At 63.2% G+C, this 114561-nt stretch carries 102 protein-coding genes and 4 pseudogenes (2 of these 106 running past the window's edge); 64 read left to right on the forward strand and 42 right to left on the reverse strand.

Annotated elements, in window-relative coordinates; genetic code table 11:
• The 6 genes from LW136_RS03380 to LW136_RS03405 form a co-directional block, all read right to left on the reverse strand.
• Window positions 1-1267, reverse strand: partial view of an esterase-like activity of phytase family protein gene (locus LW136_RS03380; RefSeq protein ID WP_234174669.1) — the 5' portion only. 962 nt of this gene lie to the left of the window's left edge; 1267 of the gene's 2229 nt are visible here — the first part of the coding sequence; its start codon is at window positions 1265-1267; the stop codon falls past the left edge of the window.
• Window positions 1268-1439: 172 nt separating this feature from the next.
• Entirely contained in the window at window positions 1440-1838 is a 399-nt protein-coding gene (gene gloA2 / locus LW136_RS03385; protein WP_234174670.1) for an SMU1112c/YaeR family gloxylase I-like metalloprotein, read from the reverse strand.
• Window positions 1839-1907: 69 nt separating this feature from the next.
• A complete protein-coding gene (locus LW136_RS03390) occupies window positions 1908-2174 on the reverse strand; it encodes an EamA family transporter (protein ID WP_234174671.1) in 267 nt (88 codons plus the stop codon).
• Window positions 2175-2183: 9 nt separating this feature from the next.
• A complete protein-coding gene (locus tag LW136_RS03395) occupies window positions 2184-2834 on the reverse strand; it encodes a DMT family transporter (RefSeq protein WP_234174672.1) in 651 nt (216 codons plus the stop codon).
• A gap of 107 nt (window positions 2835-2941) precedes the next feature.
• Window positions 2942-4234 (reverse strand): PQQ-dependent sugar dehydrogenase, encoded by a 1293-nt coding sequence (locus LW136_RS03400; protein ID WP_234174673.1) that lies wholly within the window; start codon window positions 4232-4234, stop codon window positions 2942-2944.
• Window positions 4231-4680, reverse strand: coding sequence for a DUF2231 domain-containing protein (locus LW136_RS03405; RefSeq protein WP_234174674.1), 450 nt, complete (start codon window positions 4678-4680; stop codon window positions 4231-4233). The genes LW136_RS03400 and LW136_RS03405 overlap by 4 nt, the downstream gene beginning before the upstream one ends.
• Window positions 4681-5061: 381 nt before the next feature.
• On the opposite strand from LW136_RS03405, the gene LW136_RS03410 reads away from it, so the two are divergent.
• From LW136_RS03410 to LW136_RS03435, 6 genes are read left to right on the forward strand one after another with little or no spacing between them, the layout of a single operon-like run.
• Entirely contained in the window at window positions 5062-6072 is a 1011-nt protein-coding gene (locus LW136_RS03410) for an isopenicillin N synthase family dioxygenase (protein ID WP_234174675.1), read from the forward strand.
• On the forward strand, window positions 6069-6455 hold the full coding sequence (locus LW136_RS03415) for a VOC family protein (RefSeq protein ID WP_234174676.1): 387 nt from the start codon (window positions 6069-6071) through the stop codon (window positions 6453-6455). The genes LW136_RS03410 and LW136_RS03415 overlap by 4 nt, the downstream gene beginning before the upstream one ends.
• 25 nt (window positions 6456-6480) lie before the next feature.
• Complete coding sequence (locus tag LW136_RS03420) at window positions 6481-7584, forward strand: BMP family ABC transporter substrate-binding protein (RefSeq protein WP_234174677.1); 1104 nt, start codon at window positions 6481-6483, stop codon at window positions 7582-7584.
• Complete coding sequence (locus tag LW136_RS03425) at window positions 7581-9158, forward strand: ABC transporter ATP-binding protein (protein WP_230357704.1); 1578 nt, start codon at window positions 7581-7583, stop codon at window positions 9156-9158. Before LW136_RS03420 ends, LW136_RS03425 begins: the two co-directional genes overlap by 4 nt.
• Window positions 9151-10287, forward strand: coding sequence for an ABC transporter permease (locus tag LW136_RS03430; protein WP_230357703.1), 1137 nt, complete (start codon window positions 9151-9153; stop codon window positions 10285-10287). The genes LW136_RS03425 and LW136_RS03430 overlap by 8 nt, the downstream gene beginning before the upstream one ends.
• The gene (locus LW136_RS03435) at window positions 10287-11213 is read left to right on the forward strand and encodes an ABC transporter permease (RefSeq protein ID WP_230357702.1); all 927 of its coding nucleotides are present in this window, start codon (window positions 10287-10289) and stop codon (window positions 11211-11213) included. Before LW136_RS03430 ends, LW136_RS03435 begins: the two co-directional genes overlap by 1 nt.
• A 12-nt stretch (window positions 11214-11225) precedes the next feature.
• On the opposite strand, the gene LW136_RS03440 is transcribed toward LW136_RS03435, so the two are convergent.
• Entirely contained in the window at window positions 11226-11606 is a 381-nt protein-coding gene (locus LW136_RS03440; RefSeq protein ID WP_230357701.1) for a hypothetical protein, read from the reverse strand.
• Between the two features lie 217 nt (window positions 11607-11823).
• Here LW136_RS03440 and LW136_RS03445 point away from each other — a divergent pair, with 217 nt between their 5' ends.
• The gene (locus LW136_RS03445; RefSeq protein ID WP_230357700.1) at window positions 11824-13224 is read left to right on the forward strand and encodes a diguanylate cyclase domain-containing protein; all 1401 of its coding nucleotides are present in this window, start codon (window positions 11824-11826) and stop codon (window positions 13222-13224) included.
• Between the two features lie 10 nt (window positions 13225-13234).
• On the opposite strand, the gene LW136_RS03450 is transcribed toward LW136_RS03445, so the two are convergent.
• Window positions 13235-14065, reverse strand: coding sequence for an NYN domain-containing protein (locus LW136_RS03450; RefSeq protein ID WP_014819131.1), 831 nt, complete (start codon window positions 14063-14065; stop codon window positions 13235-13237).
• Window positions 14066-14193: 128 nt separating this feature from the next.
• On the opposite strand from LW136_RS03450, the gene LW136_RS03455 reads away from it, so the two are divergent.
• Window positions 14194-14922, forward strand: coding sequence for a DUF1294 domain-containing protein (locus tag LW136_RS03455; RefSeq protein WP_104099072.1), 729 nt, complete (start codon window positions 14194-14196; stop codon window positions 14920-14922).
• A gap of 46 nt (window positions 14923-14968) precedes the next feature.
• Here the strand turns inward: LW136_RS03455 and LW136_RS03460 are convergent, their stop codons facing one another.
• Both LW136_RS03460 and LW136_RS03465 read right to left on the reverse strand, forming a co-directional pair.
• On the reverse strand, window positions 14969-15313 hold the full coding sequence (locus tag LW136_RS03460; protein WP_023445042.1) for a zinc ribbon domain-containing protein YjdM: 345 nt from the start codon (window positions 15311-15313) through the stop codon (window positions 14969-14971).
• A 119-nt stretch (window positions 15314-15432) separates the two neighbouring features.
• Entirely contained in the window at window positions 15433-15936 is a 504-nt protein-coding gene (locus tag LW136_RS03465) for an acyl-CoA thioesterase (protein ID WP_042927133.1), read from the reverse strand.
• A gap of 460 nt (window positions 15937-16396) precedes the next feature.
• Between LW136_RS03465 and LW136_RS03470 the strand changes: the two genes are divergently transcribed.
• Complete coding sequence (locus tag LW136_RS03470; protein WP_230357699.1) at window positions 16397-17083, forward strand: c-type cytochrome; 687 nt, start codon at window positions 16397-16399, stop codon at window positions 17081-17083.
• On the opposite strand, the gene codA is transcribed toward LW136_RS03470, so the two are convergent.
• The 7 genes from codA to phhA all read right to left on the reverse strand — a co-directional run bounded on the left by codA (window position 17077) and on the right by phhA (window position 24023).
• Entirely contained in the window at window positions 17077-18312 is a 1236-nt protein-coding gene (gene codA / locus LW136_RS03475) for a cytosine deaminase (RefSeq protein ID WP_230357698.1), read from the reverse strand. The two genes, LW136_RS03470 and codA, sit on opposite strands and share 7 nt — an antisense overlap.
• A 13-nt stretch (window positions 18313-18325) precedes the next feature.
• Window positions 18326-19603, reverse strand: a complete 1278-nt coding sequence (gene codB / locus LW136_RS03480) for a cytosine permease (RefSeq protein WP_230357697.1) — start codon at window positions 19601-19603, stop codon at window positions 18326-18328.
• 351 nt (window positions 19604-19954) lie between these two features.
• Complete coding sequence (gene cynS / locus LW136_RS03485) at window positions 19955-20404, reverse strand: cyanase (RefSeq protein ID WP_003279998.1); 450 nt, start codon at window positions 20402-20404, stop codon at window positions 19955-19957.
• Between the two features lie 83 nt (window positions 20405-20487).
• Window positions 20488-21240 (reverse strand): phytanoyl-CoA dioxygenase family protein, encoded by a 753-nt coding sequence (locus LW136_RS03490; RefSeq protein WP_230357696.1) that lies wholly within the window; start codon window positions 21238-21240, stop codon window positions 20488-20490.
• Between the two features lie 203 nt (window positions 21241-21443).
• Window positions 21444-22640: an amino acid aminotransferase gene (locus LW136_RS03495; RefSeq protein WP_230357695.1), complete on the reverse strand. Its 1197-nt coding sequence runs from the start codon at window positions 22638-22640 to the stop codon at window positions 21444-21446.
• Window positions 22640-22996, reverse strand: a complete 357-nt coding sequence (locus tag LW136_RS03500) for a 4a-hydroxytetrahydrobiopterin dehydratase (RefSeq protein ID WP_011914586.1) — start codon at window positions 22994-22996, stop codon at window positions 22640-22642. The genes LW136_RS03495 and LW136_RS03500 overlap by 1 nt, the downstream gene beginning before the upstream one ends.
• Before the next feature lie 241 nt (window positions 22997-23237).
• The gene (gene phhA / locus LW136_RS03505; protein ID WP_063542015.1) at window positions 23238-24023 is read right to left on the reverse strand and encodes a phenylalanine 4-monooxygenase; all 786 of its coding nucleotides are present in this window, start codon (window positions 24021-24023) and stop codon (window positions 23238-23240) included.
• A gap of 245 nt (window positions 24024-24268) precedes the next feature.
• Here phhA and LW136_RS03510 point away from each other — a divergent pair, with 245 nt between their 5' ends.
• Complete coding sequence (locus tag LW136_RS03510) at window positions 24269-25828, forward strand: sigma-54-dependent transcriptional regulator (protein WP_230357694.1); 1560 nt, start codon at window positions 24269-24271, stop codon at window positions 25826-25828.
• Between the two features lie 125 nt (window positions 25829-25953).
• Here the strand turns inward: LW136_RS03510 and LW136_RS03515 are convergent, their stop codons facing one another.
• Together LW136_RS03515 and LW136_RS03520 are read right to left on the reverse strand one after the other, a co-directional pair.
• Window positions 25954-27330, reverse strand: a complete 1377-nt coding sequence (locus LW136_RS03515) for an L-serine ammonia-lyase (RefSeq protein ID WP_234174678.1) — start codon at window positions 27328-27330, stop codon at window positions 25954-25956.
• Between the two features lie 271 nt (window positions 27331-27601).
• Window positions 27602-28549: an NAD(P)/FAD-dependent oxidoreductase gene (locus LW136_RS03520; RefSeq protein ID WP_230357692.1), complete on the reverse strand. Its 948-nt coding sequence runs from the start codon at window positions 28547-28549 to the stop codon at window positions 27602-27604.
• Window positions 28550-28906: 357 nt separating this feature from the next.
• Between LW136_RS03520 and LW136_RS03525 the strand changes: the two genes are divergently transcribed.
• Entirely contained in the window at window positions 28907-29902 is a 996-nt protein-coding gene (locus LW136_RS03525) for a TRAP transporter substrate-binding protein (RefSeq protein WP_041016023.1), read from the forward strand.
• 346 nt (window positions 29903-30248) lie between these two features.
• Window positions 30249-31244, forward strand: coding sequence for a TRAP transporter substrate-binding protein (locus LW136_RS03530; RefSeq protein ID WP_272877823.1), 996 nt, complete (start codon window positions 30249-30251; stop codon window positions 31242-31244).
• On the opposite strand, the gene LW136_RS03535 is transcribed toward LW136_RS03530, so the two are convergent.
• Window positions 31228-31647 carry a DUF488 domain-containing protein gene (locus LW136_RS03535; protein ID WP_146977677.1) on the reverse strand — a complete coding sequence of 140 codons (420 nt, stop codon included), beginning with the start codon at window positions 31645-31647 and terminating at the stop codon, window positions 31228-31230. The genes LW136_RS03530 and LW136_RS03535 overlap by 17 nt on opposite strands.
• A gap of 207 nt (window positions 31648-31854) precedes the next feature.
• Here LW136_RS03535 and LW136_RS03540 point away from each other — a divergent pair, with 207 nt between their 5' ends.
• From LW136_RS03540 to LW136_RS03610, 15 genes are all read left to right on the forward strand, one after another.
• Window positions 31855-32208 (forward strand): hypothetical protein, encoded by a 354-nt coding sequence (locus tag LW136_RS03540; RefSeq protein WP_125859775.1) that lies wholly within the window; start codon window positions 31855-31857, stop codon window positions 32206-32208.
• A gap of 69 nt (window positions 32209-32277) precedes the next feature.
• Window positions 32278-32718 (forward strand): CopD family copper resistance protein, encoded by a 441-nt coding sequence (locus LW136_RS03545; RefSeq protein ID WP_230357691.1) that lies wholly within the window; start codon window positions 32278-32280, stop codon window positions 32716-32718.
• A 167-nt stretch (window positions 32719-32885) separates the two neighbouring features.
• Entirely contained in the window at window positions 32886-34136 is a 1251-nt protein-coding gene (locus LW136_RS03550) for an acyl-CoA dehydrogenase family protein (RefSeq protein WP_230357690.1), read from the forward strand.
• Window positions 34137-34389: 253 nt separating this feature from the next.
• Entirely contained in the window at window positions 34390-36567 is a 2178-nt protein-coding gene (gene nosR / locus LW136_RS03555; RefSeq protein WP_102832665.1) for a transcriptional regulator NosR, read from the forward strand.
• Between the two features lie 67 nt (window positions 36568-36634).
• A complete protein-coding gene (gene nosZ, locus LW136_RS03560) occupies window positions 36635-38548 on the forward strand; it encodes a TAT-dependent nitrous-oxide reductase (RefSeq protein ID WP_046621477.1) in 1914 nt (637 codons plus the stop codon).
• A 127-nt stretch (window positions 38549-38675) separates the two neighbouring features.
• Window positions 38676-39989, forward strand: a complete 1314-nt coding sequence (locus LW136_RS03565) for a nitrous oxide reductase family maturation protein NosD (RefSeq protein WP_234174679.1) — start codon at window positions 38676-38678, stop codon at window positions 39987-39989.
• Window positions 39986-40912 carry an ABC transporter ATP-binding protein gene (locus LW136_RS03570; protein WP_041016031.1) on the forward strand — a complete coding sequence of 309 codons (927 nt, stop codon included), beginning with the start codon at window positions 39986-39988 and terminating at the stop codon, window positions 40910-40912. The genes LW136_RS03565 and LW136_RS03570 overlap by 4 nt, the downstream gene beginning before the upstream one ends.
• Window positions 40909-41739 carry an ABC transporter permease gene (locus LW136_RS03575; protein ID WP_234174680.1) on the forward strand — a complete coding sequence of 277 codons (831 nt, stop codon included), beginning with the start codon at window positions 40909-40911 and terminating at the stop codon, window positions 41737-41739. Before LW136_RS03570 ends, LW136_RS03575 begins: the two co-directional genes overlap by 4 nt.
• Window positions 41740-41768: 29 nt before the next feature.
• Window positions 41769-42341 (forward strand): nitrous oxide reductase accessory protein NosL, encoded by a 573-nt coding sequence (locus LW136_RS03580; protein WP_234174681.1) that lies wholly within the window; start codon window positions 41769-41771, stop codon window positions 42339-42341.
• Window positions 42342-42392: 51 nt separating this feature from the next.
• The gene (gene tatA / locus LW136_RS03585) at window positions 42393-42575 is read left to right on the forward strand and encodes a twin-arginine translocase TatA/TatE family subunit (RefSeq protein ID WP_014819159.1); all 183 of its coding nucleotides are present in this window, start codon (window positions 42393-42395) and stop codon (window positions 42573-42575) included.
• A 328-nt stretch (window positions 42576-42903) separates the two neighbouring features.
• Window positions 42904-44094, forward strand: a complete 1191-nt coding sequence (locus tag LW136_RS03590) for an NnrS family protein (RefSeq protein ID WP_041016033.1) — start codon at window positions 42904-42906, stop codon at window positions 44092-44094.
• Between the two features lie 117 nt (window positions 44095-44211).
• Complete coding sequence (locus LW136_RS03595; RefSeq protein ID WP_234175235.1) at window positions 44212-44955, forward strand: SDR family NAD(P)-dependent oxidoreductase; 744 nt, start codon at window positions 44212-44214, stop codon at window positions 44953-44955.
• A 10-nt stretch (window positions 44956-44965) separates the two neighbouring features.
• Entirely contained in the window at window positions 44966-46075 is a 1110-nt protein-coding gene (locus tag LW136_RS03600) for a methyl-accepting chemotaxis protein (RefSeq protein WP_234174682.1), read from the forward strand.
• A gap of 270 nt (window positions 46076-46345) precedes the next feature.
• Entirely contained in the window at window positions 46346-47788 is a 1443-nt protein-coding gene (gene ccoN, locus LW136_RS03605) for a cytochrome-c oxidase, cbb3-type subunit I (RefSeq protein WP_234174683.1), read from the forward strand.
• Between the two features lie 94 nt (window positions 47789-47882).
• Window positions 47883-49022 carry an HPP family protein gene (locus LW136_RS03610; protein WP_230357686.1) on the forward strand — a complete coding sequence of 380 codons (1140 nt, stop codon included), beginning with the start codon at window positions 47883-47885 and terminating at the stop codon, window positions 49020-49022.
• 24 nt (window positions 49023-49046) lie between these two features.
• Here LW136_RS03610 and LW136_RS03615 read toward each other — a convergent pair whose 3' ends face one another.
• From LW136_RS03615 to LW136_RS03645, 7 genes are all read right to left on the reverse strand, one after another.
• Window positions 49047-49907, reverse strand: coding sequence for a LysR family transcriptional regulator (locus tag LW136_RS03615; RefSeq protein ID WP_013983988.1), 861 nt, complete (start codon window positions 49905-49907; stop codon window positions 49047-49049).
• A 102-nt stretch (window positions 49908-50009) separates the two neighbouring features.
• A complete protein-coding gene (locus LW136_RS03620) occupies window positions 50010-51533 on the reverse strand; it encodes a nitrite reductase (protein ID WP_234174684.1) in 1524 nt (507 codons plus the stop codon).
• The gene (cobA, locus tag LW136_RS03625) at window positions 51524-52360 is read right to left on the reverse strand and encodes a uroporphyrinogen-III C-methyltransferase (RefSeq protein ID WP_230357685.1); all 837 of its coding nucleotides are present in this window, start codon (window positions 52358-52360) and stop codon (window positions 51524-51526) included. The genes LW136_RS03620 and cobA overlap by 10 nt, the downstream gene beginning before the upstream one ends.
• 70 nt (window positions 52361-52430) lie before the next feature.
• Complete coding sequence (gene nirJ / locus LW136_RS03630) at window positions 52431-53612, reverse strand: heme d1 biosynthesis radical SAM protein NirJ (RefSeq protein WP_042923933.1); 1182 nt, start codon at window positions 53610-53612, stop codon at window positions 52431-52433.
• A gap of 169 nt (window positions 53613-53781) precedes the next feature.
• The gene (locus tag LW136_RS03635; RefSeq protein WP_014819169.1) at window positions 53782-54030 is read right to left on the reverse strand and encodes a cytochrome C oxidase subunit IV family protein; all 249 of its coding nucleotides are present in this window, start codon (window positions 54028-54030) and stop codon (window positions 53782-53784) included.
• A gap of 3 nt (window positions 54031-54033) precedes the next feature.
• Window positions 54034-54621, reverse strand: coding sequence for a cytochrome c oxidase subunit 3 family protein (locus LW136_RS03640; RefSeq protein WP_102832659.1), 588 nt, complete (start codon window positions 54619-54621; stop codon window positions 54034-54036).
• Entirely contained in the window at window positions 54605-55417 is an 813-nt protein-coding gene (locus tag LW136_RS03645) for a CbbQ/NirQ/NorQ/GpvN family protein (RefSeq protein ID WP_045665495.1), read from the reverse strand. Before LW136_RS03645 ends, LW136_RS03640 begins: the two co-directional genes overlap by 17 nt.
• Before the next feature lie 329 nt (window positions 55418-55746).
• Between LW136_RS03645 and LW136_RS03650 the strand changes: the two are divergent.
• The 13 genes and pseudogenes from LW136_RS03650 to LW136_RS03710 form a co-directional block, all read left to right on the forward strand.
• Window positions 55747-56403: pseudogene (locus LW136_RS03650) on the forward strand (c-type cytochrome); the annotation flags it as partial.
• A 71-nt stretch (window positions 56404-56474) separates the two neighbouring features.
• Window positions 56475-57845, forward strand: a complete 1371-nt coding sequence (locus tag LW136_RS03655; protein WP_003116647.1) for an IS1182-like element ISCfr1 family transposase — start codon at window positions 56475-56477, stop codon at window positions 57843-57845.
• Window positions 57846-58005: 160 nt separating this feature from the next.
• Window positions 58006-59070, forward strand: a pseudogene (locus LW136_RS03660) (cytochrome D1 domain-containing protein); the annotation flags it as partial.
• A 56-nt stretch (window positions 59071-59126) separates the two neighbouring features.
• A complete protein-coding gene (locus tag LW136_RS03665) occupies window positions 59127-59441 on the forward strand; it encodes a c-type cytochrome (protein ID WP_125859749.1) in 315 nt (104 codons plus the stop codon).
• 17 nt (window positions 59442-59458) lie between these two features.
• Complete coding sequence (locus LW136_RS03670; protein WP_023446220.1) at window positions 59459-59800, forward strand: c-type cytochrome; 342 nt, start codon at window positions 59459-59461, stop codon at window positions 59798-59800.
• Window positions 59797-60972: a cytochrome D1 domain-containing protein gene (locus tag LW136_RS03675; RefSeq protein WP_014819175.1), complete on the forward strand. Its 1176-nt coding sequence runs from the start codon at window positions 59797-59799 to the stop codon at window positions 60970-60972. The genes LW136_RS03670 and LW136_RS03675 overlap by 4 nt, the downstream gene beginning before the upstream one ends.
• 1 nt (window position 60973) lies before the next feature.
• Window positions 60974-61432 (forward strand): Lrp/AsnC family transcriptional regulator, encoded by a 459-nt coding sequence (locus LW136_RS03680; protein ID WP_014819176.1) that lies wholly within the window; start codon window positions 60974-60976, stop codon window positions 61430-61432.
• Window positions 61429-61941 carry a siroheme decarboxylase subunit beta gene (gene ahbB, locus LW136_RS03685; RefSeq protein WP_014819177.1) on the forward strand — a complete coding sequence of 171 codons (513 nt, stop codon included), beginning with the start codon at window positions 61429-61431 and terminating at the stop codon, window positions 61939-61941. Before LW136_RS03680 ends, ahbB (LW136_RS03685) begins: the two co-directional genes overlap by 4 nt.
• Window positions 61934-62377 (forward strand): Lrp/AsnC family transcriptional regulator, encoded by a 444-nt coding sequence (locus LW136_RS03690; RefSeq protein ID WP_234174685.1) that lies wholly within the window; start codon window positions 61934-61936, stop codon window positions 62375-62377. The genes ahbB (LW136_RS03685) and LW136_RS03690 overlap by 8 nt, the downstream gene beginning before the upstream one ends.
• A complete protein-coding gene (ahbB, locus tag LW136_RS03695) occupies window positions 62352-62858 on the forward strand; it encodes a siroheme decarboxylase subunit beta (RefSeq protein ID WP_230357680.1) in 507 nt (168 codons plus the stop codon). Before LW136_RS03690 ends, ahbB (LW136_RS03695) begins: the two co-directional genes overlap by 26 nt.
• 268 nt (window positions 62859-63126) lie before the next feature.
• The gene (locus LW136_RS03700; protein ID WP_014819180.1) at window positions 63127-63567 is read left to right on the forward strand and encodes a c-type cytochrome; all 441 of its coding nucleotides are present in this window, start codon (window positions 63127-63129) and stop codon (window positions 63565-63567) included.
• 44 nt (window positions 63568-63611) lie between these two features.
• On the forward strand, window positions 63612-65036 hold the full coding sequence (locus LW136_RS03705; protein WP_015275765.1) for a cbb3-type cytochrome c oxidase subunit I: 1425 nt from the start codon (window positions 63612-63614) through the stop codon (window positions 65034-65036).
• Between the two features lie 82 nt (window positions 65037-65118).
• The gene (locus LW136_RS03710) at window positions 65119-66960 is read left to right on the forward strand and encodes a nitric oxide reductase activation protein NorD (protein WP_234174686.1); all 1842 of its coding nucleotides are present in this window, start codon (window positions 65119-65121) and stop codon (window positions 66958-66960) included.
• Between the two features lie 197 nt (window positions 66961-67157).
• Here the strand turns inward: LW136_RS03710 and malE (LW136_RS03715) are convergent, their stop codons facing one another.
• From malE (LW136_RS03715) to LW136_RS03725, 3 genes are all read right to left on the reverse strand, one after another.
• Entirely contained in the window at window positions 67158-68399 is a 1242-nt protein-coding gene (gene malE, locus LW136_RS03715) for a maltose/maltodextrin ABC transporter substrate-binding protein MalE (RefSeq protein ID WP_046621518.1), read from the reverse strand.
• Window positions 68400-68447: 48 nt separating this feature from the next.
• A complete protein-coding gene (locus tag LW136_RS03720) occupies window positions 68448-69371 on the reverse strand; it encodes a MalM family protein (protein ID WP_234174687.1) in 924 nt (307 codons plus the stop codon).
• Between the two features lie 122 nt (window positions 69372-69493).
• Entirely contained in the window at window positions 69494-70786 is a 1293-nt protein-coding gene (locus LW136_RS03725; protein ID WP_102832653.1) for a maltoporin, read from the reverse strand.
• 388 nt (window positions 70787-71174) lie between these two features.
• Here LW136_RS03725 and LW136_RS03730 point away from each other — a divergent pair.
• The 4 genes and pseudogenes from LW136_RS03730 to LW136_RS03745 all read left to right on the forward strand — a co-directional run.
• Window positions 71175-71537 (forward strand): annotated as a pseudogene (locus LW136_RS03730) (glucan 1,4-alpha-maltohexaosidase); the annotation flags it as partial.
• A 62-nt stretch (window positions 71538-71599) separates the two neighbouring features.
• A complete protein-coding gene (locus LW136_RS03735) occupies window positions 71600-72982 on the forward strand; it encodes an IS1380 family transposase (RefSeq protein WP_034018616.1) in 1383 nt (460 codons plus the stop codon).
• Between the two features lie 166 nt (window positions 72983-73148).
• Window positions 73149-74489 (forward strand): annotated as a pseudogene (gene mta / locus LW136_RS03740) (glucan 1,4-alpha-maltotetraohydrolase); the annotation flags it as partial.
• Window positions 74490-74642: 153 nt separating this feature from the next.
• Window positions 74643-76673, forward strand: coding sequence for a methyl-accepting chemotaxis protein (locus tag LW136_RS03745; protein WP_234174690.1), 2031 nt, complete (start codon window positions 74643-74645; stop codon window positions 76671-76673).
• A gap of 43 nt (window positions 76674-76716) precedes the next feature.
• On the opposite strand, the gene LW136_RS03750 is transcribed toward LW136_RS03745, so the two are convergent.
• Both LW136_RS03750 and LW136_RS03755 read right to left on the reverse strand, forming a co-directional pair.
• Complete coding sequence (locus LW136_RS03750) at window positions 76717-77808, reverse strand: protein kinase family protein (RefSeq protein ID WP_234174691.1); 1092 nt, start codon at window positions 77806-77808, stop codon at window positions 76717-76719.
• A 56-nt stretch (window positions 77809-77864) separates the two neighbouring features.
• The gene (locus LW136_RS03755; protein WP_234174692.1) at window positions 77865-79949 is read right to left on the reverse strand and encodes an alpha-amylase; all 2085 of its coding nucleotides are present in this window, start codon (window positions 79947-79949) and stop codon (window positions 77865-77867) included.
• A 252-nt stretch (window positions 79950-80201) separates the two neighbouring features.
• Here LW136_RS03755 and malE (LW136_RS03760) point away from each other — a divergent pair, with 252 nt between their 5' ends.
• From malE (LW136_RS03760) to LW136_RS03780, 5 genes are all read left to right on the forward strand, one after another.
• On the forward strand, window positions 80202-81389 hold the full coding sequence (gene malE / locus LW136_RS03760; RefSeq protein ID WP_230357673.1) for a maltose/maltodextrin ABC transporter substrate-binding protein MalE: 1188 nt from the start codon (window positions 80202-80204) through the stop codon (window positions 81387-81389).
• Between the two features lie 67 nt (window positions 81390-81456).
• The gene (gene malF / locus LW136_RS03765) at window positions 81457-83022 is read left to right on the forward strand and encodes a maltose ABC transporter permease MalF (RefSeq protein WP_230357672.1); all 1566 of its coding nucleotides are present in this window, start codon (window positions 81457-81459) and stop codon (window positions 83020-83022) included.
• 10 nt (window positions 83023-83032) lie between these two features.
• Window positions 83033-83923 carry a maltose ABC transporter permease MalG gene (malG, locus tag LW136_RS03770; protein ID WP_041016053.1) on the forward strand — a complete coding sequence of 297 codons (891 nt, stop codon included), beginning with the start codon at window positions 83033-83035 and terminating at the stop codon, window positions 83921-83923.
• A gap of 106 nt (window positions 83924-84029) precedes the next feature.
• Complete coding sequence (malT, locus tag LW136_RS03775; RefSeq protein WP_230357671.1) at window positions 84030-86777, forward strand: HTH-type transcriptional regulator MalT; 2748 nt, start codon at window positions 84030-84032, stop codon at window positions 86775-86777.
• 136 nt (window positions 86778-86913) lie between these two features.
• Complete coding sequence (locus LW136_RS03780; RefSeq protein WP_230357670.1) at window positions 86914-87342, forward strand: hypothetical protein; 429 nt, start codon at window positions 86914-86916, stop codon at window positions 87340-87342.
• Between the two features lie 45 nt (window positions 87343-87387).
• Here the strand turns inward: LW136_RS03780 and LW136_RS03785 are convergent, their stop codons facing one another.
• A complete protein-coding gene (locus LW136_RS03785; RefSeq protein ID WP_041016056.1) occupies window positions 87388-88011 on the reverse strand; it encodes a glutathione S-transferase family protein in 624 nt (207 codons plus the stop codon).
• A gap of 175 nt (window positions 88012-88186) precedes the next feature.
• On the opposite strand from LW136_RS03785, the gene LW136_RS03790 reads away from it, so the two are divergent.
• From LW136_RS03790 to malK, 3 genes are all read left to right on the forward strand, one after another.
• Entirely contained in the window at window positions 88187-88735 is a 549-nt protein-coding gene (locus LW136_RS03790; RefSeq protein ID WP_234174693.1) for a sugar O-acetyltransferase, read from the forward strand.
• A gap of 147 nt (window positions 88736-88882) precedes the next feature.
• Window positions 88883-90511: an alpha-glucosidase gene (locus LW136_RS03795; RefSeq protein WP_230357668.1), complete on the forward strand. Its 1629-nt coding sequence runs from the start codon at window positions 88883-88885 to the stop codon at window positions 90509-90511.
• 81 nt (window positions 90512-90592) lie between these two features.
• The gene (gene malK / locus LW136_RS03800) at window positions 90593-91708 is read left to right on the forward strand and encodes a maltose/maltodextrin ABC transporter ATP-binding protein MalK (protein ID WP_234174694.1); all 1116 of its coding nucleotides are present in this window, start codon (window positions 90593-90595) and stop codon (window positions 91706-91708) included.
• A 191-nt stretch (window positions 91709-91899) separates the two neighbouring features.
• Here malK and LW136_RS03805 read toward each other — a convergent pair whose 3' ends face one another.
• The gene (locus LW136_RS03805; protein ID WP_041016060.1) at window positions 91900-92514 is read right to left on the reverse strand and encodes a LysE family translocator; all 615 of its coding nucleotides are present in this window, start codon (window positions 92512-92514) and stop codon (window positions 91900-91902) included.
• A gap of 223 nt (window positions 92515-92737) precedes the next feature.
• Here LW136_RS03805 and LW136_RS03810 point away from each other — a divergent pair, with 223 nt between their 5' ends.
• Entirely contained in the window at window positions 92738-93193 is a 456-nt protein-coding gene (locus LW136_RS03810; protein WP_023446199.1) for an NUDIX hydrolase, read from the forward strand.
• A 620-nt stretch (window positions 93194-93813) separates the two neighbouring features.
• On the opposite strand, the gene LW136_RS03815 is transcribed toward LW136_RS03810, so the two are convergent.
• The 4 genes from LW136_RS03815 to LW136_RS03830 form a co-directional block, all read right to left on the reverse strand.
• Window positions 93814-94431, reverse strand: a complete 618-nt coding sequence (locus LW136_RS03815; protein ID WP_019407037.1) for an HAD family hydrolase — start codon at window positions 94429-94431, stop codon at window positions 93814-93816.
• A 95-nt stretch (window positions 94432-94526) separates the two neighbouring features.
• Window positions 94527-94778: a PIN domain-containing protein gene (locus LW136_RS03820; RefSeq protein WP_026006656.1), complete on the reverse strand. Its 252-nt coding sequence runs from the start codon at window positions 94776-94778 to the stop codon at window positions 94527-94529.
• 64 nt (window positions 94779-94842) lie between these two features.
• The gene (locus LW136_RS03825) at window positions 94843-95706 is read right to left on the reverse strand and encodes an IS3 family transposase (protein WP_043220498.1); all 864 of its coding nucleotides are present in this window, start codon (window positions 95704-95706) and stop codon (window positions 94843-94845) included.
• Window positions 95703-96005, reverse strand: coding sequence for a transposase (locus LW136_RS03830; protein WP_042922387.1), 303 nt, complete (start codon window positions 96003-96005; stop codon window positions 95703-95705). Before LW136_RS03830 ends, LW136_RS03825 begins: the two co-directional genes overlap by 4 nt.
• A gap of 701 nt (window positions 96006-96706) precedes the next feature.
• Here LW136_RS03830 and LW136_RS03835 point away from each other — a divergent pair.
• From LW136_RS03835 to LW136_RS03880, 10 genes are all read left to right on the forward strand, one after another.
• Complete coding sequence (locus LW136_RS03835; protein WP_090523561.1) at window positions 96707-99070, forward strand: heavy metal translocating P-type ATPase; 2364 nt, start codon at window positions 96707-96709, stop codon at window positions 99068-99070.
• Between the two features lie 104 nt (window positions 99071-99174).
• Entirely contained in the window at window positions 99175-99555 is a 381-nt protein-coding gene (locus tag LW136_RS03840) for a hypothetical protein (RefSeq protein ID WP_014822249.1), read from the forward strand.
• Window positions 99556-99647: 92 nt separating this feature from the next.
• Window positions 99648-100901: a TolC family protein gene (locus LW136_RS03845; protein ID WP_042922856.1), complete on the forward strand. Its 1254-nt coding sequence runs from the start codon at window positions 99648-99650 to the stop codon at window positions 100899-100901.
• Window positions 100898-102349: an efflux RND transporter periplasmic adaptor subunit gene (locus tag LW136_RS03850; protein WP_234174695.1), complete on the forward strand. Its 1452-nt coding sequence runs from the start codon at window positions 100898-100900 to the stop codon at window positions 102347-102349. The genes LW136_RS03845 and LW136_RS03850 overlap by 4 nt, the downstream gene beginning before the upstream one ends.
• Window positions 102346-105504 carry an efflux RND transporter permease subunit gene (locus LW136_RS03855; RefSeq protein ID WP_234174696.1) on the forward strand — a complete coding sequence of 1053 codons (3159 nt, stop codon included), beginning with the start codon at window positions 102346-102348 and terminating at the stop codon, window positions 105502-105504. The genes LW136_RS03850 and LW136_RS03855 overlap by 4 nt, the downstream gene beginning before the upstream one ends.
• A 239-nt stretch (window positions 105505-105743) precedes the next feature.
• On the forward strand, window positions 105744-106052 hold the full coding sequence (locus tag LW136_RS03860) for a hypothetical protein (protein WP_042922860.1): 309 nt from the start codon (window positions 105744-105746) through the stop codon (window positions 106050-106052).
• A 98-nt stretch (window positions 106053-106150) separates the two neighbouring features.
• Window positions 106151-106507 carry a copper-binding protein gene (locus LW136_RS03865; protein ID WP_017245526.1) on the forward strand — a complete coding sequence of 119 codons (357 nt, stop codon included), beginning with the start codon at window positions 106151-106153 and terminating at the stop codon, window positions 106505-106507.
• 140 nt (window positions 106508-106647) lie between these two features.
• Window positions 106648-106962 (forward strand): co-regulatory protein PtrA N-terminal domain-containing protein, encoded by a 315-nt coding sequence (locus LW136_RS03870; protein WP_042922862.1) that lies wholly within the window; start codon window positions 106648-106650, stop codon window positions 106960-106962.
• A 216-nt stretch (window positions 106963-107178) separates the two neighbouring features.
• Window positions 107179-108552, forward strand: coding sequence for a heavy metal sensor histidine kinase (locus LW136_RS03875; RefSeq protein ID WP_042922864.1), 1374 nt, complete (start codon window positions 107179-107181; stop codon window positions 108550-108552).
• Window positions 108553-108558: 6 nt separating this feature from the next.
• Complete coding sequence (locus tag LW136_RS03880; protein ID WP_230357661.1) at window positions 108559-110325, forward strand: hypothetical protein; 1767 nt, start codon at window positions 108559-108561, stop codon at window positions 110323-110325.
• 63 nt (window positions 110326-110388) lie between these two features.
• Here LW136_RS03880 and flgB read toward each other — a convergent pair whose 3' ends face one another.
• Window positions 110389-110802: a flagellar basal body rod protein FlgB gene (gene flgB, locus LW136_RS03885; protein WP_017245523.1), complete on the reverse strand. Its 414-nt coding sequence runs from the start codon at window positions 110800-110802 to the stop codon at window positions 110389-110391.
• A gap of 147 nt (window positions 110803-110949) precedes the next feature.
• Window positions 110950-111309 carry a co-regulatory protein PtrA N-terminal domain-containing protein gene (locus tag LW136_RS03890; RefSeq protein ID WP_026006590.1) on the reverse strand — a complete coding sequence of 120 codons (360 nt, stop codon included), beginning with the start codon at window positions 111307-111309 and terminating at the stop codon, window positions 110950-110952.
• Window positions 111310-111661: 352 nt separating this feature from the next.
• On the opposite strand from LW136_RS03890, the gene LW136_RS03895 reads away from it, so the two are divergent.
• Window positions 111662-113467 carry a glycoside hydrolase family 15 protein gene (locus LW136_RS03895; RefSeq protein WP_158525221.1) on the forward strand — a complete coding sequence of 602 codons (1806 nt, stop codon included), beginning with the start codon at window positions 111662-111664 and terminating at the stop codon, window positions 113465-113467.
• 51 nt (window positions 113468-113518) lie between these two features.
• Here the strand turns inward: LW136_RS03895 and LW136_RS03900 are convergent, their stop codons facing one another.
• A complete protein-coding gene (locus LW136_RS03900; protein WP_017245520.1) occupies window positions 113519-114517 on the reverse strand; it encodes an SDR family oxidoreductase in 999 nt (332 codons plus the stop codon).
• 33 nt (window positions 114518-114550) lie between these two features.
• A protein-coding gene (locus LW136_RS03905; RefSeq protein WP_230697812.1) for a vitamin K epoxide reductase family protein crosses the window boundary here: on the reverse strand, window positions 114551-114561 show its end. 1450 nt of this gene lie beyond the right edge of the window; 11 of the gene's 1461 nt are visible here — the last part of the coding sequence; the start codon falls outside the window, past its right edge; the stop codon is at window positions 114551-114553.

A 114561-nucleotide genomic window follows, 5' to 3' on the forward strand; every position in this document is an offset into this window, starting at 1 on the left:
TGCTGACCACCAGCAGGTTGCGCGACGGGATCGGCAGGATGCCCTCCGGCCCCAAGCCTGTAGGCAGCAACTGATGCATCACCGGCGCCCAGGGGCGAGCCACGTCGTAGACGGCGACCGCATTGCCGCGCTCGCTGCCGACGAACAGCAGGCTGTGCTTGCGGAAACGCGCCGCGGCGATGCCCTCCGGCTCGATGCCCTTGTTTTCCGAGCGGCTTTCCGGGTAGTGCCCGGCGCGGATGAAGGCGTGTTCCAGCGAGGCGCCGGCCTCGTGCCAGACGTGGCCGTTGTAGTCGAACAGGGTGAAGCTGCGGCTGCCGCCTTCGTCGCCTTCGGCATCCTCGTAGTCGCCCTCGTTGGCGGTTGCCAGCAGCGGCCCGACCCAGGCGATCGAATCCGGCTCGCGACGCTTGCCAGCAAGCACGCCGACCGGTTCGATGCGGTCGTTCTCCTCGACGTCCACACCTTGCAGATCCACCTGGCCGGCGCTGAAGTGGCGCATCACCCGGCCACGGCGCAGGTCGACCAGCACGATGTGGTTGTTTTCCTGCAGGGTTACGGCGGCCACGTCCTGGTCGTTGATGCTGACGTACTCAGGCTCCGGATCACCCGGCGCGACCTCGGCTAGGCCGGTCAGGTCGACGTCCCGCGTGCGCCAGCGCGACGGCTGACCCTTGAGGTCGACGATGCGCAGAAAGCCGGCCGGCAGCTGTGGGATCAGCCCGTCGTTGAGGTCCTCGTCGCGCTCGTTCTCGATCGCCACCGCGGCATAGCGGCCCCTCGGGCTGATGGCGATGGAATCCGGCTGGCCACCCATGGTCAGCGTGGCGACGCGTTTGGGTTGCGCCGGATTGCGAATGTCGAACACCGCCAGCACACCATCGGGCTGGGTGAAGCCGAGCGAGGTGTTCACCGCGACCAGCGCGTAGTGGCGATGTACGGCGACCGAGGTCGGTTCGCCTTCCAGCTGGATAAAGCCCGCCGGCTGCGGCGATTTCGGATCGCGAATGTCCACCAGACCGATGCGCTCGCCAGGGCTGTCGGTGTAGATCAATGTGCGGCCGTCGCGACTCACCGCGGTGATCTCGGCGACGGTCTGCCGGGTGGCATCCTCATCGCTACCCAGGTTGCGAAAGACCGGGAAGGTCGCGACCCGCTCGAAGTAGTCTGCGGCGCGGAGAGGTGCCGCCTGCGAGGCCAGCGGCAACAAGGCCAAGGACAGGGCAGTGGACAATACGGTGCGGGTCAGGCGGGTCGGAGTTCTCATGCGGGCCTCGGCGGTCAGTGTGGGGGACAGCCAGAACACGCTAGGGCCGGATTGTTACGTGGCGGTGACGGCGAGGAGGTCGAGCATTACGGGAGGAGATGCGGGTGGCATCGGTTCTGCGTTGGCGGCGCGCTGGTTATCGCGCCGCTGTCAGACGGATACCCGTGCAGGCTCAATCCACGGCCGGCGCCGCTTCGTACAGCTCAAGCGGCAGGCCGTCCGGGTCCGCGAAGAAGGTGAATCGGCGACCGGTGTACTCATCCAGCCGAATCGCTTCTACCGCAATGCCCTGACGCTCCAGCCATGCCTTGCACTGCGCGACGTCATCCACAGCAAACGCCAGGTGCCGCAATCCCTGTGCCTCCGGTCGTGAAGGGCGTGGCGGCGCATCGGGAAAGGAAAACAGCTCGAGCTGAGCGCCATCCGGCAGCGCTAGGTCGAGTTTGTAGGAGCGACGCGCCTCGCGGTAATGCTCGGCAATCACCGTCAGCCCCAGCGTTTCGGTATAGAAGCGCTTCGACACGGCATAGTCCGAGCAGATGATCGCGACGTGGTGGATGGAGCGGAGCATGCGCAAGGTCCAGCGGGAATTGTCGGGTAGAGACTGTCAGGAAAGGCGAGCGTTCGACGAGCCGGATCGTTACATCTCGTTCGGTTCTCTGCCCTGGAGGCCCAGCGCAGTCACCGTCAATAGAATCAGCCCCCTGCCCAGGATCTGCAGCGCTGCCAGGCTCTCATCCAGTACCACGACGCCGAAGAGCGAAGCGGTTACCGGCTCGACCATCGCCACGATGGACGCCACAGCCGGTGCGGTATGTCTGAGCCCGACGATGTAGAGAATGAAGGACAGCCCTGCGCCGACCACACCCAGAACGATGAACAGTGGCCAACTCGGGGCGCCTGGCACCGACGCTGCCTATTGCGCGTCGCTCATCGAGGCGAGTATGCCAACGAGCACCGCGAACGCTATGACGAGAATCGCCTGAGGACTGCCGTGGGGCGCCGCGTACTTGAACGCAACAATGAAAGCCGCATAGGACAAACCTGATAGCAGGCCGGCTCCGGCTGCCACGAGCGTAATGTCGCTCGCGCCGACGTCATGGATACCGGTCAGCAAGATGACGCCGAGCATCACCGTTGCGATTGCTGCCCATTTGAACAGCGTCGGCCTTTCGAGTCCGAACGCGAAGGATGCCAGGTAGACGAACACCGGCGCTGAGTACATCAAGGTCGCTGCCACCGCAACGCTGCCCTCGGCGATGCTCAAGAAGTAAAAAGAGAAGTTGCCCGCTACGCCGATGCCGGCGATTACCGACCAGAACCACAGCCTGTGGCTCGTCATTCCACTGCCGGCCGGGCGTAATGCCAGCCAGATGAGCACGCACACGAGGCCGATCAGGCCCCGGTAGAGCGAGACTACGGTGGGACTCCAGCCCTCGCTAATGAGGATGCCGCCTATCCCACCCGATAGTCCCCAGCAAAGTGCCGCAAGCACCACCAATAGCGCGCCCAGGCTTGCCGGTTTCCCCTGAGTTCTTCCATTTGTTCGCGGCGAGCGCTGCGCCATAAGGTCATCCTATGCCTTCGAGAAAGCCGCAAGGGACCAACCTGCAGCGCCCGCAGGGGCGCATGACGAGCAGGTCGGTAACCGCGCGGTCACCGGCCTGCTACTCGTCACTGGTTGCGCGTCACCCGCCAGACCACATTGGCCAGGTCGTCCGCGACGATCAGCGCACCGCTCGGGTCGACGGTCACGCCCACCGGTCGGCCGCGGGTTTTGCCGTCCTCGCGGAAGCCGGTCATGAAGTCGATGGGTTCGCCTGCCGGGCGGCCATCGCGGAACGGCACGAAGACCACCTTGTAGCCGGACGGATCTTCGCGGTTCCAGCTGCCGTGCTCGCCGACGAACGCACCTTCGGCGAACTGCGCGCCCATGACGTCCGAGGAAAAGTCCAGGCCTAGTGCGGCGACGTGGGCGCCCAGTGCGTAGTCCGGCGTGATCGCCTGCTTGACCTTGTCCGGGTCCTGCGGGCGCACGCGGTCGTCGACGTTCTGGCCCCAGTAGCTGTAGGGCCAGCCATAGAAACCACCTTCCTGCACCGAGGTCAGGTAGTCCGGCACCAGATTTTCGCCCAGCTCGTCGCGCTCGTTGACCACCGACCACAGCTGGTCGGTGCCGGGCAGTATCGCCAGGGCCGTGGGGTTGCGTAGGCCGGTTGCGTAGGGTTTGTAAGCGCCGGTTTCGGTGTTGATCTGCCAGATCATGGCGCGGTCGACCTCGGCTTCCATCCCGCGCTCGGTGATGTTGCTGTTCGAGCCGATGCCGACGTAGAGGTACTGGCCATCGGGGCTGATGGTCATCGCCTTGGTCCAGTGGTGGTTGATCTCCGAGGGCAGGTCAACGACCTTGGTCGGCGGACCGCTGGCTTCGGTCTGACCTTCCTCGTATTTGAAACGCACCAGTTCGTCCTGGTTGGCGACGTAGAGGTTGCCGTCGTGGAAGGCCAGTCCATAGGGGGCATTGAGTTCATCGGCGAAGACGTTCTGCATTTCGTAGCGGCCGTCGCCATCGGCGTCTCTCAGCAAGGTCAGCCGGTTACCGCTTTTGACCGACGTGTTGCCCTGCGCCTTGATGTAGCCGGCGATCACGTCTTTCGGTTTCAGCTTGGCTGCATTGCCGCCACGACCTTCGGCCACAAGGATGTCGCCGTTGGGCAGCACCAGGGTCTGTCGCGGGATCTGCAGGTCGGTGGCTATCGCCGTCACGCTGTAGTTCTCCGGCACCGAGGGGGTCGCATCGCCCCAAGGCGTTGGCTCGGCGATCTTCATGCTCGGCAGCAGCCCGCGGTCGGGTTCCGGCAGTTTGGGGTTGGCACCGTACAGGCTGGCGGCGCCCTGCTCATCGCCACCACAGGCGCTTAGCAACAACGCGATGGTCAGCGCGGAGAGTGCATTGGTGTGCTTCATGCTTCACCTCCGTCTCGCAGGTTGGAAAGGCCGATCCACGCGGCGGCGCAGGCCAGCAGCGTGACGATCACCGAGAGCACCAGGCCGGTCGGCATGACTGCCCAGGCATCCTTGGCGTGCTGCAGTGCATTGATGAAGCCGAGTACCCAGGTCGCCACGAGCAACAGCAGATAGATCAGCGGTCGCCCTGCCCTGTGCTTGGCCTTGATCAAGTTGACGACCGCGAACAGGATCGCCAGTCCGCAGAACACCAGCCCGCCGGCGATCAGCCAGGAGGCGAAGTTGCTCCATTGAATCTGGTAGCTGCGAAAGTAGGCGACGTCGCTCAGCAGTGCGCCGAGAAACAACGGCACGCTCCCGGCCAGTAGGATCGAGTGCAGCGGATGCGGCACATGGCGGGAAACGCTGTGAGTGGTTTCTGTGGTGCGGTGGGTAATGACGGTCACAAGGAACTCCTCATTGCTTTCGACCAGCCCTGCGCGGCGCGGATCGCTCTGAAGGTGCTTAAGAGGGGATCGTGTCGTCGGGCCGTTAGTTCACTCCTATCGCTGAGCGGCGGGGCTGACCTCGGCTGCTGCAGCCCTCGCCCGCTTTTCGTGCTTCATGCACAAACCAAGTGCTCCGAACCGGACCATTTGATCCGTTATTTCCCCGCCATAACGCTAAGCCACTGATCCACAAGCGAATCGATCCGGTGGCACGCTTTCTGCTCTCTCCTCGCTGTCGCCCGGCGTGCACGCGGGCGGCGGCGTCACGCATACAGAGAAGCGCCCGCGCCATCGGCGACGCGCTCGTTACCCGCCTTGCGTCAGAGGAGTGCGTCACCCATGACTCTGCAATACGTTCCCATCATCGACCTGGCGCCGTATTTCGCCGGTACGCCGGAGGGCAAGGCCCAGGTGGCCAAGGCCGTGGACCAGGCCTGTCGCGACATCGGCTTTCTGGTCATCACCAATCATCAGATCCCCAGTGAACTGATCGAGCGCGTGTCGCGGCTGACGCGGCAGTTCTTCGCCTTGCCGTTGCCGGAAAAGCGCAAGGTCGACCGGCCCAGCCCGGAAATGGTGCGCGGCTACAGCGCCATCGCCGAGGAGAGTCTGTCGTACTCGCTGGAAGAGGCGTCACCGGGTGATCTCAAGGAATCCTTTTCCATCGGCCCCAGCGATGTGCCGGCTGAGGACTACTACCGCTGCGCCGCTGCCGGCCCGCATTTCGCGCCGAACGTCTGGCCCACCGGCATCGCGGGTTTCGAGCAAACCTATCGCGAATACTTCGCTGCCATGAGCGAGCTGTCGCAGTCGCTGATGCGCATCTTCGCCCTGGCACTGGAGCTGCCGGAAACCTTCTTCGACGACAAGATCGACAAGCACATCAGCATGTTCCGCAGCCTCAGCTATCCGGACGTGAAGGGCGCGGTCGAACCCGGACAGTTGCGCGCCAGTGCCCACACCGATTACGGCAGCCTGACCATCGTCAAGCCGGACAACGCGCTGGGCGGTTTGCAGGCACGCAACCGTCAGGGCGAATGGGTAGACGTGCCCTACGTGGAGAACGGCTTCGCAGTGAACATCGGCGACCTGATGATGCAGTGGACCAACGATCAGTGGATTTCCACGCTGCATCGGGTGATCAACCCGCCTGAGGACAGCCCTGCCGACAACGGGCGACAGTCACTGGTGTTCTTCCACCAGCCCAACTACGACGCGCTGATCGAGTGCCTGCCGGGATGCCTAGCCGCGGGCGAAGCGCCACGCCACGCGCCGGTCACCTCCGGCGACAACCTGCTCTCCAAGTTCGTCAAGCAGACCACCTTCGGCAAAGGCCTGGAGGTCGCATGAGCACGCTTTCCTACGTCAACGTTTTCGCCCGCGACATCGAAGCGCTGAGCGGCTTCTACCGCGAGCTGTTCGGCTTCCGGAACATTCCCGAGATCGCCTCGCCGATCTTTCGCGGGTTGGATACCGGCAAGAGCTGCATCGGCTTCAACGCGCCGGAAGCCTATGAACTGCTGCATCTGGACGAATTCGCCGACACCCGCGGCTGCAAGTTCCTCCTGAACATCGACGTCGATTCGAAAGAGGAGGTCGAGCGGCTGGTACCCATCGCCGTCGCCATGGGCGCGCGGCTGATCAAGGCGCCCTACGAGACCTATTACCACTGGTATCAGGCGGTGCTGCTGGACCCGGAAGACAACGTGTTTCGCATCAACCACATGCTTTGACGTGCCAACCTCAGGAAGACCAAAAATGCTCAATCAGATGAAACGGACCTTGTGTGCGGCGGTGGCTCTCGGCCTGGCGACGACTGTTGGCGCCGCCTCGGCGAAGGAAGGGCAAGGGCTGACCCTCGATAAACCGGCGAAGATCGCCATGCTCTACATCAGCCCGCGCAATGACGGTGGCTGGACCCAGGCCTTCGACGAGGCGCGGCAGAAGCTCGAAGCCGAGCTGGATACCAAGATCCAGTACGTCGAAAGCGTGCCGGAGAACGCTTCATCGATCCGCCCGGCAGTGGACCGGCTGATCCAGCGCGGCGCCAACGTCATCATCGGCACCGCCTTCGGTTATTCCGACACCTTCAAGGAGCTGGCCGCCAAGTATCCGGACGTGGCCTTCCTCAACGGCTCGGGCACCACCAACAGCGCCAACCTCGAATCCTTCTACGGCCGCACCTACGAAAGCCAGTACCTGTGCGGCATGGCCGCCGGCGCGGCGTCGAAGACCGGCAAGCTCGGTTTCGTCGCGGCCAACCCCTTCGGTCAGGTGAACTGGACGGTCAACGCCTTCGCCCTCGGCGCCCAGGCGATCAACCCCGACGCCACCGTCACCGTGGTCTACACCGGCGCCTGGAACGATCCGGTCAAGGAGCGCGCCGCGGCGATGGCGCTGATCGATGCCGGCGCCGACGTGCTCGGCCAGCACGTCGACAGCCCGACGCCGCAGATCGTCGCCCAGGAGCGCGGTGTGCATGGCACCGGTCACCACCGCGACATGCGCGAATTTGCCCCGGACGCCACCGTCTGCTCGTCGGTCTGGGTGTGGGACAGGTTCCTCGCGCCGGAGCTGAAGAAGATCAGCGCCGGCAACTGGACGCCGCCGGAGAACGGCGCGCTGCTGTCCATGGCCGAAGGCGGTACCGATGCAGCCTGCTGTGGCCCGGCGGTCTCCGAAGCGGACAAGGCGAAGATCATGGCCGCCCGCGAAGCGTTGCTCAAAGGCGAGATGCAGATCTACGCCGGCCCGATGCTCGACCGTGACGGCACCGAGCGCATCGCCGCCGGTGAGGTGATGGCCGACCCAGCGCTATGGCAGATGGACTGGTTCGTCAAGGGAGTGACCACCCAGCAATGAGCAACCTCAACGCGATCCAGCTTTCCGGGGTCAGCAAGTCGTTCGACGGCTTCATGGCCCTGTCCCAGGCGGACTTTACCGCCAGGTGGGGCGAGGTCCATGCGCTGCTCGGCGAGAACGGCGCGGGCAAGTCGTCGCTGATGAACATCGCCGCCGGCCTCTACGCACCGGAGAGCGGATCGCTGTTGATCAACGACAATGCGGTGCGGCTCAGCGGCCCGCGGGATGCCAGCCGCTACCACATCGGCATGGTTCATCAGCACTTCAAGCTGGTGAAGCCCTTCACCGTGGCCGAGAACATCCAGCTGGCGCTGCCCGAGGGGCCGGGCAACCACGCCTTCTCGGGCAGCCATCGCCAGCGCCTGGCGGCTTTGGAGCAGCGGATCAGCGACAAGGCGGCCGAGCTGGGTTTCAGCATCGACCCGCGCAAGATCACCGAGTCGCTTTCGGTGGCCGAGCAGCAGCGGGTGGAGATTCTCAAGGTGCTGCTGGCCGGCGCGCGCATCCTGATCCTCGACGAGCCGACGGCGGTACTGACCGACGGGGAAGCCGAACGCCTGCTGGAAACGGTGCGCGCGTTCGCCCGCCAGGGCGCGGCGGTGATCCTGGTCACCCACAAGATGAGCGACGTGAAACGCTTCGCCGACCGCGTCACCGTGATGCGGGGCGGTCGCACCATCCAGACCCTCGACCCGCAGACGGTATCGGTGCCCGAGCTGGTGCGCCTGACCGTGGGTGATTCCGCGCCGGCCAGCGAGTATCAGCCGGCGACACCGGGTGAGGTGCGGCTGCAGGTGCGCGATTTGCGTTCGACCGGGGCAGGCGGACACGGCGCGCTAAATGGCGTGACGCTGAGCCTACGTGCCGGCGAGATCTATGGTGTCGCTGGAGTCGGAGGCAACGGCCAGAGCGAACTGGCCAACGTGCTGATGGGGTTGCCGGAGCCCTGCCAGGGCACGCTGGACTTGGCGGGCTTCGGCGACTTGCGCCGGGCCAGCCCGGAACAGCGGCGCCAGCTGCGCATCGCTGCAATCCCTGCTGACCGCTACGGCACCGCGCTGGCTGGCGAGCTCTCGGTGGCCGAGAACTTCGGTGTCGGGCAGATCCACAGCGGGCGCTATGGCTCGTTTTTCAATCTGCGGCGCAAGCGTCTGGAGGCCGATGCTGCTGAGGCGGTGGCCGGGTTCGACGTGCAGGGCGTGCGCTCGCTGAAGCAGAAGGCCGCGCTGCTTTCCGGCGGCAACGCGCAGAAACTGGTGATCGCTCGCGAGTTCTCCCGCGATCCGCAACTGGTGCTGGTACACAGCCCCAGTCGCGGGCTGGACGTACGCGCCACCGCCGCCGTGCATGCCCGCCTGCGTGCAGCGCGGGATGCCGGCGCAGCGGTGCTGGTGATCAGCGAAGACCTCGATGAGGTGCTGGCCCTGGCCGATCGCATCGGCGTGATGAGCGGCGGGCGCATCGTCGCCGAATTCGACCGGCCCGCGGATCGCCAGGCCATTGGTAGGGCGATGGTCAGTCATGGGGAGCTGAGCCATGGCGAGTTGAATCTAGAAGGGGTAAACCATGAATGAACAGGTACGCCCCGTGATGCTCGAGCAGGCCACGCAGGCGGCCGAGCGCCCGAAACAGCCGCTGCTGTCGCGGCGTTACGCACTGGAGATCCGCCAGCAACTGGCCTGGCATTGGCAGGCTGCGATCATCGGGCTCGCCCTGTTGCTGGGGCTGGGCATCTCCGCCGCAATCCTGATCGCCGCTGGCGTACCGGCCGGTGAGCTGCTCAATGAGTTTGTCATCCTCACGGTATTCGATGCACAGAGCCTGAAAGCGGTCTTGTTTCAGGCATCGCCGATGATCCTCGTCGGCTTGGCCGGCTGCATGGCCTTCCGCGCCAGGTTCTGGAACCTCGGGCTTGAGGGTCAGATGATCTGGGGCGCCATCGGTGCCACGGCGGTCTCACTGTTCGAGGTCGGCCCTCCCGCGCTGCGCCTGCCGCTGATGCTGGCCGCGGCCGTTTTCTGCGGCCTGCTCTGGGCGCTGGCGCCGGTGCTGCTCAAGCTGCGGCTGAAGGTCAACGAGATCATCTCGACACTGATGCTCAACTACCTGGCGATCAATTTCCTGCTGCACCTGCTCTACGGCAGCTGGAAAGACCCGAAGAGTTCGTTTCCCTATTCGCCGCAGTTTCAGCCGTTCGAGCGCCTGCCCGAACTGCTCGAGGGCATCAGTGCCGCGGTGCCGCTGGCGGTGGTCGTCGCGTTGCTGGCGCTGTGGTTTCTCGGCATTTCCCGCGCCGGGTTGTACCTGCGCTTCGTCGATGCCAACCCCCGGGTGGCGGGCGCGGTGGGCGTGCCGGTGCAGAAGATGATCATCGGCACGGTGCTGATCTCTGGCGCCATGGCCGGGATCGCCGGGTTTCTGGTCACGGCGGGGCAGGAGGGGCGGCTGACCCAGTCGTTCTATCAGGGCTACGGCTTCTCCGGCATCCTGATTGCCTTTCTCGCGCGCAACAATCCGCTGGCCGCGTTAGTGGTAGCACTGCTGATGGCGATGCTCTTCGTCGCCGGGCGCAGCTTGCAGGTGTTCTACCAGATCCCCTTTTCCATGGTGCAGCTCATCCAGGCAATCCTGGTGATCTGCGTCGCCTCCTCGGATTTCTTTATCCGCCACCGTATCCGCCGCGTTCAGGGAGGCGAAAGCTGATGGACATGATCGCCAACTGGCTCGGCAACACACCGGACTTCGCCGTACCTTTTGCCCTCGCGGCGCTGGGGCTGATTCTTACGGAACGCGCCGGCGTGCTGGCCCTCGGCGCCGAAGGGCTGATGTTGGTCGGTGCGTTGGCCGGTATCGGCGCGCAGCTGGCTTACGGCACGCCGGGCATCTCCCTATTCCTGGCCATGGTTGCAGCAGCGGTGGTGTCGTTGCTGTTCGCACTGATGGTACTGGTGCTGCGGATCAACCAGGTGATCGCAGGGTTGGCGCTGGTGTTCTTCTGCCAGGGGCTGACCGGGCTGCTCGGCACGCTGCTGGACTGGACCAACAAGCCGGTGAAGGGATTGGGCGCGGTCGAGCTGTGGCCGCTGTCGGAGTCGCCGCTCGTGGGCAAAGTCTTCGTGCAGAACCCGCTGGTGTTCATGACGCCGCTGATCTTTCTCGCCGTGGTCTGGTTTCTTACCCGCACCACCACCGGTCTGCGGATGCGTGCGGTGGGTGAAAACCCCCAGGCGGCCGACGCAGCGGGCATTTCCGTGCTCGGTTATCGGCTGGTGGCGATTCTCGCTGGCTCCGCGCTGATAGGCCTTGCGGGCGGCTATATCTCGGTGCTCAGCACCAAGTTGTGGATTGCCGACATGACTGGCGGCCGCGGCTGGATCGCCGTGGCGCTGGTGATCTTCGCCCGCTGGTCACCCTGGAAGGCCCTGGCCGGTGCGCTGCTGTTCGGCTGCATCGAGGCGCTGATCCCGCATCTGGCCGCTGCCGGGGTGCGTCTGCCGCAGTACTTCGTGCTGATGACGCCCTACGCCGTGACCCTGGCGGTGATGATCTGGGTTGCCAGCGGCAAGAACGTTTCCGGCAATCAGCCGGGCGCACTGGGTATTCCCTTTATCCGCGAGGAGCGCCGCTGAAGGTCACGGCGCTCATTGCGCCGGGCTCTGGTCGCTGGAGCGGCAAGTGATCTCCGCGTAGGGCTCGTCCGGCGAATAGTCCCCAGGCACCCGCTCGGTGCGCTGGGTATTTGGCGCGACGGTGAAAACCGGCGACGCCGAGGTATCCGAGCGCGCGTCATTCGGTACATGGAACTCGCAGGTGATCTGGCCGCCTGTGCGGTTCATCACCTTCACCGCCCGCACGCCAAGCAGCTGGCCTTCGACCCCTTCGGATTTGGCCGGCACGCCCATCGGACTGATCTCCACATCGAGGCCGTTGAGGTGGGTGACCACTTCCGGCGGCGGCGTTTGTGCGAACGCCAGCGGGGCACAGAGCGCCAGACCGCAGGCGAGAAATAGCTGCTTGCTCATTGAAACCTCCAATATTCGGTCCCCGTTAGAAGAGCTGGCCGGGGGTCGGTTCGATCGCTGCGCCAATCAATGATTGCAAATGATTAGAAGCGTCAAAAAAATGGTTGGCATGATTTGTGATGGCTCAAAGCCATGATTGATCTTGCCGTGCCATTTGCGCCGTGTTGAACTGCAGCCGTCGCCAATGTTATGTGCACTCCTTCCGAGGGTGGCTGAAGTGACTAGGTATCTGCTTCTGGCGTTGCTGGCATTTGCAGGTGGTGCAGCGGCAACGGCCGATGTAACGCTCGAGCTCGACGCAGCCGAACGCGACTGGCTGGCCGGCAACCGCTCGGTCAGCATCTGTGTCGACCCGGACTGGCTGCCGTTCGAGATGCTCAATGCCCGCGGGGAGCATGAAGGGATCGCTGCCGATCTGCTGCGCCTCGTTGCACAACGGGCGGGGCTGCAACTGGATATCGTGGCGACCAGCGACTGGGGCCAGTCGGTGGCATTCTCCCAGGCCGGCCGCTGCCAGCTGCTCAGCTTCCTCAACCAGACGCCCGTGCGCGATACCTGGCTGATCTTCACCCAGCCGCTGTTCACCGACGCCAACGTGGTCATCGCGCGGGAAGATCATCCGTACGTGGCCGATCTGTCTGCTCTCGATGACGTGACCGTCGCGCTGCCGGTCGGCACCTCCGTCGAGGAAAGCGTGCGGCGGGACTTTCCCCGGTTGCGCGTCATCAGCACCGACACGGATGCCCAGGCGCTGGCGCTGGTGAACGAGCGCAAGGCCGACCTCACCGTGCGCTCGCTGACCGTGGCTGCCTACACCATTCGCCGCGAAGGCTGGTTCAATCTGAAGATCGCCGGGCAGCTGACGAGTCTCGACAATCAGTTTCGCATCGGCGTGCTGAAGAGCGAGCCGGTGCTGCGCGACATCCTGGACAAGGCGATCGCGACGATCACGCCGGGCGAGCTGAACCAGATCGCCAACAGGCATGCGCCGATTCGCGTCGAGTCGGGCACCGACTACCGTCTGGTCGTGCAGATCGTCGTGGTCTTTTCGGTGATGCTGCTGACCAGCCTGTTCTGGATCGGCCGGCTGCGTCGGTTGAACGAGCAGCTGCAGGTCAAATCGCAGACCGATCCGCTCACCGGCCTGGCCAACCGCGCCGCCCTGGATCGGCGTTTCGCCAGGGCGCTGGAGCAGGCGCGGCGTTACAGCCGGCCGCTGTCGATCGTCATGCTGGATATCGACCACTTCAAATCCATCAACGACGAGTTCGGTCACCAGATGGGTGACCGCGTGCTCAAGGAGTTTGCCGATCTACTGGTTGGTTGCCTGCGCGGCAGTGATGCCGTGGGCCGCTGGGGTGGCGAAGAGTTCCTTCTGCTGTGCCCGGAAACCAGCAGCCAGCAGGCCGCGGCGTTTGCCGAGCGCCTGTGCGAGCAGTCGCGGGCGCTGTCTTTCAGTACTGGCCAGACGCAGACCCTCAGCGCCGGTGTCGCCGAGCTAAACGCGACGGACACAGTGGACAGCCTGCTGCGCCGTGCCGACGCCGCGCTGTATCGGGCCAAGCATGAGGGCCGGGACCGCGTCTGCTGCCATGCGCCGGACGAGCAGGCAAGCTGAGTGGCGGTGCTCAGTGCTTGCCGGGTTTGCGTAGGCGCACGTAGAGGTCCTTGCCGCCGGTGGCGCTGCTGCCCCGTGATTCCAGGTCGAAGCGCTTGGGCTGGTTGGCGATCAGGTCGCTGAGCTTCTTGCAGCCATACAGCCGCGGATCGAAGGCGGGGCGGAGCTTGCTGATGTTCTGTCCGAGGGTGCCCAGCTGAATCCAGTCGTCCTCCTCGGACAGGTCGTCGAGCACCTTTGCGATAAAGTCCACCGGTACCTGCTGACATTTGATGGTGTCGCCCTTGTCGCCGGCCTTCGGCGGCTTGCTGGTTTCTTCCACCTGAGCGGCGGCTGCGGCGAGCTTTTCCGATGAGGGTGGCTCGGATGTCGTTTTGGCGGCATCGGCGCGCAGGATTTCGGTGTAGATGAACTTGTCGCAGGCAGAGACGAAGGGCGAGGGCGTCTTCTGCTCACCAAAGCCATACACCGTCAGGCCCTCTTCGCGGATGCGTGCGGCCAGACGAGTGAAGTCGCTGTCGCTGGAAACCAGGCAGAAGCCGTCGAAACGCCGCGTGTAGAGCAGGTCCATGGCGTCGATGATCAGCGAGCTGTCGGTGGCGTTCTTGCCCGAGGTGTAGGCGAACTGCTGGATCGGCTGGATCGAGTAGTCGAGCAGCACCTTCTTCCAGCTGCCGAGGTTGGGTTTGGTCCAGTCGCCGTAGATGCGCTTGACGCTGGCGACCCCGTATTTGGCGATTTCCTCGAACAGCCCTTCGACGATGGCGGCGGGCGCGTTGTCGGCGTCGATCAGCACGGCGAGGTGCTTCTGCTTGTTCGAACTGTTGGGCTTGCTGGCCATGCTTCTTCCCTGGACTGGAGATCGCCCGACCATAACGCCGACCACCGTGCCCTGGCCATAGCGGCGTGCTGCCAACGCCTGCCGAACTCGGTTAGCATGCGCGGCTTTGATCACATGGATTGCGGTGCATGGAACAGCGAGGCACGCTGAAAAGCTGGAACGACCAGAAGGGCTTCGGCTTCATTCGCCCGGAGCAGGGCGGTGAGGATGTCTTCGCGCATATCTCGGCCGTGCATGGTGAGCGTCGGCCGCTGGTTGGTGATCGTGTGCTCTACGTGTCGGGGCGCGATCCCCAGGGCCGGCTACGTGCCGAGCATCTGCGGCTGGATGCGCCGCTGACGCTGGACCAGCCAGCGATTCGCCAGCGCCCGGGCAGTCAGCGCAAGCCGGCCGAGCAACAGACCCGTCCGCGCGCGACGGCGCGGGCCGCTGGCAAGCCTGCGCGCCAGTTGGTCGCCGGCAACATCCAGCAGCTTCCCCTCAAACTGGTGCTGTTCGGGCTGCTCTGTCTGCTGCCGTTGGCGGGCAGCCTCCTGCGCCTCGGTGCGGTGTTGCCGTTGGCGATCTATGCCGTCGCCAGCCTGCTGACCTTCGTCCTCTACTGGCGCGACAAGCACAGCGCGCTGAAGGATCGCTGGCGCACACCGGAAACCACACTGCATTTCTTCGAGCTGGCCGGCGGCTGGCCGGGTGCGCTCGTGGCGCAGCAGGTCTTTCGCCACAAGACCCGCAAGCTGAGCTATCAGCTGGCGTTCTGGCTGATCGTGGTGCTGCACCAGGCGTTCTGGATCGATCTGCTGTTCGTTGGTAGCGGCTTTACCCGCGAGCGGCTGGACTGGCTGTTGCGGCTGCTGTGAAACGCGAAAGCCCGGCGAATGCCGGGCTTCGGACGAGCATTGCGGCTCAGACTTTTCTGACGAACTCGGACTTCAGCTTCATCGCGCCGATGCCGTCGATCTTGCAGTCGATGTCGTGGTCGCCGTCGACCAGGCGGATGTTCTTCACCTTGGTGCCGACCTTGACCACCAGCGACGAGCCCTTGACCTTGAGGTCCTTGATTACCGTGATGGTGTCGCCATCCTGCAGCGTGTTGCCTACCGAGTCCTTGATCACCTTGTCGCTTTCGCTCGCGGCAGCCGCGCCGTCGGTGGCGGACCACTCATGGGCGCACTCGGGGCAGACCAGCATCTGGCCGTCTTCGTAGGTGTATTCGGAGTTGCATTTGGGGCAGGGTGGCAGCGAGCTCACGGCAGATCCTCAGGGGGCGGGATGCGGAAAGCCGTGCATTGTATAAGGTTTTGTTACAAATTTGGGGCCGCCGTGGAATCCAGGCTGGCCGGATTCCACGTGGTTTCACGGGGTAGCGCTTACTTCACGGCGGTGAGGCGCTCGTTACCAGCGCGTAGCTCGCTGTAGCGATGTTCCAGTTCGCGGCGGATTTCGCGGCGCTGGTAGGCCTGGGCGAAACGACGCTGCTGTTCAGGCGTCTTCGGGTTGAGCGGCGGTACCGCTACCGGTTTGCCGTCTTCGCCGAGGGCGACCATGGTGAAGAAGCAGCTGTTGGTATGGCGCACGGTCTTCTCGCGAATGTCTTCGGTGACGACCTTGATGCCGATCTCCATCGAGGTGGTGCCGGTGTAGTTGACCGAGGCGAGGAAGGTGACCAGTTCGCCAACATGCACCGGCTGGCGGAACACCACCTGATCCACCGAGAGGGTGACGACGTACTGCCCGGCGTAGCGGCTGGCGCAGGCGTAGGCGACCTCGTCGAGATACTTGAGCAGCGTGCCGCCATGTACGTTGCCGGAAAAATTGGCTTTGTCCGGCGTCATCAGCACGGTCATGGTCAGCTCTGCATGTCCATCTAGCATGGGGGTTACGGCTCCTCGGTGGTGAAGGGTTGCTACTTTAGTCGAATGCCTCCTTCCTGTCTGGCGTTTCCAGCAAAACGCTTCATCGATTTTTTCTATCGTCAATGCGGCAAAGGCGCGCACTTCTGTCATTTGGCGGAAAAAGCGCCAGCTACGGCATGAGTGTCATATTGCTGTCCTCAGGTCCGGCGGCGACATGTGACGCGGCTCACGGATGGCGCCGGCGCCTCGCACAACAGCACTTTTGTTGACCTGTGCCGGGGTCCGCTGGCCTCGCGCTTTTTATAGTCGGATGCCCAAAAAATCCTAATGGCCTGTGCGGTGAGTGGGTCGAGGCAAGATCGGATGAACATGGCTCCGAGACAAGGCGCTGCGACACAGTATCGGGGCCATGGGCGCCGAAATTGACCAACTGAACCCTAACAGGCCACTAACTACTTCAAGTAACGGATGCCTCCTCATGCGTACGCTCGCTCTTGCCCTGCTCGCCTGCTTCGTTCCGCTGACTCATGCCAGCGAGGCGGCCATCGAGCGCTTCAACCAAATCATGGCCGACGAGCAGCGGCGCGAGCAGGCCAGCCTGGCCGGTCAGGAACGCGCCGTGTTCTGTTCCTACTGCCACGGCGAAACCGGCAACAGCAAGCGCAAGCACATTCCCAATCTTGCCGGGCAGAATCCGCGATACCTGTTCCATGCCTTCGAGAAGTTCGCCAGCGGCGAGCGCACCGACTTTGTCATGTCCAAGCTGGCGCAAAACCTGAGCATGGAGGAGCGGGTGAACATCGCAGTGTTCTTCAGCCAGCAGAAGGTCAATCCGCCCGAGGGCCCGGTGAATGCTGCGTTGCGCGGAAGCGGTGAGAAGATCTTCCAGACCACCTGCACCGGTTGCCACGGGGCTCATGCCGAAGGCATGGAGACCATGCCGCGCCTGGCCGGGCAGCCCGACGAATACATCCGCAAGGCGCTGACGCGTTTCCGCGAGAACGACCCGAGCCGCGCCGGCTCGGTAATGATTGGCGTCGCCGCGCAGCTTTCCGCGGCGGACGTGGAGGCGCTGGCGGCCTATCTGTCGCAGCTGAAGCTGACGCCGGCCGAAGAGATGGCCAACATCAACCGCTTGCGCAAGACAACCGCGGCCGCTCAATAGCGCTGAATCTGCGCCGGCGTGCGGCGCATCAGCACCTCACCGTTGCGCACCGAGAGCAGGGCATGGCCCTGGGTGCGCAACATCTCGTAGTCGTCCGGCGCCGACAGCACCAGCAGGCTGGCCGGTCGCCCCACCTCCAGCCCGTAGCGCTCGCCCAGGTTGAGGGTGCGTGCGCTGTTGTCGGTGATCAGGTCCAGGCAGCGCTTGAGGTCCTCGTAGCCGAGCATGTGGCAGATGTGCAGCCCCGCCTCGAGGATGCGCAGGATGTTGCCGTTGCCCAGCGGGTACCAGGGGTCGACGATGGAATCCTGGCCGAAGCAGACGTTCATCCCGGCGCGGTCGATCTCGGCCACGCGGGTCAGGCCCCGGCGCTTGGGGTAGGTGTCGAAGCGGCCCTGCAGGTGGATGCTCTCGGTCGGGCAGGAGACGAAGTTGATCTTCGACAGCTTGAGCAGGCGGAACAGCTTGGAGCAGTAGGCGTTGTCGTAGGAGCCCATTGCCGTGGTGTGGCTGGCGGTGACCCGCTCGCCCATCTCGCGTACCCGCGCCTCTTCGGCGAGCACTTCGAGAAAGCGCGACTGCGGGTCGTCGGTTTCGTCGCAGTGCACGTCCACCAGGCAGCCCGTGCGTTCGGCCAGGTCCATGAGGAACTTGATCGAGCTGACGCCCTGGTCGCGGGTGTTCTCGAAGTGCGGAATGCCGCCGACCACATCGGCGCCCATAGCGATCGCCTCGGTCATCAGCTCGCGACCGCCCTTGAACGACTCGATGCCCTCCTGCGGAAAGGCGACGATCTGCAGGTCGATCAGGTGACGGGTTTCCTCGCGCACCTCGAGCATGGATTTGAGCGCCGACAGCGTCGGGTCGGTAACGTCGACATGGGTGCGCACATGCTGGATGCCATGATCGACCAACATGTCGATGGTTTTCTTCGCCCGCGCCTTGGTGTCTTCGTGCGTCACCAGCGCCTTGCGCTCGCCCCAGCGTTCGATGCCTTCGAACAGCGTGCCGCTCATGTTCCAGGCCGGCTCGCCGGCGGTTAGCGTGGCGTCCAGATGAATGTGCGGTTCGATGAAGGGTGGCACCACCAGATTGCTGGCGGCGTCGATGTCGCCCTCGTTGGCTTCGGCTGGCGCCTGCTGCGCGCTGATGGCGGCGATGCGCGCGCCGTCCAGTTCGATGCGGTACAGGCCGCTGCGGCCGCGCAGGCGTGCGTTGAGGATGTTCATAATGGCTCCTTGATCAGCGGGCGTCGGTTTGCGTCAGCACCGTGCGCGACAGGGCCAGGCGCTGGCCCTCGTACAGCACAATATAGGCTGCGGCGGCCACCAGTATGCCGACGATGGGCGCCACCCAGGGCGAGAAGTAGGCGCAGGCAGCGCCCAGCACATAGGCCGCCAGGCCCAGGCTGTTGTACCTGGGCAGGTGCGCTTCGGCCAGCTTCGGGTACTGCCCGCGATGGCGGTAGAAGTAGTCGGCCATGATCACGCCGCCGATGGGCGGGATGATCGAGCCGAGCAGGATCAGAAAGGGGATCAGCAGCTCGTACATGCCGCCCAGCGCCAGCAGCGTGCCGACGAAGGCACCACCAAGGGTTACCAGGCGGCGGCGCTCGGTGCGCAGCAGGTTGCAGCCGGCCGCGGCGAAGTTGTAGATGGTGTTGTCCTGGGTGGTCCAGAGGTTGAGAAAGAGCATCACCACCGCGGCCATCGACAGACCCTGCAGCACCAGCACTTCGACGATATCCGGCTGCTGGTAGACGATGGCCCCGTAGGCGCCGGCGACGATCATCAGGCCGTTGCCGATGAAGAAGCCGGTCAGACTGGCCCATACGGCGACCTTGCTGCTACGGGCGAAGCGCGTCCAGTTGGTGGCCTGGGTCGCGCCGCTGACGAAGGTGCCGAAGATCATGGTGATGGCCATGCCGAGGGTCAGGCTGTCGCCCGGCTGCACCGCCAGCAGGCCGTCCAGCCCGCCAATGTCACGGGTCGCGGTCCACAGCGAAGCGATCAACAGGATCAGCATCGCCGGCACCGCGATGCGCGAGAGCAGGTCGAGGCCCTTGTAGCCGACGAAGGCGGTCAGGCAGAAGCCGAAGCCGAACAGCACCATCAACGGCAGCGTCCAGCTTTCCGGCAACGCCAGCAGGCGCACCAGGACGATGGCGATGGTCGCCGTGCCCCAGGCGTACCAGCCGATCTGGGTGAAGCCGAGCAGGAAGTCGGACAGCCGGCTGCCGACCTCGCCGAAGCAGAAGCGCCCCATCAGCACCGAGTTCAACCCGCTGCGGCAGGCGATCAGCCCAAGCGCGGCGGCATAGAGGCCGAGCAGCAGGTTGCCGATGACCGCGGCCCAGAGCATGGTCTTGAAGTCGAAGGCCAGGCCGATCTTGCCGCCGGCGAACATGGTGGCGGTGAAGAAGGTGAAGCCGAACAGCAGGATGGAGGTGGACCACAGCCCCTTGCGCGCGCCGGCTGGCACTTCGCTCAGGGGGTAGTCGGTATCGACGGGCTGTTTCATCGTGGATGCTCCGCAAGGTGGATGCAGCCAGATTGCAGATGCCATGCCATTGCTGACCGATCGGCCAACTCGGCGCGCGGGGCGATGACGTGGTCATCAAGGCTGGCCCTTGCTGGTGCAACGAGTTGGCTGCACGCACCGGAATGGCGCCCTAGCGCGAGGCTCCCACAAGCGGAGCGACATTCTCTCCGTAGCTGGCCACCGAGTGCGATCCCGACCAGCGCAAGGAATTGCTCCAGGCGCTGCGCGAGCGCGGTGCGGACCTGAACGCGGCGGGCTCCGCTGGGCAATAACGTGGAAAGCCTGGCGCGCGGGGAGGTCCGCACCTGCTGATGGGTTTGGCCCGGACCCTTAGTAGCTTTTGTAGGGCAGGAACTTGCCGGACAGCACGACGTTGACGCGGTCGCCCTTGGGGTCGCTCTGGCGCTGGATATCCATGGAGAAGTCGATGGCGCTCATGATGCCGTCACCGAATTCCTCGTGGATCAGCTCCTTGATGGTGGTGCCGTAGACGTTGACCAGTTCGTACCAGCGGTAGATCAGCGGGTCGGTCGGCACCGCGGTGGGCAGCGAGCCCTTGTAGGGGGCGATCTGCAGCCAGGCGACGGCTTCGTCGGAGAGCTCGAAGAGCTGCCCCAGGGTCTCGGCCTGGGCCTTGTCGAAGGCCATCTGGCCGAGGCAACCGGCGGTGGTCCACTCCTTGGACATACCGATGCTTTCGGCGACATGCGCCCATTTCAGGCCCTTGCGCACCTTGGCGGCGACGATCATCTGGGTGACCTGTTCACGACTGCTGATCATGGCGAATCCTCATCTGTCGAATGCGAGTCGATGGCCGCGCGGGCGCGGCGGGCCTCGGTCGATGCAGGTTCGGTGCCAGGGGTTCAGTCGTATTCGGCCGCCTCGTGCTCACCGAGCAGGCGGCGCTGGCGCGGCGTGGCGGCAGCCAGCACCTCGGGATTGAAGCGGAAGTGCAGGTAGGGCGAGAACTTCTGCGCCACCATGCGCCGACCATAGTGGATCTGCAGCAGGTAGCGGCTGCGTTCGGCGCTGCGGTTGCGGCTGCCGGCGTGCCAGAGGTCGCTGCGAAACAGCAGCACGTCGCCAGCCTTGCACAGCACTGGCTCGGCCGCGCGGCCGTGCCACTGGGTTTCGCCCGGCAGCGGTTTGCGTCCGGCGCGGTGGCTGCCGGGGATGACCAGCGTCGGGCAGAGGTCGGCGTCGATGTCGTCCAGATACAGGTGTGCGGTGCAGACCTGCATCGGCAGCTCGAAGGTGGGGTCGGCGAGCAGGCTTTCCGGCAGCTCCATGGCCAGGTAGTCGGCATGCAGCTCGCCGCCGATAAAGCCCGGGCGGCTGCGCCAGGCGGTCTGGCCGATGATGTGGCAGTCCGTGCCGAGCGCCGCCTCGGCCAGTCCGATCACCCCGGGCAGATCGAGAAAGCGCAGCCAGAACGGCGAGCGATTGAAGACGCACTTGTAGTGGTCGTCGACCAGGCCCTGGTAATCCCAGTGGATGGGTTCGATGGCTTCGCGCAGCGTCGCGATGCCCGCGGGATCGAGTACGGCAGGCAGCAGCACGAAGCCCTGCTGATGCAGGGCGGCGAGCTGTTGCCGAATGGTGACGGAGTCGGTCATGGCATCGGCCGGGTAGAGCGCCAGACTCCAGCATAGGCAGCTCGGCCGCGCGTTGAAAGCCGGTTGAAAGCTTGCGGCGCTACTGTGCCGGCGCTGCTGCGGCAGCCAGTCGCGTGGTCACGAGCCGCGCCTCTGCTCTCTCGCTCCGGCGCACCCGGCGGCGTCGCCAGAAGCGGCGTCACCGGCGCGCACCTTCACATCGTTCAGGCCTGCACCACCCGTGCAATGGCCCTGGCCAGATCGTCCAGGCGCTCGGCATCCAGCCCGGCGACGTTGGCGCGACCGCTTTCCACCAGATACACCGAATCTGCGGCGCGCAGCCGGCGTACCTGCTCGGCGGTCAGGCCGGTATAGGAGAACATCCCCCGCTGCCGGGCGATGTGGGAGAAGCGCTCGGCCAGCCCATAGGGCGTCAGCGCCTCGACCAGCCCCTGACGCAGGCTGGCGATGCGCCGGCGCATGCGCTCCACCTCGTCCTGCCAGATCTGCCGCAGCGGCTCATCGGCCAGGATCGTCGCCACCACCGCGGCGCCGTGGGCCGGTGGCGTCGACCAGAGGTTGCGTGCCAAGGAGGCTAGCTGGCTGCGCACGTCGAGCAGACGCTCGGCATCGCTGGTGACGGCGATCAGCGCTCCGGTACGCTCGCGGTAGAGGCCGAAGTTCTTCGAGCAGGAACTGGTGATGAGCATCTCCGGCAGCGTTTCGGCGAACAGTCGAACTGCCCAGGCGTCCTCTTCCAGTCCGTCGCCGAAGCCCTGGTAGGCGAAGTCGAACAGCGGCAGCAATTCGCGTGCGCGCACCACGTCCAGTACCCGCAGCCAATCGTCGTGACTCAGGTCGAAGCCGGTGGGGTTGTGGCAGCAGGCGTGCAGCAGCACCACGTCGCCAGGCGGCACCTGTTGCAGCGTGGCGAGCATGCCGTCGACATCGAGGCGGTTGTCGGCGCCGACGTAGGGGTAGTGCTGCACGCGCAGGCCGGCGGCGGCGAACAGGGTTTCGTGGATCGGCCAGGTGGGATCGCTCAGCCAGATGCTGCGCCCGGGCAGGCATTTGGCGATGAACTCGCCGGCCAGGCGCAGCGCGCCGGTGCCGCCCGGCGCCTGGGTGCAGCCGGCACGCTGCTCGCCGAGGGCAATGGCGCGGCTGCCGAGCACCTGACGCAGCAAGAGGGCACCGAACTGGGCGTCGCCGTGGCCGCCGATGTAGCTCTTGGTCTGCTCACTGTCCACCAGGCGCTGCTCGGCCAGCTTCACCGCGCGCGGGATCGGCGTCAGGCCCTGGGCGTCCTTGTAGACGCCGACACCCAGGTCGAGCTTGGCCGGGTTGGTGTCGGCGCGATACAGGTCCATCAGGCCGAGGATCGGGTCGCCGGGCACGCGGGGAATCTGGCCGAAGTGCATTACTTGCGGCCCTCCGCGCTGGCGGCGAGCTGGTCAGTACGCGCGGCCATGATGAAGTCGTTGCGGTGCAGGCCGCGCATCTCATGGCTCCACCAGGTGACGGTGACCTTGCCCCATTCGGTGAGCAGGGCGGGATGGTGGCCGACCTCCTCGGCGATGGCGCCGACGGCATTGGTAAAGGCCAGGGCGTGGCGGAAGTTGCGGAACAGGAAGACACGCTCCAGCTCCATGTGGTCGCCGCGCACTTCGATGTTCCAGTCGGGGATTTCGCGGATCAGCTCGGCCAGTTCTTCATCGGACACTTTGGGTGCATCGGCGCGGCAGGCTTCGCATTGGGCTTGGGCGAGGGCGGTCATGTTAGTGGTCCTTTTGTTTGATGATTGGAAAGGGTAGGTGAAATGGCGAGGCTTACTGGCCGCGTGGATAAGCCTTCGGCGTTATCCACCCTACAAAGTAGGAGGCTTCGCGGCCAGGTTCCTTCCGCAGGGTTTAGATCAGCGTAGGGTGGATGGCCACCCCGTGGAAAACCGCGAAGCGTTTTCCACGCGTCGGCTTCGACCAGCGAAACGCGTGGACAAGCCTGCGGCGTTGTCCACGCTACGCCGCCTTCGGCGGAAACTTCGGCTGGTGCAGGCCCATGCGCATGGCCTCGCGCACCATCGCCATGATGTCCTGCTGGGCGAGGTCGAACAGCTGCTTGAGGTCCGGCAGGACGAAGTACAGCGGCTGCAGGATGTCGATGCGATAGGGCGTGCGCATCGCCTCCAGCGGGTCGAACGGCTGGTGCTCGGGTTCGGCGGACAGGCTGTAGAGCGTTTCCTTCGGCGAGGAAAGGATGCCGCCGCCATAGATGCGCCGGCCGGCGGGCGTATCCACTAGGCCGAACTCGACGGTCATCCAGTACAGGCGGGCAAGGAACACCCGCTCCTCCTTGCTGGCCTCGAGGCCGAGCTGGCCGTAGGTGTGGGTGAATTCGGCGAACCAGGGGTTGGTCAGCAGCGGGCAGTGACCGAAGATCTCGTGGAAGATGTCCGGCTCCTGCAGGTAGTCCAGCTCTTCCGGGGTGCGGATAAAGGTCGCGACGGGAAAACGCTTGCTCGCCAGCAGTTCGAAAAAGCGCTGGAAGGGGATCAGCGCCGGTACGCGCTCCACTTGCCATCCCGTGGTGGCGGCCAGCACGCGATTGATCTCGCCGAGCTGCGGGATGCGCTCGTGGGGCAGGGCGAGCTGCTCGAGGCCGTCGAGGTACTCGTCGCAGGCGCGCCCGTCGAGCAGTTTCAGCTGACGCTCGACCAGCGTCTGCCACACCGCGTGCTCGGCGTCGGGGTAATGAATATGCCCCTGCGCGTCCGGTTCGCGGGCTACGTAGTGGGTGGTCTTCATCGCTTCTCCTGGGCCGCTTGGGCATCTTGTTGTTGCCTTCATTCGAACGCGAAGGCGTGCCGCAGGGGAGAGGCGCTGTGGCGCAATGTCGCATGTGCGCGGTGTTGCGCTGTAAGAAATCCATGACAGGGAGATCGGCAGCCGGATCGGCGGCGTTGCCAATCGAGCAAACTGTCAAATAATCTTGACGATAATTTGCGCTGCACTGCAGCGCCGGCCCCACAACAAAACAACAGGGCTTCGCCATGCGTATCAAGATTCTCTGCCAGAACCGCGTCGGCATCCTGCGCGACATGCTCAACCTGCTGGTCGACTACGGCATCAACGTCGCCCGCGGCGAGGTCGGCGGCGAGCAGGGCAACGCCATCTACCTGCACTGTCCCAACCTGATGAACCTGCAGCTGCAGGCCCTGCGGCCGAAGATCGAGGCGCTGCCCGGCGTGTTCGAGCTACGCAAGGTCAGCCTGATGCCCAGCGAGCGGCATTCCCTGGAACTCAACGCGCTGCTCGGCGCGCTGGAATTCCCGGTCCTGTCCATCGACATGAGCGGTGCCATCGTCGCCGCCAATCGTGCCGCCGCGCAGTTGCTCGGCGTGCGCGTCGACGAAGTGCCGGGCATGAGTCTGTCGCGCTACGCCGAGGACTTCGACCTGCCCGAACTGGTGCGTGCCAACAAGGCGCGGATCAACGGCCTGCGGGTGAAGATCAAAGGCGACGTGTTTCTCGCCGACATCGCCCCGCTGCAATCCGAACACGACGACAGCGAGGCACTGGCCGGCGCGGTGCTGACCCTGCATCGCGCCGACCGGGTCGGTGAACGCATCTACCAGGTGCGCAAGCAGGAGCTGCGCGGCTTCGACAGCATCTTCCAGAGCTCGAAAGTGATGGCCGCGGTGGTGCGCGAGGCACGGCGCATGGCACCGCTGGATGCGCCGCTGCTGATCGAGGGCGAGACCGGCACCGGCAAGGAACTGCTGGCGCGCGCCTGTCACCTGTCGAGCCCGCGTGGGCAGTCACCCTTCATGGCGCTCAACTGCGCCGGCCTGCCGGAGTCGATGGCCGAGACCGAGCTGTTCGGTTACGGCCCCGGCGCCTTCGAAGGCGCGCGGCCGGAAGGCAAGCTCGGCCTGCTGGAGCTGACCGCAGGCGGTACGCTGTTTCTCGATGGCGTCGGCGAGATGAGCCCGCGGCTGCAGGCCAAGCTGCTGCGCTTCCTGCAGGACGGCGGCTTCCGTCGGGTCGGCAGCGACGAGGAGGTTTATCTCGATGTGCGGGTGATCTGCGCGACCCAGCTCGATCTCTCCGAGCTCTGCGCCAGCGGACAGTTTCGCCAGGATCTGTATCACCGGCTTAACGTGCTATCGCTACATATTCCGCCGCTGCGCGATTGCCTCGACGGCCTGCAGCCGCTGGCGCTGCACTTCATCGACCAGGCCAGCCGGCAGATCGGCTGTCCGCTGCCGACGCTCTCGCCGCAGGCGCTGGAGCGGCTGGCCGGCTACCACTGGCCGGGCAACGTGCGGCAGCTGGAGAACACCCTGTTCCAGGCGGTTTCGCTGTGCGAGGGCGGCACCATCAAGCCCGAGCACATCCGCCTGCCGGGCTACGGCGCGGCGCAGCCGCTGGGCGATTTCTCGCTGGAGGGCGATCTGGCGAGCATCGTCGGGCGCTTCGAGAAGGCCGTGCTGGAAGGGCTGTACAAGCAATTCCCGAGCAGCCGCCAGCTGGGCAAGCGGCTCGGCGTGTCGCACACCACCATCGCCAACAAACTGCGCGAGCATGGGGTGGGCAAGTCGGAGGGGTGAGGTACGCCGCGCCGTCTCGGCTGGGCCCGTTTGGCCGCGCCCAGTTGATTCGTGGGCAGCCCGCGCGCTATGCCGGCGGGGGCATCAGGTCTTGGGGGCGCACTTGCACATGCGCAGCATCAACCTCAGCACTCGATGATGTTCACCGCCAGCCCGCCACGGGCAGTTTCCTTGTACTTGCTCTTCATGTCGGCGCCCGTCTGGCGCATGGTGCGGATCACCTTGTCCAGTGAGATGAAGTGGCTACCGTCGCCACGCAGGGCCATGCGTGCGGCGTTGATCGCCTTCACCGCGCCCATGGCGTTGCGCTCGATGCAGGGCACCTGAACCAGCCCGCCGACCGGGTCGCAGGTCAGTCCCAGGTTATGCTCCATGCCGATCTCGGCGGCGTTTTCGACCTGTTGCGGCGTACCGCCGAGCACTTCGCACAGCGCCCCGGCAGCCATGGAGCAGGCCACGCCGACCTCGCCCTGGCAGCCAACCTCGGCCCCCGAGATCGACGCATTTTCCTTGTAGAGGATGCCGATGGCCGCCGCCGTCAGCAGAAACCGCACTACCCCATCCTCATTGGCACCACGAATGAAGCGCATGTAGTAGTGCAGCAGCGCCGGTACGATCCCGGCGGCGCCGTTGGTTGGCGCGGTGACTACGCGGCCGCCGCTGGCGTTCTCCTCGTTGACCGCGAGGGCGTAGAGGTCGACCCAGTCGAGTACGCTCAGGGCATCGCGCAGATTGGCTTCCGGGTGTTCGCTGAGCTGACGGTACAGCCCGGCGGCACGGCGCTGGACCTTGAGGCCGCCGGGCATGACGCCTTCGGTGCGGCAGCCCGCTTTGACACAGTCCTGCATCACCTGCCAGATGCGCAGCAGGCCGGCGCGGGTTTCCGCCTCCGGGCGCCAGGCCGCCTCGTTGGCCAGCATCAGCTGACTGATGGACAGCCCGTGCGTGGTGCAGTGCTGCAGCAGCTCGGCGGCACTGTGGAAGGGGTAGGGCAGCGTGGTGGCGTCCTCGACGATGCGGTCGTCGCCGGCGGCCTGCTCGTCGATCACGAAACCACCGCCCACCGAATAGTATTCGCGGCTGCGCACCTGCAGGCCGGCGCTGTCGAAGGCGCGGAAGATCATGCCGTTGGGGTGGAAGGCCAGCGGCTTGCGGATGAATTGCAGGTCGTTGCTGATATCGAAGTGGATGACCTTCTCGCCGAGCAGGCGCAGCTCGCGGGATTCACGCATCGCTGCCATGCGCTGGGGAATGCTTGCGGTGTCCACGCGCTCCGGTAGCTCGCCCTCGAGCCCCAGTAGCACAGCCTTGTCGCTGCCGTGGCCCTTGCCGGTGGCACCGAGCGAGCCGTACAGCTCGACCCTGAGGTGGTCGGTGGCGGCGAGTAGTTCCTCGTTGCGCAGACCCTCGGCAAAGCGCAACGCCGCGCGCATCGGTCCGACGGTGTGCGAGCTGGACGGGCCGATGCCGATCTTGAACAGGTCGAAGACGCTGAGTGACATGAGGTGCTCCGCTGCGAGGCTTGTCTAAGTCTAGTGGCCTGTTTGGTAAGTTCAGTGGGTCAATTTCGGCGCCCATGGCCCCGATACTGCGTTGCTGCTCCTTACCATAGCCCGCTATGACTCGTCGCAGCGCCCTGTCTTGGAGTCATGTTCATCCGAGCTTGCCTCAACCAACTCACCGCACAGGCCGCTGGACCTTCGGTGGCGCATGGATGTTGCCGGGTTCGGCCGCGGCACGATTCGCCGGCCGGAGGCTTCTGCGCGAACTGCTCTAGGCGCGGGTAGCCGCCGAGCCACCCCAGGGGTTGGCTTCCAGGCTGTTGTGTACGGCGGTCGCGGCCTGCGCGGCCTGGCCGATGGCGACGCTGATCTGCTTCAGGCCCATGGTCACGTCACCGATCGCATAGAGGCCGCGTAGCGAAGTCTGCCGATGTCCGTCCACATTGACGCCGCCGCACTCGTCGCAGTCGAGGCCGAGCTGCACGGCGAGTTCGGAGCGAAAGCGCGCACCGAGACTGGGGTAGATGATGTCGAAGTGGTGCCGCTCGCCGCGACAGGTCAGCAGTTCGATGCCGGTCTCGCAGGGGTGCAGGGACTCGACGCGGTCGCCGATCAGGCGAATGGCGTAGTGCTCGGCCAGGGCGATGGCCTGATCGCAGGCATCCTGCTCGCCATGCACGATCACGGTGACCCGGTCGGTGAAGGTGCGCAGGAACACCGCGTGGGTGATGGCGCTTTCCGCCTCGCCGTAGACCGCGACGTTGTCGCCATTGACCTCGTAGCCATCGCAGATCGCGCACAGCCGCACCTTGCCTTCGTCGATGGCCTTTTCGACGCCGGGCATGTCCGGCAGCGTGTCCTCGATTCCGGTGGCGAGAATGATCCGCCGCGTTATGCACAGGCGATCGCCGTAGCGCACGCTGAAGCCTTCGGCGTGGGGCTCGATGTGCTCGACGTGGCCCTGTTCGAGGCGGGCGCCATAGCCGCTGGCCTGTTCGCGCAGCCTTGCCAGCAGGTCGTTGCCGTTGATGCCCGGTGGAAAGCCCGGGTAGTTGCGCGAGCGCGGAATCCACGAAGCCCGGCTCGAGCCGGCGTCCACCACCATGCAGCTGCGTCGGAAGCGCGCCAGGTACAGTGCCGCGGTGAGGCCCGCGGGGCCGCCGCCGACGATCAGGCAGTCGATCACGATGGGTTGCGGGTCGGTTTGTGCGGGCGTCATTGCATTGGCCAGTGGCGGGGCGTTGCCAGTAGAAGCCGGAGGCGGCGATAAAGTTCGCCGAGGTTGAACGATGCAATGTCCGGTTTTGAGAGCTGGTCGGAGCTTCAAGCCTTGTGCCAGAGCCGCTGATAGCCAACACTTCGCGGCTCGATGACCGGGCATATCCAACCGATACTGAACAGTCACCGCCATTCCAATAAAGATCAGCCTGCGAATTCGTTCGCCGTGCGCTGATCCCGCGCTACACATCTCGGCAACGCCCTACCAGGCGTGGGCTGAACCACATCCAATCGCAAAACCACTCGAACGGAGCTCACGAGGCGCCGTGCCGAGCTTATTTCCCGTGGGGGTAAAAAGTTGTTCAAGTCTCTGGTTGTTGCGCCCTGTGCGGCGCTGTTCCTGCTGCTGTCGCCAGTCATCACGCAAGCCGCGGAACCCATCGTCATCAAGTTCGCCCACGTGGTCGGCGACGACACGCCGAAGGGCAAGGGCGCGCTGCTGTTCCAGAAGCTGGTGCGCGAGCGCCTGGCCGGCCAGGTCGAGGTCGAGGTGTACCCGAATTCGACGCTGGTCGGCGACGCCGACGAGATGCAGGCACTGCTGGACAACAAGGTGCAGATGCTGGCGCCCTCGCTGTCCAAGTTCATCGAGTATTCGCCGAAGCTGGAAGTGTTCGACCTGCCGTTCCTGTTCGATGACGAGGCGGCCGTCGCGCGTTTCCAGAAACGCGAAACCAGCCGCGAGCTGCTGCGCTCGATGGCCGATCGGGGCATCTACGGGCTGGCCTACTGGAATAACGGTCTCAAGCAGCTGTCGGCCAATCAGCCGCTGCGCAATCCGGCCGATGCGGCGGGTCTGGCGTTCCGTATCCAGCCGTCGCCGGTGCTCGAGGCACAGTTCGCCGCGGTGGATGCCAAAGCCGTGCGCCTGCCGTTCTCCGAGGTGTCCAAGGCGATGCAGAGCGGCACCGTGCAGGGCACCGAGGGGCCCTGGTCGAACATCCGCGGACAGAGCGCCGGCAGCCAGCAGAGCTATGTCACCGAAACCAACCATGGCGTGCTCAACTACATGCTGGTGACCAACTCCAGGTTCTGGACCAGCATTCCCTTTGCGGTGCGCTCGGAGCTGGACGGCATCCTGCTCGAGGTCACCCAGACGGTGAACGCCGAGGCCGCCTCGATCAACGCGCGTGAACGCGAACAGCTGCTCGCCAGTGGCGGCGCCACGCTGGTCACCCTGACGCCGGAGCAGCGCCAGGCCTGGCGGGCGAAGATGCAGCCGGTGTGGAAGTCGTTCGAGGCGCAGATCGGCAGTGACATCCTGCGCGCGGCGCTGACCGTCAATCGTCGCTGACCCGACCGCTCCGGCCTCTGCTGCCGGAGCGTTCCCGCAGGCCCTGTGGCAAAGCCTGCCGAATTACGACCAAAGTCTCGTTTTGAGAGCTGGTCGGGCTTTTTCGGCCTTGTGCCGCACGCGTTGATCACTAAGACTTTCGTCTGGCTGGCGACGGCTCTCGCGCCGATTTCCCCGCCAGCCACATTCCAATAAAGGCCAGCCGGCGACTGCCACACGCGCTGATCTGGCCGCCTCAGATAAAAGACCGGCTGCGCGCCTGCGCCAGCCCAGGCCTTATCAAAATCGATCAACTACTCGAACGGTGCTCACGAGGCGCCTTCGGGCTTTTCCCGTTGGGGGTCAGATGTACAAGTCTTGTGTCGCTGCGCTGATCGCAGCCCTGTATTGGTTGAGTGCTCCGGCGATGGCCGCCGATGCGCCGATCGTCATCAAATTCGCCCACGTGGTGGCGGACGACACGCCCAAGGGCAAGGGCGCGCTGCTGCTCAAGCAGCTGGTCGAGGAGCGCATGGCAGGCAAGATCAAGGTCGAGGTCTATCCGAACTCGACCCTGGTCGGCGATGCCGAGGAGATGCAGGCACTGTTCGACAACAAGGTGCAGCTGCTGGCGCCGTCGATGTCGAAGTTCGCGCCCTACACCAAGAAACTGCAGCTGTTCGACCTGCCCTTCCTGTTCGATGACGCCGAAGCGCTGCAGCGTTTTCAGAAGCGCGAGGCGGCGCGTGAGCTGCTGCGTTCGATGGCGGCCCATGGCGTCTACGGCCTGGCTTACTGGAACAACGGCCTGAAGCAGCTATCCGCGACCACACCGCTGCGCAAGCCGAGCGATGCCAGTGGGCTGGCCTTCCGCATCCAGCCGTCGCCGGTGCTCGAGTCGCAGTTCGCCGTCGTCGGCGCCAAGCCGGTCGTGCTGCCGTTCGCCAAGGTCTATGAATCGCTCAAGGGCGGTGTGGTCCAGGGCGCCGAGAATCCCTGGTCGAACATCCTCAGCCAGAACATGCACAGCGTTCAGCCGTACATCACCGAGAGCAACCACGGCGTGCTCGACTACATGCTGATCACCAACAACGAGTTCTGGTTGAGCATGCCCTTCGCCGTACGCTCGGAGCTGGAGGGCATCATTCTCGAGGTGACCCAGGCGGTGAACCGAGAGGCCGCGGCCGTGAATCGCCGCGATCGCGAGCGCATTCTCGCCAGCGGCAGCAGCCAGCTGATCACCCTGACGCCGGAAGAGCGCCAGGCCTGGCGCGAGCAGATGCTGCCGGTCTGGAAAACCTACGAAGCGGAAATCGGCGCCGACCTGATTCGCGCGGCCATGACGGTCAACCGTCGCCGTTGATCCTTCCGTCCAGTTCGCCGGCAAGGCAGGCCGGCGAGCTGGGACGCTCCAGTCGCTGCATTTCCTCCTCCAGCCATTCGGCCAGCACCCGGGCATTGTTCTGACGCTCGTCCTGGGCGGCGTAGATCAGCGTCAGCGTGCCGCGCCCAGCCATCTCCAGTAGCGCCCACCAGTGTTCGGGGTGGCCGGCCAGTTCGTCCCGATAGCGCTGGCAAAACGTCGCAAACCCGATCTCCCCGCCCTTGAACGCCTTGCGCAGTGCCGTGGAAGGCGCCAGGTCCGGCAGCCATGCGTGCAGTCCCAGGGTGTCCTTGCGGCAACCCCTTGGCCACAACCGGTCGACCAGTATGCGCTGGCCGTCTTCCAGCGACGGTGGTTCGTATGCGCGTTTGCACTGAATCATCAGACCTCCGGAGCCTGCCTCTGAGTCTAGGTAAAAGATACTGGCGCGCCAGGGTTAAAAATACTCTGTGAATGGTTTTTATGACTTATAGCTTGCTGGTCATATCTACCATTAGTTTATTATCTATTTGATTTTATTGAGTTAAATATTGGGCATGCTTTGTGAAGAAGAGAATGGGTGCAACTCATTACTCGATAGGAGCGTGACATGAAAAAGGCAATGGTTCTGATGGCAGCAGCAGCGATTCTGGCAAGCGGTCTGGCCAGCGCAGACGAGGTTCTGGAAGTGCATGAGGACCGCGCGGTCGGCGGTGGTTTCGGTGGGCTCAGTGGCTTCATGCTCGGAGCTGCGGCGGGTGGCCCGGTCGGGGCGCTGGTCGGTGGCGGCATCGGCTACCTGATGGGGCAGGGCGCGCAGCAGGCTGCCGGGCTCGAGCAGACGCTGTATGTGGTCAAGCGCGAAGATGGCAGCGTTGCTCGCATTCGTACATCCGATGACCGCTTCCTGCAGGGGCAGCACATCGAACGTGACGGCGCGCGGATCACCGCGGCGGCGAAATGACGGCGGGCAGGTAGTCCCGCGGCGGGTGTTGGGGGATGATCGCGGCTGACTGACACCGAGGAGGCGCTGATGAGTTATTCCGTTCTGCACGTGGTGCATCTGCTGGCCGCGATCTTCTTCATCGGCACGCTGTTCTTCGAGGTGATGATCCTTGGCCGCATCCGCCAGCAGGTCGGCGAGCAAGTCATGCCGCTGGTGGAGCGTGCGGTCGGGGCGCGTTCGCGGGTGGTACTGCACTGGGTGGTGCTGTTCGTCTACGGTGCCGGCATCGGCCTGGGCTGGTATCACCGCGAGGCGCTGGCCGATCCGTTTGCCAGCAGCTTCGCCACCTTGCTGGCGCTGAAGATTCTGCTGGCGATCGGCGTGTTCATCACCTTCGGCCTGGTCGCCGTCCTGCTGCGCAAGGGACGCATGACGCCCACCCGCTACCGTGCCATCCACTGGGCGATCCTGCTGCAGATGATCGGTATCGTCGTGCTCGCCAAAGGCATGTTCTACCTGCACTGGTGAGGCTGCGCTGCATACCAGTTTTGCCAGTCGCAGTCATGATCAGGGTCAATTCGGCTGGCGCTTCGCTCCGTGCTTATCGGGCCTGATTCAGTCGCCGTAGCCTCGTTGCTTTAGCGGCAGCGGGGGCTAAGGTGGCTGCATCGTTTCCCGATCAGCAGAGGTTAGCCATGGATTTCGCCTACAGCCCACGCGTCGAGGCGCTGCGCCAGCAGCTGCGCGCCTTCATGGACCAGCACATCGTGCCGCGCATCGGGGCCTGGCACGCGGAGGTGGCGGCGGGGCAGTACCCGGTGTCGTTCATGGACGACCTCAAGGCGCTGGCCCGTTCGGAAGGGCTGTGGAACCTGTTCCTGCCGTCGCTCGGCGAAGACGAGCCGGGCATGGGCCTGAGCAATCTCGAGTACGCGCCGCTGGCGGAAATCATGGGGCGCGTGCACTGGGCTTCGGAAGTGTTCAACTGCAACGCACCGGACACCGGCAACATGGAGCTGCTGCACATGTTCGCCACGCCCGAACAGCGTCAGCGCTGGCTCACGCCGTTGCTCGAAGGCGAGATCCGCTCGGCCTTCGCCATGACCGAACCGGACGTGCCGTCTTCCGACGCTACCAACATCCAGACGCTGATCCGTCGCGACGGCGACGACTACGTGATCAACGGTCGCAAGTGGTTCATCACCAACGCCTCGCATCCCAACTGCAAGCTCTTGATCGTCATGGGCAAGACCGACCCGAACGCCGAGACCCATCAGCAGCAGAGCATGATCCTGGTGCCGTTCGACACGCCCGGTGTCGAACTGGTGCGTAACATCCCGGTGATGAACCACATCGCCCCGGAAGGTCACAGCGAACTTCTGCTGCGCAATGTGCGGGTGCCGGCGAGCAACCTGTTGGGCAGGGACGGCGACGGCTTCATGATGGCGCAGGCGCGCCTGGGGCCAGGGCGCATTCATCATTGCATGCGCTCGATCGGCATGGCCGAGCTGGCGCTGGAACTGATGGTCGAGCGCTGCCAGGAGCGCAAGGCGTTCGGCAAGTACCTGCAGCAGTATTCCAATGTCGCCGACTGGATCGCCGAGTCGCGTATCGAGATCGAGCAGGCGCGACTGCTGGTGCTCAAGACGGCCTGGATGATCGACGAGGTCGGCGCCAAGGCGGCGCGCAAGGAAATCTCCATGATCAAGGCGCTGGTGCCGCGCATGCACATCAACGTGGTCGACCGCGCGATCCAGGTCTACGGCGCCATGGGCCTGACGCCGGACACGCCGCTGGCCGACATGTGGACCGGTGGCCGCGCCCTGCGCTTTGCCGATGGCCCGGATCAGGTGCATCTGCGTAGCATCGCCAGGATGGAAATCAAGGCCAGTGAAGCCACGCGCGGTGCGACGGCGGCCTATCTCACACCGCCGGGCCGCCACTGAGCGCGTCACCTCCCTCCGGCTGCGCCTGCATGGGCGCAGCTCCCGCTCTGGGCGCTATCCGCGCCGCCTCGCTCGCTTTTTTTGTGCATTGACCTAGGCTGGTCATTACAATGTCTTTGTTCACGGTCATGGTGTTCTTTTGACATGGGACAACGAAACCAGTCGCCGGGGGAGTCCTTGATTGCAATCAAGGGGAGGCATGTAGAGGCTCACCTACCATCCGCTTACGCCAACCGTACAAGCAGGTAACTCGATGGCTTCCCGTGAAATCTGGTCGCTGGCCGGTACGTTCAGTACCTGGGTCAAGGGCTTTGTCATTCTGCTGATCCTGAGCGTCTGCGCATCGTCGCTGCAGGCCAAAGAATATGCAGCCGAGCAGCAGCGCCTCGACAAGTTCTTCCCCGGTGCCAGTCTCTCGGCAGCCGAGGGCGACTATCAGGTCCGCACGATCACCAAGGGTGACGAGGTACTCGGCTACGCCTTTCAGTCCATCAATGTGGTGGACATTCCCGCCTATTCCGGCAAACCCATCAACATGCAGGTGCTGCTCGATCCGCAGGGTGTGATCGTCGATGCCTATGTGCTTGAGCACCATGAACCGATCCTGCTGATCGGCATTCCCGAAGAAGAGCTGCACGCGTTCAACGCCAAGTACCAGGGTATCCGGGTCGATCAGCGCGTCGTGGTCGGTCGCTCCCGGGACGAGAATGCGGTCACCATCGATGCCGTCACCGGTGCCACCGTCACGGTGATGGTGGTCAACGAGATCGTCATGCGCGCCGCCCACGATGTCGCGGTGTCGCTGGGGCTGGTGGAAGACAACGCCGGCATCGCGCAGAAGCCGGCGACCGTCCGCCAGGATTACTACGAAGAGGCCACCTGGAGCGAGCTGACCGGCAACGGCGCGATCCGCCGCCTGCACCTGACCAAGGGCGACATCGACGAGGCGTTCAAGGGCACCGAGGGCGAAGGCATCGACGAGGCCACGGCCGATGAGGTGCAGGACACCTTCATCGACCTCTACGCCACCCATCTGAATCCGCCGACCATCGGCCGCGCGCTGCTCGGCGACGCGCACTACCGCACCCTGATGGACGAGCTCAAGCCAGGCGAGCACGCCGTCGCGGTGATGGGCAGCGGCGAATACTCGTTCAAGGGCTCGGGCTATGTGCGCGGCGGCATCTTCGATCGGGTCCAGCTGCGCCAGTTCGGCAACGTCATCAGCTTCCGCGACATGGACTTCCAGCGCCTGGACGACGTGTATGCCGACGGCATTCCGGATTTCCGCGAGATGGCAGTGTTCATCGTCCGTGAGCACGCCGCGTTCGATCCGGGCTCGCCCTGGACACTGGAGCTGCTGGTGCGGCGCCAGACCGGCCCGATCAGCGGCATGTTCACCAGCTTCGAACTGCCGTATCAGATGCCCGAGCAGTACATCGAACGCCCACAGCCTACCGCCGAGGAACTGGCCGCCATCGAAGAAGCCAACCGCCCGGTGTGGGTCAACATCTGGTACCAGAAGTCGTTCCAGATCGGCGTGATCCTCGCGGCGCTGGGCCTGCTGACGGTCATCCTGTTCCTGCAGGACAAGTTCACCCAGCGGCCGGAGTTCCTGCACTGGCTGCGCCGTGGCTACCTGGTGTTCACCGTGGTGTTCATCGGCTGGTACGCCCTCGGTCAGCTGTCGGTAGTCAACGTGCTGACCTTCACCCATGCGCTGTTTCAGGACTTCCGCTGGGAGCTGTTCCTCTCCGATCCGGTGATCTTCATCATCTGGACCTTCACCGCCGCCAGCATTCTGCTCTGGGGCCGTGGCGTGTTCTGCGGCTGGCTGTGCCCGTTCGGTGCGCTGCAGGAGCTGATCAACGAGGCGGCACGCAAGCTGAAGGTTCCGCAGTACGAGCTGCCCTTCGCGGTGCACGAGCGGCTCTGGGCGATCAAGTACATCGTCCTGCTGGTGCTGTTCGGGCTCTCGCTCGAGTCGATGATGATGGCCGAGAAGGCCGCCGAGGTTGAGCCGTTCAAGACCGCCATCACCCTCAAGTTCGACCGCCAGTGGTGGTTCGTCGCCTACGCGGTGTTCCTGCTGGTCATCAACATCTTCACACGCAAGGTGTACTGCCGCTACGTCTGCCCGCTGGGTGCGGCGCTGTCGATCAGCAGCAAGGTCCGCCTGTTCGACTGGCTCAAGCGGCGCCCGGAATGCGGCAGCCCCTGCCAGCTGTGCGCCAAGGAATGCGAGATCCAGGCCATCCATCCGGATGGGCACATCAACCACAACGAGTGCCATTACTGCCTGGACTGCCAGATGACTTATCACAACGAAAACAAGTGCCCGCCGCTGATCCTGAAGAACAAGCGCGCCAAGCGCGGCAAGAAGGCACCGGCCGACCCGTCGCTGATTCCCGTAGTGCAAGTAGTGGAACCCTGAGTCATCGCCGCAGGCGAAGTACTCGATCGATGTGTTTGAAGCAGATGTCCCAAAGGAGCGAAACCCCATGAGTGACAAGAGCAAGAACAATCCCGAGGTGCTGGAGAAGGGCGGCATGAGCCGTCGTGGCTTCCTCGGCGCCAGCGCGGTTACCGGCGCAGCCGTTGCGGCCACCGCCTTCGGTGGCGCAGTGATGAGCCGCGAGTCCTGGGCCGCAGCGGTCAAGGAAGCGCGGCAGAACATCTACGTCGCGCCAGGCGAACTGGACGACTACTACGGCTTCTGGAGCGGCGGCCACCAGGGCGAAGTGCGCGTGATGGGCGTCCCGTCGATGCGCGAACTGATGCGCATCCCGGTGTTCAACGTCGACTCCGCCACCGGCTGGGGCCTGACCAACGAAAGCCGCGCGATCATGGGCGACAGCGCCAAGTTCCTCAACGGCGACTGCCACCACCCGCACATCTCCATGACCGACGGCAAGTACGACGGCAAGTACCTGTTCATCAACGACAAGGCCAACACCCGCGTCGCTCGTATCCGCCTGGATATCATGAAGTGCGACAAGATGATCACCGTGCCGAACTGCCAGGCCATCCACGGCCTGCGTCTGCAGAAGGTGCCGCACACCAAGTACGTGTTCGCCAACGCCGAATTCGTCATCCCGCACCCGAACGACGGCAAGGTCTTCGATCTGCAGGATGAAAACAGCTACACCATGTACAACGTCATCGACGCCGAAAAGATGGAGATGGCCTTCCAGATCATCGTCGACGGCAACCTCGACAACACCGACGCCGACTACACCGGCCGCTTCACCGCTGCCACCTGCTACAACTCGGAAAAGGCCTACGACCTCGGCGGCATGATGCGCAACGAGCGCGACTGGGTCGTGGTATTCGATATCGAGGCGGCGGAGAAGGCGGTCAAGGCCGGCAAGTTCATCACCCTTGGCGACTCCAAGGTGCCGGTGCTCGACGGCCGCAAGAAGGCCGAGAAGGACAGCCAGTTCACCCGCTATATCCCGGTGCCGAAGAACCCGCACGGCCTGAACACCTCGTCCGATGGCAAGTACTTCATCGCCAACGGCAAGCTCTCGCCGACCGTGTCGATGATCGAAATCGCCAAACTGCCTGACCTGTTCGCCGACAAACTGGCCGATCCGCGTGACACCATCGCCGCCGAAGTGGAACTGGGCCTCGGCCCGCTGCACACCACCTTCGACGGTCGCGGCAACGCCTACACCACCGTGTTTATCGACAGCCAAGTGGTCAAGTGGAACATGGCCGATGCGGTTCGCGCCTACAAGGGCGAGAAGGTCAACTACATCAAGCAGAAGCTCGACGTGCACTACCAGCCGGGCCATATCCATGCCTCGCTCTGCGAAACCAGCGAAGCCGATGGCAAGTGGCTGGTCGCGCTGTGCAAGTTCGGCAAGGACCGCTTCCTGCCGACCGGCCCGCTGCACCCGGAAAACGACCAGCTGATCGACATCTCTGGCGAGGAAATGAAGCTGGTACATGACGGCCCGACCTATGCCGAGCCGCACGACTGCATCATGGCCCGTCGCGACCAGATCAAGCCGAAGAAGCTCTGGGACCGCAACGATCCGTTCTTCGCGCCGACCGTGGAAAGGGCGAAGAAGGATGGCATCAACCTGGAAACCGACAACAAGGTCATCCGCGACGGCAACAAGGTGCGCGTCTACATGACGTCCATGGCGCCGGCGTTCGGCGTGCAGGAGTTCACCGTCAAGCAGGGCGACGAAGTCACCGTGACCATCACCAACATTGACCAGATCGAAGACGTGTCCCACGGCTTCGTCATGGTCAATCACGGTGCGAGCATGGAGATCAGCCCGCAGCAGACCTCTTCCATCACCTTTATCGCAGACAAGCCAGGGCTGCACTGGTACTACTGCAGCTGGTTCTGCCACGCGCTGCACATGGAAATGGTCGGCCGCATGATGGTCGAGCCGGCGTAAGCTGCTCCAGCCATCGCCCGTTTGCGGTCGGGCGATGGTGTCGTGATTTCGCGAAGGGCTTCGGCGTGCTGCCGCGGCCCTTCCGGCAGCCGCATTTCGCCTGCAAGCTGAAGAAGGTCAAAACGCAGTGTTCAAAGCTCAGGCTGGTTTTTTTTCGCGATACCCCGCAGCAGTCACGCTGTTGCTTTTTTTGAGTGGTGCGGCTCAGGCGGCACCGCAATCCATCACAACCCTGCCGCTGCAGTCCGACGGTGAAAATCGCTGGCGCCTGCCTGCCGGGGAATATCAGGGTCAGTTCAGCATCGCGCAATCAATGCAGCTGCGTTGCGAACCGGGTGCCGTCATTCGATCCCAGGGCCAGGGCAGCAGCCTGCTCATCAGTGCGCCCGACGTCGTCGTCGAAGGCTGCACGCTGCGCGACTGGGGCTCCGATCTCACCGCCATGGACTCGGCGGTGTTCGTCCTGCCGGCCGCGCCTCGGGCGCTGATTCGGAACAACCGCATGCAGGGGCCGGGCTTCGGCGTTTTCGTCGATGGCGCCGCCGACGTGCAGGTGATCGGCAACGATATCGTCGGCGAGGTGGACATTCGCTCGCAGGATCGCGGCAACGGCATCCACCTGTTTGCGGTAAAAGGCGCACGCATCGTCGGCAATCACGTGCGCAACTCGCGCGACGGCATCTACATCGATACCTCCAACGGCAATCATCTGGAGGCCAATGTCCTCGAGGATCTGCGTTACGGCGTGCACTACATGTTCGCCAACGACAACAGCGTGATCGACAACATCACCCGCCGTACCCGCACCGGTTACGCGTTGATGCAGAGCCGCAAGCTGATCGTCACGGGGAACCGCTCCGAGCAGGATCAGAACTACGGCATCCTGATGAACTACATCACCTATTCCACCATCACCGGCAACTTCGTCAGCGACGTGCAGCGTGGCGATACCGGTGGCGACAGCATGATCAGCGGTGGTGAGGGCAAGGCGCTGTTCATCTACAACTCGCTGTTCAACACCATCGAGAACAACCACTTCGAGAAGAGCTCGCTGGGTATCCACCTGACCGCCGGCTCGGAAGACAACCGCATTTCCGGCAACGCCTTCGTCGGCAACCAGCAGCAGGTCAAGTACGTGGCGACCCGTACTCAGGAATGGTCGGTAGACGGTCGTGGCAACTACTGGAGCGACTACCTGGGCTGGGACCGCAATGACGACGGGCTGGGCGATGTCGCCTACGAACCCAACGACAACGTCGATCGCCTGCTCTGGCTGTATCCGCAGGTGCGCCTGCTGATGAACAGCCCGAGCATCGAAGTGCTGCGCTGGGTGCAGCGAGCCTTCCCGGTGGTCAAGTCGCCGGGCGTACAGGACAGCCATCCGCTGATGAAGCTGCCCACTGAAAAACTCCTTACTGACAAGCAGGAACCAACGTCATGAACGCCGTCGAGATCCAGGGCGTAAGCCAGCGTTACGGCAGCATGACCGTGCTGCACGATCTGAACCTGAACCTCGGTGAAGGTGAGGTGCTGGGGCTGTTCGGCCATAACGGTGCGGGCAAGACCACCAGCATGAAGCTGATTCTCGGCCTGCTCGCGCCGAGCGAAGGCCAGGTGAAAGTCCTGGGCCGTGCGCCGAACGATCCGCAGGTGCGTCGCCAGCTTGGCTACCTGCCGGAGAACGTAACCTTCTATCCGCAGTTGAGCGGCCGCGAAACCCTCCGCCATTTCGCCCGCCTGAAGGGCGCCGCCCTGAGCCAGGTGGATGAGCTGCTCGAGCAGGTCGGCCTGGCCCATGCCGCCGATCGCCGGGTGAAAACCTATTCCAAGGGCATGCGCCAGCGTCTCGGCCTGGCCCAGGCGCTTCTTGGCGAACCGAAGCTGCTGCTGCTCGACGAGCCGACCGTGGGCCTCGACCCGATCGCCACCCAGGACCTCTACCTGCTGATCGACCGCCTGCGTCAGCGCGGCACCAGCATCATTCTCTGTTCCCACGTGCTGCCGGGCGTCGAGGCGCACATCAACCGCGCGGCGATCCTCGCCAAGGGCCGCCTGCAGGCCGTCGGTAGCCTGTCGCAACTGCGTGCCGAGGCCGGGCTGCCGGTGCGCATCCGTGCCAGTGGCGTCAGCGAGCGCGACAGCTGGTTGCAGCGTTGGACCGATGCCGGGCACAGCGCCCGTGGTCTCAGCGAATCGAGCCTGGAAGTGGTTGCGGTCAACGGCCACAAGCTGGTGCTGCTGCGCCAGCTGCTGGGCGAGAGCGAGCCGGAGGACATCGAGATCCACCAGCCGTCGCTGGAAGACCTCTATCGCTATTACATGGAGCGCGCCGGTGATGTGCGCGCCCAGGAGGGTCGCGTATGAACCAGGTCTGGAACATCGCCCGCAAGGAACTCAGCGACGGCCTGCGCAACCGCTGGCTGCTTGCCATCAGTCTGCTCTTCGCGGTGCTCGCGGTGGGTATCGCCTGGCTGGGCGCCGCGGCCTCCGGCCAGCTTGGCTTCACCTCGATTCCGGCGACCATAGCCAGCCTGGCCAGTCTGGCCACCTTTCTCATGCCGCTGATCGCGCTGCTGCTGGCCTATGACGCCATCGTCGGCGAGGACGAGGGCGGCACGCTGATGCTGCTGCTGACCTATCCGTTGGGGCGCGGGCAGATCCTGCTCGGCAAGTTCGTCGGTCACGGGCTGATCCTCGCCCTGGCGGTGCTGATCGGCTTCGGCTGCGCGGCGCTGGCCATCGCCGTGCTGGTCGAAGGCGTCGAGCTCGGCATGCTGTTCTGGGCGTTTGGCCGCTTCATGATCTCCTCGACGCTGCTCGGCTGGGTGTTCCTCGCCTTCGCCTACATGCTCAGCGGCAAGGTCAATGAGAAGTCCAGCGCCGCCGGGCTGGCGCTCGGGGTGTGGTTTCTCTTCGTGCTGGTGTTCGATCTGGTCCTGCTTGCGCTGCTGGTGCTCAGCGAAGGCAAGTTCAACCCGGACCTGCTGCCCTGGCTGCTGCTGCTAAACCCCACCGACATCTACCGCCTGATCAATCTGTCCGGCTTCGAAGGCAGCGGCAGTGCCATGGGTGTGCTGTCGCTGGGCGCCGATCTGCCGGTGCCGGCCTCGGTGCTCTGGCTGTGTCTGCTGGCCTGGATCGGCGTGTCGCTGCTGCTGGCGTACGGCATCTTTCGCCGGCGCCTGACCTGAATTCCATGAATCGAAAAGGAAATCCCTCTATGAACGCACTGCATCGCATTGGCGCCGGAACGCTCCTGGCCATGTTGCTCGCCTTCGGCCTGGCCGGCTGCGGCGAGAAGGAGGAGGTCCAGCAATCGCTCGAGCCAGTGGCCTTCCATGACTCCGACGAGTGTCACGTGTGCGGCATGATCATCAGCGACTTCCCCGGGCCCAAGGGCCAGGCGGTGGAGAAGGGCGGCGTGAAGAAGTTCTGTTCCACGGCCGAGATGCTCGGCTGGTGGCTACAGCCGGAGAACCGTCTGCTCGATGCCAGGCTGTATGTACACGATATGGGCCGTAGCGTTTGGGACAAGCCGGATGACAGTCACCTGATCGACGCAACCAGCGCCTACTATGTGATCGGTACGTCGCTCAAGGGCGCCATGGGTGCGTCGCTGGCGACCTTCGCCGAAGAGCAGGCCGCCATGCGCCTCGCCGAGGAACACGGTGGCCGGGTATTGCGTTTCGAACAGATCGATCAGGCGCTGCTGCAGGAAGCAGCGAGCATGCAGCACGGCGGCATGCACGAGCACATGCCCAGCGATACACACAACACACACCAGGGGCACTGAGGCGTACTCAGTGGCCGCAACCAGTCTTCCGACACATTCGAGGTAAGCACAATGATGGGTATCAGCGTCTGGCAACTTCTGATCATTCTTCTGATCGTCGTCATGCTGTTCGGCACCAAGCGCCTGCGCGGCCTGGGCTCCGACCTGGGCAGCGCGATCAGCGGCTTCCGCAAGTCGGTCAGTGATGGCGACAGCGTCACCCAGGCCGAGACGGTCAAGCAGGAAATCAAGTAAACAAAGCGCCCACTTCGCTCGGCCAGCCTCCCCTAACACGGCGCTTGCGCGCTGCCGGGGAGGCGCATGCCCGTCGCCGTTGAGAGCCGCCCAAGCGGCTCAATGCTCGATAATCGTGGCCGTTTCGCACCGCAACGGTGCGTCTGCAGGCGGTCTCCGGGCGCCGACCGTCACTTTCCCGCCGCCTCCGCGAAAATCTGATCGCAATCAAGTCTGTTGATGGCGCCTACCCTGTAGAAAGTAATCCTGGCTCCTGTAAACGGGAGCGATCATTCGTCCGGCGCGCGTTCGTTGTGCTGTCGGACATAGAAAGTCTGGAGGCCCTTCCGTGCAAGTTATCGATCGGCGAAAAGCCCTGAGTGTTCCGCCTATCTGGCGGCTCGCCTTTCGCCCCTTCTTTCTCGCCGGCAGCCTGTTCGCGCTGCTGGCGATTCCGCTCTGGGTCGCCGCGTGGACCGGGCTCTGGCCGGGCTTTCAGCCCACCGGTGGCTGGCTGGCCTGGCACCGTCACGAAATGCTGTTCGGTTTCGCCATGGCAATCGTCGCCGGCTTTCTGCTCACCGCGGTGCAGACCTGGACCGGCCAGACGGCGCCGTCCGGCAATCGCCTGATGGGGTTGGCGATGCTCTGGCTGGCCGCGCGCCTGGGCTGGCTGTTCGGCCTGCCGGCCGCTTGGCTGGCTCCGCTCGACCTGCTGTTCCTGCTGGCGCTGGTCTGGATGATGGCGCGGATGCTCTGGGCCGTACGGCAGAAGCGTAATTACCCGATCGTGGTGGTACTGACGCTGATGTTTGGTGCGGACGTGCTGATCCTGGTCGGCCTGCTGCAGGACAACGATGCGCTGCAGCGCCAGGGCGTGCTCGCCGGGCTGTGGCTGGTCGCGGCGCTGATGGCGCTGATCGGCGGCCGGGTGATTCCGTTCTTCACTCAGCGCGGCCTGGGCAAGGTCGAGGCGGTCAAGCCCTGGGTCTGGCTGGATGTCGCCCTGCTGGTGGGCACCGGGATCGTCGCGCTGCTGCACGCCTTCGGCGTCGCCCTGCAGCCGCATCCGCTGCTGGGCCTGCTGTTCGTCGCCATCGGCGTCGGCCATCTGCTGCGCCTGGCGCGCTGGTACGACCACGGTATCTGGAAGGTCGGCCTGCTCTGGTCGCTGCACCTGGCGATGCTCTGGCTGGTGGTCGCGGCATTCGGCCTGGCGCTCTGGCATTTCGGTCTGCTGGCGCAGTCCAGCCCTTCGCTGCATGCGCTGAGCGTCGGCTCCATGGGCGGATTGATCCTGGCGATGATTGCCCGCGTGACCCTCGGCCACACCGGCCGGCCGCTGCAGTTGCCGGCGGGCATCATTGGCGCCTTCGTGCTGTTCAATCTGGGCACGGCCGCGCGGGTATTCCTCTCCGTCATCTGGCCGGTCGGCGGTCTGTGGCTAGCGGCGGCCTGCTGGGCGGCGGCCTTCGCCCTGTATGTCTGGCGCTACGCGCCGATGCTGGTCGCACCGCGGGTCGACGGCCATCCGGGCTGAGCACCGAATCGTTTCACCGGGGCAGGTGCCCGTCGCGCCTGCCCGTCAATACCAAGCCTTAGAACCGCTGCCGCGAGGCGGCTTGTGACTCGGCGTGCGCCGAGCTCGGAGATGATGATGAAAAGCGAGTTTCAGGATCGTCTGGCTGTCGTCACCGGCGCCAGTTCCGGAATCGGTCTGGCGTTGTGCGCGGCCCTGCTGCAGCGCGGTGCCCGGGTGCTGGCGATGTCGCGCAGCATCGGCGGTCTCGAACCGCTGCTGGAAACCCACGCCGACCAGCTGCAGTGGCTGAGCGGCGATGTCACCTCGGCTGAAGATCTGGCCCAGCTGGCGCGCCGTGCCGCGCAGATGGGATCGGTGCACTACCTGGTGCCCAACGCCGGTATCGCCGAGCTGGCCGATGGCCTGGACATGGCCGCCTTCGATCGGCAGTGGGCGGTCAATGGCGCCGGTGCGCTGAACACCTTCGCTGCGTTGCGCACCGAGCTGGCCAAGCCGGCCTCGGTGGTCTTTGTCGGCACCTTCCTGATCCGCTCGACCTTCCCCGGGCTGGCGGCCTACATCGCCAGCAAGGCGGCGTTGGCGGCGCAGGCGCGCACGCTGGCGGTGGAGTTCGCGCCGCTGGATGTACGCATCAACATGGTTTCGCCCGGCCCGACCGCCACCGCCATCTGGGGCTCGCTGGGGCTCAACGACGATCAGCTCGAAGCGGTCGCCGAGGGCGTCACCAAGCGTCTGTTGCCGGGGCATTTTCTCGAGTCGGCGGCGGTGGCCAACGTCATCCTGTTCCAGCTGTCCCAGGGCGCGCGCGGCGTGTTCGGTCAGGACTGGGTGGTGGATAACGGTTACACCGTCAGCTGAGGTGTAGTGCATGTGGTTCAAGTGGAAGAACAGCGCGACGCGCCTGGAGCAGGAGCTGAATGCGCTGCAGGCCAGTCACGCCGAACAGGCGGCGCGCGTCGCCGCGTTGGAGCAGCAGCTGCAGGCGGCAGAGGCTGCCAGCCAGCAGCGCCAGCGACAGCTCGACTATTACCGGGGTGTGTCGGAAAGGCTGATTCGCTTCAGCACCTCCGTGGCCCATCTCGGCGAGTCGTTCGAGTTTCTCACCGGGCAGTTGGGCGATAACAAGGCCCGTGCCGGCGAGGTCGCCGCCGCGGCGCTGAGCAACCAGAAGCATTTCGGCGAGCTGCAGGGCAAGGCCGCCGAGATGGAGGACGGCCTCGGCCTGGCCTCGCGCAAGGTCGATACCCTTGCCGAGCGCTCGCAGGAGATCAACGGCATCGTCGATCTCATCAGCGGCATCGCCAGCCAGACCAATCTGCTGGCGCTGAATGCCGCGATCGAGGCGGCGCGTGCCGGCGAGGCCGGGCGTGGTTTCGCAGTTGTCGCCGGGGAGATTCGCAGCCTGGCGGAAAAGACCGCGCTGGCGACCGATGACATCGTGCGCAAGATTGGCGAAGTGCAGGCCGAAATCCGCAATGTGCATGATTACATCCAGCTGCAGGGCAGCCACGCCAAGGGCTTCAGTCGAACCACCGAGGTGGCGGTCGAGGCGATGCGTACGCTCTACCAGCTGGCCGGGGCGATGCGTGGCAGCAGCGCCGCGTCTTCCTTCCGTGCCGGCATCGAGCTGGCCAATCTCGACGAGCTGTCACTGAAGTTCGTGGTGTACAACCACCTGCTGAGCGACCAGGCACAGCCGATTCCACAGCTGCCGAGCGAGCGCGACTGTCGTTTCGGCCGCTGGTATTACGGCGAAGGCAACCGCGACATCCAGGCGCTGGACTGCTTCCGGCAGATCGAGCGGCCCCACACGGCGGTGCATGCCCAGGGGCAGGCGGCGCTGGATGCATTCGCTCAGGACGCCCTGGAAAGCGCGTTGCGCCACCTGGGCCAGATGGAGGAAGCCAACCTGGAGGTGATGCGTATCGTCACGGCCGTGGTCGATCAGTACGAGAAAGGGGCGAGTCGCGCGGCCTGATGGCACAGACGCCCGCGTTTTCGCTCGTGATGTCGTTGGTGCAAAAATATTGCGCTTATCGAGCAATACTATTCGTTAGATAACATTTAAAACGCCGCAGACAATGCGCACGCATTCCGTCTGCGCGGCAATCCACCGCGCTCGATATGAACCGATCCCAGGAGGAGCGGCGAGCGGATGCGGCGTGCCGGTCCGTCGACCATTGCCAGCGCTTGCGCTGGCAGATATCGATGTTCGTTCCCTGGCGCCCGCGTCGGCCGCCTGGCGAGCATGAGCGAACTGCACAACAGTCCCGAACCGATTGCCTACAACTACCACGTGGTGCGCCAGTTCACCCTGATGACGCTGGTCTGGGGTGTGCTCGGCATGGGCCTCGGCGTCTTCATCGCTGCTCAGCTGGTGTGGCCGCAGCTGAACTTCGACCTGCCCTGGACCAGCTTCGGCCGGCTGCGACCGATCCACACCAATCTGGTGATCTTCGCCTTCGGTGGCGGCGCGTTGTTCGCCTCGTCCTTCTACATCGTTCAGCGCACCAGTCATGCCCGGCTGATCTCCGATCGGCTGGCGGCGCTGGTTTTCTGGGGCTGGCAGGCAGCCTGCGTGGCAATGCCGATCAGCTACGCGCTGGGCTACACCACGTCCAAGGAATACGCCGAGATGGAGTGGCCGATCGCACTCTGGGTGACGCTGATCTGGGTGCTCTACGCCTATCTGTTCTTCGGCACCATCGCCCGCCGGCGCATCCGGCACATCTATGTCGGCAACTGGTTTTTCGGCGCCTTCATCATCGTCACCGGCATGGTGCACATCATCAACCACGCGCTGGTGCCGGTAGGGCCGCTCAAGTCCTACTCGCTGTATTCGGGCGCCACCGATGCGATGGTGCAGTGGTGGTACGGGCACAGCGTGGTGGGCTTCATTCTCTCGGTCGGCTTTCTCGGCATGATGTACTACTTCGTGCCCAAGCAGGCCGGGCGGCCGATCTACTCGTACCGCCTGTCCATCGTGCACTTCTGGGCGATCATCTCGATCTACATCTGGGCCGGCCCGCACCACCTGCACTACACCGCGCTGCCGGATTGGGCGCAGAGCCTCGGCATGGTGATGTCGATCATCCTGCTGGCGCCGAGCTGGGGCGGCATGATCAACGGCATGATGACCCTCTCCGGTGCCTGGCATAAGTTGCGCACTGATCCGATCCTGCGCTTTCTGGTGGTCTCCCTGGCGTTCTACGGCATGTCGACCTTCGAAGGCCCGATGATGGCGATCAAGACGGTCAACGCGCTGTCGCACTACACCGACTGGACCATCGGCCACGTACACGCCGGGGCGCTGGGCTGGGTGGCGATGATCTCCATCGGCTCGCTGTACCACCTGATTCCACGGCTGTGGGGGCGCGAGCAGATGCACAGCATCGGCCTGATCAACGCGCACTTCTGGCTGGCGACCATCGGCACCGTGCTCTACATCGCCTCGATGTGGGTCAACGGCATCACCCAGGGCTTGATGTGGCGCGCGGTCAACGAAGACGGCACGCTGACCTACTCCTTCATCGAGGCGCTGGAAGCCAGCCATCCCGGCTACATCGTGCGCATGGCCGGCGGCGGCATTTTCGCCTGCGGCATGCTGCTGATGGCATTGAACACCTGGCTGACCGTGCGCCGCAGCCGTGACGAGCGGGTCGCGCAGGCGTCGCCGCTGCTGGCCGGCTGAACGCCCAGGTAGCTACTCGCTCAAAACAGGTCCGCGGACGGACCGCTCCACCGCCCGCCGGGCGGCGTCTCTGATTTCGACCCAAGCAGGACCAATGCACGACTCTTTCTCTCTCTGGATTCGCTCGTTCCTCCCCGTCCCGTTGAATGCCTCGCCGAAAGAGTGGCTGCGCGCCGCCCTCGGTGTCGCCATCGTCATGCCGCTGGTGTTCTGCAGCGGCTATCTGCTGGTCGGCAGTTCGCTGACCCTGCAGATCATGGGGCCAGCCGGCGCCTCGGCGGTGCTGGTGTTCGTCGCCTCGTCCAGCCCGTTTGCCCAGCCATGGGCGGTTCTGGTTGGCAATCTGCTGGCGGCGCTGATCGGCATCAGTCTGGGCATGAGCGGCTTGCCCAGTATCGCCTCGCTGGCGCTGGCGGCTTGCCTGTCGCTGCTCTGTCTGTTCTATCTGCGCTGCCTGCATCCGCCGAGCATCGCGCTGGCGCTGGTGGCGGCGGTGGGCAGCCCGGAGCTGCATCAGCTGGGTTACGCGCTGGTCGGGCCAGTGCTGTTCTATTCGGCGCTCCTGGTGACGGTCGCGCTGGTCTACAACAACCTGACCGGGCATCCCTATCCGAAGCCGCGGCTGAGCCGCGAGAACAGTCATCACACCCGCGACCTGCCGCCGGGCGAGCGCATGAGCTTCACCCATGACGACGTTGACCGGGCGCTGCAGGAATTCGGCGAGTATGTCGACGTCACCCGTGACGACCTCGAACGACTGATCAAGCAGACCGAGAAGCACGCCCTGCGGCGCAGCATGGGCGAGATCACCGCGGCGCACGTGATGTCACGCGATCTGTACTGGCACACGCCGGATACCTTCATCGAGCAGGCCTGGCAGACCCTGCAGGTGCACCGGCTGCGCTCGCTGCCGGTGGTGCAGGGCGACGACCATCGGCTGGTCGGCATCGTCACCCAGGTGGACCTGCTCAAGCACTTCCACCCGCGGCCGGGGCGGCTCAGTTTCGGTCAGCTGAACTTCCTGCGCGGCACCAAGCTACGCGCGATCATGAGTTCGCCAGTAGTCTCGGTGACCGCCGATACGCACATGGTCGAACTGGTTTATCTACTCTCGGATCGCGGCCTGCACTGCCTGCCGGTGGTCGATGCGCAACAGCGCCTGGTCGGCATGATTACCCAGACGGATCTGATCGCCGCGCTGTACCGCAACTGGCTCAAGCAGCTGCCGGACTGAGCGGCCACGAGTCCGGCGCGACGCTCAGATATCGTAGTACCAGCGGGACCAGTCGTAATCGTCGAGGGCTACTTCGCGCAGCAGTTCGATGGCCTTGAGCAACGCGGGCGATTCGCTGGCGCGTGCATGCACCAGGTAGACCGGATAGCTGAACTCCGGCGCCTGCTCCACTCGCTTGAGAAGCCCTTCTTCCAGATAGCGCTGGACCACGCGGGTGCGAAAGTAGCCGCGGCCGCCGCATTGCACCAGATACTGCAAGGCCAGCGGCCCGAGGCTGAATGACAGCGCGGCGCGGGTGTATTCGGGCAGCGCCTGGTTATGCTGCTTGCGAAATGCCGGCCCCCAATCCACGTACAGATACGGCGTTGGATTCTGCGCCTGCACCACCTGGATCAGCTTTTCCTCCAGCAGCTGTTCGACCTGCAGACCGGGCAGGTACTCCGGCTGGTGTACCAGCGCGGCGTCGAGCACGCCGAGGTCGAGCTTCTTCTGCAGCTCTTCGCCGCTGCCCACTTCCAGTCGCACGGCGTGGCCCGGCAGCGCTTGCCGCAGCCGCTGGACCCAGGCCAGCATCAGCGGGTTGCACAGGCTCACCTCGGCGCCGAGCGTGAGCAGTTCGCCATAACCCCGTGGCAGCGGCAGGTCGCGCCGCGCGGCCTCCCAGGTCTGCACCAGCTGGCGGGCATAGGCGGCAAAGCGCTCGCCATCGGCCGTCAGCCGCGCCCCGGCGCGATTGCGCACGAACAGCCGGCAGCTCAGCTGGTTTTCCAGGTTCTGTATGCGCGCGGTGACGGCCGTCTGGGTGATGTGCAGGCGCTCGGCCGTGGCGATGAAGCTGCCGCTGCGAATGATCTCGAGAAAGGTGCGGGCGAGATCAATATCCATGGTCGACCTTAAATGCAGTGAACGTGACGGAACCGATGATTGTAGGGGGTTGTGACCGTCGTGGGGGCGCCCACCTTGAATCGGTGGGCGATCCGCTCACGATCAGTGCGAAGTGCCTTCGGCGAATTCGATCTTGTTGCCGACGTTGTACTTGCCGGAGGGCTTGTTCATCGGGATGCGTTTGACCTCCTCCAGCGTGTTGGCGTCGTAGACGAGGAGGGCGCCGTCGGTGTCCCAGACGCTGAGCAGGGCGTAGCGGCCGTCGTTGGTGAATTCGACGTGGGCGGCGTTCTTGCCCGGCATCGGGCGCAGGGTGTGGGCGACTTCCAGGGTCTGTTTGTCGATCAGGTGCACGGCGTCGTTGTTCGGGCCGAAGAATACGTCGGTCCAGGCGTAGGGCGAGTTGGCCTGGCTGCGCATGAAGAAGCCCGGGCCTTCGGTGGGAATCTCCTTGATCAGCTTCCAGGTTTGCAGATCGAGCACCGAGATCAGCCCCTTGCTGACGTTGGGCGTGGCGAACACCCACTTGCCGTCGCGTTTCCAATAGATGCCCGAGCCCAGGTGCGGCATGCCCGGCAGCGGGATGTCGGTGACCGCCTTACCGGTATCCAGGTCGATCACCTGGCCGCCGTGGGCCTTGCGCGAGGTGGCCAGCAGGTGGCGGTAGTCGGGGGTGAAGGAGAAGTCGTCGAGGAAGTCGGCGGCCTCGATGCGCCGCGGTTCGAAGGTCGGCTCGCCGGCGTAGGAGAGCTCCCAGGCCTCTTTCACGTCCTTCAGCGCGACCACGAAGCTGTCGCGCGGTGGTGCGGTGTACACGGCGCTGACCCGCGACGGCGTGCCATCCTGGCCGACCGCGGGGATGTGCTTGACCAGCGACAGGTCGCGCGCATCGAGCAGCACCAGATTGCCCGGCAGGTAGTTGCCCACCAGCACCCACCGGCCGTCGTTGCTCACCGCCAGGTTGCGCGTGTTCAGCCCGGCGCGGACCTCGGCGATCATGCTCAGGTTGTGCAAGTCGTAGACGCTGACCCAGCCGTCGCGGGAGGCAAAGTAGACGAAGCGGCCATCCGGCGAGAACTTCGGCCCGCCGTGCAGGGCGAAGTGCGACTGGAAGTTCGCCAATTCCTCGAAACGATCGCCGTCCAGCACGCGGACGTGGTGATTGCCGGCTTCCACCACGACGAACAGGTTGAGCGGGTCGGCGCCGTGCTGCGGGGTCGTTGGCAGCGTGGCGAGGTCCTTGAAAATGCGGTGGCTGGCGCGGATGTCGGCGTCGTTCCAAGTGGGCGGCACGGCAGAGGGCTGGTAGAGGTAGTCGACCAGGCCGGTGATCTGCGCTTCGTTAAGCACGTGGGAATAGGCGGCCATCTGGCTCGCCGGACGGCCGTCGCGAATCACCGCCTGGGCTTCGGCCGGCTTGATGCGGCTGAGGCTTTCCGGCAACAGCGCCGGGCCGGCGCCGCCGAGACGATTGACGCCGTGGCAGCTCTGACAGTGCTGTTCGTACAGCGCCTGACTGTCGGCTGGCTGGGTCGCCGCGGCAGCCCGCGGAATGGCCAGGTCGAGGGCAACGAAGGTGGCCGCCGGCAGCGCGGCGGCCAGCAGCAGGGCGGGTATCAGTTGCATAAGGCCTCCGTTTGCGGGGCTGGATCACCGTGCAGCCGCGCCGGGTGCTGGACCTGGCGCTCGGCGAACAGGCCGACCACCCGGCCGATGACGGTCAGGGTCGGCGGCGTGAGGTGCTGCTCGTCGGCCATGCTCGGCAGCTGGCGCAGCGTGCAGCGCACCACCTGCTGGTTCTCGCGGGTGCCGTTGCCGATCAGCGCGGCGGGGGTATCCACCGGCAGGCCGGCGGCGATCAGGTTGCGCGAGATCTCGCCGAGGCTGGCCAGGCCCATGTAGAACACCAGGGTCTGGCCGCCCTGTGCCAGTGCTTCCCACGGCAGGTGCAGTTCGCCGTTGCTCTGCAGGTGGCCGGTGATGAACTGGCAGGAATGCGCCAGGTCGCGATGGGTCAGCGGGATGCCGGCGTAGGCGCTGCAACCGGCCGCGGCGGTGATGCCTGGCACCACCTGGCAGTCGATGCCGCGCTGCAGAAGGAATTCGAGCTCCTCGGCGCCGCGACCGAAGATGAACGGGTCGCCGCCCTTGAGTCGTACCACGCGCTTGTTCTGCAGGGCCAGGTCGGCCAGCAGCTGGTTGATCTCCGGTTGCGGCAGGCTGTGGTAGCCGCTGGTCTTGCCGACGTAATGGCGACTGCAGGCGGTAGGCAGCAGGGCCATCAGGCCGTCGCTGACCAGGCGGTCGTAGACCACCGCGTCGGCCTGTTGCAGCAGGCTCCAGGCGCGCAAGGTGAGCAGCCCGGGATCGCCCGGACCGGCACCGACCAGAGCGACCTCGCCCGGGGCGAACGCCGCGCTCAGCGAGGCGGGAAGTGTGAGTGGCTGGTCCATGCGGTGCTCCTGAATTCTCATCGGGCTTACGGAGTGCGTTGCTGCGGCGCTTGGTCGGCCGCTTGATCGGTCAGATGGCGATGCTGGGAATGCGCTCGGCGGCGGGCAGGCCGATCTCCTCGTCGGAGAGGTAGCAGCCCGGGTCTTCGGCCCACAGATCGCCCTGCGCCCAGGCGCGGGTACGGGTGTTGCCGTTGCAGATCGCCAGCCAGCGGCAGTCGGCACAGCGACCGCCGACCGCGCGCGGATGCTGGCGCAGCTCCTGCAGCAGCGGCGCCGGCTCGTTCAGCCAGATGTCGCTGAAGCGCTGGCGGCGCACGTTGCCGACGGTGTGCTGCCACCAGTAGGTGTCCGGGTGCACGTCGCCGATGTTGTCGATGTTGGCGATGCCGCTGCCGGAGGCGTTGCCGCCCCATGCGCGCAGCATGCCTTCCAGGCGGTCGCGATGCTCAGGCAGGCGCTCCTCGACCCACTGCAGCAGCAGGACCGCGTCGGCGTCGTTGTTACCGCTGACGAAATCGGTCTCGCGGCCGTGCTGGACGTCGTCCCAGGCCTGCTCGAAGAGCTGACGCATGGCGTCGCGGGTCATCTGGTGATGGGCGTCGGCCTTGCTGCTGCGCTTGCCGCGGCCGCTGTAGTTGAGGTGCGAGAGGTAGAACTTCTGCACGTCGTGTTCGCGCATCAGCGCCAGCAGTGCCGGTAGCTGCGGGTAGTTGTTCTGCGTCAGGGTAGTGCGCAGGCCGACGCGGATGTCGCGCTGGCGGCACAGGTCGATGGCGTGCATGGACGCGGCGAAGCTGCCCTTGAGCTGGCGCCATTCGTCATGCACCGCCTCCAGGCCGTCGATGCTGATGCCCACGTAGTCGAACTGCGCCGCGGCGATACGCTCGATGTTGCTCTCGTCGATCAGCGTGCCGTTGGTGGACAGTGCAACGAAGAAACCCTTGTCACGGGCGTAGTCGGCCAGCTGGAAGATGTCGGCCCGCAGCAGCGGCTCTCCGCCGGAGAGGATCAGCACGCGCACACCGGCCTCGTGCAGATCGTCGATCACCTTCAGCGCCTCGGCGGTATCCAATTCGTCGCGGAACTCGCTGTCGGCGGAGGTCGCGTAACAGTGCTTGCAGGTCAGGTTGCAGCGCCTGAGCAGGTTCCAGATCACCACGGGTGGGCGCTTGCCGCTGGCGCTGCGGGCACCGAGCACCTTGGTGGCCGGTTGGGCCAGGGCGCGCAGGTAATGGCTGATTCTCAACATGGGGCGGCTCCGCTTCGGCAGCGTATCTCACCGGGCGCGCCGTCTCGGGCGCCCGTTCCTTGAGCAGCAGGATCAACGAGCGGGGTAGGGCTGGCCTTGATCGGAAACAATAAAAGTCGCGGGGCGTGGCTGACCGCATCGTCAGCTTCTTGCGGCGGTGTACCGTTGGTCAGAGCAGGGTCAGCAGCACGCCGAGCACCAGTACCAGCGGCCAGGCGAGCAGCAGCAGACGCCACGCCCGCGGAGCGTGGCGCAGCTCCATGAAACCGTCGGTGATCAGCCAGGCCTTGCCGAACGCCGTGAGCAGAACGGCACCAGCCAATGCCAGCGTGGCGCCGGCATTACCCAGCAGCACGGTGGAAACCGACAGCAGTGCCAGACCGAGCCAGCAGGCCACCAGAATCTTCGAAGCAGACATGACTTACCTCAGCACGTAGACCAGCGGGAACAGCAGCACCCAGACCATATCCACCATGTGCCAGTAGAGCACTCCGGACTCCAGGCCGCTGTGCTCGTCCGGCCCGTAGGCACCGCGGCGGCAGCGCATAGCCAGCCAGCCGAGGATCACCATGCCCAGCAGCACATGCAGGAAATGAAAGCCGGTCAGAATCCAGTACAGGGTGAAGAAGGTGTTGTGTTCCATGCCCAGGCCGAGCCCGGCCAGGTGGCTGTACTCGTTGAGCTTGAGCACCACGTAGACGCAGGACGAGCCCAGCGCGGCGAGCAGCAACAGCATCGCGCGCCCGGACCGGGCCTCGCGCACCTGTTCCACCGCCAGGGCGGCGAACAGGCCTGAGGTCAGCAGGCTCAGGGTCAGCGCCAGGCCGATGGAGCTGTCCAGCGCTGCGCGGCTCTCGCTGAACAGCTGCGGATTGAGCATCTGCGTGGCGGCGAACGCCAAGATCAGGATGGCGAAGACGGTCAGCTCGGCGAGGATGAAGAACCACATCGCCAAGTCACCCGGCAGGCGCCGGGACAGTTGGCTGGTGGCTTCAGGCGAAGTGGACATCGACCACATCCATCAGCGCGGCGACCGTTTGCGGATCATCCGACAGCGGCTCGGCGAGGCAGGCCAGGCAGGCCTGACGCGGCGTCATGCCGGAGCGAATCATCCGCGCGGTGAAGATCAGCAGGCGGGTCGAGGCAATTTCCTCCAGATCATGCTGCTCCAACCGGCGCAGCGCTTGGCCGAGCTTGACCACCTGGGCGGCGAGTTCGTCATCCACCTGCGCCTCGTTGGCGACGATGCGCACCTCCTCGGCGGCCGGCGGGTAATCGAAGCGCATCGCCACGAAGCGTTGGCGCGTACTTGGCTTCATGCCCTTGAGCAGGTTCTGGTAACCGGGGTTGTAGGACACCACCAGCATGAAGCCCGGCGGCGCCTTGAGCGCCTCGCCGGTGCGCTCGATGAACAGCTCGCGGCGGTCGTCGGCCAGCGGGTGCAGTACCACGGCGGTGTCCTGCCGCGCCTCGACCACTTCGTCCAGATAGCAGATGCCGCCTTCGCGTACCGCACGGGTCAGCGGGCCGTCCTGCCACCAGGTGCCCTGGGCGCCGATCAGGTGACGACCGACCAGGTCGGCGGCGGAGAGGTCGTCATGGCAGGCCACGGTGTACAGCGGCAGATTCAGCCGATGCGCCATGTGCTGCACGAAGCGGGTCTTGCCGCAGCCGGTCGGGCCCTTGATCAGCACCGGCATGCCGTGCTGCCAGGCCTGCTGGAACAGCTGCTCCTCGTTGCCCAGCGGTTGGTAGAAGGGCGCGTCAGGCGTGCCGGCGGCAGTCGGGATTTCAATCGCATTCACAGGCAAGTACCTCACGGCAGCAGTTGGTTATTTCCATCGCCAAGCTACCGGCCCCACCGACCCCTCTCAAGCCATCCGCCGGCAAAGCTTGATTGCGATCAAGTCCCGCACCTGATGCCGACCAATCGAAGCCGATTCCAGACGTTTCGGCCCATTGCGCCCGCGACAAGGCGTCACGCTCAGGGGGTGCCGAAGGCTCTCTTGATTGCCGTCAAGCGCTTCGCGAATCGGCCTCTCCTAGGATGCAATCGCACCAAACAAGTACCCGGGAACTGCCGCACCGCCGTCACTAGCAGGAATCGCACGAGGCGATTCAGAGGAGAAACCGTATGAGCAAACCACTACTGGCAGGCGTCATCGCCGGCCTTTCGATGCTCGCTCTGGGCATCGCCCAGGCACAGGACAATCCGGAAGAGAAGGCCGAAGCGGCCTACAAGGGCCAGGCATCCGCCATCGATCCTGCCAGTGCACAGGTTGTGCATTCGCCGGGTGCGCCAGATCTGTCGAGCGCCGAGTTCGAGCAGGCCAAGGAAATCTATTTCCAGCGCTGCGCAGGCTGCCACGGTGTGCTGCGCAAGGGCGCGACCGGCAAGCCGCTGACGCCTGACATCACCCAGGAGCGTGGCCAGGCCTATCTGGAAGCGCTGATCACCTATGGTTCGCCTGCCGGTATGCCGAACTGGGGGACGTCCAACGCGCTGACCAAGGACCAGATCACGCTGATGGCCAAGTACATCCAGCACACTCCGCCGACCCCGCCCGAGTGGGGGATGAAGGAGATGAAGAATTCCTGGAACGTGCTGGTCAAGCCGGAAGATCGGCCGAAAAAGCAGATGAACAAGCTGAACTTGCCGAACCTGTTCTCCGTCACCCTGCGTGACGACGGCAAGATCGCCCTCGTCGACGGTGACAGCAAGAAGATCGTCAAGACCATCGACACCGGTTATGCGGTGCATATCTCGCGCATGTCCGCTTCGGGTCGATTCTGTTGAAAAAGTAGCGGCCTCTCCATGCCGTTGGCAAAATTGCTCTGTCAGCGAGCGTGGGGGCGAACAGCATGATGGGGCAGTTACCGGGAGGACAGCAGCGCCTGTTCTACTCGTTCAACCTAGAAGATCACGTCCCGGCTCAACACCTCCTGCGCAGCATCGACCAGTGCCTGGATCTTAGTGATCTGCGCGCCTACCTGGCGGACTTCTATAGTCCCATCGGACGCCCCTCGATTGACCCGGAATTGATGGTGCGCATGCTGGTCGTCGGCTACTGCTATGGCATTCGTTCCGAGCGGCGATTGTGCGAAGAGGTGCACCTGAACCTGGCCTATCGCTGGTTCTGCCGGCTGGGTCTGGAAGACGAAGTCCCCAATCACTCGACCTTCTCGAAGAATCGCCATGGGCGTTTTCGTGACAGCGATCTGTTCCGCTGGTTGTTCAATGAGGTGCTGCGGCGTTGCATGGCAGCCGGCCTAGTCAAGGGCGAAGGTTTTGCCGTCGACGCTAGCATCATCAAGGCGGATGCCAGCCGGCAACGTGGGGTAGCGGGAGATGAGGTCGATTGGAACGATCCAAAGCTCAGCAGCCGCGCAGTGCGCGAGTACCTCGAAGCCCTTGATGAAGAGGCGCTGGCTGAGGCTCTTCCCAAGAAAATTTCGCTCACAGATCCTCAGTCCCGTTGGACAGCAGCGCCAGGTGGGCCGGCCTTTTTTGCCTACTCCACGAATTACCTGATCGACACTGAGCACGGTGTGATCATGGACGTGGAAGCTACCCCGGCGCACCGTACCGCCGAAGTCGATTCGACTAGGACGATGGTCGAGCGTGTCAAAGCTCAGTTCGATCTCACACCGGAACGCCTTATCGGCGATACCGCTTATGGCACCGCCCCGATGCTGGCCTGGATGGTCGAAGAAAAGGACATCGAGCCGCATGTGCCGGTGTGGGACAAGACTGAGCGCAAGGACGACAGCCTCTCCAGTAACGACTTCCACTGGAACCAGGAGGCCAATGAATACCGCTGCCCAGCCGGCAAACCACTACGCAGTGAGTGGCGCGCCTTCACCCAGAAAAGATCGCGGGTGACCAAGGCCAACACCATCATTTATCGCTCCAGCCAAACCGACTGCACTACCTGTCCGCTGAAAGCGAAATGCTGCCCCAACACGCCGAATCGGAAGATCGTCCGCAGTATCCATGAGGCTGCCCGCGATGTGGCCAGGCGCATCGCCAAGACACCGGAATACCTCGTCTCTCGCTGCGAACGAAAGAAGGTGGAGATGCTGTTCGCCCACCTCAAACGGATCATGAAACTCGATCGTTTACGACTGCGCGGCCTGACAGGTGCCACTGACGAATTCACTTTGGCGGCGGCGGTGCAGAACCTGCGACGCATGGCCAAGCTTTTGCCTCAAGGGCCACCGCTCACGGGATAGGTACGCCTGCTGAGAGCAGAAACCTTCAAATTAACCCTCAGGCCTGAGCAAGGACGCTCAGCGAAACGCCGAAAGGCAACCTGAAGTGGCTTGCAGTCACTTCGACAGCAGGCACACCTGATCGGCAGGCCGCCGCTAAACCTACTTTTTCAACAGAATCGGTCGTTACCTGCTGGTCATCGGTCGCGATGCCAAAATCGACATGATCGACCTGTGGGGTAAGGAGCCGGTCAAGGTCGCCGAAATCAAGGTCGGCATCGAGGCCCGCTCGGTTGAAACTTCGAAGTACAAGGGCTACGAGGACAAGTACGTGATCGCTGGCGACTACTGGCCGCCACAGTTCACCATCATGGACGGCGAAACCCTGGAACCGCTGCAGATCGTCTCCACCCGTGGCATGACCGTCGGTACCCAGGAATACCACCCGGAACCGCGCGTCGCGGCGATCATCGCCTCCCACGAACATCCCGAGTTCATCGTCAACGTCAAAGAGACCGGCAAAGTCATGCTGGTCAACTACGAAGACATCAACAACCTGACCACCACCATGATCGGCACCGCGCCGTTCCTGCATGACGGCGGCTGGGACGTGAGCCACCGCTACTTCATGACGGCAGCGAACAACTCCAACAAAGTTGCGGTGATCGACTCGAAAGAGCGCAAGATGGCCGCGCTGGTCGATGTCGGCAAGATTCCGCACCCAGGCCGTGGCGCCAACTTCGTGCATCCGAAATTCGGACCGGTATGGGCAACCAGCCACCTGGGCGACGAGACCATCTCGCTGATTGGCACCGACCCCGACAAGCATCCGAAGAACGCCTGGAAAGTGGTCGAGACTCTGAAGGGCCAAGGTGGCGGTTCGCTGTTCATCAAGACCCATCCGAAGTCCAAGCACCTGTATCTGGATACCACCTTCCACCCGGATGCCAAGATCAGCCAGTCCGCTGCGGTCTTCGACATCAGCAATCTGGAGGGCGGCTACAAGGTGCTGCCCATCGGCGAGTGGTCCGGCCTGAAAGGCGGCGCCCAGCGCGTGGTGCAGCCGGAGTACAATGAGGCGGGTGACGAAGTCTGGTTCTCGGTCTGGAATGGTCAGGAAGAGGAGTCCGCTATCGTTGTCGTGGATGACAAGACGCTAGAACTCAAAACAGTGATCAAGGACAAAAGGTTGATTACCCCAACCGGTAAATTTAACGTCCACAACACTCAGTACGACGTTTACTGAGTCCACCTGGGGGTGGGCCTCAAGATCCGCCCCCGATTAGCCTTGAGGAAGTACTCATGAAAAAAATCCTGCTCCCATTGCTCGCCCTCGGCGGCGCGCTGGCCCTGCAGCCGGCGCTGGCGCAAGACGGCGAAGCGCTGTTCAAGAGCAAGCCTTGCGCCGCGTGCCATAGCATCGACGCCAAGCTGGTAGGCCCGGCGTTCAAGGAAGTCGCCGCCAAGTACGCAGGGCAGGACGGCGCTGCCGATCTGCTGGCCGGCCACATCAAGAACGGCAGCCAGGGCGTATGGGGTCCGATCCCGATGCCGCCAAACCCGGTAACCGAAGAAGAAGCCAAGATCCTCGCCGAGTGGGTTCTTAGCCAGAAGTAACACCCCAGGAGGACGTCATGATCCAGTCCCGCCAAGTAGTATCGCGTTTGGGGCTCGCCCTGGCGTCCTTCCTTCTGATTCCCGTCGCCCTGGCCGCAGTACCTACTGCCGAACGCCAGGCGAAGCTCGACCATCTGCTGCTTCAGGACTGTGGCTCCTGCCATGGCCTGCGCATGACCGGCGGTCTCGGCCCCGCGCTTACCCGCGAGGCGCTAGCCGGCAAACCCCGTGACAGTCTGATCGCCACCGTTACCCACGGCCGCCCCGGTACGGCCATGCCCGGCTGGAATGCCCTGCTCGACGAGCAGGACATCGCCTACCTGGTCGACCGCCTGCTCGAAGGATATCCCAAGCCATGATTCGTCCTTTTCTGCTGCTGGCTGCGGCCGGTCTGCTCGCGGCCTGTGCACAGCAACCGCTGCGCGGCACCGGTGACCTCGGGGTGGTGGTGGAGCGCGCCACCGGTAGCCTGCAGATCATCGAGAGCAGCAACCAGAGCCAGCTCGCCCGCATCGAGGGTCTGGGCGACCTGTCCCATGCCTCGGTGGTGTTTTCCCGCGATCAGCGTTACGCCTATGTATTCGGCCGCGACGGCGGGCTGACCAAGGTTGACCTGCTGCGCCAGCGCATCGATCGTCGCGTCATCCAGGGTGGCAACAGCATCGGTGGCGCCATCAGCCAGGACGGCACGCTGATCGCGGTCGGCAACTACGAGCCGGGCGGGGTGAAGGTATTCGATGCCAAGACCCTGGAGCTGGTCGCCGACATACCTGCGACGCCGCTGGCCGACGGCAGCCGCAATTCGCGGGTGGTCGGCGTGATCGACGTGCCCGGTCGGCGCTTCATCTACAGCCTGTTCGATACCGATGAAACCTGGCTGTTGGATTTCAGCCAGGGCAACGAGCCGCAGATCACTCGTTTCGAGGGTATCGGCCGCCAACCCTACGATGCGCTGCTGACTCCTGAAGGGCGCTATTACATCGCCGGCCTGTTCGGCGAGGACGGCATGGCCAAGATCGACCTCTGGCATCCCGAGCGTGGCGTCGAGCGCATTCTCGATGGCTATGGCCGCGGCCAGCAGAAACTGCCGGTCTACAAGATGCCGCACCTGGAAGGCTGGACCGTGGCCGGCAACCAGACCTTTGTCCCCGCCGTCGGCCAGCATCGTGTGCTGGTGATGGATTCCGAGAAGTGGCAGCAGACCGACGCCATCGACGTGGCCGGCCAGCCGATCTTCGTCATGGCGCGACCGGACGCGCGGCAGATCTGGGTCAACTTCGCCCACCCCGACAACGGCAAGGTCCAAGTCATCGACAGCGAGACCCACGAGGTCATCGCCGATCTGGAGCCAGGCCCGGCCGTGCTGCACATGGAGTTCACCGCCCGCGGCGACCAGCTCTGGCTGTCGGTGCGCGATGGCGAGGAAATCCAGGTCTGGGACCCTTACACCCTGAAGCTGCTCAAGCGACTGCCGGCGCAGAGTCCGAGCGGCATCTTCTTCAGCAGCCGCGCCCACGAGACGGGGTTGTGACATGCACATCGACGCCCTCAGTCGCCGCCTGATCGACCGCTACCAGCACGGCATGCCGCTGTGCGCCGAGCCCTACCGCGCCATGGCCGACGAGCTTGGCTGCAGCGAGGACGAGGTGCTCGCCTGTCTCGAACAACTGCACGAGGGCGGTGGCCTGTCGCGCATCGGCCCGGTGTTCGAGCACAGCCGTGCCGGCGCCAGCACCCTGGTCGCGCTGGCCGTGCCCGCGGCGCGGCTGGAGCAGGTCGCGGCGCGCATCAATGCGTTTCCCGAGGTCAACCACAACTACCTGCGCGAGCATCGCTACAATCTCTGGTTCGTGCTGACCGGGCCGGATCGGCCACACATCGACCGGCTGCTGGCCGAGATCGAAGCCGATACCGGGCTGACACCGCTCGACCTGCCGATGCAGCAGGCCTTTCGCATCGACCTCGGCTTCCCGCTGGGAGATCCATCATGACCGGTTGTCTCAATGACCTGCAGGCGCTGCAGCTGCGCCGCCTGCTCGAGGGCGGGCTGCCGCTGGCCGCGCGGCCTTACCAGCGGCTCGCAGAACAGATCGGCAGCGTCGAGGAGCGGGTGCTGGAGCAGATTCAACGCTGGCAGGAAGAAGGGCTGTTCCGTCGCTTCGGCCTGGTGCTCAAGCACCGCGCGCTGGGCTTTCGCGCCAACGCCATGCTGGTGATGGACATCCCCGACGCGCAGGTCGACGAAGTCGGTCGACGTCTTGGCCAGGCCGCCGGAGTCAATCTCTGTTACCAGCGCCCGCGGCGTCTGCCGCAGTGGCCCTACAACCTGTTCTGCATGGTCCATGGCCGCGAGCGCGAGCAGGTCTGCCAGCTGATCGAGCGCCTGCTGGCAGACAACGGTCTGAGCGATGTACCGCATCAGCTGCTGTTCAGCACGCGGGCCTTCAAGCAGTGCGGTGGCCGTTTTGCACCGCCGCTGCTCGAGGTCGCCAATGGATGAATTCGACCGGCTGTTGATCAATCGTTTGCAGCATGGCCTGCCGCTGGTGCGCCACCCCTGGGAAGCGCTGGCCGAGGAGCTGGGCAGCACGTCCGAGGCCCTGCGCGAGCGTGTCCAGGCATTGCTCGACGACGGCACGCTGACCCGCTTCGGGCCGATGTTCGACATCGACCGGCTTGGCGGCGCCTTCACCCTGGCCGCGCTGTCGGTGCCGGAGGCGCGCTTCGACGAGGTCGCGGCGCTGCTGGAGGCGATGCCCGAAGTGGCACACAACTACCGCCGCGAACACCGCTGGAACATGTGGTTCGTGCTCGGTTGCGAGACCCCGCAGGGCATCGCCGAGAGCATCGCCCGCATCGAGGCCAAGACCGGCCTGGCGGTGCTGAATCTGCCGAAAGAGGAAACCTTCCATGTCGGTTTGCACTTCCCCGTCTGACGATGGGCTGACCCGCCGCCTGATCGAGCTGACCGAGGCCGGGCTGCCGCTGGTGGCCGATCCCTGGGCCTGGCTCGCCGTGGAGCTGGGCATCGACGTCGACGCCACCCTGGCGCTGCTGCAGCGGCTGCAGGCGGACGGCGCGATCCGGCGTATCGCGGCGATACCCAACCACTACCGCCTCGGCTACCGGCACAACGGCATGACCGTGTGGGACGTCGATGATGCCGAGATCGCGCGACTGGGCGCGCTGATCGGTGCCCAGGCTTTCGTCAGTCACTGCTATCGCCGACCACGGCAGGAGGGCTGGCCATACAACCTGTTCGCCATGGTGCATGGGCGTGATGCCAGTGACATCGAGGCCTACCGCAACCAGATTCGTGCGCTGCTGGGCAACGCCTGCCGGGCCAACGAGATGCTGGTGTCCAGCCGCATTCTGAAGAAGACCGGCCTGCGCCTGGCGACTCAACGCCGCGCCTGATTCTCGGCCTGCCGGCGCCCATCAGGGTGTCGGCAGTGCCTGCGAGCGATCGCCGCGCGGCCCACTCATATAGCCCCGGTCACGCCGCCGAAAATGCAAGCCTGTGGCCCGCAACGCGCTGCAGGCCCCGTGGCGTCTGGCTTTGCGCCCCTCCTGCAGGGTCTCCAGAAAGCCCTACTGCCACGTTCAGGTTTTTCTTGATTGCCATCAAGCAGGTTTCGATAGCCCCCTTCTTAAACTGGCCACGCCAAGCCATGAGGAGGCGACCATGTCCGAGACCTTCACCAAAGGAATGGCCAGGAATATCTACTTCGGAGGAAGCGTGTTCTTCTTCCTGGTGTTCCTCGGTCTTACCTACCACACAGAGCAGACTTTCCCCGAACGCACGAACGAATCGGAAATGACCGAAGCGGTAGTACGCGGCAAGGCAGTCTGGGAAAACAACAACTGCATCGGCTGCCACAGCCTGCTCGGTGAAGGCGCCTACTTCGCGCCGGAGTTGGGCAACGTGTTCGTCCGTCGTGGTGGTGAAGAGGCCTTCAAGCCCTTCCTGCACGCCTGGATGAAGGCCCAGCCACTCGGCGCCCCCGGTCGTCGTGCGATGCCCCAGTTCAATCTGACCGAACAGCAAGTTGACGATATGGCGGAGTTCCTCAAGTGGACTTCGAAGATCGATACCAACAACTGGCCGCCAAACAGGGAGGGTTGATTGATGGACGTCTTTGTTTCCGATTTCACTGGAGGGGCCACGAGATGAGCATCATCAATCCGCATCTCAAATTCCAATCGCAGGCCGTTGCCAAACCCTACTTCGTGTTTGCACTGATCCTGTTCGTCGGTCAGATCCTGTTCGGTCTGATCATGGGGCTGCAGTACGTCATCGGTGACTTCCTGTTCCCGCTGCTGCCCTTCAACGTGGCACGGATGGTTCACACCAACCTGCTGATCGTCTGGTTGCTGTTCGGCTTCATGGGTGCGGCCTACTACCTCATTCCCGAGGAAGCGGACCGCGAACTGCACAGTCCGAAACTGGCCATCATCCTGTTCTGGGTGTTCGCCGCGGCCGGCGTGCTGACCATTCTCGGTTATCTCTTCGTGCCCTATGCCGGGCTGGCGGAAATGACCAAGAACGAACTGCTGCCGACCATGGGGCGCGAGTTCCTCGAGCAGCCGACGATCACCAAGATCGGCATCGTGGTGGTGGCCCTGGGCTTCCTCTACAACGTCGGCATGACCATGCTCAAGGGTCGCAAGACCGTGGTCAGCACGGTGATGATGACCGGTCTGATCGGCCTCGCGGTGTTCTTCCTGTTCTCCTTCTACAACCCCGAGAACCTGGCACGCGACAAGTACTACTGGTGGTTCGTCGTGCACCTGTGGGTGGAAGGCGTGTGGGAACTGATCATGGGTTCGATGCTGGCCTTCGTCCTGATCAAGATCACCGGCGTGGACCGCGAAGTAGTCGAGAAGTGGCTGTACGTGATCATCGCCATGGCTCTGATCACCGGCATCATCGGTACGGGTCACCACTTCTTCTGGATCGGCGCACCGACCGTGTGGCTGTGGCTGGGCTCGATCTTCTCCGCCCTGGAACCGCTGCCGTTCTTCGCCATGGTGCTGTTCTCGCTGAACATGGTTAACCGTCGTCGCCGCGAGCATCCGAACAAGGCCGCTTCGCTGTGGGCCATCGGCACCACCGTGACTGCCTTCCTCGGTGCCGGCGTGTGGGGCTTCCTGCACACCCTGGCTCCGGTGAACTACTACACCCACGGTTCGCAGCTGACTGCCGCACACGGCCACCTGGCCTTCTACGGTGCCTACGCGATGATCGTGATGACCATGATCAGCTACGCCATGCCGCGTCTGCGTGGCCTGGGCGAAGCACCGGATGCACGTGCTCAGCGCATCGAAGTCTGGGGCTTCTGGCTGATGACCATCTCCATGGTCGCGATCACCCTGTTCCTCACCGCAGCCGGCGTGGTGCAGGTGTGGCTGCAGCGGATCCCTGCCGATGGCGCTGCCATGTCGTTCATGAACACCGCTGACCAGCTGGCCATCTTCTTCTGGCTGCGTCTGATCGCCGGGGTGTTCTTCCTGATTGGCCTGGTCTGCTACCTGTACAGCTTCCGCCAGCGCGGTCGGGTACCGGTCGTAGCAGCAGCTGCCGCCGCGGCCTGAGACGAGTCGCAATGAGGATCGACGGCCCGACTGGTAACAGCGGGCCGTTTTGCTTTTTCAGTGCCTGCACGGAGTAACCGCCATGGCCTTTACCATCGAAGTGGAAGAGTGGGTCGGTAGTGTCTGGCACCGCTTCATCACCCGTCGCGCCAACCCGGATTTTCCGGAAGCACGGGTCGATCTCGAGAGCATGCAGCGGCCGCTGTCGCTGCTGTTCCGCGCCATGGGTGGCGCCAGCGGTGTCGGCGTAGAAGCCGCCAGCGCGCGTGATCTGCTGCTCAGGCGCAACCTGCTGCAACAGGTCGCCGGGACCTGCAAGCAACTGCCGGTGGCCTGGTGCGACGCCAGCAACCTGCGGCTGCCGCAGAGCCTGGCGGTCTATCCGGAAGTCTCGCTGAACCAGGATCTATATCGCTGGCTGGCGCTGCTCGCCGCGCAGGCCGGGCCGATGCGCCACTGGGCGCGCGACAACCAGCGCTGGACGCAGGCAATCCTTGAACATTTTCCGGCCATGCGCCCGCGCTATCAGCGTCTGGTCGAAGCCCATCTGCAGCTGCGCCCGGACCCGAGCCAGCTGCCCAAGGCCGAGGCCGCGCTGGAAGCGGCGCTGTGCCAGGCCCTGCGCGAGCCGGGCAGCGTCAGCCAGTTTCCACGCAGCGAGCGCGCGCCCTGGCCGCTGCCTCTGTGGCTGTATCCGGCGGACAATCTTGGTGAACCCCAGGCCGCCCAGCGCGCCGAAGAGGGCGAGGGCAATCTGGAAGCCCCGCCCGGCGGCGAATCGCGTCAGCGCAAGCGCGCACGGCGAGTGGACGAGAGCTCCAGCAAGGGTGGCCTGTTGCTGTTCCGGCTGGAGAACCTGTTCAGCTGGTCCGAGCACATCGAAATGGATCGCTGCGGCGACGACACCGAGGACCTCGACGCGGCCCGTGTCGCCGAGGATCTCGACGAGCTGGCGCTGTCGCGTCAGCGCATGCGCCAGGGCGGCGGGCTCAAGCTGGACCTGGACCTGCCGGCCGCGGATTTCGACGATGTGCCGCTGGGCGAAGGCATCAAGCTGCCCGAGTGGGACTATCGCAAGCAGTGCCTGCAGAAGGATTTCGTCAACCTGCAGCTGATGCTGCCGCGCGGCGCCGAGGCCAAGCCGTTGCCGCTGCACCTGTCGCCGCTGGCGCGACGTTTGCGTCGGCAGTTCGAACACCTGCGCAACGACCGTCAATGGCTGCGCCAGCAACCGCAGGGTTCGGAGCTGGACATGCAGGCCTGGCTCGATTTTCACGTCGAGCGGCAGAACGGTCAGTGCGCCGAACGTGGCCTGTTCATGGAACAACGGCAGAATCGCCGCGACCTGGCCTGCCTGCTGCTGGCCGACCTGTCCATGTCCACCGACGCGCACCTGGACAACGAGCACCGAGTGATCGATGTGGTCATCGACAGCCTGCTGCTGTTCGGCGAAGCACTGTCGGCGGTGGGCGATCCCTTTGCGCTGTACGGCTTCTCCTCGCTGCGTCGCCAGCAGGTGCGCATGCAGGAGCTGAAGAGCTTCCGCCAGCCCTATGGCGATGAAACCCGCGGCCGTATCCAGGCGCTCAAGCCCGGCTATTACACCCGCATGGGTGCGGCCATCCGCCAGGCCACCGAGCTGCTTGGCAACTGCAAGCAGCGGCGCAAACTGTTGCTGCTGGTCACCGACGGCAAGCCGAACGATCTGGATCTCTATGAAGGCCGCTACGGCGTCGAAGATACCCGCCAGGCCGTCATGGAAGCGCGCAAGCAGGGTCTGCTGCCGTTCTGCATCACCATCGACCGCGAGGCCGGTGACTATCTGCCGTACATGTTCGGCGCCAACGGCTACACCTTGATCAAAGAGCCGCAACAGCTGCCGTTCCGCCTGCCGCAGCTGTACAAGCAGCTGACCCAGTCGTGATCGCAAAGAGAGATGCACGATGTGCGTCGTATCGGAACGCTGGCGCCGTAGCGGATGATCATCGCCTTCGCGAAGCATATCGCCGCTCGGCCGGTCTGCAGCCCTACTGCAGCGAGGGCTGATGGGGTTGAGCGAACTTGGGGCGGCTAATCGAGCCTCGCCCCGTGCGCAAACCATCCTCCAACATTGGCCATGCGTTATTTCTGCTCGGCCACATCAGGGCTCAAGGGGTAGTGGCGGCGGCGCCATGACTGCATCTGAGCTCCCTTTGCCAGTCGTTCAGCAATATGGGTAAGGGTTTCCGCAATGGGTTTTTGACCGTTGAGCATCGGCTCCATCCGCGGCGTGACCAGCGCCCAGAAGCGCTTCATCTCTGGGATGTCCGGCATGATTTCGCCCGCCTGTGCCGAGGCATAGGTGTGCGCTATCAGCGGGTCGTGACGCAGACGCTCCATCAGCGCCAGGTTGGCCACTGCGCCCAGAGGCTTTTCTGCGTGGATCCGCGCCAGGCCATCAGGGCTGGTCAGGTAGTCCTCAATGAAGCGATGGGCCGCGGCCTTGTTCGGGCTGTTGCTGTTGATCGCAGCAGCGAGTACGCCAACAAACGGCTTGCCTTTGCGTGCTGGGTCGGCGGTGGGAATGTCGGCGATGCCGAAGCGGATATCGGCCTGACGTACTTCGTTCCAGGCCCAGGGGCCGTTGATGATCATCGCCGTACGTCCCGCCTTGAAGCCCTCCATCATGCTCTGGTAAGTAGCGCCGGAGTCCAGGGTCTGGTTGTCGAGCAAGCGCTTGATCGACTCCATGCCCTCGATGGCGCCGGGGGTGTTCAGGCCGATGTCAGAAAGGTCGTAGATGCCGTTCGTTTTCTTCAGGCTGTAGCCGCCGCTGCCGGCGATGATCGGCCAGGAGAAGTAGAGGTTGCGGTAGTCCCATTCGATGGCGCGCTTGCCCTCGGCACGTAGTCTCCGGTCCAGCGCCTCGACCTCCGCCAGGCTGCTGGGTGGCTCGGGCACAAGGTCGCGGTTATAGATCAGGCCGACCACCTCGGTCGCCAGCGGATAACCGTAGTAATGATTGCCGACGGTCATCGCTTCCCAGGCGAAGGCTGGTGCACGCGCCAGGGCTTCCGGACTGGGGGTGACCGGCGCGAGCAGGCCATTGTTGATCCAGGAACCAAAACGATCATGGGCAAAGATGACGATGTCCGGCCCCTTGCTGGTCGTCGCCAGCCGGTCGAACTGGACGGCGAGATCCTCGGGGGTGGCGACGGTGACTGGAATGCCGCTGGCTTTGCTGAAGTCCTGGCCGATTTCGCCCAAGGCGTTGTAGCCCTTGTCCTGGTTGATCCAGATCTTCAGGGCATCGCGCTCCAGCGCCAATGCGGGAGTGTTGAGAAGTATGGTCAGGAGGATCAAGGCAGATCTTATAGTTGTCATCGCTGCATCCTGCGTTGTGTCGGGGCGTCCGAGCCGCCCCGTGTGCGGTCACTTGATCTGGATGCGCTCCAGCAGATACCCCTTGGCGCCGCTGTCACCCACTCGCGTCGCTTCGTCGGCCAGACGCAGCGCGCGTTCGAGGTCCTTCTGCGCCAGTGCCGCATCGATCGCCTGGCGGTAGTACGCCGAGGTCTCCGGCAGCACCGTCGGCGCCGGCGCGGCGGGCAGTTCGTTGCACATCTCCTGGCCGATGCTGTAGCCCGGTACGTAGCCCTTGGCGGTCGAGCCGGCGGCGCTGTCGGGGATCATCACCAGCCGGATCATGCCTACTGGCGAGTGCTTCGCCACCGGGTCGGGGATGCTCGGCGGCTCGTTGCCCAGCGCCTTGGCGTAGGCCTTGGCCGGGTGCTGCAGCACGGTCTGGCCGGCCATTTGCGCGTCGCTGGTGTAGAGGATCAGGTAGCGCTCGTTGCCCGGGTGCTCGGGCTGGGAGCGATCGATGCGAATGCGCGCATCGAGGCTGTCGCCCTTGAGCCCGGTCGGCGGTACGTAGGCGAAGTCGTCACCATCCAGCAGGCGGGTCGGACGCATGCGGCTGTCGAGCAGCATGGCGTTAGGCGCCAGCACGCTGCTGCCGGCCTGGCTGTAGAGGCGGATCTCGAATGATGGACCGCCAGCTGGCAGCGTGAAGGCGCGCAAGAAGCTCTTGCCGGTTTCGAAGTTGTAGGCCGGCGCCTGTGTGTCGATCAGAACGTCGCCGGTGAAACCGGCCTCGAGTGGCTGGAAGGGCAGCTGGTCGATACTGCTGCAGCAGGTCGGGGCGGCTGCCAGCGCATCACGCGCCTGCTCGACCGAATGTTGCAGCGGCGCCGGGGTAGCAGTGAGGGCGTCGACCCGGCGCAACGGCTCGCTGCTGCAGCCGGCAACCGTCAGGGCGGCTAGCCCGGCGGCAAGAAATAACATCCGATGCATGGTGGTTCTCCGAACAAAAAATGCCCCGACCTGCCAGCGTCGGGGCAAAGGCACCGTCTGGACGGTGGGAGCGGAAGGGGAGCCGTCGCGGTCGGTCCGCGACGGCACTTAAACGTTGCGGCTTACCACCAGGCTTCGGCCTGCACGCCGAAGGTCAGGCCGTCGTCGTCGCCGGCATCGATGGACTCGCTGGCCGCCTGGTAACGGCCGCCGTCCCATTTGGCGTAGGTGGCGAACACGCGGATCTGCGGGCGCGCCCAGAAGCTGTTGCCGGCCGACCACTGCTGGGCGAGGGTGAGCTTCTTCAGGTCGCGGCTGCGTTCGCCGTCGGCCTGCGGATCGACGCGGTCGTAACCGAACTCCAGCGCGGTGCTCATCACGTCGCTCCACTTGTACACCGGGCGCACGCCGAAGCTGGCCCAGGTCTGCCCGGAGTCGTTGTCGAAGTCGCGGTCCTCGTAGATCTGCACGTACATCATCTCGATGTTGTCGCTCAGGCCCACCACGCCCTGGTTGACCAGGCGGAACATCTTGCCGTCGCTGTTACCGGTGCTGTTGCGCCCGCTGCTGCCGATGATGCCGTCGGTGCCGTATTGCAGGGCGAGCTTGTTGTAGCCGCCGAACCAGTCGCTCTGGGTGTGCTCAAGGGTGACCAGATGACCCTTCTGGTCCTCGTAGCCGGGGTCGCGTTCTTGCTCGTCGGTGAGGTTGGCCTTGCCGTAGTCGTAGCCGATTTCCAGCTTGCCGCCCGGGTTGACGTCGATCTCGGCGAGGCGGAAGTCGAGGGTGTCGTTGGCCAGGTTGGTGCCGGTGCCCGAGCCCTGATAGACCCAGTCGCCGTCAGTGTTGCGGATCCACGCCACGCTGGCCTTGGCGAAGCCCAGGTCGATGTCCTCGATACCGGCGCCGGGGCCGGAGACGTCCCAGTAGTAGTAGTCGTTGATGTGCACGTCGTGGCGCTTGTAGTAGCGCTTGCCGGCCCAGATCGCCGCGCCCGGCAGGCTCGGGATGAGGTTCTTGCCGACCACGTTGAACTGGCGGATGGAGGTGGTGCCGGCCTCGTCGAAGGGGTTGTTCTCGCCGCCGTCGGTATCGGTGCCGCCGGCTTCCCAGTCGTTACCCTGGTCGGAGCGGTAGGCGATCATGCTGTCGACGTAGAAGCTGCGGTTGCCTTCGCTCCACACCTCCTGGCCGAGGCCGATCTCGGCGTAGGTTTCGCATTCGTTGCCCAGACGATATTTCGCCGGAGCGCCGGCGGCCTGGAAGCAGGCCTGGTCGCCGCCGCCGGCCGTGGCGCCGACGCCCGAACGCAGATAGCCGTGGAAATCGACCGCCATGGCCGGACCGCCGACCAGCAGGGCGGCAAGCAGGCAGGCGGGTTTGAGGACGAACAGGGGGTGCGCGGTGTGCTTCATGACGAGGTCCTTGTTTTTCTTGTTAATGCCGAATCGATCACGCCGTCGCTGCCAGCCAGGGGCGGCGCAGCTCGGTGGCAGAAGCTTCGGGGAAAGGGCCCGGAGCGCCATCCTCCCGGCCAGAGATTTCGCTGGCGCAGCTCGAGGGCGTAATCGGTATGAGTGCGGCGTAATCCCAGGGGCGGGGTCGCTACGGGTGGGGCGCAGATGATTGCCACGGGCCTTCCGCCTGGCCACTACGCCGCCTCGAACGCGCGCAGGGAGGTTGGTCGCGAGCGGGCCCAGGGGCAGCCTGCCCAGGTCGGTCGAAGGTGCGGCCGGCGTTCATCCTCATTCGGCAGTCCGTTGCCGGATACCCGCGAACAAGCACAAGAACCGGAGTATTGCGATGAGCCAGACCCTACGTGCCGCCGTATTGGCGGCGATCCTGCTGCCGTTCCCCGCCCTCGCTGACCAGGCCGGCAAGAGCCCGGCCGGCGTGCGCTACCACGGCGGCGACGAAATCATCCTCCAGGGCTTCCACTGGAACGTCGTCCGCGAAGCGCCGAACGACTGGTACAACATCCTTCGCCAGCAGGCCTCGACGATCGCCGCCGACGGCTTCTCGGCAATCTGGATGCCGGTGCCCTGGCGTGACTTCTCCAGCTGGACCGACGGCGGCAAGTCCGGCGGCGGCGAAGGCTACTTCTGGCACGACTTCAACAAGAACGGCCGCTACCCCGCATTTCTCACAGGAAGAGATGCACCGGGCCGTCGGATGCGCGAAAATTGTTGTGCAAAGAACGATTTAGCGCGACAACGGAGAGCGGCCCGATGCAGACACAGTGTAATCCGAAGCAGTACACGTTTTCAGGGGTGGGGCGGCGCGCGGTGGTAGCCGGATTTGATGGCGGTCGGGTGAGTTCGGATGGCGGCGCGTTGCTGCTCAAACAAACCGATGAAGCGGTGGGGTTGTTCGATCGCCTGGCCGGCTGTTTCCAGGACGATCGGATGCCCGAGGCGGTGGAGTTTCCGCTGCGCACGCTGGTGGCGCAGCGGGTGATGGGCATCGCGCTGGGCTACGAGGATCTCAACGATCACGAGCAACTGCGCCACGACCCGCTGCTGGGCGCGGTGATCGGCAAGCTGCAGTCCGGACGTGCGCGCTGTGCGCCCTTGGCCGGCAAGAGCACGCTCAACCGGCTGGAGCGCTTCCAGGCGCAGGGCAGTTCGCGCTATCACAAGATCCGGCCGCAGGCCGGCATGATCGAGGATCTGTTCGTCGATCTGTTTCTGGACGCCCACCGCAGGCCGCCAGAGGAGATCATCCTGGATCTGGATGCCACCGACGATCCGCTGCATGGGCAGCAGGAGGGCCGGTTCTTTCACGGCTACTACGGGGGTTACTGTTACCTGCCGCTGTACATCTTCTGCGGCCGTCACCTGCTGTGCGCCAAGTTGCGCCCGGCCAACGTCGATGGCGCCGCCGGGGCGCTGGAAGAGGTGCAACGCATCGTCAAGCAGATTCGCGCCCGCTGGCCAGACACGCGCATCGTGCTGCGCGCCGACTCGGGGTTCTGCCGGGATGACCTGATGACTTGGTGCGAAGCACAGTCGGTCGATTATGTCTTCGGACTGGCGCGCAACGCGCGCCTGACCCGGGCCATCGGCCCGAGCCTGCGGCAGGCCCAGGCGCAGTGCGAAGCGACGGGAGTCCCGGCACGGGTGTTCCAGGAACTGCACTACCGCACGAGGAAAAGCTGGAGCGCCGAGCGCCGGGTGGTGGCCAAGGCCGAGGCCTTGCCGGGCAAGACCAACCCACGCTTCGTGGTGACCACGCTTGCGGTCGGGGACTGGCCGGACAAGGCGCTGTATGAGGATCTCTACTGCGCGCGCGGCGAGATGGAGAACCGCATCAAGGAGTGTCAGCTCGACCTGTTCGCCGACCGCACCTCCACCGCGACGCTGCGCAGCAACCAGCTGCGGCTGTGGCTGTCCTCGTTCGCCTACGTGCTGCTCGAAAGCCTGCGCAGGCTGGCGCTGTCGGGGACCGAACTGGCCCAGGCCACGGCCGGTAGCATCCGCCTGAAGCTGCTCAAGATCGGCGCGGTCATCACCGTGAGCGTGCGCCGGGTCAAAGTGGCCATGAGTTCGGCCTTCCCGCAGCAGGAGGTGTTCGATCACGCCTTCGATGTCTTGAGCGCCGCGGCGCGCTGACAGCCGCACACCCACCGTCCCCCTCCACATCACACCCCGTCCACCCTGCCGCAAGCGCCTTGTTCAAGCGCGCTCGCAGGCGCTTGCCCGAAATCAGCGCTGTCGGCAGCCTGCGCCACCTGCGACGACCTGCGTCCGTCAAAACGGCCCAATGCGCAGGGCTGTGAGAAATGCGGGCTACGGCAGCGACGCCCAGCTGCGCCAGGCCGCCGGCGCACTCGGTGGCGCCGGGGTGAAGGTGCTCTACGATGTGGTGCCCAATCACATGAACCGCGGCTACCCGGACAAGGAGATCAACCTGCCGGCCGGCCAGGGCTTCTGGCGCAACGACTGCGCCGACCCGGGCAACTACCCCAACGACTGCGACGACGGTGACCGCTTCATCGGCGGCGAGTCGGACCTGAACACCGGCCATCCGCAGGTCTATGGCATGTTCCGCGACGAGCTCGCCAACCTGCGCAGCGGCTACGGCGCCGGCGGCTTCCGCTTCGATTTCGTCCGCGGCTTCGCCCCGGAGCGGGTCGACAGCTGGATGACCGACAGTGCCGACAACAGCTTCTGCGTCGGCGAGCTGTGGAAAGGCCCTTCTGAATATCCCAGCTGGGACTGGCGCAACACGGCGAGCTGGCAGCAGATCATCAAGGACTGGTCGGACCGGGCCAAGTGCCCGGTGTTCGACTTCGCTCTCAAGGAGCGCATGCAGAACGGCTCGGTCGCCGACTGGAAACATGGCCTCAATGGCAACCCCGACCCGCGCTGGCGCGAGGTGGCGGTGACCTTCGTCGACAACCACGACACCGGCTACTCGCCCGGGCAGAACGGTGGTCAGCACCACTGGGCGCTGCAGGACGGGCTGATTCGCCAGGCCTACGCCTACATCCTCACCAGCCCGGGGACGCCGGTGGTGTACTGGTCGCACATGTACGACTGGGGCTACGGCGACTTCATCCGCCAGCTGATCCAGGTGCGTCGCGCCGCTGGTGTGCGTGCCGATTCGGCGATCAGCTTCCACAGCGGCTACAGCGGCCTGGTCGCTACCGTCAGCGGCAGCCAGCAGACCCTGGTGGTGGCGCTCAACTCCGATCTGGCCAACCCCGGCCAGGTCGCCAGCGGCAGCTTCAGCGAGGCGGTCAACGCCAGCAACGGCGAGGTGCGCGTCTGGCGCAGCGGTAGCGGCGATGGCGGCGGGAATGACGGCGGCGAGGGAGGTCTGGTCAATGTGAACTTCCGCTGCGACAACGGTGTGACGCAGATGGGCGACAGCGTCTACGCGGTGGGCAACGTCAGCCAGCTCGGCAACTGGAGCCCGGCCTCCGCGGTGCGGCTGACCGACACCAGCAGCTATCCGACCTGGAAGGGCAGCATCGCCCTGCCAGCCGGCCAGAACGTGGAATGGAAGTGCCTGATCCGCAACGAGGCGGACGCGACGCTGGTGCGTCAGTGGCAATCGGGCGGCAACAACCAGGTCCAGGCCGCCGCCGGCGCGAGCACCAGCGGCTCGTTCTGACGACACGCCCGCCCGGCCTCGGCTACGCCTACGCCGGGCGGCTCCTCCCGACCCAGGGTGGGCAGGGAGGAGGCCGGCGACGGGCCGGGCCGCCGATGCTGGCACGACAACCATAAAAGCCTTCGCGCTGCGCTGTCGTATCAGGAGCTGTTCATGTTGGCCCAGACCCGCTCGACCCCTTTCCGGCTTGGCTTCCTGGCCCGGCTGTACCTGCTGATCGCCGCGCTGGTGGCCTTGCTGATGCTGGTAGCCGGCACCAGCCTGGTTGCCATCGGCCGCCTGCAAGGCAATGCCGAGCAAATCTCGTCGACCGCGTCGCGTCTGCTGGTCAGCGAGAGCTTCTTCGGTACGTTGCAGAGCCTGACGCAGAACCTTTCCGACGCCCTGGCAGAGGACCGGCCTGACCAGCTCGACGGCTATGTCGGCCGGCATCGCACGCTGCAGGACCAGGCCCTCGAGCTGTTCGCCCAGCTGGAGCGGGTGACGCCGGCACACGCCGAGACCAAGCAGCGTCTGGCGGCCCTGTTGCCGGAGCTCGACCGCCGCAGCCTGGCGCTGATCGATGCGCAGCGCGACCTGCTCGCGCGCGTGGGGCGCAACGCCGTCGCGCTGCGCGATCTGCAGCTGCAGTTCTCGCGGCTCAAGCAGGACCTGCTGCAGGCGCAGTTCGTGACTGGCGACGAGCTGGTCGCCTATTCCATCAAGCAGTTCATCATCCCGCTCGAGCAGGTCGAGGCGCTGCTGTTCGATGCCATCGGCGTGTCTTCGATCAAGGCACTCGATGAAGCCGGTGCGCAGATCGCGCAGCGGCTGCCGGCCCTGCAGAAGAAGCTGGACAACGTTCTCCTCGATCTGGAACCGCACCAGGACAGCCGTACCGATTACGCGCACAGCTTCCAGGCGCCGTTTGCCGCCATCGAGCAGCAACTGGCTGTGCCCGGCAATGGCGCGGTGGCGCAGTACTACGCCTGGCTGTCCGACCAGCAGGCCAACCGCGAGCAGAAACTGCAGCTCGGTCACCTGCAGCACCAGGCACGCGAGGACATCGGCACGCTCATCGCCAGCGCCCAGCAGGCCAGCGACAGGCAACTGGGCCTGGCCGCGCAGACCTATCGTCAGGGTGTGGCCGGCCTCTTGGCGATGGCCGGGCTGTCGATCGCGGTGGCGCTGGCCATGGGCCTGTGGCTGGGGCGTACCATGCGCATGGCCCTGGCCGCCGTCAGCGGCAGCCTGCAGCACCTGGCCGACGGTGATCTGCGCGGCGGCTGCGAGTACCAGCGCGCAGACGAGTTCGGGCGTGTCGGTGATTGGGTCAACCGGGTCGCCGGTAGTCTGCGCGACGCACTGGCCCAGCTCGGGCGCAACGCCGACGAACAGGACCAGATTGCCCGCCGCAATGCCCAGGCCTGCAGCCAGGCGCGTGCCGGGCTGGAGAAACAACGCAGCAGCATCGGGGCGCTCGCCGTCAGTCTGGCCGAACTGGAGACCAGTTTTGGCGAGGTGGCGCAGCATGCCGGCGAGACGGCCACGCGGGTCGGCAGTGTCGAGGCACTGACCCTGCAGGGCAGCCAGCGGATGGCCGCGACCCGCATCGGCACGCAAGCCCTGGCCGAGCAGCTGGAAACCAGCGTGGCCGAGATCGCCAACGTGGAGGCGGTGAGCGAGCAGATCGGGCAGATTCTCGATGTGATCCGTGCGATTGCCGAGCAGACCAACCTGCTGGCGCTCAATGCAGCCATCGAAGCGGCGCGCGCTGGTGATCAGGGACGTGGCTTCGCGGTGGTCGCCGACGAGGTGCGCGGCCTGGCCCGGCGCACGGCGCAATCGACCGGCGAGATCCAGCAACGCATCGAACGCCTGGCCCAGGGCATCGGCTCGGCGGTGCGTTCGGTGGAGGCCAGTCGCGCGCAGATGCAGGGCACCCTCGATCAGGTCGGGCAGGCCGACCGGCTGATGCAGGAAATCCGCAGCCAGGTCGAGCACATCGCCGCCATGTCGCGGGAAATCGATTCGGCCACCGGCCAGCAACGGCTCGCCGCCGAAGAAGTGTCGCGCGGCATGCATGCGATCGATGCCGCGGCCGAGCTGCACATGGACAGCGTCGTGGCGATCAGCGACAGCAGCGAACGCCAGGCGCGCATGTCCGCCGAGCAGCAGGCGCTCTGCGCGCGTTACCGCACCTGAACGCGACCGGGCGGCGGCGATGGCCCGGTCGTCCCCGTCTGGCCTAGGCCCGCGGGACCTGCCAGCCGATGGCCTGCGCTTCGGCGCGGCGCAGCTCGTCGAGCAGGGCGGCGCGTTGCGGGGCCCGCTCGTGGGCCAGGGCGTCGGCGGCGAGCAGGTCGGCATGGCGTGCGCCAACCGTTTCCCGGAGCCAGGCCAGGCGCTGCAGGGTTTGCGGCGTGCAGGTCTGGCCGTCGAGATCGTCGGCCAGGTCGAGACGATGCGAGCGCCAGGCCTCGCGCAGGTAGAGCGCCTCGGCCGAGCCGGCAAGGGCCGTGCGCCAGCTGTCGATCAGTCGGTCCAGCCGTTCGAGCACGGCCGAACTGGCGCCGCGGCCGGCCAGTTCGGCCCGCCAGCGCCGGTAGCGGTCCAGGGCGATCGCCTTCTCCAGGCGAAACGCCGCCAGCGCCCGGGCGCTGCCGAGTGCCTCCTGGCCAAGCAGCCAGGCGAAGAACTGCCGCGTTTCGAAACGCTCGACCGGGTGGAAGCCCGGGCAGGCGAGGCCATCGCTGTTGAACTCGCGCAGCGGATCGAAGCGGTACAGGTAGCCAAAGTCGAACAGCCGGATGCGGCCGTCGTCGAGCACGTTGCCGGGGCACAGGTCCCACTCGAACAGGCCGGCGGAGGCGAGCGTGATGACGCAGTCGAACAGGTCTGCCAGGCGCGCTTCATCCCAGTCGCCGACGACCTCGCCGTCGATCCAGGGCGACAGCAGCACGCCGTGACGAAAACTCGCATAGCAGGTGTCGACGATCCCGGCGAGCGGCTCGGCCAGCTCGGGCCGGGCCTTCAGCGCGCGCAGGTCGGCGCGCCGCTGGACCTCGTTGAGAAAAGAGGTCTGGCCATCGGCGTTCTGCACCAGGCAGCGCTCGCGGGCGCGCTTGAGCGTCCAGCTACGGCCTGCCGCTTCGATCCGGTAGACGTGGGCGGTGAGCCCGCCGGACAGCATGCGACTGACATAGGGTTCGCTGCCGTCGGTGGCGACCAGCGTGGCCAGCGGCAACGGGCAGTCCTGCGGCTGGCCGACTTGCAGTTCCGCTCCGCTGGCGACAAAGGCCAGCTGCGCCTGCTGGCGCGGGTTCAGGGTTGCGTTCATTGCGGGCTCCAGGCAGGGGGCGGCTGCGTCCCGGGCTGCGGTCCGGGACGGGCGATTCAGGGGGTGAGCGATGCACCGGCCTGCACGACGACGATGCGGTCGTCGCCCAGCGTGCGGGCGAAGGCATAGGGCTGGCCGGGCGAAAGCAGTTTGTGTTCACCCGCGCCGATGGCTGGATGGCGCGCACGGAACTGGCCAATCCGCTGCCAGTGCTCGATCAATCCAGCGATCTCGGGCCGCTCGTGCTCGGCCCAGTTCATCGAGCTGCGGGTGCCCTGATACGGGTCCGAACCGCTGGCACCGAAGGCGCGCGCGCTTTCGTCGCCGTAATAGACCTGCACCGCGCCGGGCGCCAGCAGCAGGGCGGCGGCGAGGCCACGCTGGCGCGTCAGGTCGCCCTTGGCCAGCTGATTGAACAGCGCGGTGTCATGGGACGAGGCATAGCTCAGCAGGTTGTGCCCGGGCGTGTCGGCCAGGCGCCGGCCATAGTCGGCGTAGCTGGGTTCGGCGGCGGCGAGGCAGTCGCTGGCAGCCACGGCCTGCTCCTGAAAGTCGAAGTTGATCAGCGCATCGAAGCCCTGGTTCAGATAGTCGCTGGCTTCGGGGCCGTGGCCGAACACTTCGCCGACCATCCAGAACGGCTCGCTGGCCATGGGATCGTCCGGGTTGGTACGAGCCCAATCGGCGCGGGCGCGCTCCGCGGCGGCGCGCAGTTCGGCCCAGGTGGCGGGTTCGACATGCTTGACGGTGTCGACACGAAAGCCGTCGACGCCGAACTCGCGGACCCAGCCGGTCAGCCATTCGATCAGGTAGTCGCGCACCCGGTAGCCCTCGCGCGGCTCGGCGCGGGTCTGCGCCTTGCGCGCGAGAAACTCCGGCAGCGCGACGACCGCCTCGGATTCGGTGCGGAAATCCGGCAGGAAGGCCAGCGAGCCCTTGAGCGGATCAACGGTGCTGCTGGGCGGTGTGTCGTAATCGGCGATGCCGGCGCGCACCCAGTCGCGACCCCACCAGGCGGCCCAGCTCGGGTGCTCGTAATCCACCAGGTTGTGGTAGGCGTGCAGATTCTCGTGGGCTTCTGGCTGCCAGGCGCTCCACTGCTCGGGCAGGTAGTCGGCCATGCCGTCGCGCAGGGCGCCGAAGCCTATCTGCTGCATGTCCTGCAGGGTCGAGTAGCCGGGGTGGTTCATCACCACATCGAACAGCACGCGGATGCCGCGGGCATGGGCCTCGCTGATGAGGGTGCGCAGGTCGTTGTCGTCGCCCATGTTGGCGTCGAGTTGGGTGAAATCCAGCGCGTAATAACCGTGGTAGCCGTAGTGGCGGAAGTCGCCGCTATCGCCGCCGCCAACCCAGCCGTGGATCTGCTCGTAGGGCGCACTGATCCACAGCGCATCGACGCCGAGGCTGGCGATATGGTCGAGCCGTTCGGTCAGCCCCTTGAGGTCGCCGCCGTGGAAGGTGCCGATCTCGTCGGCCCCGTCCGGCTCGCGGCCATAGCTGCGGTCGTTGCTTGGGTCGCCATTGGCGAAACGGTCGGTGAGCACGAAGTAGACGATCGCGTTGCGCCAGTCGCGCGGTGCCGGTTTGGCGGGGTCGGCAGCTTCGAGCAGCAAGAGGCCGTCGCTGCCGGCGGCGGGTTGCAGTGTCACCTGACCGTTGCGCACGACCGCCGTGGCGCCGGACAGCGCGTCGCGCAGGGTCTGGCCATCGCGGAACACGTCGCCAACGGCCACCTCCACCGCGCCGCCGTCCCAGGCCCGGCAGACCGGTGCAGCCGCCTTCGGCTCGGCGGCCTTGACTGGCAGCAGACGCAGCGCCGCTGAGGCGCCGGTCTCGACGATCAAGCGATAGCGTCCGGCCTCGGGCACTTCGTAGCGGTAGGCGCTGTCTTTGCCAAGCGGCTGACGACGGAACGGCGCAAGCGAGGTGTTTTCGACGCCTGATTGCGGCATCACCAGATGCAGCCGGCCGGGTTCGAGTTCTAGCACCGTGTCATAGCGATCGGCAGCCAGGGCATTCCAGTTCAGTGGCAGCGGCTGGTCGTTCAGGCGAACGCTCAGCTCGGGAGCGGCGAGGCTGGACAAGGGCAGGGCGAGGCCGAACAGTAGCGGCAGGGCGGATAACCAGTGGGCTCGCATCAAATGTGGCTCCATTATGCTTTTTCGCTACATTTGACCGCGCGTTGGCAGCCGGGTATAGGCGTAAACCCGAGGCTGATGGCGTATTTTGTGCCGTTGCGACGGCTGATCTACGCCCCGCTTCTACGCCCTCCGCCCCCTCGGGGAGGAGGATGCACATGGAACGGGACGCGCCGAGGATGGAACGACTGTCAGAGCCTCAGGCCGGCAGCAGGTGGAACAACTAATAAGAAGCCACGAGGAAAGCGAAGCATGAACAAGAAATTCTGGTGTATCGCCACCGTCGGCCTGGCGGCGACCTTCAGCCTGCCGCTACCGGCGCTGGCGGCGATCGAGGAAGGCAAGCTGGTCGTCTGGATCAACGGCGACAAGGGCTATAAAGGCCTTGCCGAAGTCGGCAAGAAGTTCACCGCCGAGACCGGCATTCCCGTCGAAGTGGCTCACCCGGACAGCGCCACCGACAAGTTCCAGCAGGCAGCGGCCACCGGCAACGGCCCGGACATCTTTATCTGGGCCCACGACCGCATCGGCGAATGGGCCAAGAGCGGCCTGCTCACTCCCGTCACCCCCAGCGCCGAGACCAAGTCGGGCATCGCCGACTTCTCCTGGCAGGCGGTGACCTACGACAACAAGCTGTGGGGCTACCCGATTTCGGTGGAAACCATCGGCCTGATCTACAACAAGGCGCTGGTGGACACCCCGCCCAAGACCTTCGATGACGTCATGGCGCTCAACGAGAAGCTCTCCGCGCAAGGCAAGCGCGCCATCCTCTGGGACTACAACAACACCTACTTCACCTGGCCGCTGCTTTCGGCCAAGGGCGGCTACGTGTTCGAGCAGACCGACGGCGGCTACGACGTCAATTCCACCGGGGTGAACAACGCCGGCGCCAAGGCCGGTGCACAGGTGCTGCGCGATCTGATCGACAAGGGCGTGATGCCCAAGGGCGCGGATTACAGCGTGGCCGAAGCGGCGTTCAACAAGGGTGACTCGGCGATGATGATCAGCGGCCCTTGGGCCTGGTCGAACATCGAAAAAAGCGGCATCGACTTCGGCGTGGCACCGATCCCTGCGGTCGATGGCGAGCCGAGCAAGCCCTTCGTCGGTGTCGCCGCGGCGCTGCTAAACGCGGCCAGCCCGAACAAGGACCTGGCCGTGGAATTCCTCGAGAACTACCTGCTGCAGGTCGAGGGCCTGAAGACGGTCAATGCCGACGTGCCGCTGGGCGCCGTGGCCAATACCGCCTACATGGAAGAGCTGTCTGCCAACCCGCACATCAAGGCGACATTCGAGAACGCCCAGATGGGCGAGCCGATGCCCAACGTGCCGGAGATGGGGGCGTTCTGGTCGGCCATGGCTGCCGCGCTGACCAACATCTCTTCCGGTCGACAGGATGTCGACGCCGCCCTGGACGATGCCGCCAAGCGCATCACCCGTTGAGCCGCTCGCCGGCCGCCTGTACAGGCGCGCCGGCAGACTAAGCTCCGTTCATAAAGGTTCTTCTCCCGTGAATGCCCGTGCCGAGTTGCCCAGCCCTGCCATGACCCGTTCGACTTCCCGGGGCCTGCCCCGCTCCCTGACCACCGGCCTGCGCTGGCTGCTTTGGCTGGCCTTCAACGCCTTCGCGCTGTATCTGGTGGTCGCGCTCTACGTCCAGAAGCAGATGGCCTTCGCTCTGCTCGGGCTGGTGGTCACCGGCATCGCCAGCTATCTGTTCATCAACCGGCGCATGTACGCGCAGCGCTACATCTTCCCGTCGGTGGCGGGCATGCTGGTTTTCGTGATCTTTCCACTGCTCTATACGGTGGGCATTGGCTTCACCAACTACAGTGGCACCAATCTGCTGAGTCAGGCCCAGGTCGAGCAATATCACCTGAGCCAGACCTACCTGGCTGGCGAGCGCTTCCGCTTCAGTCTGCACCCGAGCCCGGAGGGCGAGCGCCTGCGCATCGACAAGGGCGAGCAGGGCGTGTTCGTCAGCCCGCCGTTGACCGGCGAGCCTGACGCCGAATCGCCGCTGCTCCTGCAGCCGGCCGAAAGCGTCGAGGGGCTGGGCGATGCGCTGGCGTTGCGCGAGGTGATCCAGCGGCGCAAGGCCCTGGAGCAATGGGTGATGCAGGTGCCGGATGGCAGCCTGCTGCGCCTGTACGGATTGCGTGAAGTCGCCGCCGTGCAACCCGTCTATCGTCAGGATGGCCCCGGCGTTCTGGTCGACACCCGCAGTGGCGCGCGGCTGACCGCCGACATGGAGCGAGGCTTCTATGTCGACGAGGCGGGCAAGGCGGTGCCACCGGGCTTTACCGTGTTCACCGGCTTCGCCAACTTTTCCCGGGTGCTGACCGAACCGAGCATCCGCGAACCCTTCATGCAGATATTCGCCTGGACCTTCGCCTTCGCCGGCCTCACGGTGGTCTTCACCCTCGCGGTCGGCCTGGTGCTGGCCAGCCTGCTGCAATGGGAGCTGGTGCGCGGCAAGGCGTTCTACCGGCTGATGCTGATCCTGCCGTATGCGGTGCCGGCATTCATTTCCATTCTGGTGTTCCGCGGCCTGTTCAACCAGAACTTCGGCGAGATCAACCTGCTGCTCGACAGTCTGTTCGGCATGCGCCCGGACTGGTTCAGCGACCCGGCCCTGGCGCGAACGATGATCCTTATCGTCAATACCTGGCTCGGCTACCCCTACATGCTGCTGCTGTGCATGGGTCTCCTGCAGGCGATCCCGCGGGATCAGTACGAGGCTTCGGCCATCGACGGCGCCAGTCCGCTGGACAACCTGCTGCGCATCACCCTACCGCAGCTGATCAAGCCGCTGATGCCGCTGCTGATCGCAAGCTTCGCCTTCAACTTCAACAACTTCGTGCTCATCACCCTGTTGACCCGCGGTGGCCCGGACATCATCGGTGCGACCACCCCGGCCGGCACCACGGACCTGCTGGTGAGCTACACTTACCGCATCGCCTTCCAGGATTCCGGGCAGGACTTTGCCTTGGCCGCGGCGATTGCCACGATGATCTTCCTGCTGGTGGGCGCCATGGCGCTGCTCAACCTCAAACTCTCGAAAGTGAAGGTATAAGGAGACCCACATGGCCATGGTGCAACCCAGATCCGCCCGTTACCGGCTGTGGGCAACCCACGCGGCGCTGCTGGCGTTCGTTGCGGTGATCCTCTTTCCGCTGCTGATGGTGATCTCGATTTCCTTCCGCGAAGGCAACTTCGCCACCGGCAGCCTGTTCCCCGAGAGCCCGACCCTGGAGCACTGGTCGCTGGCTCTCGGCATCCCCTACACCCATGACGACGGCAGCGTCACCCAGCCGCCGTTCCCGGTGCTGTTGTGGCTGTGGAATTCGGTGAAGATCGCGCTGGCCAGCTCGGTGCTGATCCTGCTCCTGTCGACCACCAGCGCCTACGCCTTCGCGCGCATGCGTTTCGGCGGCAAGGCGCCGATCCTGAAGAGCATGCTGATCTTTCAGATGTTCCCGCCGGTGCTCTCGCTGGTGGCCATCTACGCGCTGTTCGACCAGCTCGGCCAGCACGTCAGCTGGCTCGGGGTGAACAGCCACGGCGCGGTGATCGTTGCCTCGCTGGGCGGCATGGCGCTGCATATCTGGACCATCAAGGGCTACTTCGAAAGCATCGATGCGTCGCTTGAGGAAGCCGCCATCGTCGACGGTGCGACCACCTGGCAGGCGTTCTTCCATATCCTGCTGCCGATGAGCGTGCCGATCCTGGCGGTGGTGTTCATCCTGGCGTTTATCACCAGCGTCACCGAATATCCGATCGCCTCGGTGCTGCTGATGGATGTCGACAAGCTGACCCTCTCGGTCGGTGCGCAGCAGTACCTCTATCCGCAGAACTACCTGTGGGGTGATTTTGCCGCGGCGGCGGTGCTGTCTGGACTGCCCATCACGGCGGTGTTCCTCTACTGCCAGAAGTGGATCGTCGGCGGCCTCACGGCGGGCGGTGTGAAGGGCTGAGGAAACGTAGCGAAACAGGGCGCGAGACCGGGGAGCGGGAACCATGCGAGCCGGTGCGCCAGGCCACGAGAAAAACAACAATAAGAACGAAAACAGGGAGCCGTCCATGAATGCCTCGATGCCAGCTTTGCTGCCGCTGATCCCCACCAAACTGGCGATCCCCATGCTGCCGCCGGGCCTGCTCGAACGCCCGCGCCTGGACGAGTGGCAGCTGCGCCTGCCGCAGGTGCGTCTGGCCGTGCTGCACGCGGCCAGCGGCTTCGGCAAGACCACCCTGGCGGCGCAGTGGGCGCGGGCTTTCGATGGCCGCGTCGCCTGGCTGCAGCTGCATGCCAGCGACAATCTGGCGCTGCAGTTCGGCCGCTACCTGACCCACACGCTGGATCGCCAGCTCGATGCCGGTTGCCCGCTGTCCGCTGCGCTCGCCGAGCAGGGGCAGGTGTCGCTGGATGCGCTGTTCACCCAGCTGCTGGCCGAGCTGCCGGGCGAGCACGAGGCAATTCTCATCGTGCTCGACGAGTTCGAGGTCCTGCACGAGCGCGAGCTGATTGCCGGGCTGCGTTTCTTCCTGCGCCACATGCCCTGCTGGATGACCTTGCTGGTGTGCAGCCGTCGCCTGCCGGAACTGGGCGTCGCCGAGCTGCGGGTCAAGCATCAGCTGCTGCTGCTCAATGCCCGTCAGCTGGCCTTCGAGGACGACGAGGTGCAGGCCTTGCTGCAGCTGGGCGTGCCGGTGAACATCAACCGCGAGCAGGTCGAACGGCTCAACCGGCGCATCGGTGGCTGGCCCTGCGCACTGCAGCTGGCGCTGCAGGAAGTGCAGACCAGCCGCGGCATGGACCTGTTTCTGGAGAACCTGCTGCTCGGCCACCCCGACATCCGCGACTACATGCGCGAACAGGTAATCGAGGGCCTGCCCGAAGACCTGCGTGGTTTTCTCGAAGCCACCTGCCTGCTCGACCGCTTCGATGCCGCGCTGGCCGACCGCCTGACCGAAGCCTGCCACGGTCGCGAGATGCTCGAACGGCTCGAGCGTGGCGGCCTGTTCATCCAACCGCTGGACAACCTGCGCCGCTGGTACAGCTACCATCCATTGTTCGCCGTGTTCTTGCAGGGCGAGCTGCGCACCCTCCAGCCGCAGCGGCTCAACCAGTTGCATCTGCGTGCCGCCGAAGCGCTGCTGGCCGAGAATCTGCCCGAGGAGGCCGCACGCCACGCGGTGCAGGCAGGCGATCCGCTGCAGGTCGCCGAAATACTCCAGCGCCACGGGCGCGCCTTCTACCGCCAGGGCCAGCTCGGGCTGCTGCAGCAATCCCTGGAAACCCTGCCGGAAACCGTGATTGCCGGCTCGCCGCTGCTCACCCTGCTGCAAGCCTGGGTGTCGCAGAATTCCTATCAGTTCGATCACGTCGAGCGCTGGTTCAAGGCCGCCGAGCTGGCCCTGCAGCGCAGCTGCTCCGAGCAGGACTGGGCGCGCATCGTCTGCGAATTCAATGCGGTGCGCGCGCAGGTGGCGATGAACCAGGGCGACGAGCAGCGCGCCATCGCCCTGGCCCAGGAGGCGCTGACCTGCGAGCCGCTGATCATGCGCACCTCGCGCGTGGCGGCGATGTCCGGGCTGGCCGAGGTGCACTTCGTTCAGGGCGCACTGCCACAGGCGCAGAAGCAGTACGAGGAAGCCGAGCGCCGTGCTCGCGAGATCAATGCCTCGCACCTGGTGGTCTGGAGCCTCGGCCAACTGTCGGAGATCGCCATCGCCCAGGGGCATCTGCAGAAGGCCTACACCCTGCAGGAACGGGCCATCCAGTACATCGAACAGCAGCATCTGCGTGCCACGCCCATTGTCGAGTTCATCTATCGGGTGCGCGGCCAGGTGCTGCTGGAGTGGCATCAGCTGGACGCCGCCGAGCAATGCGCGCTGCAGGGCATCCAGATTCTCGACGAGCTTGGCGACCAGCGCTGGCGCCTGCAGAGCCACACGTTGCTGGCCGGCGTCGCCTACGCCCGCGGCCAGCAGAGCGCTTGTGCCGATTACATCAGTCAGATGCAGGCGATGCTCGCCGATGATCGCTACCACATCGACTGGCTGGCCAACGCCCACGCGGTGATGCTTGCCTACTGGGATTCCAGCCAGGATCGCGAGGCGATTCGTCAATGGCTGATCAGCGCGCCACCGGTCAGCGCCGGCGCCAACCACTTCTCCCAGCTCAATGCGCGCAACCATGCCCGTGCCCACGTGGCGCTGGGACAGCTGGACAGCGCGCTGCCGATCCTGCGCCAGTTGCTGACCGATGCCGAGCGCCACGGCCTGGTGATGGATCGCAACCGTAACCACATCCTTCTGGCGCAGCTGCACTGGCTGCGTGAAGAACGCCAGCAGGCGCTGGATCACCTGCAACGGGCCATGACCCTGGCCAGTGGCAGCGGCGCCGTTGGCAGCTTCCTGCGGGTCGGCAAGCCGATCATTGGCATGCTCAAGTGCCTGCTGCACGAACGCACCCTCGACGAACCGGAAGCCCAGCGCGCCACGCGGCTGATCCAGCTGGCGCAGCAGCAGCGCGACTTCAGCCGCGCCATCCGCATCACTCTCGACGAGGCGGTGATCCAGGACATCATCAATCGCCCCGACGTCCCCGAGCTGATCCGCCGCTCACCGCTGACCCGGCGCGAATGGCAGGTGCTGAGCCTGATCCACGCCGGGCAGTCCAACGAGCAGATCGCCGATCACCTCAACGTTGCGCCCACCACCATCAAGACGCACATCCGCAGCCTCTACCAGAAGCTCAACATCACCCACCGCAGCGAAGCGGTGCAGCTGGCACGCGACCTGCTGAGCAAGATTCAGGGCGACTAGGCCCGCTCGCCGCCGCCGATGCGACCGGCTATGCTCGCGGGCCGTACAGCACAACAGGGATGTGGCGGATGATGACGACAGCTCAGCGAACCGCCCGGCACGCGCCGGGCGCAGTACAGCACGACGGGGGCCGCCCATGAGCCTGACCCGCGTCCTGTTTATCGCCGCCGTCCTGGGTCTCGGCTACAAGCTGTGGAGCGGGCATCAGCAGGAGATACTGCTCCAGGCAGGCACGACAATTAGCCCCTCGGGGTTCATCTCGGTGGCGATGCCCGGTGGTGCGCGCCCGGGCGTGGTGATGGTTTTCGCACCGGTCAACTGCCCTTCTGATGAAGCGCGGCGGGCCGACGAACTGGCGGCCGGGCTGTCCCGTATGGGCATCGCGGTGCAACGCTCCAGTCACTTCACTACCGAGACGAACAACCCCAACGCCGAGCAGCAGGCGCAGCTCCAGCGCACAGTCGCGGTGCTAAACGGTGGCATTCCCGCCGTGTTCTTCAATGGCATGGGCAAGGCCAACCCCACCCTGGACGAGGTAGTGGCCCAGGTTCGCGCGCCGCGCTGAACTCACCGGCAATGCGCCGCTAGCGCTTGGACTGCAGGACCTCGCTCAGCCCTTCCACTGCGTCTGGGCGAAGGCGGGCAGGGCGTTGGCGCGCTGCGACGCGGAGGCCAGGTGCGGAAAGGTGCCGTCCGGCGCCAGCGTGTCGGGCAGGGTGATACGGGCGAAGTCGTAGGCGACCACCGCGCTGATATCCACCTGGCTCATGCGCTCGCCGAGCAAGGGCCGCTCGCCGCGCTCGGCCTGGTGCGCATCCAGCAATGCCAGCGCGCCGCGCGCCTGGTCCTCGCAATGGCGATACCAGTCGTCCCAGACCAGTCCTTCTGGCCGCCGATCGCGTTCGTAGTAGGCCGCCACGGTTTTCTCGCAGGCACCGACGGCGAAGGCCAGCAGGTTCATCGCCTCGCTGCGCTGGGGGCCGGACAGCGGCAGCAGTGCGCGCTCGGCGCCCGCCTGCTGATCGAAATAATCGAGAATGGCGTTGCTGTCGATCAGCACCTGGCCATCGTCCAGCACCAGCGCCGGCAAGCGACCCAGCGGCGAGTATCCGCGAATCTTCAGACTATCCGTCAGTACGCTGAGCGGTTCGTTGGTGAATGGTACGTCCAACAGATGCAGGCTGACGCCGACGCGGCGGACGAAAGGCGACATGTAGCGACCGATCAGTTTCACAGGCAGTGCTCCAGAGGCGATTGGACGGTGCATCAACCCTAGTCGAGCCCGCCGGTGGATGCGAAGGCGCCGGGCCGAACCGTCCATCGCCTCGCCCGCTCGCCGCCGGGCGGGGGAGGAGGAGCGCAGCGCCAGGCTGTGGCACCCTCGGGCCTTCAGAGATGGAGGCGTTGCCATGGCGATGAGCGAGAAGCAGAAGATGCTGGCCGGCGGGCTGTACTACCCCGGTGACCCGGAGATCCTCGCCGATCAGGCCGCTGCCAAGGCCTGGATGGTGCGCTACAACGCGGCGCTCGCGGCCTCGCCGGACGAGCGTCGGGCGCTGCTGGCCGAGCGGCTGGCCTCGGTCGGTGCCGGCGCGGTGATCCGTCCGCCGTTCCACTGCGACTACGGCTACAACATCCACCTGGGCGAAGGCGCCTTTCTCAATTTCAACTGTGTGATTCTCGATGTGGTGGAGGTGCACATCGGCGCCGGTGCGCAGATCGGGCCGGCGGTGCAGCTCTACACCGCCGACCATCCGCGTGACCCCGAGGCGCGTCGTTCGGGCGTGGAGTTCGGTCGGCCGATCCATATCGGTCGCAATGTCTGGGTCGGTGGTGGGGCGATCATCCTGCCGGGCGTGACGGTGGGCGACGATGCGGTGATCGGCGCCGGCAGCGTGGTGACCCGTGACGTGCCGGCCGGCGCCACGGTGGTCGGCAACCCGGCGCGGATGTGCTGACCGGCTCGCTGTCGCCGTCTACGCCCTCGGCCAGCGGACCGTCTACGCCCGGCCCTTACGCCTGCGCCCGCCCGCCGCCGGAGGATGTTGCGACCGCTTGCCGCACCTAGAGTGACCCCGTCTTCACGCTCACTCAAGGTACGTGGTATGTCCGAGCAACTTCAGAACTGGTGGCGCGGCGGGGTGATCTATCAGGTCTACCCGCGCAGCTTCTTCGACAGCAACGGCGACGGCGTGGGCGACCTGCCCGGCGTGCTGCATAAGCTGGACTACATCGCCAGCCTCAACGTCGACGCCATCTGGCTGTCGCCCTTCTTCACTTCGCCGATGAAGGATTTCGGCTACGACGTGGCCGACTATCGCGGCGTCGATCCGCTGTTCGGCACCCTCGACGACTTCGTCCGGTTGGTCGAGGCCTGCCACGAACGCGGCATGCGCGTGCTGATCGACCAGGTGCTCAACCATTCTTCCGACCAGCATCAGTGGTTCGTCGAAAGCCGTTCCAGCCGCGACAACGACAAGGCCGACTGGTACGTCTGGGCCGATCCCAAGCCGGACGGCACCGTGCCGAACAACTGGCTGTCGGTGTTCGGCGGTCCGGCCTGGAGCTGGGACAGTCGGCGCCGGCAGTACTACCTGCACAACTTCCTCTCCAGCCAGCCGGACCTGAATTTCCACTGTCCGGCCGTGCAGGATCAGGTGCTCGACGACATGGAGTTCTGGCTCAAGCTGGGCGTGGACGGTTTCCGCCTGGATGCAGCGAACTTCTACTTCCACGACGCCGAACTGCGCGACAACCCGCCGAACACGGAGATTCGCGAAGGCAGCATCGGCGTGCGCGTCGACAACCCCTACGCCTACCAGCGCCATATCTACGACAAGACGCGGCCGGAAAACATGGACTTCCTGCGCCGTCTGCGGGCCCTGCTGCAGCGCTATCCCGGTGCCTCCTCGGTAGCCGAGATCGGCTGCGACGAATCCTTGCGCACTATGGCCGCCTACACCAGCGGCGGCGACACGCTGCACATGGCGTATTCCTTCGACCTGCTCACCGAGCAGTGCAGCCCGGCCTATATCCGCCACACCGTGGAAGGCATCGAGCGCGAACTCGCGGACGGTTGGTCGTGCTGGTCGATGGGCAACCACGATGTGGTGCGGGTTATGACGCGCTGGGCCCTCAATGGCCGGCCCGACCCGGAGCGCGGCAGGCTGCTGATGGCACTGCTGTTGTCCCTGCGCGGCAGTGTCTGCCTCTATCAGGGCGAGGAGCTGGGCCTGCCGGAAGCGGAACTGCGCTACGAGGATCTGGTCGATCCGTACGGCATTACCTTCTGGCCGGAATTCAAGGGCCGCGACGGCTGCCGCACGCCGATGCCGTGGCAGAGCGAGGCGCATCATGCCGGCTTTACCGGTAGCCAGCCGTGGTTGCCGGTGGACGACTCGCACCGTTCGCTTTCCGTGGCGGCGCAGGAAGCCGATCCGCACTCGATGCTCAACTGCTACCGTCGCTTCCTCGGCTGGCGGCGCGAGCAGCGTCTGCTGATCGAGGGCGATATCCGCATGGTCTACCATGACGACGCCCTGCTGGTGTTCGAGCGCCGGCTCGGGGGGGAGGTCTGGCTGTGCCTGTTCAACCTCGGCGATCTGCCGCGCAGCTACGAGCTGCCGGGGCAGGCGGTGCCGCTGGTGGACGTGCCGGCGAGTTTCGCCGAATACGACGGCCAGTGGGCGCGGCTGCCGGCCCATGGCTTCGGCTACGTGCGGCTCGCGGGTTAAGGGGGCGTCGGCAGCGGTGGGGGTGTCCCACCGCTGCGCCAGATAACGAGAGCTTGGCGGCATCAACGGAGAACAACAACGATGGCCAGTGTCACGCTGCGCGACATCTGCAAGAGTTACGACGGTACGCCGATCACCCGGCATATCGACCTGGATATCGAAGACGGTGAGTTCGTCGTCTTCGTCGGCCCGTCCGGCTGCGGCAAGTCCACGCTGCTGCGACTGATCGCCGGGCTGGAGGACATCACTTCGGGCGATCTGCTGATCGGCGACCAGCGCGTCAACGACCTGCCGCCGAAGGATCGTTCGGTTGGCATGGTCTTCCAGTCCTACGCCCTCTATCCGCACATGACCGTGGCAGAGAACATGGCCTTCGGCCTCAAGCTCGCCAGCGTCGATAAGCGCGAGATCGCCCGTCGCGTGGAAGCGGTCGCGGAAATCCTGCAGCTCGACAAACTGCTCGAGCGCAAACCCAAGGACCTTTCCGGTGGCCAGCGCCAGCGCGTCGCCATCGGCCGCACCATGGTCCGCGAGCCGAAGGTGTTCCTGTTCGACGAACCCCTGTCGAACCTCGACGCCTTCCTCCGCGTGCAGATGCGCATCGAGATCGCCCGCCTGCACCAGCGCATCCGCTCCACCATGATCTACGTGACCCACGACCAGGTCGAAGCCATGACCCTGGCCGACAAGATCGTCGTGCTCAACGCCGGCGAAATCGCCCAGGTCGGCCAACCGCTGCACCTGTACCACTACCCGCAGAACCGCTTCGTCGCCGGCTTCCTCGGCTCGCCGCAGATGAACTTCGTCGAGGTGCGCGCCGTCTCCGCCAGCCCGGAAGCCGTCACCGTGGAACTGCCCAGCGGTTACCCACTGACCCTGCCGGTGGATGGCAGCGCCGTCAGCGCTGGCGACCCGCTCACCCTCGGCATCCGCCCCGAACACTTCGTCATGCCGGACGAGGCCGACTTCACCTTCCACGGCCAGATCACTGTGGCCGAGCGTCTGGGCCAGTACAACCTGCTGTACCTCACCCTGGAGCGCCTGCAGGACGTCATCACCCTCTGCGTCGACGGCAACCTGCGCGTCACCGAAGGCGAAACCTTCGCCGCCGGGCTAAAAGCCGACAAATGCCACCTGTTCCGCGAGAACGGCGACGCCTGCGCCCGGCACTACCGCGAGCCGGCGATTTATGGGTGAGTGAAACCGCGCCGCTGGACTGGCGGCAGGGTTCTGCTAGGCCAGCTTTAATTGCGCCTGATCGAGTGCGGTAAAACGGCTCCTTCAGGCTGCTCAGTGCCGACGTCATACAGAGAGGCACGGTCCGCGTGATCGGTGACGCTAGAACCGTTGCCGTGGCGTTTGCTCGGTCGCGTCAAAGGCCAGGGGGTTCATCTGTCGGCCAAGGCCAGGTTTACACCGAGACCGGCAAATGATGCCGCGAAGCCCCGGCGCAGCCAGGCCTGAACTCGCTGCGATTCGATGACCGCCTTGCGAAATGCGTGCGCCAGCAGGCCGTAGACAGTAAAGATGGCAAATGTCATCAGCATGAAAGTCGCGCTGAGAACGAGCAGCTGCCCAAGCTCATCGCCGGCGCCCGGCCGGATGAATTGCGGCAGGAAGGCCAGGAAAAAAATGGTCAGTTTCGGGTTCAGCAGATTGACCAGCAGCGCCTTCGCAACCAGCGATCGAACCCTGAGTGGTTCACTATCGCCGCCCACCGCCAGCGCAGAGCGGTCACGCCAGGTCGCATAGGCGAGATAGAGCAGGTAGGCGGCACCTGCATAGCGCAGAGTCTCGAAGACCAGCGCACTGGAATGCAGGATCGCCGCGACACCGAGAATGGTCGCCAGCAGATGCGGCAGAATCCCGAGCGTACAGGCTGTCGCGGCCAAAATACCGGCGCGACGGCCGTGCATCAGCGCCGTCGAAACCGTATATATCACCCCCGCGCCGGGTATCAGCACGACGACCAGGCAGGTAATCAGATATTCGAGGCTGGGCATTTGGGCTCCTTGATAAGGGGCTGATCGACTGAGCCAGCATAGAGCATTGACGGGCGCCGCCCCAACCGGCGCATATCGCATCGCATGGTTCGTCGAAGGCCGCTGCCGCGAAAGCCTCGAGACCTGAGCGCTGGACCCCGTCTGCCCCGCGAGAGTCAACCGCGGTAGTCTGGCGCTTCGCGTCGGTTATGGCGCATTCGCTCGGAGCCACAGTGAGGTACGAATGCAGGTCAGAAAATCCTCTCGATTGTTCATCGTGGATGCTGATGGACGCCTTTTACTTTTCTTGTACAAAGACGAGCATGAAGCGCCCTTCTGGGCGACCGCCGGGGGCGAGCTACAACCTGGCGAAAGCTACGCCGATGCAGCAGCAAGGGAGCTGTATGAGGAGACCGGCCTAACGCTTCACGTCGGAAAGCTGCTCAAAGAACGAGATGAGGTATATGCCGTAGCACGCTCGACACCGGCGCGCTGGCTGGAGAAGTACTTCCTCGTGGAATGCCCAGCGGACACGAGCGTGTTCGCGGCAGAATGGACCGAAGAAGAAAAGAGCACCATTCAGAAATGGAAGTGGTGGAGCTTGAACGAAATGCAGGACCAAGCCGCATCCCTATTCAAGCCCACGTGGCTGCCTGAACTTCTGGGCGCTCTCTTAAGTGATCGTCAGTGCAGCAGCTGATTCTGATCGGCGTTCACTTCTAGGACGGGGCTAGCGGTGGGGTGACCCAGTGGAGTGGCCGAGTCGCTACCAAAGCCTTGCACGAGAGCGTGAACGTGCAAGGGGAAGCGTGCCGAGGCCTCCAGTATTTTCCGATACACGAAAAAAAGCCCCGAGAATCTTGAGATTCTCGGGGCTTTGTATTTGGTGGAGCCGGGGGGATTTGAATCCCAAACTTCAATATCCCGGCCAAATCAAGGCTTCAGCGCATTATGCAAGAAACCTTGATTTGTTGGATTGCTCACAGTGAGCGCGAGTATATGAACCTTTCGAGCCTTGTCAAGCATCGCATTCACCTATCTGTGAGAGTGGCTTTGCGTGCGTTGGCGAGTAGAGCTGCCCGCAGTCGGTTGGGTTTAGGCTGCGTTGAAGCCAAACGCTCCTGAGTTTGAAGTTACCAATGATCTAGGGAGGCGCCTTGGGTTTCTAAGGTGTTCCCGTTGGCACCCGATCATAATCACCTCAACTCAATTTACGGTCTTATTTTGACTGCGGTTCGAGGTTCATGGAGCAGGATTGCCTGGTGTGATTCCAGGTTTCAATCGCGAGGTGCGAAAATGGATGGGGCTGACATCGCTCGCTCAACGCGCGGTTGCCAATACCTTACGAGCGAACGTAACCAATTCAGGGCAGTCACCGTTGGTGCTGTTTCGGTCAACAAAAAAGCCTCGGATGCCTACTGCCGTTGGCCCATCTCGGTCGCAACGTTGGGAGTCACCGATCATCCACGATGCGGTCGGGGACGCCCCAAGCTGATCGCAAATCCAACTGTAGATGGTGGGTTCGGGCTTCATTACGCCTAAATCACAGCTAAACGCATATGCGTCTAGCATGGGGTAGCAACGCAGGACGGCTTGCCGGTACGGGAAAGCCAAATTCGAGCAAACACCGATTCGAATGCCTTGCTCTTGGAGCAGTTTCACCGCTTCGAGCCCGTCAGGATATGCCTCAACGGCTGCGATCTCTTCTGCCAGGACAGTTTCCAGAGTGCTCAATTGTTCAGGGCTTGCAGTGATCCCCAAATGCGCTGCGGCTTGCGTCAACGTTATCGCAGATTTCATCAGGAAAGACGCGTCGTCCGGGCGGGGGCGCCGCCCATGCGCCTTTCCGATCTTCATCAACTGTCGGTACGGATGCGACCCATCTTGAATCTTTATCAGTGTCCCGAAAGCATCAAAAATGACGGCTTGTATGGTCATTAGACATCCCGTTACGACAGGGTATGAAGGCTGGCGCATTCAACCGACGTGCTTGATTGGCCCCGAATACTTCGCTGTAGCATGATTATTGGTTACTAGGATGAAGCCTTCCGAAGCTGCTTGTCCGATGAGCATCCGATCAAATGGGCGCTGTGAAGGAGAGGCGAGGCCGCAGCCGTAATGGCGTGTCGGCTGGTCACGGACAGCTCCTTGTAGTCGCCGTCCAGAAGAGACCTTCTTAGTACTCCTGAATCGAACTGAAAGCTTGCTTTGCCCATCGCGTTTTGGCCGATTTCCCAGATGCTAGCGGCGCTGATGAACAGCTCATTGGCGCGATCCTCGATCATCTCCACAGCCCCGAGTTAGCTAACCCACTTAGTCTGAACTGACCCCGATTTCACGGACACCGACCTAAGAGACAGCGTGCAGGCGTTCATACTCGAACGGCGTCATATACGCCAAATACGAATGCCGTCGCTGTCGGTTGTAAAACACTTCGATGTAGTCGAACAAGCTTTGCCGAGCCTCGTCGAAGGTTCGGTATTTCTGATGCCGCACATGCTCGGTTTTGAGCGTATGGAAAAAGCTCTCCATCGCTGCGTTGTCGTGGCAATTACCTTTACGGCTCATGCTCGGCTGGATATCGTTTTGAGCAAGCAGAGCCTGATAACGAGCGGTTCTGTACTGCACGCCCTGATCGGTATGGAGCAGCAGGCCAACAGGCTTGGCACGCCTGCCCAGGCTCATTTCCAGTGCCAGCGTTGCTAGCTCTTGGCTGGGCTTCTTATCCATTGCCCAGCCAACTATCAGCCGAGAGTAGAGATCCATGATCACCGATAGGTACAGCCATCCTTGAGCGGTCGGAATGAACGTAATGTCCGCCACCCAACGCTCGTTTGGTCGATCCGCATAGAAGCGCCTCAGCAGTCGATGCTCAACGATATGTTCAAACGTTCGCCCGCGACCGGCCTGCTGCCAAACCAAGGTCTGCTTTGTCCTGAGACCGGCCTCTCGCTTCAAACGAGCTATGCGATTGAGGCCTGCACTGTTCCCCTGACTAGTTAGCTCTCGGTGAATACGTATCGGCCCATACGTTTGGCGACTATCACGATGAACCGCCTCGATCTGGCCCAGCAAAATACGGTTTGCCTTCGAACGCCGCGACTCTGCTCGATTGCGCCACGCGTAGTACCCGCTTGGCGAAGCGCCAACCGCTCGGCAAAGCCTGCGGATCGGATACTGGGCAGCATGATCACGAATGAAGGCGTACTTCACACGAGGCTCTTGGCGAAGTACGCAGCCGCCTTTTTTAGGATTTCGTTCTCTTCACGTAATCGCTCCATTTCGCGCTTCAGCTGAGCCACTTCGCTTTCTGGCTCAGCCTGGCGGCCAGAGCCCGGGAACGCGTGGCCCTGCTTCTGGTCAAGCTGCTGCTTCCACTTGTAGAGCTGATTGACCCGGATACCTAGCTCACGCGCAAGCTGCGTGCAGGACTTATCCGAGTCGGTCAGCTGACGGACTGCCTCTCGCTTGAATTCGGGGCTGTAGCGTTGGTACTCGCGTTTGTCTGTCATGGGACACCTTCCTATCTGACGGTATAGTCACATTTGAGGTGTCCGTAAAACCGGGGCTAGATCAGTCTATCCCCTCATTGGAGGGGCAGCTGTCATGGTCAATTGCAGGCTGTAAACAATTGCGGTTTTTCCGTGACGCTGCGGTTATATGGAATTATGGCTCAGCCATAATTATTGCTGAGCCATAATTTCCATCATTTTGTGGCCTCGCCGTACAGCTCGACGCGTGGCGCGCTTCGTGCGTGCACTAGATAGGTAGCTAGGTGTTAGTGAGCAGATCTCAGCGTACGCAGACTTTCTCGAACCTTCCCCTCGCTACAAATTACTCAGATCATCCGCTTTCGTTTGTATTTTAAGCAGTCGCGAGGAGTCGCGGTACCCTTCCGCGTCACAGACGCGCCTCGCTTGTGGTGATTACCAACGGTGCGAAATTTCAAAATTCGAAAAGACGACTCCGAGCCGGTTGGATCAGCCTCGCATCGTCCGTGGAGATGTCTTGATCTCAAATAGTCATTGACCGCGCCCAGGACATACATACGACCTGACATACCAGAGAACCTGACAGAAATGTAATGGTTACTTCAGCCTTTGGTCAGGACGCTTTGCATATATTGGCTGTCAGACGCTGCAAGCATTGAAAAACCGCAAATGTCCCTGCAATAGGCCAAGTTCGTCGCTAACCAATCCATAAGGTGCCCCGTATGTCCTCTCAGCAGTGCCATCACCAGCCCGACCAAACGAAAGGTACTGCAGCACTCACAGACCCCGTCTGCGGGATGAAGGTGGAAGAGGATAGCGAGCATCAAGAGCATTATCAGGGAAGCACTTACCGCTTCTGCAGCCAGGGTTGCCAGACCAAGTTTCGTTCCGACCCTGCTCGATATCTCGCTGCACCGCAGGCTCATGGGACCTCCTCTCGGGCATCTACCCCACCCGCACAGAAACCACCCGCCGGTGATGCAACGACAGAGTACACCTGCCCGATGCACCCTGAGATCCGCCAAATGGGTCCAGGTGATTGCCCTATCTGTGGGATGTCATTGGAACCTCTGATCCCTGAACTCGACGAGGAGGAGAATCCCGAACTCAAGGACTTCTCGAAGCGATTCTGGTGGTCTCTGCCCCTGACCGTAGCAGTAACCCTGTTGGCAATGGCGGGACATGCGATACCGCTGTTTCACGGCGCTAGCCAGAACTGGGTTGAACTAGCCCTTACGACCCCGGTTGTCTTGTGGGCAGGTTGGCCATTTTTCGTGCGCGGTTTCGCATCAGTTAAGCATCGCAGCCCAAACATGTGGACGTTGATCGGGCTTGGCACAGGGGCTGCGTATATTTACAGCATCGTAGCAACCGTCTTACCGAGCATATTTCCAGAGTCATTCACTGTGGGCGGCCGGATAGGCGTTTACTACGAAGCCGCAGCGGTCATCATTTCACTGACGCTTTTAGGTCAGCTGCTCGAACTGAAGGCCCGCTCTCAGACATCTTCCGCAATCAAGTCCCTGCTTGGCTTATCACCCAAAACAGCTCGCCGTATCGCCAAGGATGGTTCCGAGGAGGACATCCCGCTCACACATGTTCACGAGGGCGACCATCTGCGCGTTCGTCCTGGTGAAAAGGTACCCGTTGATGGAGAGGTGTTAGAGGGCGAGAGCGCCGTCGACGAATCCATGCTAACGGGCGAGCCGGTTCCGGTGACGAAGCGGACAGGCGATTCGCTTATCGGCGCGACGATGAACACGAGCGGCTCGCTTGTCATGCGAGCCACCAGGGTTGGCTCCGGGACTATGCTTTCACAAATCGTCCAGATGGTTGCGAATGCGCAACGCTCCAAAGCACCCATGCAGCGAATGGCGGACACGGTTGCGGGTTATTTCGTGCTGACGGTCATTGGTATCGCCTTGCTGACATTCTTTGCATGGGGCCTGTCTGGACCCGAGCAGGGCTGGGTATTCGGCCTGATCAATGCAGTTGCGGTTCTGATCATTGCTTGCCCTTGCGCACTTGGCCTTGCAACGCCTATGTCGATCATGGTTGCCACAGGCAAAGCGGCTGGAAGCGGAGTGCTTTTCAGAGACGCAGGCGCCATCGAGAACGTCCGTAAGGTAGACACGCTGATTGTCGATAAAACAGGAACCTTGACCGAGGGCCGACCTGTCTTCGATCGGGCCATAGGCGTCACGCCGTTTGACTCGCAGGAAGTCATCCGTTTGTCTGCCAGCTTGGATCAAGGTAGTGAGCATCCCCTAGCCCACGCGATCGTAGACCATGCCAGAAGCGAAGGTATCCAGCTGGCGAAGCCAGAGACCTTCGAGTCAGGGTCAGGTATCGGAGTCCGTGGTCTGGTGGAAGGCAAGCAGCTACAACTAGGCAACACCGCGCTTATGGAAGATGCGGGTGTGAGCGTCGAGCCGTTGAGAGATCAGGCAGAAAAAATGCGCGAGAGCGGTACCAGCATTGTGTACCTGGCTGTTGATGGGGCACTTGCCGGCTTGCTGGCCGTATCGGACCCAATCAAACCGACTTCCAAGGAAGCTGTAGCGCGGCTCCAAGCGGAGGGCGTGCAAGTCATCATGGCCACCGGCGACGGGCTTACCACTGCCCGCGCGGTGGCTCGTGAGCTATCGATCGATGAGGTGCATGGCGAAGTGAAGCCGCAGGACAAGGAGGCGCTGGTGGTTAAGCTACAAGCCCTAGGTAAAGTAGTCGCCATGGCAGGCGACGGAATAAATGATGCGCCGGCGCTCGCCAGGGCTGATGTCGGCATAGCGATGGGCACGGGCACTGACGTCGCCATGAACAGCGCCCAAGTTACGCTCGTTAAAGGTGACCTGATGGGGATACTGCGCGCGCGCACGCTTTCGGTGGCGACGGTTCGCAATATGCGTCAGAACCTTCTGTTTGCCTTTATGTACAACGGGTTGAGCATCCCGATTGCCGCAGGTCTGCTCTATCCGTTCTTCGGACTGTTGCTGTCTCCGATGATTGCTGCCCTGGCCATGAGCCTCAGCTCAGCATCGGTTGTGTTCAACGCACTCCGGCTCCGTCAAACGCGTGTAGTTTGAAGCCTGTCGGCTTAGGCTTAGGCTTAGGCTTAGGCTTAGGCTTCGGTTGCGAAGCGACCGATTGCCTAATTGATTGCTCATGAATTGCCCCGTAAGCTGGAAATATGAAGTCCTACATGCGCTCCTTCCTTATCCTGCTGCTAGTGCTTGCGCTTCCGATCAATGGGATAGCGGAAATGCTCATGCCGGTTGGATCGTCCGGGCATCACGTGATGTCCGATATGGAAGGTGTGGGCGCCATGACGACCGACCACGCTTCGATGGTTGGCGCCGATGACGGTGCTGAACACGAGTGCTGTGAAGCGAATGAGCATGGAACGGCGACCGTCTGCAAGACGGGCCAAGAATGCAAAACTGCAAGTATCCTTCAGCTTGTCTCAATAAAAGCCCAGCTGATGCCTGCTGCTAAACCCGTGACCACTCCCTATAACGGCCTGATCCCCTCTAGCCTTTTAGACGCCGTCTGGCATCCACCCCGCGTCTAATTCCGATCAAATTATAGGAACCGCCCGAGTGAGCATTCGGGCCGGCTACCGCGCGCCTTTGGCTTGCATGAAAGATCAGGAATCCTTCGCAAATGAAACCCCGTATTTATTGGGCGCCGCCGTACGTGGCCGCCTTGATCATGGGCGCGCTCTCGTTTCCAGGGTTAGCGTCCGCTTTGACCTTAGAACAAGCTCTGAGCGTGGCCGAGCAAGACGCGCCTTCGCTGCATGCGCAAGCCGCCAACCTGGTGGCCGCACGCAGCGCTGCAATCCCTGCCGGCGAGCTTCCTGACCCTAAACTTAAGCTTGGACTGCAAAGCGTGCCCATCGAAGGTGACGCTCGCTGGCAGTTGGAGCAAGAGGCCATGACCATGCAAATGGTTGGGGTCATGCAAGATGTGCCAAACCGAGCGAAAAGGCGCGCTCGTGTCGAGGCCGCGCAGGCTAGTGTTGCGCTCGCAAACGCCCAGCAAACGGTTGAACGTCTCGGTGTGCGCCAAGCAACCGCCGAGGCATGGATCGCTAGCTTCGCGGTCGAGCAGAAGCTAAGCCTTTTCAAGCAGCTTTACAGCGAGAATCAGCTCCTTTCGCGGTCTGTTCAGGCCCGCATTGCTGGCGGCAGCGGACAAACCGCAGACAGCGTACTTCCGAGGCAAGAGGCAGCATTGCTGGCTGAACAAGAGGATGAGCTGCTGCGTAACCAGGCTGTTGCGCGGGCCGGCCTCCGGCGCTGGATAGGCGAGCTAGCAGGCCAGCCGCTTACAGGTGACTGGCCGCAATGGCTTGCCGCCGTTGATAACTATCAGCACAACCTGAACCGGCACCCGGCGTTACTCGCCTTCGACCCGATGACTCGTGAAGCGGAGGCAAAGGTTCACCAGGCCATCGCAGAGAAAACACCGGATTGGAGCTGGGGGATCGACTACCTGCGACGTGGCCGTGAGTACGGCGACATGGTGAACCTCAGCGTCAGCTTCGACCTGCCGCTGTTTACCAGCTCTCGGCAGGATCCGAAGATCGCGGCCGAACGAGCTCGCCTTGCCCAGATCGAGGCTCAGCGCCAAGCGACCTTGCGCCTGTACAACCAAGAGCTGAGTACTGACCTCGCTGAGTATCAGCGTCTGGACCGCGCACTCATCCGCCTCGACAAAACCTTACTACCCCTCGCTGAAGAGAAGGTCCGCCTTGCCATGGCCGATTACCGCTCCGGAAGCGGTGAGCTGACCGCTGTGATCGAAGCGCGACGACAGCTTGTGGAGACCCGGCTACGGCGTATTGACGTCGCCCGCGATCGATCGTTGAGCAATGCCCGCCTGCATTTCGCCTTTGGAGATACCCGACCATGACATTCCAACACAAGCGGCTGGTACTCGCCTTCAGTCTGCCTCTGATGATTAGCGCTGCAGCGCTAATCGGTCTGCCTACCGCAGCCTTCGGACAATCGCCTGCAGAAGAAGACAAGGAAGTGCTCTATTGGTATGACCCTATGGTCCCCCAGCAAAAGTTCGATAAGCCGGGCAAGTCGCCATTCATGGATATGGAATTGATTCCACGCTATGCAGATGAGGGAAGCGACGGGGCATCGATCAGTATCGACCCGAGCGTGACGCAGAATCTCGGCGTGCGCTTGGCAACCGTAACGCGTGAATCGATCAGCCAGTCGCTCGAAGCGACAGGCGCGTTGATGTTTGACGAGCGAGACGTGGCGGTTGTGCAGGCGCGTGCCGGTGGCTTTGTCGAGCGCGTTTACGACCGAGCACCGGAGGATGTCATCGAAAAAGGCGCGCCGTTAGCCGATCTTTTGGTTCCCGAATGGGCTGCCGCACAGGAAGAGTACCTGGCGCTCAAAGGGGTCGGCCAACCCCAGCTGCTCGCAGCGGCTCGCCAGCGGTTGCGCCTTGCTGGCATGCCGCCAGAAGTCATAGTGCAGCTAGAACGAACTGGTAAAGCGCGCCCTGTTTGGACAGTGAGGAGTCCAATAGGCGGCGTGCTGAACAGCCTCGACGTTCGCGAGGGCATGACCGTATCCACTGGTGCGTCTCTGGCACGTGTTAATGGGCTGGAAAAGGTATGGTTAGAAGTTGCGGTGCCTGAGGCGCAGGTTGCAAATGTGGCGCCTGGGCAGCTGGTCAACGCGCGCCTCCCGGCCTTTGCAGGTGAAGTTCTGGAAGGGACGATCCAGGCCGTACTACCACAAGCCAACCTGGATAGCCGCACTGTGCGTGTCCGGGTCGAGCTACCTAACCCGCAACAACGGCTTCGTCCCGGCATGACGGCCGAGGTGACGTTGAGTCGCAACGTCGAAGATGTCTCGGTCATCCCGTCCGAGGCGGTCATTCGCACCGGTCGGCGCGCATTGGTGATGCTGGCCGAGGATCAAGGCCGTTACCGCCCGATTGAGGTTCGCACAGGCCGGGAATTCGATGACCAGACAGAGGTGCTTGAAGGGCTGGAAGCCGGTCAGAAGGTCGTGGCGTCCGGTCAGTTTCTCCTGGATTCAGAGGCGAGCCTACGCGGGCTGACCGCTCAGGGTTTGGAGGAGCCTGCAACTTCTACAGAACCTGCGTTGCACGAGGCTGAAGGTACGATCGTCAGCCTGGAAGATGGCATGGTTGGCCTGTCGCATGGGCCGTTCAAGACGCTGAACATGCCTGGGATGACCATGTCCTTTCCGGTTGCGGATCAATCCCTGCTGTCAGGCTTGCAAGTCGACGACCGCGTCCGTGTGGGCGTGCGTGAAAGCGAAGAGGGCCTGGTCATTGAGCACATCGAGAAGCTGGGGGGCCAGCCATGATCGCAGCCATAATTCGCTGGTCAGTGGCCAACCGCTTTCTGATCCTGCTGGCTACTGTGTTCGCGGTGGCTTGGGGTGTCTGGTCGGTCAAAAACACCGCTGTTGATGCATTGCCAGACCTTTCCGACGTTCAGGTCATCATCCGCACGCCATACCCCGGGCAGGCGCCCCAGATCGTTGAGAATCAGGTCACCTACCCACTGACGACGACCATGCTGTCTGTCCCCGGCGCAAAGACGGTCCGCGGCTACTCCTTCTTCGGGGATAGCTACGTGTACGTCCTGTTTGAGGACGGCACCGACCTCTATTGGGCCCGTTCTCGGGTGCTGGAGTACCTGAGTCAGGTGCAGAGTCGGCTTCCCGCCGCCGCCAAACCCGCTTTGGGCCCTGACGCCACAGGTGTCGGCTGGATCTACCAATATGCTTTGGTAGACCGAACGGGCAAACATGACCTCTCGCAGTTGCGCTCTTTGCAAGATTGGTTCCTGCGCTATGAGCTCAAGACACTGCCCAACGTGGCGGAAGTCGCGCCCATAGGCGGGATGGTCAAGCAGTATCAGGTCGTACTGGATCCCGTGCGCATGGCAAGCAGGGGCGTGACGCAGCAGCAGATTGCAAAGGCGATCGATGAAGCCAACCGTGAAACCGGCGGGAGTGTTCTGGAACTCGCAGAAACCGAGTTCATGGTCCGTGCGACCGGGTATCTCAAGACACTCAAAGACTTTCGAGCCATTCCTTTGCGTCTCGACGGCGGCGTGCCAGTGACGCTAGGGGACGTTGCGCATATCCAGCTCGGCCCGGAAATGCGCCGGGGCATCAGCGAGCTTGACGGTGAAGGTGAGGTAGTCGGCGGCGTGGTGATCCTGCGGAGCGGCAAGAACGCTCGGGAAACCATCGCTGCCGTTCAGACCAAACTGGATGAGCTGAAAGCGAGCCTGCCCCAAGGCGTCGAAATCGTCACGACGTACGACCGTAGCAAGCTGATCGACAGTGCCGTTGAAAACCTCACGCACAAGCTCATCGAGGAGTTCATTGTCGTTGCGTTGGTTTGCGCGATTTTTCTGTGGCATCTGCGCTCGTCGTTGGTCGCCATCGTGTCGTTGCCGATCGGCATCCTGATTGCTTTTGTGATCATGCAGCGGCAAGGCATCAACGCCAACATCATGTCGTTGGGTGGCATCGCGATCGCGATCGGAGCGATGGTCGATGCAGCAATCGTCATGATCGAAAACGCCCACAAGCACATTGAGGCCTGGCACAAGCGGCATCCTGACTCCACCTTGAAGGGCCAGGAGCACTGGAAGGTCATTACTGACGCGGCTGTTGAAGTGGGGCCGGCATTGTTCTTCAGCCTGCTGATCATCACGCTGTCGTTCATTCCAGTGTTCACCCTGGAGGCGCAGGAAGGCCGGCTGTTCGGTCCACTGGCGTTCACCAAAACCTATGCAATGGCAGCCGCCGCGGGCCTGTCTGTCACGCTGGTTCCGGTGCTCATGGGGTATTGGATCAGGGGCAAAATCCCTGACGAACACCGTAATCCACTCAACCGTGGCCTCATCTGGATCTACAAGCCGGCCCTGGACGCGGTACTGCGCTGGCCCAAGATGACTCTGCTGGTGGCTGTTCTGGTCTTCCTGACAGGCTTGTGGCCGGCCTCTCGCCTTGGTGGGGAGTTCTTGCCCCCGCTGGATGAAGGTGACCTCCTTTATATGCCCACTGCGCTTCCAGGCCTCTCCGCTCAGAAGGCTTCTGAGCTACTGCAGCAGACGGACCGGCTCATAAAAACGGTCCCAGAAGTTGCACACGTGTTCGGTAAGGCTGGTCGAGCCGACACCGCTACAGATCCCGCCCCGCTGGAAATGTTCGAGACGACCATTCAGTTCAAGCCGAAGGATCAATGGCGCCCTGGGATGACGCCTGACAAGCTGGTTGAGGAGTTGGATCGCACCGTACAGGTACCTGGATTAGCCAATCTGTGGATCCCGCCGATTCGAAACCGTATCGATATGCTGGCGACGGGTATCAAGAGCCCGATCGGGGTGAAAGTGTATGGCACTGACTTGGCACAGATCGACAAAGCCACCCAGGCAGTGGAAAAAATCGCCAAAACGGTGCCTGGGGTCAGTTCGGCGCTTGCTGAGAGACTGACCGGCGGCAGGTATATCGATGTGGATATCGATCGTGTCGCCGCCGCACGCTACGGCCTGAATATCGCGGACGTGCAATCGATCGTGGCCGGTGCCATCGGTGGTCAAACCATTGGTGAAACCGTGGAAGGGCTCGCCAGGTATCCGATCAACCTCCGCTATGGCCGCGAGTGGCGCGACTCGATATCCGATCTGCGCAACCTACCGATCTACACGCCGCAAGGCAGCCAGATCACGTTGGGGACCGTGGCCAAAGTACAGGTGACAGACGGACCGCCCATGCTTAAAAGCGAAAACGCAAGGCTGTCGGGCTGGGTTTACGTCGATGTTCGTGGCCGCGACATGGCGGCTGTGGTGGGCGATCTGAGGGAAAAGATCAGCAAAGGGGTCCAGCTCGAATCCGGCATGAGCATCAGCTATTCCGGCCAATTCGAATTCATGGAGCGCGCTAACTCGAAGCTGAAGCTCGTCGTTCCGGCTACCTTGCTGATCATTTTTGTATTGCTCTACCTAACGTTTGCCCGCTTTGGCGAGGCGCTGCTCATCATGGCTACGCTGCCATTCGCTCTGACCGGGGGCGTCTGGTTCCTATATCTGCTCGGGTACAACCTATCCGTAGCGACAGGAATCGGATTCATCGCACTGGCAGGCGTTTCTGCTGAGTTCGGCGTCATTATGCTGCTGTATTTGAAGAACGCCTGGACGGATCGGGTTAACGCTGGAGCCCATGGCGAAGGCGTCCTGCTCGACGCCATTCGTGAAGGTGCTGTCCAGCGAGTGCGCCCCAAGGCCATGACCGTCGCCGTGATCATCGCTGGCCTGCTGCCCATCCTTTGGGGCGGCGGGACCGGCAGCGAAATCATGAGCCGTATTGCCGCGCCCATGGTGGGCGGGATGATCACCGCGCCGTTGCTCTCCCTGTTCGTTCTGCCGGCAGCCTACCTGCTGATGCGCCGCCGGCAATTGCAGGCCCAGCACGCAACCAAACCCACTGGTGAACATCCGTGAAAATCAAGCACCTCAGCCTTCCTTAAAAGACGGGGCCTGGTTGAATGTAGAGTTCATCTTGAAAAGGCATGGTTTCGACTATTCGATTCACATAAAAAGCAAAGGAGCAAGCGACCGCCACATACGCGGCGGTCGCAGCAATACAAAAGGTTGCGCTTACAGCTTTGTAATTTGAAGAACAGCTTACTGTAAGTGTTGTGCCATTAAGCTATAGGCATCAAACAATCAGGAGTTTAGTCATGAAAGCCATTAGCAAAACCATCCTTTTTACTATGTTCGCTGCCGCCTCCTCTTTCGCAATGGCAGAACAAAATTCTGATCAAGTTATTCAGCGCCATAAAGAAGCCAAGCCAGTACTTAAGGCGCTACTTGAGGAAGGCAAAGTGCTAAGTGTAGGGCCTGCAGGTGCCACAGGTAAAAGTGGGGTTATGCAAAGGAGCAAGTATGATGGCCGTCCCCAAACGTTTGAGATAAAAATCAGAACGCCTGATGACGTGACCCATATCGTGGAATTCCGAGGACTGCCCTTCGGACTCAATAACGTTTAAGCAACGCAAAAAACCACACTCAAAGGATAGATAGATTTTTTCTCTTGCGCCGCCGGCAATTGCATACCGCAGCAACCTACAGATCTGGAGAGACATTCATGAACATCATGTCCATTACCCTTGCCACACTTTTCTTGGTCCCAGCCGCCTATGCTGCCGACAAGAAGCCCATGGATGGCATGCCTATGGATCATAAAGGCATGAACATGCAAATGGACCATAAATCAGCCGCACAGACCGCTACGGCTACTGGCACGATCAAGAAGGTGAATACCGAAAGCGGGACCGTCACCATTGCCCACGGCCCGGTCAAGGCCTTGGGCTGGCCCGCAATGACGATGGGATTCAAAGCAAAGCCTGATCAGCTCCAAAAGCTAAAAGAAGGCGATAAGGTCCAGTTCGATTTCTCCTCGCAGGGAATGGACTCCACGGTCACCCGCATCGAAAAACAGTAAGTGCAGAAGCGCTCGCCGTATATGCGACGGGCATAGCTCGATTAAAAGAGAGAAATTACAGCTTTGTAACGTTGAGAACAGATTCTTGTAAGTCTTGCACTTATAACATATCGGTATCAACTAACCAAAGGGTCAAAACCATGAACCGTATGAACAAAGTGATTTTCCCGCTTATTCTAACTGCTGCTTCATCTTTTGCGTTAGCTGAAGGCGGAAGCGAACGCACGCTGCATCGTTTGAATGATCCGGAAACCAAGTCCACTCTTAAGAAGTTGGTTAAAGAAGGTGAGGTGCTTAACATTGCACCTGCAGGGGCGAACGGCAAGACTGACATGATTCAAAACTATCGTACTAACGCCAAAGTCCAAACCTACGAGATGAGGGTAAAGACACCTGACGGGAAAATTCATACGGTAGAGTTTTTGAGCGCCCCGATTGGCGTAAATAACGGCTAACCTGTCAAAGTTAATATCAAGGGTAGGCGACATGCGAGGAATGATGAAAGGATGTGGTGGATGAAGGAGACCGTCAAAGCCGGAAGCTCGCTAAAATGGTGAAGGTCCAGACCAGGTCTTGAATACGAACGATACTGCAACGACCATATCGAAGCAGGTAAGGCTCCTCCGGACGCCCTGCCTGCTTTTGTGCTTGGCCTAACCAGGACCGTACTGATGGAAAAAGTTTCACTGACGAGCAGAATGGCGGTGGTTTTCATGCTCGTGGTTACGGTTGTGCTGATGGTCGCCGCAATCAGCTTCTATTATTTCTGCCAGCTGCATTTCGAGCGCAAGGATGCGCAAGTGCTGAGTGAAAAAGCCGCTGCCGTAGAGCATATGCTACGTAGCAGTACGGCTTTCGGACAGGAGGCCACCTCAAAGATCGATGCGGTCATTGAGCACTCTTTCGGGTTTGCAACTGCGGTAGTGATAGACGGCAAAACGGTTTACTCACACCACAATTTTTCTGAGCGCTTGCTTCCTCTCGTCACGGATAATCAAGAGGAACGCTGGGCAGTAAATTTCGATGGGCACCAGTACAGTGGCATTACCAGAAAAGTAGATCAGTGGGTCGAAGGGCAAGACGCAGTCATCTATCTGGCTTTGGATGTAACGCATCGAGTCCACTTCTTCGAGATGATTCAGCAATGGTTTGCTTATACGCTCGTGATCAGTGCGCTTCTAAGTGGGGCACTAGGTGTTGTTCTGATCAAAAAGGGCTTGAAGCCCATTGGCGAACTATCCAAGACATCTTCAACCGTAACCGCCAACTGCTTAGATACGCGGATTCCGACCGAGTCAGTACCAGGCGAACTTCATGAACTCGTTGCTAACTTCAATGAAATGCTCTCGCGCTTGGATGATTCTTTCCTCCGGCTGTCAGGTTTCTCAGCGGACATCGCGCATGAGCTAAGAACGCCGCTGAACAGCATGCTTACCCAAATGGAGGTCGCGCTCTTGCGCGACCGCGAGAATACCGACTACAAGAACATTTTGTATTCCGCCCTCGAAGAACTTAGGCGCATGTCAAAGATGGTCGATGACATGCTGTTCCTAGCCAAGGCGGACAACGGAAAGATTACGCCCAGTGCCGAAGATGCCAGCATAGCTGAGATTGCCGCTAGCGTTATCGAATATTACGAGCTAGCAGCCGAGGAAAAAAATGTAAAAATCGCTCTTTCAGGCGATGGATCGGTGAATGGGGACAAATCAATGCTAAGACGGGCTATTTCAAACATAGTCTCTAACGCAGTTCGGTATGCGGAGGAACGCAGCACCATAAGCGTTGAAATAAGCGAGAGCGGCGCTTCGGTTTCCACGGCTATTTCCAACCGCGGCATAACTATTCCAGCCGAGCTTCAAACCCGGATATTCGACCGTTTCTACAGGGTCGACACCGCAAGGCGCGAAGGTACTACGTTGAACGCGGGCCTCGGCATGGCTATCACTCGTTCAATAGTAGAAGCGCACAAAGGGCGCATCGCTTGTGAATCAGCTGAGGGACGCACGACTTTTACAATGACGCTTCCAAGGCTTATGTCTAGTTAATGGCAGATGCCCACAACGACCCTGACCTACGCTTTAGAGAAATGCCTGGCTGAACCGAAAGAGGTCACGCCTTTCGAACCTGTATGTTTGATCCTGGAGGTTCCCGTGACAGCGTCCTCATCGAGAAAATGCGGTACGACGGCCGCAGCGCTCAACGAAGCGTGCTTCTGCGTGAGCCTGGATCAGGTTGCGCTCACAAATGCATTGTCCGAACAGCTTGGAAATCCCGAGTTGTCAGAGCTATTGAAGTCACGTTGCCCCCATGTATTTGCTGCTCGACCGGTATTTGTTTCGCCGTCGCGACTGCGTCAGGTGCGTGAGGTCATCCAAGCCATCGAGCGAACCGTGAGTTTGCCCGCTTGGCGCGAGCATGCTCTGGATTCCGCCCCCCCTATTGCGCAACACAACCCTCGTCGCGCGCGGGGCGTCTTCTTTGGCTACGATTTTCATCTGGATGAGGACAAGCTTGGGCTCATCGAAATAAACACAAATGCGGGCGGAGCGATGCTAAACGTATTGCTCGCCCGCGCGCAGCGCAGTTGTTGCAGCGGCGTAGTCGGACTATCGCCGGGGCAGGAATGGCCCGGAGGCTTCGAACAATCGATTCTGCATATGTTCGCCCAAGAATGGTCTGCGAGCGGCGAGCAACGTCCGCTCACGCGCGTGGTGATCTTGGATGAAAGCCCACAAGCCCAATACCTGTATCCGGAGTTCCTTCTTTTTCAGCGGTTATTCGAGTCAGCAGGAATCGACTGCCTAATCGCAGACCCAGCCGATCTGGCCTTTCACAACGAGTGCCTCTTGGTCGACGGAAAGCCTGTGGATCTCGTCTATAACCGACTCACCGATTTCTATCTGGAAGGTGACAATTGCAGCGCGCTGCGCAGCGCTTATTTGGCTGATGTCGTGACGGTAACGCCGCACCCTCAGGCCTATGCCCTTTATGCCGACAAACGCCGGTTGGTTGACCTAACCAACGGACGTTTTTTGGAAGAGATTGGCGTTGGTCAGCAAATCCGAGCCGTATTGGCCCAATACGTCCCGCTTACCGTGCCTGTCGGGCATGGTAACGCAGAGCACCTCTGGCAAAACCGCCGTAGCCTCTTCTTCAAGCCCGTCAGCGGGTTTGGTAGTCGCGGTGCATACCGAGGAGACAAGCTCACCAAGCGCGTTTGGGAAGAAATCGTTGGCGGAAACTACGTCGCCCAGTCCCTTGTAGCTCCTGGCGAGCGTAGAACCGTCGCCGACCCTCAGGTACGACCGATGAAGTTTGACCTGCGCGCGTACGCTTATGCTGGCGAGGTGCAGTGGAACGCTGCCAGGGTCTACCAAGGCCAGACGACCAACTTCAGAACAGAGGGGGGCGGTTTTGCTCCTGTGTTTACCTTAGGCGAGGAAGAGGAGCGAGCCGGTTCTACAGAGCAACCGTCGCACGCCTCGTTCACGTTCTTGCTCGACGAAACCAGCGCCGTAGAGGAACTGCCGCACCCGCTATATCTGGCGCTGGTTCGAGCCGAAATGGCTACTTCTAAGCTTGCCGGTAAGCGTTTCCGATTGGCGGACTGGTATGTCGCAATGGAGGATGGCCATCCTTCCAAAGTCATCCGAGAATGGTACGGCTGGGTTGCATTCGACGCAGATGGCGCTTACCACCCTGAAATTGGCCCACCGGAAAATCGCCAGCCGAATAGTGATGACAAGGTAAATTCAACCGCTCTACCGACACGGGAAGAACACGATCGAATTGAGGCACTGTTGTTTAAAAGCGGGTGAGAGCCTGTCTCGCACAGCCCAGATGTTCCTTACGGGGCGCAGAGCCAAAGGAACATTGCCTTTTCACCCACCTTTCAGGGCCATCATTAAACCCTTGAATGCGCCGTTCAGCCGAGTAAATGCAGCCTGGAAACGAATCGAATTTTCCGCATATTTTGCTTGTTCAACCTGAACGTCGACTGTGTTCTGATCAAGCGACGGTTGATTGGGAACCCTATAGAGTAGGGCCGCATCGCTAAGAGTAACCTCCAAGCCACCAGTATTTATATGACTCTGGTTAGTTTTGGCCAGTGAAAACTCAGTGTTAATTGCCTGCTTGTTTTGAGCGGCAAACACCGAGGCAAAATTCAAATCCCTGGCTTTGAAATTGGGTGTATCAGCATTGGCTATATTGTTGCTCAGCACCTCTGCTCTTTTGGCAGTGTAGAGGAGCGCTTTTTCTGGCCCGCCTAGAGCCTTTTCGAAACTAATCCTCATCAACGATCCTATCAAGTTTGAAAAAAACAGTGCTGATCAGAATTACGTCGATCAGCCTGTAGGATTTACTCCCGACCTGGCACTTGGTCGGGCGGTGCAAAGCCAGAGAGCGTCCGTAATCGTAATGGCTGGAAGAGTAGCGATTTATTACGGATGACACTCCCTATTAGCCGTCATCAGCTTATGTTCGCGAATCATTTGTTTTAGTACATCGTCTACCAATTTGTCGTGCTTCTCCATCCAAGCCAAATGCTCCTCGGTAGAGACGTCTGGCCCTGGATGATCTTTATGGAGCTGGCTCATCATTTCTTCGAGCATTCCCATATGTTCTTTCATATGCACTTGGCGCTCGCAGACTGGCGCTTTCTCTGCTTGAACCAAAACCGCTTCAGCTTTATCGCGCAGTTGCTGAAGGCGCTCGAGAGTGCGGTCGCTTCCTCCTTCAGCCCAAGCTATGGGAGACAGCATCATCGATCCGACAAGGTAAAAAGGTATCAACAATTTCATAAAGGTGATCTCCGTATTAAAGATTCGGCCGCTGCTACTGAGCCTGTTTCGATGGGCTAGGACCATACTTATGCCGCCTCTCAGACCATCTATTTCTGCAAATTTGTTCATATACCCTGTCATGAAGCTGAGCTAGTGATTACATTTTTGTAAGCATTTGGCTTTTCGACCGAGCGAACCGCGCACCCGGCATAAGCTGTCCATCATTAGGGTTAATAAAGCAGGCTTACCTCGGGTTGCTCTTCATGTCAGCTCCGAAGTATTTATAAACTCAACGCGAGCCTGCCGCTTTGAAGCAGCAGTCTAGACTGGCCTTTGAATCGCCTGTAAGCGCACCGACATGAAGAGAACTATGAGAATTGATCAGCAGCTGACAGCTGGAAAGGCAGAATATCCAATGATCGCTTCGCTGGCGGCCGTCGGTGATGGTCGCTCCATGGCATTGGTCGGCCCAGATGGCAACGTGGAATGGTTCTGTCCCCGGTGCTTCGATGGCACACCGCTGATTTGGCCGCTGCTCGATCGCGATCGTGGTGGGCGCCTGCAGCTGTCGACACCGGGTGACCTCAAAACGCATTATCTGGACGATTCTGCAGTATTGGAGTTCGAGGTGCACAGCGCGTCCGGGTCCGCCCGTGTCACGCTTTGTATGGAGTGGCCTGGATCAGACGATCAGCAAAGCTTGCTTTGGCAGGTAGACGGACTAGCTGGCCGTTGTGAGTTCACGCTGATGTTTGAGCCCCGTCCAGATTTCGGAAGCGTAGCCGGTGAGGCAAGCCTTTCGGCCGAAGGTTTAATCTATTCGTATCAGCGGCAACAGCTATTGCTTCAAGCGGACTGCGCACTGTATCCAGACGGTGAAGGCTGGCAGGGAGTCCTCTCAGTAGATGCAGGAGGGAGTGCCGGAATTTGTCTAAGCGTTTCCTTAGAGCAAGATGCCCCACCCGTTCCTGTATCGATTGAATCAGTGCCAGCTCGGATTGCGGCGACGTTGAAAGCGTGGCGTGACTGGTGTGCAGCGCTGGATTGCCCCGCTAGTTATCGGGCCGACGTCGTGCGTAGCGCTATCACTCTTAAGTTGCTGACATACGAACCCAGCGGGGCGGTTGTAGCTGCTGGAACGACATCCCTACCTGAACGCTTGGGCGGCGAGCGTAACTGGGATTATCGGTATACCTGGTTCCGAGACGCGGGGCTGACACTTGGTGCTCTCTTCGGCCTCGGTTGTCGAGATGAGGCACATCGTTGGGCCCAGTGGATGCAGCGAACCATTGAGCAGCATGGGACGCCGCTGGCCGTGCTATACGATGTAAACGGTGCTGCGCCGCCGCCAGAACGTAATATCGAAGGGGTTGATGGCTATCGCGGCTCGCGGCCGGTGCGTGTAGGTAACGCTGCCGACGGCCAGTTTCAGCTGGATGTTTATGGCGAGTTGCTGGAGTGCGTGAGCATCTGCGATAGCATGGGTGACGATGCGATGCGGGCGCACTGGCCTCATATGCGCGCCGCTGCTGATTTCATTGCCGCGCACTGGCAGGAGCCTGACCAAAGCATTTGGGAGATGCGCAGCGCGCCGCGCCACTATGTGCACTCCAAGGTTATGGCGTGGGCCGGCCTACAGCGTGCGCTTTGGCTGAAGCGCCGCCATGACCTAGATGGAGATGAGGAAAGCTGGGTCAATCAGGCCGAGGCTCTACGTCAGTTAGTCCTGCGTCGTGGTGTCAGCGCCGACGGCAGCCATTTCATCCGGGCCTTCGATGACGATAGGCTTGACGCCAGCCTTCTGCTGTTAGCACGTGTTGGTTTCATCGAAGGCAGCGACGAGCGTTTCATCAATACGGTCGATGCGATCCGTAAACAACTGGACGAAGGCGGCGTCGCGCTACGGCGCTACCCTGCTGAAATTTCGGATGGGCTACAGGGCCGAGAAGGCGCCTTCTTCATATGCAGCTTTTGGCTCGTCGAGGCATTAGTGCAAACCGGCCGGCCTCGAGAGGCAAAGGAATTTTTCGAACAGCTGCTGCAACGCAAGGGTGAGCACGGCCTGTTCGCTGAGGAGTTCGACACCCGAAGCGGCCAGCATCTAGGCAACATACCGCAGGCCTTTTCTCATGTGGGTTTGATCAATGCCGCACTGAGCCTCGGTTCTTTTGATTAACGTGCCCGCGTTCAACGGGCGCTTTTGCCTGATCCAATTGATGCGACCCGGCTAGCTGGCAATAGCAACAACTACCGCTACGCCAAACACCATTACCAACGCCAAGGCACCCGCAGCCAGCTTGCCCACGGTTTCGGAGCTTAGGCCCAGTGCCTTTCCTTTTGTCTGGTCGCCGAAGCGCCCTTCGAGGCGATGCAGCCCAACTACCGGCTGGAACAAGTTGTCCGGCTGTTCATCGCTAGCCGGTTCGTCGGTCATCTGCCCGTTCCAGGCCTGCTTGGCCATCATCCGATCAAGCAGGCCGGGCATGAACATATTGCCAATGATGGCCTGGAACGAGGCGCGCCCCAGCCAAAGTTCGCGGGGTGCGTCGGTCGCTGCACGGAGGATGGCGCGCGCGGCGACCTCTGGCGTATGGATAGGAGGGACTGGCTGCGGACGCTTTTGCATCTTGTTGCGCGACCAGTCGAACTGCGGCGTGTTGTGTGCCGGCAGCTGCACCATGGTCAGCCGTACGCGGCTGTTGGTATGGATCAGCTCGCAGCGCAGCGAGTCGGTAAACCCGCGGATGGCGAACTTGGCGGCGCAGTAGGCCGATTGCAAGGGAATCGCGCGATAGGAGAGGGCCGAGCCCACCTGGACGATGGTGCCTCGGTTGCGCGACTCCATATAGCGCAGCGCTGCCAGCGTGCCGTGAACGAAACCGAGATAGGTCACCTCGGTCACCCGCTTGTATTCCGCCGCGCTGGTTTTGTTGACCGGGCCGAACACCGTAGCCATCGCGGCGTTGACCCATATCTCGATCGGACCCAGCTCCGCCTCGATACGCTCGGCTGCCTTATCGACCGCCTCGGCGTCGGCCACATCCGCTGAAATCGCCAGCGTCATGGTGCCCTTTTCCTCCAGTTCAGCACGGGTATCGGCTAACCCCTCTTCGCCGCGGGCGATCACTGCGATGCGAAAGCCAGCTTGCGCGAACGCATGAGCTGTCGCTCTTCCTATGCCTGCGGTCCCGCCACAAATCACGGCGGTTTTTGCGCGGTCGGTCATGTTCGACTCCTGTGCTGGTTGGATTGCATTGGCTTAGCGCAACA

The sequence above is a fragment of the Stutzerimonas kunmingensis genome (assembly GCF_021432085.1).
Taxonomy (GTDB): Bacteria; Pseudomonadota; Gammaproteobacteria; order Pseudomonadales; family Pseudomonadaceae; genus Stutzerimonas.

Excerpts from the sequence above, each read along its gene's own strand:
- LW136_RS03465 (WP_042927133.1), bottom strand. The coding sequence starts at position 15,936 with ATGCTAGATGGACATGCAGAGCTGACCATGACCGTGCTGATGACGCCG.
- LW136_RS03580 (WP_234174681.1), top strand. The coding sequence starts at position 41,769 with ATGAACGCACTGCATCGCATTGGCGCCGGAACGCTCCTGGCCATGTTG.
- cynS (WP_003279998.1), bottom strand. The coding sequence starts at position 20,404 with ATGATCAGCAGTCGTGAACAGGTCACCCAGATGATCGTCGCCGCCAAG.
- LW136_RS03795 (WP_230357668.1), top strand. The coding sequence starts at position 88,883 with ATGTCCGAGCAACTTCAGAACTGGTGGCGCGGCGGGGTGATCTATCAG.
- ahbB (WP_230357680.1), top strand. The coding sequence starts at position 62,352 with ATGTCGGTTTGCACTTCCCCGTCTGACGATGGGCTGACCCGCCGCCTG.
- ccoN (WP_234174683.1), top strand. The coding sequence starts at position 46,346 with ATGAGCGAACTGCACAACAGTCCCGAACCGATTGCCTACAACTACCAC.
- LW136_RS03415 (WP_234174676.1), top strand. The coding sequence starts at position 6,069 with ATGAGCACGCTTTCCTACGTCAACGTTTTCGCCCGCGACATCGAAGCG.
- LW136_RS03840 (WP_014822249.1), top strand. The coding sequence starts at position 99,175 with ATGAAGTCCTACATGCGCTCCTTCCTTATCCTGCTGCTAGTGCTTGCG.
- LW136_RS03455 (WP_104099072.1), top strand. The coding sequence starts at position 14,194 with ATGGAACAGCGAGGCACGCTGAAAAGCTGGAACGACCAGAAGGGCTTC.
- LW136_RS03790 (WP_234174693.1), top strand. The coding sequence starts at position 88,187 with ATGGCGATGAGCGAGAAGCAGAAGATGCTGGCCGGCGGGCTGTACTAC.
- malE (WP_046621518.1), bottom strand. The coding sequence starts at position 68,399 with ATGACAACTATAAGATCTGCCTTGATCCTCCTGACCATACTTCTCAAC.
- LW136_RS03665 (WP_125859749.1), top strand. The coding sequence starts at position 59,127 with ATGAAAAAAATCCTGCTCCCATTGCTCGCCCTCGGCGGCGCGCTGGCC.
- LW136_RS03395 (WP_234174672.1), bottom strand. The coding sequence starts at position 2,834 with ATGGCGCAGCGCTCGCCGCGAACAAATGGAAGAACTCAGGGGAAACCG.
- LW136_RS03880 (WP_230357661.1), top strand. The coding sequence starts at position 108,559 with ATGCCCACAACGACCCTGACCTACGCTTTAGAGAAATGCCTGGCTGAA.
- LW136_RS03700 (WP_014819180.1), top strand. The coding sequence starts at position 63,127 with ATGTCCGAGACCTTCACCAAAGGAATGGCCAGGAATATCTACTTCGGA.
- LW136_RS03520 (WP_230357692.1), bottom strand. The coding sequence starts at position 28,549 with ATGACGCCCGCACAAACCGACCCGCAACCCATCGTGATCGACTGCCTG.
- LW136_RS03890 (WP_026006590.1), bottom strand. The coding sequence starts at position 111,309 with ATGAAATTGTTGATACCTTTTTACCTTGTCGGATCGATGATGCTGTCT.
- nosR (WP_102832665.1), top strand. The coding sequence starts at position 34,390 with ATGGCTTCCCGTGAAATCTGGTCGCTGGCCGGTACGTTCAGTACCTGG.
- phhA (WP_063542015.1), bottom strand. The coding sequence starts at position 24,023 with ATGAAGACCACCCACTACGTAGCCCGCGAACCGGACGCGCAGGGGCAT.
- malK (WP_234174694.1), top strand. The coding sequence starts at position 90,593 with ATGGCCAGTGTCACGCTGCGCGACATCTGCAAGAGTTACGACGGTACG.
- ahbB (WP_014819177.1), top strand. The coding sequence starts at position 61,429 with ATGACCGGTTGTCTCAATGACCTGCAGGCGCTGCAGCTGCGCCGCCTG.
- LW136_RS03545 (WP_230357691.1), top strand. The coding sequence starts at position 32,278 with ATGAGTTATTCCGTTCTGCACGTGGTGCATCTGCTGGCCGCGATCTTC.
- LW136_RS03640 (WP_102832659.1), bottom strand. The coding sequence starts at position 54,621 with ATGTCCACTTCGCCTGAAGCCACCAGCCAACTGTCCCGGCGCCTGCCG.
- LW136_RS03595 (WP_234175235.1), top strand. The coding sequence starts at position 44,212 with ATGAAAAGCGAGTTTCAGGATCGTCTGGCTGTCGTCACCGGCGCCAGT.
- LW136_RS03410 (WP_234174675.1), top strand. The coding sequence starts at position 5,062 with ATGACTCTGCAATACGTTCCCATCATCGACCTGGCGCCGTATTTCGCC.
- LW136_RS03615 (WP_013983988.1), bottom strand. The coding sequence starts at position 49,907 with ATGGATATTGATCTCGCCCGCACCTTTCTCGAGATCATTCGCAGCGGC.
- LW136_RS03780 (WP_230357670.1), top strand. The coding sequence starts at position 86,914 with ATGAGCCTGACCCGCGTCCTGTTTATCGCCGCCGTCCTGGGTCTCGGC.
- LW136_RS03470 (WP_230357699.1), top strand. The coding sequence starts at position 16,397 with ATGCGTACGCTCGCTCTTGCCCTGCTCGCCTGCTTCGTTCCGCTGACT.
- flgB (WP_017245523.1), bottom strand. The coding sequence starts at position 110,802 with ATGAGGATTAGTTTCGAAAAGGCTCTAGGCGGGCCAGAAAAAGCGCTC.
- LW136_RS03635 (WP_014819169.1), bottom strand. The coding sequence starts at position 54,030 with ATGTCTGCTTCGAAGATTCTGGTGGCCTGCTGGCTCGGTCTGGCACTG.
- malE (WP_230357673.1), top strand. The coding sequence starts at position 80,202 with ATGAACAAGAAATTCTGGTGTATCGCCACCGTCGGCCTGGCGGCGACC.
- LW136_RS03600 (WP_234174682.1), top strand. The coding sequence starts at position 44,966 with ATGTGGTTCAAGTGGAAGAACAGCGCGACGCGCCTGGAGCAGGAGCTG.
- LW136_RS03805 (WP_041016060.1), bottom strand. The coding sequence starts at position 92,514 with ATGCCCAGCCTCGAATATCTGATTACCTGCCTGGTCGTCGTGCTGATA.
- LW136_RS03400 (WP_234174673.1), bottom strand. The coding sequence starts at position 4,234 with ATGAAGCACACCAATGCACTCTCCGCGCTGACCATCGCGTTGTTGCTA.
- nosZ (WP_046621477.1), top strand. The coding sequence starts at position 36,635 with ATGAGTGACAAGAGCAAGAACAATCCCGAGGTGCTGGAGAAGGGCGGC.
- LW136_RS03670 (WP_023446220.1), top strand. The coding sequence starts at position 59,459 with ATGATCCAGTCCCGCCAAGTAGTATCGCGTTTGGGGCTCGCCCTGGCG.
- LW136_RS03815 (WP_019407037.1), bottom strand. The coding sequence starts at position 94,431 with ATGACCATACAAGCCGTCATTTTTGATGCTTTCGGGACACTGATAAAG.
- LW136_RS03850 (WP_234174695.1), top strand. The coding sequence starts at position 100,898 with ATGACATTCCAACACAAGCGGCTGGTACTCGCCTTCAGTCTGCCTCTG.
- LW136_RS03745 (WP_234174690.1), top strand. The coding sequence starts at position 74,643 with ATGTTGGCCCAGACCCGCTCGACCCCTTTCCGGCTTGGCTTCCTGGCC.
- LW136_RS03510 (WP_230357694.1), top strand. The coding sequence starts at position 24,269 with ATGCGTATCAAGATTCTCTGCCAGAACCGCGTCGGCATCCTGCGCGAC.
- LW136_RS03500 (WP_011914586.1), bottom strand. The coding sequence starts at position 22,996 with ATGACCGCCCTCGCCCAAGCCCAATGCGAAGCCTGCCGCGCCGATGCA.
- LW136_RS03490 (WP_230357696.1), bottom strand. The coding sequence starts at position 21,240 with ATGACCGACTCCGTCACCATTCGGCAACAGCTCGCCGCCCTGCATCAG.
- LW136_RS03830 (WP_042922387.1), bottom strand. The coding sequence starts at position 96,005 with ATGACAGACAAACGCGAGTACCAACGCTACAGCCCCGAATTCAAGCGA.
- LW136_RS03900 (WP_017245520.1), bottom strand. The coding sequence starts at position 114,517 with ATGACCGACCGCGCAAAAACCGCCGTGATTTGTGGCGGGACCGCAGGC.
- tatA (WP_014819159.1), top strand. The coding sequence starts at position 42,393 with ATGATGGGTATCAGCGTCTGGCAACTTCTGATCATTCTTCTGATCGTC.
- LW136_RS03865 (WP_017245526.1), top strand. The coding sequence starts at position 106,151 with ATGAACATCATGTCCATTACCCTTGCCACACTTTTCTTGGTCCCAGCC.
- LW136_RS03535 (WP_146977677.1), bottom strand. The coding sequence starts at position 31,647 with ATGATTCAGTGCAAACGCGCATACGAACCACCGTCGCTGGAAGACGGC.
- malG (WP_041016053.1), top strand. The coding sequence starts at position 83,033 with ATGGCCATGGTGCAACCCAGATCCGCCCGTTACCGGCTGTGGGCAACC.
- LW136_RS03875 (WP_042922864.1), top strand. The coding sequence starts at position 107,179 with ATGGAAAAAGTTTCACTGACGAGCAGAATGGCGGTGGTTTTCATGCTC.
- LW136_RS03495 (WP_230357695.1), bottom strand. The coding sequence starts at position 22,640 with ATGCACTTCGGCCAGATTCCCCGCGTGCCCGGCGACCCGATCCTCGGC.
- LW136_RS03425 (WP_230357704.1), top strand. The coding sequence starts at position 7,581 with ATGAGCAACCTCAACGCGATCCAGCTTTCCGGGGTCAGCAAGTCGTTC.
- LW136_RS03530 (WP_272877823.1), top strand. The coding sequence starts at position 30,249 with ATGTACAAGTCTTGTGTCGCTGCGCTGATCGCAGCCCTGTATTGGTTG.
- LW136_RS03550 (WP_230357690.1), top strand. The coding sequence starts at position 32,886 with ATGGATTTCGCCTACAGCCCACGCGTCGAGGCGCTGCGCCAGCAGCTG.
- codB (WP_230357697.1), bottom strand. The coding sequence starts at position 19,603 with ATGAAACAGCCCGTCGATACCGACTACCCCCTGAGCGAAGTGCCAGCC.
- LW136_RS03440 (WP_230357701.1), bottom strand. The coding sequence starts at position 11,606 with ATGAGCAAGCAGCTATTTCTCGCCTGCGGTCTGGCGCTCTGTGCCCCG.
- LW136_RS03610 (WP_230357686.1), top strand. The coding sequence starts at position 47,883 with ATGCACGACTCTTTCTCTCTCTGGATTCGCTCGTTCCTCCCCGTCCCG.
- LW136_RS03720 (WP_234174687.1), bottom strand. The coding sequence starts at position 69,371 with ATGCATCGGATGTTATTTCTTGCCGCCGGGCTAGCCGCCCTGACGGTT.
- LW136_RS03810 (WP_023446199.1), top strand. The coding sequence starts at position 92,738 with ATGCAGGTCAGAAAATCCTCTCGATTGTTCATCGTGGATGCTGATGGA.
- LW136_RS03570 (WP_041016031.1), top strand. The coding sequence starts at position 39,986 with ATGAACGCCGTCGAGATCCAGGGCGTAAGCCAGCGTTACGGCAGCATG.
- LW136_RS03835 (WP_090523561.1), top strand. The coding sequence starts at position 96,707 with ATGTCCTCTCAGCAGTGCCATCACCAGCCCGACCAAACGAAAGGTACT.
- LW136_RS03540 (WP_125859775.1), top strand. The coding sequence starts at position 31,855 with ATGAAAAAGGCAATGGTTCTGATGGCAGCAGCAGCGATTCTGGCAAGC.
- LW136_RS03820 (WP_026006656.1), bottom strand. The coding sequence starts at position 94,778 with ATGATCGAGGATCGCGCCAATGAGCTGTTCATCAGCGCCGCTAGCATC.
- codA (WP_230357698.1), bottom strand. The coding sequence starts at position 18,312 with ATGAACATCCTCAACGCACGCCTGCGCGGCCGCAGCGGCCTGTACCGC.
- LW136_RS03855 (WP_234174696.1), top strand. The coding sequence starts at position 102,346 with ATGATCGCAGCCATAATTCGCTGGTCAGTGGCCAACCGCTTTCTGATC.
- malT (WP_230357671.1), top strand. The coding sequence starts at position 84,030 with ATGAATGCCTCGATGCCAGCTTTGCTGCCGCTGATCCCCACCAAACTG.
- LW136_RS03705 (WP_015275765.1), top strand. The coding sequence starts at position 63,612 with ATGAGCATCATCAATCCGCATCTCAAATTCCAATCGCAGGCCGTTGCC.
- LW136_RS03710 (WP_234174686.1), top strand. The coding sequence starts at position 65,119 with ATGGCCTTTACCATCGAAGTGGAAGAGTGGGTCGGTAGTGTCTGGCAC.
- LW136_RS03690 (WP_234174685.1), top strand. The coding sequence starts at position 61,934 with ATGGATGAATTCGACCGGCTGTTGATCAATCGTTTGCAGCATGGCCTG.
- LW136_RS03755 (WP_234174692.1), bottom strand. The coding sequence starts at position 79,949 with ATGCGAGCCCACTGGTTATCCGCCCTGCCGCTACTGTTCGGCCTCGCC.
- LW136_RS03680 (WP_014819176.1), top strand. The coding sequence starts at position 60,974 with ATGCACATCGACGCCCTCAGTCGCCGCCTGATCGACCGCTACCAGCAC.
- LW136_RS03450 (WP_014819131.1), bottom strand. The coding sequence starts at position 14,065 with ATGGCCAGCAAGCCCAACAGTTCGAACAAGCAGAAGCACCTCGCCGTG.
- LW136_RS03895 (WP_158525221.1), top strand. The coding sequence starts at position 111,662 with ATGAGAATTGATCAGCAGCTGACAGCTGGAAAGGCAGAATATCCAATG.
- nirJ (WP_042923933.1), bottom strand. The coding sequence starts at position 53,612 with ATGTTGAGAATCAGCCATTACCTGCGCGCCCTGGCCCAACCGGCCACC.
- gloA2 (WP_234174670.1), bottom strand. The coding sequence starts at position 1,838 with ATGCTCCGCTCCATCCACCACGTCGCGATCATCTGCTCGGACTATGCC.
- LW136_RS03620 (WP_234174684.1), bottom strand. The coding sequence starts at position 51,533 with ATGCAACTGATACCCGCCCTGCTGCTGGCCGCCGCGCTGCCGGCGGCC.
- LW136_RS03860 (WP_042922860.1), top strand. The coding sequence starts at position 105,744 with ATGAAAGCCATTAGCAAAACCATCCTTTTTACTATGTTCGCTGCCGCC.
- LW136_RS03515 (WP_234174678.1), bottom strand. The coding sequence starts at position 27,330 with ATGTCACTCAGCGTCTTCGACCTGTTCAAGATCGGCATCGGCCCGTCC.
- LW136_RS03750 (WP_234174691.1), bottom strand. The coding sequence starts at position 77,808 with ATGAACGCAACCCTGAACCCGCGCCAGCAGGCGCAGCTGGCCTTTGTC.
- LW136_RS03735 (WP_034018616.1), top strand. The coding sequence starts at position 71,600 with ATGCAGACACAGTGTAATCCGAAGCAGTACACGTTTTCAGGGGTGGGG.
- LW136_RS03675 (WP_014819175.1), top strand. The coding sequence starts at position 59,797 with ATGATTCGTCCTTTTCTGCTGCTGGCTGCGGCCGGTCTGCTCGCGGCC.
- LW136_RS03725 (WP_102832653.1), bottom strand. The coding sequence starts at position 70,786 with ATGAAGCACACCGCGCACCCCCTGTTCGTCCTCAAACCCGCCTGCCTG.
- LW136_RS03655 (WP_003116647.1), top strand. The coding sequence starts at position 56,475 with ATGATGGGGCAGTTACCGGGAGGACAGCAGCGCCTGTTCTACTCGTTC.
- LW136_RS03575 (WP_234174680.1), top strand. The coding sequence starts at position 40,909 with ATGAACCAGGTCTGGAACATCGCCCGCAAGGAACTCAGCGACGGCCTG.
- LW136_RS03435 (WP_230357702.1), top strand. The coding sequence starts at position 10,287 with ATGGACATGATCGCCAACTGGCTCGGCAACACACCGGACTTCGCCGTA.
- LW136_RS03845 (WP_042922856.1), top strand. The coding sequence starts at position 99,648 with ATGAAACCCCGTATTTATTGGGCGCCGCCGTACGTGGCCGCCTTGATC.
- LW136_RS03430 (WP_230357703.1), top strand. The coding sequence starts at position 9,151 with ATGAATGAACAGGTACGCCCCGTGATGCTCGAGCAGGCCACGCAGGCG.
- cobA (WP_230357685.1), bottom strand. The coding sequence starts at position 52,360 with ATGGACCAGCCACTCACACTTCCCGCCTCGCTGAGCGCGGCGTTCGCC.
- LW136_RS03870 (WP_042922862.1), top strand. The coding sequence starts at position 106,648 with ATGAACCGTATGAACAAAGTGATTTTCCCGCTTATTCTAACTGCTGCT.
- LW136_RS03420 (WP_234174677.1), top strand. The coding sequence starts at position 6,481 with ATGCTCAATCAGATGAAACGGACCTTGTGTGCGGCGGTGGCTCTCGGC.